Source organism: Pseudoduganella umbonata (genome assembly GCF_014192225.1).
Lineage (GTDB): Bacteria > Pseudomonadota > Gammaproteobacteria > Burkholderiales > Burkholderiaceae_D > Rugamonas > Rugamonas umbonata.
The window spans coordinates 57672-173014 of sequence record NZ_JACHXS010000004.1 but is presented as its reverse complement, the minus strand read 5'-3'; the positions used below and the strand labels follow the sequence as shown (position 1 = coordinate 173014).

Here is a 115343-nt window from a genome sequence, read left to right as displayed (position 1 = left end):
GCTCGCTGAACCCGGCCGTCGACCGCCTGACGCTGGTCTGCGACGCGGTCGTCACCGCCCAGGGCGAGATCAAGGCCTACCAGTTCTACCCGGCCGTGATCCACTCGGCGGCGCGCTTCACGTACACCGAAGTGGCGGCGATCCTGTCGAACACGAAGGGCCCCGAAGCGGCCAGGCGCGCGCACCTGGTGCCGCACCTGCAGAACCTGTATGCCGTCTACCATGCGCTGCTGAAGGCGCGCCTGGAGCGTGGCGCGATCGATTTCGAGACCACCGAAACCTATATCGTCTGCAACCCGGCCGGCAAGATCGAGAAGATCATCCCGCGCACCCGCAACGATGCGCACAAGCTGATCGAAGAATGCATGCTGGCCGCCAACGTGTGCGCGGCCGACCTGCTGCTGCGTCACAAGCACCCCGGCACGTACCGGATCCACGCCGCCCCGACCAAGGAAAAGCTGACCCAGGTGCGCGAGTTCCTGAAGCAGGTCGGCCTGTCGCTGGGCGGCGGCGATACGCCGGTGGCCGGCGACTACGCCGAGCTGATGAGGAAGATCAAGGAGCGCCCCGATGCGAACCTGCTGCAGACCATGCTGCTGCGCTCGATGCAGCAGGCCGTCTACAGTCCGGAAAACATCGGCCACTTCGGCCTGGCCTATGAGGCGTACGCGCACTTCACCAGCCCGATCCGCCGCTACCCGGACTTGCTGACGCACCGTGCCATCAAGGCCATCCTGCAAGGCAAGAAGTACGAGCCGAAGATCGGCGACACCAGCGTGCTCAATACCACGGTATCGAACGCCACGCGCCGCCAGCAGGTGAAGGACAAGGCCGCCGGCAAGGAACCGAAGGCGGCGCGCGACCTCACCGTGTGGGATGCGCTGGGCGTGCACTGCTCGGCCAACGAACGCCGCGCCGACGAGGCGTCGCGCGATGTCGAGGCCTGGCTGAAGTGCTACTTCATGCAGGACAAGCTGGGCGAGGAATTCAGCGGCCTCATCACCGGCGTGACCACGTTCGGCATCTTCGTGCAGCTCGACCAGCTGTTCGTCGAAGGCCTGGTGCACGTGACCGACCTGGGCGCCGATTACTTCCAGTACGACGATGCACGCCACGAACTGCGCGGCGAACGCACCGGCAAGCGCTACCAGCTGACCGACCGCGTGATGGTGCAGGTGGTGCGCGTGGACCTGGAATCGCGCAAGATCGACCTGCGCCTGGCACCGAGCGAAACCGAAGGCATGCCGCCGGCACCGCCGCGCGGCGGGCGCAAGGGCGCCGCGTTCCACGACGACGGCTTCGGCGAGGAAGATGTCAAGCCGCGCCGCGGCAACCAGCGCGGCGCGGGTGGCCGCAATGGCGCAGCGGGCAAGGGTGCCGGCAGGGCCGAGCCGGCCGCGGAGCAGGGCAGTACTGCGCGCAACGGCGAAGACAGCGCGCCACGCAAGGGCGCGGGCAGGCGCCGTGGCGGTGCCGCGGATGAAACGGCGGATGCCGCCGCTCCGGCACCGTCGATCACACTGCTGCCGCAGTTCGACCCGGCCCCCAAGGGCCGGGGCGCCGCGCCGGCCAAGCGCGGCAAGACCCAGACCGCAGCGGGGTCGGCGGCAAAAGCGGCCGCCAAGTCCGGCGGCAAGACCCGGAAGAAGCGATAAGAAAGCACAGGGCCGCCGCGATCAATGATCCGGCGGCACCTTGAAATCCCCGCGCCGCGGCAACCGCCGCGGCGCATCCCCGGCGAATCCGTTCGCCACACCAGAACTACGTACCATGTCCAAGAACAAAATGATTTTCGGCTTCCATGCCGTCACCTCGCGCCTGCGCCACGAAGCCTCGTCGGTCGAAGAAATCTTCGTCGATGCCGGCCGCGACGACCGCCGCATGAAAGACCTGATCGCCAACGCCAAGGCGGCCGGCGTGCGCGTGATGCCGGTCGATTCCGCCCGCCTCGACAAGATCGTCGGCACCCGCCGCCACCAGGGCGTGATCGCCTTTGCCTCGCAGCTGGCGCTGGCCCGCAACCTCGACGAGCTGCTCGACGCGATCGATGGCCCGCCGCTGCTGCTGGTGCTCGATGGCATCACCGACCCGCACAACCTGGGCGCCTGCCTGCGTGTTGCCGACGGTGTCGGCGCGCATGCGGTGATCGTGCCGAAGGACCGCGCGGTGGGCCTGAACGCCACCGCCGCCAAGGTGGCCAGCGGGGCCGCCGAGACGGTGCCTTACATCACGGTCACGAACCTGGCGCGCACGATGCGCGAACTCAAGGAACGCGACATCTGGCTGATCGGTACCTCCGACGACGGCGAGAAGGGCCTGTATGAAGCCGACTTCACCGGCCCGACCGCGCTGGTGATGGGCTCGGAAGGCGAGGGCATGCGCCGCCTGACGCGCGAGACCTGCGACGTGCTGGTGAGTATTCCGATGTTCGGTTCCGTCGAGAGCCTGAACGTGTCGGTCGCTTCCGGTGTGTGCCTGTACGAGGCACGGCGGCAGCGTATCGCCAGGGAAGGCTGACCGGCCGCCCGCCAGCCGGCAGCAGCCCGGCTGGCAGCTGCGCGGGAGTTCGGCCTCCCGGCGAGCGGACTGCAAGCCGCTTGCCGATGCGCTACCATCGTGGTTCGACCGTCCTACCTGTTTCCCCCATGTTCCGCCACCTGCGCCAAGACATCCGCAGCATCATCGAACGCGATCCCGCGGCCCGCAACGCCTGGGAGGTGCTGACGTGCTATCCCGGCCTGCATGCCATCATCGCGCACCGCCTGGCGCACTGGTGCTGGACCCACGGCCTGAAATGGCCCGGCCGCTTCATCAGCGCGCTGGCGCGCATCGTCACGGGTATCGAAATCCATCCCGGCGCGCGGATCGGCCGGCGTGTCTTCATCGACCACGGCTTCGGCGTGGTGGTCGGCGAGACGGCGGAAATCGGCGACGACTGCACGATCTACCAGGGCGTCACGCTGGGTGGCACGTCGCTCACGCCGGGCAAGAAGCGCCATCCCACGCTGGAACGCGGCGTGATCGTCGGTGCCGGCGCCCAGGTGCTGGGCGGCTTCACGGTGGGCGAGTACGCGAAGGTGGGCTCGAATGCCGTGCTGCTGAAGCCGGTACCACCGGGTGCGACGGCAGTCGGCAATCCCGCCAATATCGTGCAGAAGCATGAACAGGGAACCCGACACCCTGCGCAGCACCTGTTCGCCGCCTACGGCGTCACGCCGAACGGCGACGATCCGATGTCGAAAGCGCTGCATGGCCTGATCAACCATGCGGCCGCGCAGGAGCGCCAGATCGAGCGCATCGTCGCGCTGCTGAAGGAGAGTGGTTTGCAATGCGGGGACATCGAGGCCGTCGGCAAGTCCGACCCCGCCCAACTGAACAAGCTGGTCGATTGAGGAACAGAAATGACAGATGCAGGAAATGCCCCGGCAGCGGATAGCTCCGCAGTAAAAGCCCCGTCCGATACGCTGGATCCGTTCGAGATCCGCGTGCTGGCCGTGCTGGCCGAAAAGGAGGCGCTGACACCGGATAACTATCCTATGTCGCTGAACGCGCTGACCAACGGCTGCAACCAGACGACCAGCCGCGATCCCGTGATGCAGATCTCGGAAGACACGGTGGCCGACGTGCTGGCCCGGCTGACCGAGCGCCGCCTCGTCAACGCGGTGGCCGCGGCCGGCGCCCGCGTCACGAAATACGAGCACCGCATGCGTATCAAGTGGTCGCTCGAGCAGGACAAGCTGGCGGTGCTGACCGTGCTGATGCTGCGCGGACACCAGACGGCCGGCGAGATCCGCACGCGCACCGGCCGGCTGCATGAATTCAAGACGGTGGCCGATGTCGAGCAGGCACTGCAATTCCTGATCGACAAGTACCCGCCGGTTGTGGCCAAGCTGGCGCTGGCGCCGGGCACCAAGGAGCCTCGCTATGGGCAATTGCTGGGTGGAGAAATCCAGCTGGCAAGGGAAGAGGCGGGCTACGGGACGGCGGCGGTGGCGCCCGGCGGCGCATCGCGCGCCGATCGGGTGGCGCAGCTGGAGCTGGAAGTCCAGCAGCTGCGCGCCGACTACTCGGCGCTGGCCGAGCAGTTCGAGCAATTCAAGCGGCAATTCGAGTAGCGTTTTTGTTGCTCGGAAAATAGGCGGTCCGCCGAAGCGGACGTACCCCATTTTTCGAGCAACATTCCGCCATGATGTCGCCGGGCGACGGAGGCTTGTGCGGTGCAGGCAGCAGTTCAGGCCGCGATGCGGATCGACGGCTGCGACGGTGCCCCGGCGGCGGCGATGCCGCGCAGTTCGGCCAGCCCCTCGGCCAGCGGATAGTCGCGGCCGGCGAGCAGCGCGCCGACCAGCCCGGTCGCCAGCTTCAGCGCCGCATTGGCCACGGTGCCGCAGCGGAACGGCAGGATCAGCCGGTAGCGCCCCGGCATCTTCGGCACACGGCCGACAAAACCCATCATCACCTCGTCGCCGGTCAGGCGGTGCAGTTCGATCGCCACGCTCTGGATCAGGCGCGCCAGTTGCAGCCCGCGCCCGGGCGCGTCCACGTCGTCGCCAACCACGCCGATCAGGCTGCGCCCCTGGCGCAGGCCCGGCAGCGCCATCTTCAGGCGCGCACGCAGTTGTTGCATGTCGCTGGCCGAATACGGGGCAGGGTGGCCGAGATCGAGAATGCTCAGCAGGCAAGGCTCGGTGCAGTAGCGGTTGGCGCCGTCGAGATAGCGCTGGTCTATTATTTTCATGGTGAACCATCCTTTAAAGCAACAGCCAACGCGAGACCGGGAGGTCTGGCGCTGGCGGAATGGTTGCCATTATCCCAACCCGCAGCCCCGCACGGCATCGGTGCGGGGCTGGTAGCGCTGTAAGACACGGCTTACAGCTGAGCAGATGGCAACAACCTTGCGGTCATCGCCAATGTTGCCGTCAGCCCTCCTCGCGGCGGCGGCGCAGCCAGATCGCGCCGGCGATCATCGCGGCGCCTGCCAGCGCGCCACCGATCATCTCCGGCGTGGCCACGGCGGCCCAGGACGACTGGTAGATCATGTCGAAGGCGGCAACGGGGCCCTGGCGGTTCGCCACCACGTCCATGTCGCGTGCATGCTCGGCGGCGCCGCTTGCCATCAGCCAGGTACCCGGCATTACGCCGATCAGCAGCCGGGAAATGAATTTCTCGATCAGCCACTGGGTGTCGACCGCCACCCGCAGGCCTTTCTCCATCCAGACGACAAGGATCATCGCCGCAATGGGCGCGCCGACAGCCCACAGGAACACCTTCGAGCGCGCCCAGGCGGAAACCAGCAGCAGCCAGCCAACGGTCGGCAGCGCCCACAGCGCATACACCGGCAGCAGCGAAAACACCTTCAGGGGGCCGAGCCAGAACTGCGGGTGCGACAGCACCAGCGGGAACACGTTGATGCCCTTCAGCGCGAGGGCGGTCATGCCGATCGCGACAAGGATCAGCGACGTGACCAGTTCCACCACGATGATCAGCAATGGAATGCCGATCAGTGCCAGCGCCGCCTTCGACAGCACGGTGGCCGCATCCGATACCGGCAGCGATTTCCAGAACAGGATGCTGCGGTCGCGCCGCTCGTCGAACAGCGCGCCCAGGCAATAGAAGAACACCATGAACGCCAGCGACAGGTAGATCGGCATGGCGCTGATGGGGGCGGCGGCGGCGATGCCTTCGGCCAGCCGCTGCTGCTGGCGTTCGCCCAGCTCGATGGTGGCACCCGCGACGGACGTCGTCACGCCATCGACCTCGATGGTGGCGTTGTGGCCGCTGATGGCCACGACCAGCACGATCACGATCATCAGGACCGACAGGACCAGCGGCACCCACACCAGCATGCCCTGGTGTTCCCAGAACTCGCGGCGGATCAGCCAGGGCATTGTCCGGCGCAGGGTAGCGGGAAAGTGCTGTGGCGCGGCATCCGGGATCGCATCGGGCATTGTGTTCGGCATCGTGTTCATTCCTGGTTCCCTTTCATGCTGGCGACGAACAGGTCCGCCACGCTGGGCGTGCGCAGTTCGCCAAGGTGTTCGAGCTGCTGCTTCGGCACGCCATCGAACAGCATCACGCTCCGGCCGAACACGGTGCGCTGCGTCAGCGGCTGCAGCGCCGCGGCCGCGGCGGTGTGTTGCGGGTGCACCATCACTTCCGTGTAGCGCTCGCCGATCTCTTCCATCGAGGCGGCCAGCGCGATCCGGCCATCGCGGATGAACAGCACGTCCGACAGGATGTGTTCCACTTCCTCGATCTGGTGGGTGGTGATGACGATCGTCTTGTGCTCGTCGAAATAATCTTCCAGCAGGTTCTGGTAGAAGTCCTTGCGGTACAGGATGTCCAGGCCCAGCGTGGGCTCGTCGAGCACCAGCAGCTTCGCGTCGATCGCCATCACCAGGGCCAGGTGCAGCTGCACGATCATGCCTTTCGACATGGCTTTTACGCGCATGTCGGGTGCCAGCTTCGTGCCGGCGATGTAGCGCTCGGCCTTGGCGCGGTCGAAGCGCGGGTGCACGCCGGCCACGAAATCGATCGCGTCCTTCACCTTCAGCCAGCGGGGCAGGATCGCCACGTCGGCGATGAAGCAGACGTCGTTCATCAGCTCGTCACGGTGCGTGCGCGGATCCAGTCCCAGCACGGACAGCTCGCCGTCGAACTGGCACAGGCCCAGGGCCGCCTTCAGCGTGGTGGTCTTGCCGGAACCGTTCGGGCCGATCAGGCCGACGATGCGGCCCGGCTGCACGTCGAAGCTGACGCCATCGAGTGCCGTGCGCTTGCCGTAGCGCTTGACCAGGTTGCGGGCAGCGATGACGGCACTCATGAGGCGCTCCCCGGCCTGCCTTGCTGCTCCACGCTCAGCAACTGGGCCACGTCCAGGCCGAGACGGCGAATCCGTTCCATCATCGCCGGCCATTCTTCGCGCAGGAAGCGCTCGCGTTCGGATGCCAGAAGCTTCTGCACCGCCCCTTCGGTTACATACATACCCAACCCCCTTCGTTTTTCCACCAAGGTTTCATCGACCAGCTCCTGGTACGCCCGCGACACGGTGATCGGGTTCAGTTGATAGTCGGCCGCCACCTGCCGTACCGAGGGCAGGGCATCGCCGGGCTTGAGCAGCCCGTCGAGCATCATGCCGATCACCCGCTCCTTCAGCTGGCGGTAGATCGGCGCGTTGTCATTCCACATACATGGTTCCTCCGTTGTCTTGGGCTGCTGTTGCGTGGACTGGTGTTGTAGTGAACTATAACACCAGAGCGGCGGCACGCAACCCTCGATTGCAAAAAATCCGGCAAGCGGCCTGACCTGGCCGCTACCGAGGCCATGCCCGCCCAGTCCTGGCGGGTCGACGGCGACTGCGAAACATCTTTATTCAACCTAAAATAAAGATATATCCTGCGGAAATGACGGTTATTTGGCATTCGCATTATCCTCGGCAGGCCGCATATATCCTCGCATCGATATTTCAAAGTTAATAATGAAAATATCCTGACAAAAAAATATAACTTTGCGGAAATACGTAGTTATACGGATTCCCGAAAATAGCCGATTGCGCATCGCAAAAAACGCGTGCTATATTGTTTCGACAGATGGAGCATCGTTGACATTTCCCGATTATTGACAGGGAAATGCGGCTGCTTCGCTATTCATTGCCGGTGCAGTGACTCCGTCAGTCGGGAGAGCTGCCGCCCACGATTATTCGTTAATCGGCGTATCTAATTACAGATTCGTGGGATGAGGGGCTGGCGCGTACGACTGATAATCGATTCGAACGCGTATCGACATGAATATCCATCACCTCAAGCAAGATATCCCCGCAGGGATCGTCGTATTTCTCGTCGCCCTGCCGTTATGCCTCGGCATTGCCCTGGCCTCCGGTGCGCCTTTATTCTCCGGTATTATCTCGGGCATCATCGGAGGCATTATCGTCGGCCTGATCAGCGGGTCGCATACCAGCGTCAGCGGCCCGGCCGCAGGTCTTGCCGCCGTCGTGCTGGCGTCCATCACGAAACTGGGCGCATTTGAAATCCTGCTCGCCTCGGTCGTCATCGCCGGCGTGCTGCAACTGGCAATGGGCATTTTCCGCGCCGGGTTCATCGCCAACTACGTACCGTCCAACGTCATCAAGGGCCTGCTGGCGGCGATCGGCATCCTGCTGATCCTGAAGCAGATCCCGCATGCGCTCGGTTACGACGCGAACAACGCCGACGAGTATTCGTTCCTCCAGGCCAACGGCGAAACCACATTCTCCGCCCTGGCAAGCGCACTGGGCAGCATCACGCCGGGCGCGGTGGTCATCGCCGCGCTATCGATGCTTGTCCTGGTGTTCTGGGACCGCACGCCGTTCCGGAACGTCAAGCTGCTGCCGGCGCCGCTGTTCGTCGTGGTGATGGGCGTTGCGCTGCACCTGCTGTTCAGCCGATACGTGCCCGGGCTCAGCCTGTCGCAGTCGCACCTGGTGGAGATCCCGCCGGTGGACGTGGGCAACCTCGGTGCCTACCTGAATTTTCCGGAATTGCGCCATTTCGCCAACCCGGACGTGTGGTTCGTCGGCGCCACGATCGCCATCGTGGCCTCGCTCGAGACGCTGCTGAACCTGGAAGCGGTGGACAAGCTGGACCCGCACAAGCGCGAATCGCCGCCGAACCGCGAACTGGTGGCGCAGGGCGTCGGCAATATCTGCGCCGGCCTGCTGGGCGGCTTGCCGGTCACCTCCGTCATCGTGCGCAGCTCGGTCAATATCCAGACCGGTAACGCTACCAAGGTGTCGGCGGTGTTCCATGGCCTGCTGCTGCTGGCCGCCGTGCTGGTGCTGAGCCCGGTCCTGAACCACATTCCGCTGGCGGCGCTCGCCGCGATCCTGATCGTCACCGGTTACAAGCTGGCCAAGCTCGCGCTGTTCCGCGACATGTACGGGCGGGGCGCCTCGCAGTTCGTGCCGTTCGCAATCACCGTGCTGGCCATCGTGCTGACGGACCTGCTGATGGGCGTGCTGATCGGCCTGGCCGCCAGCCTGTTCTACCTGTTGCGCAGCAACTTCCGCAACCCGTTCGCGATCGAGCAGTACCGGCTGCACATCGGCGAAGTGATCAAGATGGAACTGCCGAACCAGGTATCGTTCCTGAACAAGGCCACGATCAAGACCGCGCTGTGGGAGGTGCCGGCCGGCTCGAAAGTGCTGATCGACGCCACCAATGCCGACTACATCGACAGCGACGTGCTGGAAACGATCGAGGACTACCGCGTGGCGGCTGCCGAGCGCGACGTGCAACTGAACGTGATCGGCCTGCGCGACGAGTACAGCCTGGCCGACCCGATCCAGTTCGTGCCGGCGCTGGACAAGGAAACCCAGACCCGGCTGCAGCCCGCGGAAGTGCTGCAACTGCTCAAGGACGGCAACGAACGCTTCCAGGCCGGCCGCTGGATCAAGAAGTATTACCTGCACCAGGTCGATGCCACCGCCGGCGGGCAGCACCCGATGGCCGTGGTGGTCAATTGCATCGACTCGCGCACGTCGCCGGAAATCATCTTCGATGCCGGGCTGGGCGACCTGCTGACGATTCGTATCGCCGGCAACGTGATCAGCGACGAGATCATCGGCAGCCTGGAAATCGCCCACAAGCTGGGCGCCAAGCTGATCGTCGTGAAAGGCCACTCCAGCTGCGGCGCGATCGGCCTGGCGCTGAAGAACGAGCACGCGCACAGCATCGGCACGATCACGGGCAAGATCCAGACGTCGATCTGGCAATGCCAGTGCGCTACCCACGGCGGGCCGGTGCCGGCCGGCAAGGAGTTGCTGGAACGGGTCACGCGCCAGAACATCGAGAATTCGCTGTCCGAGATCATCAACGGCAGCGAGTACCTGCGCGGTTGCATCGAGCGGGGCGAGATGGGACTGATCGGTGCCTACCACGACATCGCCACCCGGGTCGTGCACTTCGGCGAGCTGGTCACGCCCGACCGGTTCGACCGTTACCGTTCCGATCGGCCCGGCATGGCTGCCTGATCGGGCAGACCCAGCAATTCCAGCGCATTCGCGGTGGCGGCACCGCTCGCTGTATTGTCGAGGATGCACCACGAGGCGGGGTGCCGCGCCAGCCAGGCGCGCACCTCGTCCATCCGCTCGGGCGTATAGCGCGAGTAATAGATGCGCGGATTGCCATGCAGCCGCACATAGGCTGGCGCTGCCGTCGCCTCGAACGGACCCGAGTAGGCGACCACGGGATCGGCCAGCACGCGCGTCACACCGGCCTGTCGCAGCAGGTCCGTGGCGGCGGGGGTGAACCAGCTGGCATGGCGTGCTTCGCAGGCGATCATGCAGTGGAACCGTGCGTGCAGCGCATCGAACAGCGCGCCTGCCGCCGGTGCGTCCAGCGCCAGGCTGGGCGGCAGTTGCACCAGCACGGCGCCCAGCTTGTCGCAGAGCGCGCCCGCTTCCCCCGCGAACCGCGCGAGCAATGCATCGATCCCGTGCAGTTTCGCCTCGTGCGTGATGGTGCGCGGCAGTTTCACGGCGAAGCGGAACTGCGACGGCGTGGATGCTGCCCAGCGTTCGTAGGTTTTGGGCTGGTGCGGCCGGTAGAAGCTGGTGTTGATCTCGACCGCGTTGAACACGGTGGCGTAGCGTTCCAGCTGGCTGCCCTCGGTGGGGAAGGCATTCCAGGTCTCGCGCGGCAGGCTCCAGCCGGCCGTGCCGATGCGGGCCGGAATGTCGGCAGAAGCGTCAGCGGAAATGTCGGCGGAAGATGATTGCATGGCGCAACGTTACGCGGCGGGATGGTGCGCGACCGTTCGCTTCCGCACACGAGAACACTGTTACATTTTTTGACACACATGGCGGGCCGATCGGCTATCATCCGCAGACTTTGAGATGAGGGTGATATGCAGACGATGTCCATGCCGCGCCGCGGCTTGCTGCTCGTGCCGCTGGCCGCGGCGGCGTTGCTGGCTGGTTGCGCCGGCCTGACGGGCCCGCGCGAAGTCGAGGTGCCGCTGGAGCGCCTGCAGCGCGGCCTGGACGAGCGTTTCCCATTGCAGCAGCGCGCCCTTGGCGTCTTCGAGCTGCAACTGTCCCGGCCGCAGCTGGCGATCCTGCGCGATAACGACCGGCTGGCGCTGTCCGCCGATGTGTCCGTTTCGTCGCCGCTGATGCGGCCGGCGTTGCAGGGCAGCGTGGCCCTGTCCGGCCGGCTGCTGGTCGACAACGTCCGCAACGCGGTAGTGCTCAGCGATGCGCACATCGAGCGCTTCTCCGTCGGCGACGCCGATTCCCGCACGATGGGGCAGTTGACGGCCGCGGCCAACGTCGTCGTCGAACGCGTCGTGCGCGACGTGCCCGTGTATTACTTCCGTCCGGACGAGCTGCGTTATCTCGGCGTGCAATATGTGCCGACAACGATCCACACGACGCGCGACGGCCTTACCGTGCGGCTCGAGCCCAGCAAATGATGGGGCGGGCAGGCTGTCGATCAGATAGGAATTGTCTTGCAGATCATAAGTTGTACGGGAGAATCGAAATCCCTACAATGAACGCTCGTTGAACCGTGGAGAGCGTGATGACGGCCTTTGTAATCTGGTTGCACGTGCTGATCGCCATCTTTTTCTCCGTCCATGCGATCCGCAGCCGGCAGCAGATCCCGTGGTTGCTGATCCTGTTCGTCATCCCGCTGCTGGGCGCCTTGCTGTACTACGTCGGCATCTACCTGCCGAGCTGGCGGCGCGAGCGGCACGACCGCAAGGCTGCCGCCGAGGGCGCTGCCAAAACCGTCGATCCGGTGCGGGCACTGCGCGACGCACAGGCCGCCTTCGACTTCGCCCCCAGCGCCCATAACCAGGTACGCTTGGCAAACGCCCAGCTGGTGGCTGGCGATGCCGAGGCCGCTGCCGCGACATTTGGCGCATGCCTGCAAGGCGTATTCGCCAACGATCCCGAGATCCGCCTGGGCGCTGCGCGGGCCAGCATTGCGTGCGGCCGGCATGCCGGGGCGATCGGCTACATCGAGCGGTTGCGGCAGACCGATCCGGACTTCCGTGCGGAGCAGGCGAGCCTGCTGCTGGCGCAGGCGCTTGCCGGCGTGGGTCGCGCCGCCGAGGCACGTGCCGAGTTCGAGGCCGCCGTGAAACGCCACGGCAGTTTCGAGACAAAGGCCGAATTCGCCATCTGGGCCGCGGGCGCCCGCGAATTCCAGCTGGCGCACCGTTTGCAAAACGAATTGCGGTCGACCATGGACCGGTGGAACCGGCATACGCATGCGATGAACCTGCCGCTGGTGCGCCGCCTCGAGGCGGCGTTTGCCGAAGTGCCGCCGCAGCATTAGCGGGTGAAAGCAATAAAGGCAGCCGGCAACCGTCAGGCGAGGCTGCTGCGCAGCAGTTTGTACACTGCCAGCCTTTCCTTCAGCCCCACCGTGCCGCCGTTGATGCGGCGCGTGATTTCGACGAAATCCTCCACGTCGCCGTCCGGCTTGTCGTGGTCGGCCAGCGCGTTGAGGCCGCGGCTGTCCCAGAACCAGGCGGCCGACAGCGCCGCGACTTCCTTCGATATCAGCCGCTCCGGCGCGGCCACCAGGTCGATGCCGAGCGCTTCGCCGGCCTGCTTGTAATTGCTGCGGCCGGTCAGCTGGATCAGGCCGCGGCCGCGGAAGCGGAAACCGTCGCCGCTGGTTTCGTCGCCATTCCCCATCCGGCGCGCATAGACGAAGTTCGCCAGCCGTTCCGGATTCTGCACGAACGGGGTGGCGCTGGCCGCGTCCGGAAAACGCTTCGGCCAGACGGCCATCAGCCGGGCCGGGGTGCGGTAGAACAGCGATTCCTCGAGCCGGTTGAAGTGGCCGGATTCATGGCTGGTTTGTGCGACGAAGGCGCAAACCCGGTCGCGCGTGGTGATGTGAAAGCGGCTCAATGCGGCGTCGAGCGCGGTAGCCCAGTCGTCCGCCTCGCTGCAGTCGGGAAATACCCGCCGCAAAGTCTCTCCATTCAGCATGATGGCTCCTCGGGACCGTGCCCGTTCGTTTAGACTGCCAACTTCCAGCATATTTCACGGCTGGCAATTTTCAAGTCACCTCGCTATCTTTCGACAAGGATGTCACATGCCGCCCCAACCACTGTCGCGCTACCTGCTGGGCCAGGCCTACAACAATGCATGGGCCGATCACCGGCTGCTGCGCGCATGCAGCGCCCTGTCGCAGGCAGAGTTCGACGATGCGACCCGCACCAGCTTCTTTCCCAGCATCCGGTACACGCTGAACCATAATCTCACCACGCAGCGCTTCTACCTCGACGCGCTGTGGCGGGACTGGCGCGGCGAGCCGCCGCACCCGGATTACCAGCAGTTTTTCGAACCCGAGGAGCCGTACGCCACGTGCGCGGCGCTATGGCAGGCACAACGCGAAAGCAACGATGCGCTGATCGCCTATTGCGCCGAACTGAGCGACGACAAGCTGGACGCCGTCGTCACCATCGATCGCGGCGATGAGCTGCAGCGCGATACCCGCCAGCGGCTGCTGGCGCACCTGTTCCAGCACCAGGTCCACCACCGCGGACAGGTGCATGCGATGCTGGCCGGCACCCCGGTAGCACCGCCGCAGCTCGATGAATTCTATTCTTCGGGAGAGGCCGACCTGCGCGCGCAGGATTTCGCCGAACTGGGCTGGACCGAAAAGCAGGTATGGGGCGACGAAAGCCTGTAACCGAAAACCGGTGACAGACACCAGTTATTTTGAAATGTTTCCAGAAAACCGGTGACAGACACCGGTTATTTGGGAATTTTTCTCGAAAACCGGTGACAGACACCGGTTATTTTGGAATGATTCCTGGAATCAGGCTGGCTGGCCATGCCCAGTGTGACGGGCGTCCGGTCTTCATGCGAGGACGCTGCCGTCCAGTGCGTGCCGCGTGATCGCGCCGTCGTCGCCGATCGCGATCCAGCCGCCGCGGGGCGACGACGCTTCCGGCTCCCAGTCCGGCAGCACGTAGCGCAGCCGGTTGCCGCTGCCATGCAGGGCAGGGCGGTGCGTATGGCCGTGGATCATCACCTGCGCGCCGGTTTGCGCGAAGACGTCGTCGATCGCCTGCGGCGTCACGTCCATGATCTCGTAGGATTTTTCGCCCTGGTCCTTGCGGCTGTTGTCGCGCAGGCCGGCGATGATCGCCTTGCGCTGCGCCAGCGGCATCGCCAGGAACTGCTGCTGCCAGCCCGGCTGGCGCACCTGGGCGCGGAAAGCCATGTACTTGACGTCGTCGGTGCATTGCGCGTCGCCGTGCACGAGCACGATGCGGCGGCCATGGTCTTCGATGACCCAGGTTTCGGGCAGCAGGGTCAGGCCCGCGGCGGCGGCGAAGCGTTCGCCGACCAGGAAATCGCGATTGCCGGCGATCCAGAAGATGTCGACACCGGTATCGGCCAGCGCGCGCAATGCGGCGGCAATCCGGGTGTGGAACGCATCGTCCAGGTCGTCGTCACCGGCCCAGTATTCGAACAGGTCGCCCAGCAGGTACAGCTGCCGGGCGGATCCGGCCCGCTCGTCGACGAAGCGCAGGAAGGCTTCGGTCAGCGCGGGCCGGTCGACCTGCAGGTGCAGGTCGGAAATGAAAAGCATCAAGGCGGGATCGCGTCCGAAGAACCTTAAGCGGCTTCGACTTTTTCGATGATCACGTCTTCCACCGGCACGTCGGCGAACATGCCGCTGCGCGTGGTTTTCACCTTGCGGATTTCATCGACGACTTCCTTGCCTTCGGTAACCACGCCGAACACGGCGTAGCCCCAGCCATCCTGGCCCGGGTAGTCGAGGAAGCTGTTGTTCTTCACATTGATGAAGAATTGCGCCGACGCGGAGTGCGGCGCCGAGGTACGGGCCATTGCCAGCGTGTACGGCTCGTTCTTCAGGCCGTTCTTGGCTTCGTTTTCCACGGTCTGGTCGGCCGGCTTCTGCTTCATGCCCGGCTCGAAACCGCCGCCCTGGATCATGAAGCCATCGATCACGCGGTGGAAGATCGTGTTGTCGTAGTGGCCGGCCTTCGCGTAGTTCAGGAAGTTCTCGACGGTCTTCGGCGCTTTTTCGGCATCCAGCTCGGCAACGATCTTGCCCTTGTTCGTGGTGATGGTAATGGTGGTCATGGTCTATCCCGTTGAATGTGGAACTGTGTTCAGAAGAGGGCCGCGATATTACCGCAGCCGATGGCAAAACGCTATTTTACTGTGCCGGGGCCGCCGGTGCTTCGGCCGGTGCGTCCGGCTGCGCCACGGGAGCCGCATCGGCCGGCTGTTCCGCAGCCGATTCCGGCGCCGGCGCGGCCTGTGCCTGCCCCGGCGGCTGCTTCGGCACGATCGGCTTCTTCAGCACGGTGGCCGACGTGACGACGATCGGCGTGACAGGCACGTTCTGGAACGTGAAGCTCTTGTCGTCCACCAGCACGCCCTTGATCTTGTCCACCACCTCGTAGCCGGAAATCACGCGGCCGAACACCGTATAGCCGACGCCATCGAAGTTCGGGTAGTCGAGCGCCATGTTGTCGGCCACGTTGATGAAGAACTGCGAGGTGGCCGAGTTCGGGTTGTCCATGCGCGCCATCGCCACCGAATACATCACGTTGTTCAGGCCATTCTTCGATTCGCTGGGAATCGGCGGGCGCGTCGGCTTGCCCTTCAGGTCTTTCGTGTAGCCGCCGCCCTGGATCATGAAGCCGTCGATCACGCGGTGGAAGATCGTGTCCTTGTAGAAGCCGCTCTTGACGTAGGCAAGGAAATTCGCCGTGGACTTCGGTGCCTTTTCCTGGTTCAGCTCCAGCACGATCTCGCCAGCGGTGGTTTTCAGCGCCACCTGCGGGTTGGCGGCAAACACGGCGCCGGACAGCAGCAGGCCGGCGATCATCGTTGCGTAGTGGAGCTTATTCGTATGCATGTTCTCGTCTTTCTATTGCAGGGTGGATATTGAGCCCAGGGCATTTTATCAATGCTATACTTGGCGACGGCTTCCATTCTAGACCGTCAGGAGTGGAAAGCAGAACATGAGAACGAAGAACAGAACGAAGAACTAGCGAGAGCTACTGCGGTCTGTCCGGCGTCCCAGGCAATCGAGAAAACCCGGTGCGGCAAGCAACGCCAGCGCCCGGTTTTCTCTTTGTGCGTTGGGGCTGGGCGCCGAAGAAAACAAGAGTCCGATGAGCAACTTAAAGATCTATAACACGCTGGCGCGCGACAAGCAGACGTTCACTCCGATGGAAGCGGGCAAGGTCCGCATGTATGTCTGCGGCATGACGGTCTACGACTACTGCCACGTGGGTCATGCGCGCATGATGATGGCCTTCGACGTGATCTACCGCTGGCTGAAGGCATCGGGCTACGACGTGCAATACGTGCGCAACGTCACCGACATCGAGGACAAGATCATCCGCCGCGCGGTCGACAACAACGAGTCGATCCACGCGCTGACCTCGCGCTTCGAACGCTACATGGACGAGGACACCGAGGCGCTCGGCATCCTGCCGCCGACCGACGTGCCGCATGCCACGCAATACGTGCCGCAGATGCTGTCGATCATCGAACAGCTCGAGGCGAAGGGCCTGGCCTACCGCGCCGAGGACGGCGACGTGAACTATGCCGTGCGCGGCTTCGACGGCTACGGCAAGCTGTCCGGCAAATCGCTCGACGACCTGCGCGCCGGCGAGCGCGTGGACGTCAACACCGGCAAGCGCGACCCGCTCGACTTCGTGCTGTGGAAGGCATCGAAGGAAAGCGAACCGGCCGAAGTGAAGTGGGAGTCGAAGTGGGGCAGCGGGCGGCCGGGCTGGCACATCGAGTGCTCGGCGATGTCGTGCGCGCTGCTCGGCGAACAGTTCGACATCCATGGCGGCGGCCAGGACCTGCAGTTCCCGCACCACGAAAACGAGATCGCCCAATCGGAAGGCGCCTTCGGCAAGCCGCTGGCGAACTACTGGATCCACAACGGCTTCGTGCGCGTCGATAACGAGAAGATGTCGAAGTCGCTTGGCAACTTCTTCACGATCCGCGACGTGCTGAAGAAGTTCGACGCCGAAGTGGTGCGCTTCTTCATCCTGCGCGCCCACTACCGCAGCCCGCTGAACTACTCGGACCAGCATATCGAGGATGCGCGCGGCGCGCTGACCCGCCTGTATACGGCGCTGGATGGCGCGGCGGGCGATGGCGCCGAACTGGACTGGAACGAAGCCCATGCGAAACGGTTCGCCGAAGCGATGGACGACGATTTCAATACACCGATCGCCGTTGCCGTGCTGTTCGAGCTGGCCTCGGAAGTGAACCGGTCGAAGTCGCCGGAAGCGGTGCGCCAGCTGCAAGGCCTGGCCGGCGTACTGGGCCTGCTGCAACGCAGCCCGCAGGAATTCCTGCAGGCCGGCGTGGCGGATGCGTTCGGCGAAGCGTCGATCGAGGAAGCCATCGCGGCGCGCGCCGCGGCCAAGAAAGCGCGCGACTTCGCGCAGGCGGACAAGATCCGCGCCGACCTGCTGGCGGCCGGTGTCGTTCTTGAAGACAAGCCCGACGGCACGACAAACTGGCGCCGCGCATAATGGTTCTCCAGTCCAGGGAAAAATCGGGCGGCACGGGCCGCCAGGTGGCCTTGCCGCCATACTGGGAGGAGGCCAAGGCCGAGCTGATGCGGCGCGACCGCATCATGAACAAGCTCATCCCCCAGTTCGGCGACCTGCACCTGGTGGGGCACGACGACCCGTTCACCACCCTGGCGCGTTCGATCGTCAACCAGCAGGTGACGCCCAAGGCCGCCAACGCGGCGTGGCAAAAGCTGCTGGTGGCGATCCCGAAGTTCACCCCGGCGCTGATCATCAAGGCCGGGGCGGAAGAACTGGCCGCATGCGGTCTTTCCAAGCGCAAGACGGAATACATTCTCGACCTGGCCGACAACTTCAAGGCAAAGAAAGTGCATGCCGGCGAGTGGCACCAGATGGAGGACGAGGCCGTCATTGCGGAGCTGGTCCAGATCCGCGGCATCACGCGCTGGACAGCGGAAATGTTCCTGATCTTTAACCTGCTGCGGCCGAACGTGCTGCCGCTGGACGACCCGCGTTTAATCGCCGGCATCAGCCACAACTATTTTTCCGGCGAGCCCGTTTCGCGCAGCGACGCGCGCGAAGTGGCCGCCAATTGGGAACCGTATCGCACCGTTGCTACCTGGTATTTATGGCGTAGCCTCGATCCTGTTCCGGTAGAATAGCCAAAAATTTTTGAAGCCTCGCCCGCTCCGCCTGCGCGAGCGCGCCCTGGGTTCATACTCTCGGAGGACCAATGACCAAAACTACTTTCCTCAATTTTGAACAGCCCATCGCGGAGCTCGATACCAAGATTGAAGAGCTGCGTTTCGTGCAGGACGATTCGGCCGTCGACATTTCGGAAGAAATCGACCGCCTGGCCAAGAAAAGCCAGCAACTGACGAAGGACATCTACGCCAAGCTGACGCCATGGCAGGTGTCGCAGATCGCCCGCCACCCGCAGCGGCCGTATACGATGGATTACGTGAACGAGATCTTCACCGACTTCCACGAACTGCACGGCGACCGCACGTATGCCGACGACCAGTCGATCGTCGGCGGCCTGGCCCGCTTCAACGGCCAGCCCTGCATGGTGATCGGCCACCAGAAGGGCCGCGACACGAAGGAACGCGCACTGCGCAACTTCGGCATGCCCAAGCCGGAAGGTTACCGCAAGGCCATGCGCCTGATGAAAGTGGCCGAGAAATTCAACCTGCCGATCTTCACCTTCGTCGACACGCCCGGCGCCTTCCCCGGCATCGATGCCGAAGAGCGCGGCCAGTCCGAAGCGATCGGCCATAACCTGTACGTGATGGCCGAACTGAAAGTGCCGCTGATCGCCACGATCATCGGCGAAGGCGGCTCCGGCGGCGCGCTGGCGATCGCCGTCGGCGACTCCGTGCTGATGCTGCAATACGCTACCTACTCGGTGATTTCGCCGGAAGGCTGCGCATCGATCCTGTGGAAGACGGCCGAGCGCGCGTCCGAAGCGGCCGAGGCGCTGGGCCTGACCGCGCACCGCCTGAAGGCGATGGGCCTGGTCGACAAGATCGTTTCCGAGCCGCTGGGCGGCGCCCACCGCGATCCGAAGGAAATGGCCCGCCTGCTGAAGCGCGCACTGGCCGACTCGCTGCGCCAGTTCCAGGGCGTCAAGACGAAGGACCTGCTCGACCAGCGCCACCAGAAGCTGCTGAGCTACGGCAAGTTCAAGGAAACCACGTCGCCGGAATAATCCACGACGAGTACCTGCTTCAAAATCGGGGACGGACCCTGTTTTCCAGGAAATTTCCTGAAAAACAGGGTCCGTCCCCATTTATTTTCTTCGACATGAACTCGCGCCAATCCGACCTCGCAACCGTCTTTTCCTCGGCGTTCGCCGCGCTGCCGCGCCAGGCAGGCCAGCCGATCGCCATCGCCTGCAGCGGCGGCCTCGACTCCTCGGTGCTGCTGCACCTGGCGCATGCCACAGCCGGCGATGCGCCGCTGTTTGCCTTCCACATCCACCACGGCCTGAGCCCGAACGCCGATGCGTGGGAAGCCCACTGCGCCGCCGAATGCGACAAGCTCGGCATCGTCTTCGCGTCGCGCCGGGTGACGCTGGCTGACCGCAAGTCCGGCACCGAGGCCTCGGCCCGCCAGGCGCGCTACCAGGCAATGGGCGAGCTGTGCCGCGAGCATGGCGTGCCGCTGCTGCTGACGGCCCACCACCTCGACGACCAGGCCGAAACCATCCTGCTGCAACTGGCGCGCGGGTCGGGCCCGGCGGGCCTGTCCGGCATGGATGCCTTCAACACGGCGCCCGGCCTGCTGGGCACCGGCGATATCGTGCTGGCCCGTCCATTGCTGGCAGCTTCGCGCGCCCAGCTGGAGGCCTACCGCGACGCGCACGGCATCGCCCACATCGACGACGAGTCGAACGCCGATACCCGCTACGCCCGCAATGCGCTGCGCCACACGGTGATGCCGGCGCTGGCGGCCGCATTCCCCGGCTACCAGGAGCGCTTCGCCCGCAGCGCCGCGCACGCGCGCTCGGCCCAGCGCCTGTTGACGGAACTGGCCGAGCAGGACCTGCAGGCCGGCCTGGCCGACGACAGCGTTGCCGTCGACCACCTGCGCACGCTGGGTGAAGACCGCCGCAACAACTTGCTGCGCCACTGGTTCGGCGTGCGCGGCATCCGCATCCCTTCTGCGGCCTGGCTGGCGGAGATGATCGCGCAACTGCTGGAGGCCCGCGAAGGGGCCGAGCTGCTCGTCACGCACCCCGACTGCGAAGTGCGCCGCCATCGCGGCCGCGTTTACCTGGTGCCGAAGCCTAAAGAGCTGGCCGGCGCCGAGGAAGACGAGTACGACGAACGGCCCGTCCAGCATTTCCGCTGGGCCGGCGAAGCGTCGATCGCGTTCCCCGATTACGGCGGCACGCTGCATTTCGACGCGGCAGGGGAGGGCCTTCCGGCCGACTGGCTGCGCGGGCAACTGCTGACGATCTCGTTCCGCCGCGGTGGCGAGCGCCTCAAGCTGGCGCCGAACCGCCCCACGCGCGGCCTGAAGCAGCACCACCAGACCGTCGGCACTCCAGCCTGGCAGCGCTCCCGGCTCCCGGTAGTCGGCGTCCCGGGCCGACTGTTGTTTGCGGCAGGCATCGGCATGGATTGCCATTATGTTGCCGCGGATGCGAATTTCCGCATAGCACTACGTTGGGTGGCCGAATAAAGTTTGGTCACCCGCGGGGATTCTTATGAGCTTATGCCCTAAGTGTATGACTTCATTACTTTTTTGACTTGTCGTTTTGCATTGCAGCAGGTAGAGTAAAGGGCTCCCTTACTTCAACCGATTGAAAAACGCAATGGCTTTAATCGTTCATAAATACGGCGGGACGTCGATGGGTTCGACGGACCGTATCAAGAACGTCGCGCGCCGTGTCGCCAAATGGCACGATGCGGGACACCAGGTGGTGGTGGTGCCGTCGGCAATGTCCGGCGAGACCAACCGCCTGATCGCGCTGGCCAAGGAAATCCAGAATCCGCCCGACCCGCGCGAACTGGACATGATCGCCTCCACCGGCGAACAGGTATCGGTTGGCCTGCTGTCGATGGCCCTGCAGGCGATCGGCAAGGCTGCCGTGTCCTACGCCGGCTGGCAGGTCGGCATCAAGACCGACTCCGCGTTCACCAAGGCGCGCATCCAGTCGATCGACGACAAGCGCGTGCGCGCCGACCTGGACCAGAACAAGATCGTGATCATCACGGGCTTCCAGGGCGTCGACGAGAACAGCAACATCGCCACGCTGGGCCGCGGCGGTTCGGACACTTCCGCCGTGGCGATCGCCGCCGCGCTGAAGGCGGACGAATGCCTGATCTACACCGACGTGGACGGCGTCTACACGACCGATCCGCGCGTGGTGTCGGAAGCGCGCCGCCTGAAGAACATCACGTTCGAAGAGATGCTGGAAATGGCATCGCTGGGTTCGAAAGTGCTGCAGACGCGTTCGGTGGAATTCGCCGGCAACTACCGCGTGCCGACGCGCGTGCTGTCGTCGCTGACCGACCCGCTGATGGACCTGGCCGAGGAAGCCAAGTCCGGTACCCTGATTTCGTTTGAGGAAGACAATATGGAACAAGCAGTCATCTCCGGCATCGCCTTCAACCGCGATGAAGCCAAAATCACCGTGATGGGCGTGCCCGACCGTCCGGGCGTGGCTTACCACATCCTGGGCCCGGTGGCCGACGCCAATATCGAAGTGGACATGATCATCCAGAACCAGTCCGTCGAAGGCAAGACCGACTTCACGTTCACCGTCTCCCGCAACGACTACAACAAGGCACTGGAAGTGCTGGAAGGCGAGAAGGGCGAGCTGGGCTTCGCCTCGCTGGTCGGCGATGCGAAAGTGTCGAAGATCTCGGTGGTCGGCGTGGGCATGCGCAGCCACGTGGGCGTGGCCTCGCAGATGTTCCGGACGCTGGCCGACGAAAGCATCAACATCATGATGATCTCGACCTCCGAGATCAAGATTTCCGTGCTGATCGACGAGAAATACATGGAGCTGGCAGTGCGCGCGCTGCACAAGGCTTTTGAACTCGAAAAAGAGTGAATATTTCAGAAAAAAACCGCCGATTTCCTTGACCAAACAGGTCGCGGCAATTACTATGGCGGGCATCTGATCTGACGCAGAAATGTTGCAGAAAAGATGATAGGTGAGTAATCATCTAGGAGACGTGGCCGAGTGGCCGAAGGCACTTCCCTGCTAAGGAAGCATATGGCTTATACCCGTATCGTGGGTTCGAATCCCACCGTCTCCGCCAAGCGTTCTGAAGAAGAGCCCCACAATGTGGGGCTTTTTTTCGTCTGTCATAGGGAAAAACGCGCATTCCACTGTCCAGCATCGTCCTGCTGAATCCGCCACTATCCACGCATGAAAGGTGGGTAGAAAGGTGGGTAGGATCAGGAGCTAAAAAGGTGGGTAGGAATGGCTGATGACGGTGGCGATTTACGGGCTCACAGGTATCATCATCGCTTCCTCGAGCAATCTCCCAGCAGTGCAGTCCGCGCTCGTATTTTCCCTACAGCGTGGTCCCACCAATAGCGTCGGCGCCGTTGTTAGCCGCTATCCCAGGTCTTCTATTGATGGCTTTGCTCCGCCTGCGTCTCGGCGCCAGACGGCAGCGTATCCTTCTTCTGCAAGCTCACACAGGCAACCGCACGAGGCGAGTACATTGCCGTCGGGCGGCGCAAGCATTTGGCGGGACACGCTACGGGAGGCTCATGCATCTGCTGGCAATTCAGAGGCCAGGTTGTTTATGAGCTGGCTTGGGAACCGATCGATGCGCCGTTGGTCAAAGTGGCATGTCGATAAGAGGAGGGTGAGATGGTTGCGCGATTCAAAAAACTCTCGGCACTCGTCGTCCGCAATGTTGACAAGCCTGGCCACTATGGCGATGGCGGCGGGTTGTGGCTGCAAGTTTCCCGCAGTGGCTCCAAAAGCTGGGTGTTTCGGTACGACCGGGCCGGTAGCCGTCACGAGATGGGGCTAGGGGCGGTGCATACCGTCGATCTCGCCACCGCTCGGGTCCAGGCTCAAGCGTGCCGTCTTCAGCTGCAGAATGGCGTTGATCCACTGGTCGAGCGTCAGCAGGCACGGGCTGCACGCATGCGTGAGATTGCACGGCAGCTGTCATTCGACGAGTGCGCCGCCGCCTATATTGCAGCACACCGCCCAGGGTGGGAAAACGCTAAGCATGCTGCTCAATGGGAATCCACACTGGCACGTTACGCGAGCCCCCACATCGGTGACCTTCCGGTGGCGGCAGTCGATACGCATTTGATCGTCGAGTTGCTCAGTCCGATCTGGGCGACAAAGACCGAGACCGCTACCCGACTGCGTGGTCGCATCGAAAGCATCCTGGATTGGGCAACCGTGAAGCAGTACCGGGACGGCGACAATCCGGCTCGCTGGCGCGGGCACCTCGACAATCTATTGGCAATGCCGACCAAGATTGCTCCCGTGCGCAATCATCCCGCGCTCCCATGGCGCGATATCGCCGCGTTCGTGGCTGATCTTCGGCAGCGGGAGGGCAACGCGGCACGTGCCGTCGAGTTCGCGATTTTGACGGCTTGCCGCTCGGGCGAGGTGCGCGGGGCGACTTGGAGCGAGATTGATCTCGGTGCGAATCTATGGATTGTTCCCGCTGAACGGATGAAGGCACGGAAGGAGCACAGGGTGCCCCTGTCGACAGGCGCAATGAATCTGCTGGCTCCGATGAGTCAGGGTTCTGGTCACATCTTCACTGGGCGGGACGCAGGCGTTCCGTTATCCGATATGAGCCTGACAGCAGTCCTACGACGTATGGGTCGGCACGACATTACCGTGCACGGGTTCAGATCGACTTTTCGGGACTGGTGCGCAGAAGCTGCGGGAAATATGTTCTCGCGGGAAGTATGCGAGCACGCTTTGGCGCACAGCCTGCCTGATAAAGTAGAGGCCGCTTATCGACGTGGCGATCTGCTTGAGAAGCGCGTGTTGTTGATGCAGGCCTGGTCTAGTTTCTGCTTGACTAAAAGCGCCTGACTAAATCGTTTACTTGGCCTGAGCGCCCCAGTATCCTGCGCGGGTTTAACGCGATAAGCTGCTTTCAGCCAGAAGCAGACGGTCGCTGTTCGAAATTGATCGGCACAATAGATGAGGTACGCCGGATGGAAAATCTTAAGTTTACTGATCAACGGCTGGGCGTTTACTGCTGCGGGCACTTATTCCGAGGAGAACGACCCGCGCTTTTGGTCGTTAGAGAAGACGAGGACTGGCAATTCTTGTGCGGTAACGTCGATCACGACGATCCGCTTGAACCCTACCATGTGAGCTTAGGCGTGTTGCTTGTTGCAGACCTCACCCTAAACGAGATCGCAGACCTGCTGCCTGGCTGGGAAGCCGAACGTTCCGAGATCAGGGCCGATTGGCTAAAAACGCATGGGCAGCAGTAAGTTTGGCGTTGGCTGTTCCAATGCAAGCCGTTGCAAGGGTTATCAAGGTCAGCTTTGGGGCGGAAGCGGCCGTACGTGGCACGGTCCGGGCACATAGACGATGGCCGTGTTCGCAGGAACACTCATGCCATTGGCCAAGCACTTCTCCCTAGAAACCACCAGTCGACTCAGGATCGATTGACCTAGAGGGCGACGGTGTGCATGCTCATGTTCGACCTGCTTTCTGGCTTTCATACAATTCAGGATGGGTGAAAGCAGGGCACTAGCGTCAGGGTGGGGGGCACATCGAACCCGGTCATCCAGCAGCCGGGAGGTGTGTGCTTTTGCTGGAGAATAAGGGTCTTGAACTACCCGCGAGGTCGCGACTGGGGTAATTTGATTGCCACGTTATTGTCGGACCCTTTCGCAGCGGTAGATGCACCTCTTGTTTGCCGGATTTTTTGCCCCATCCAGTTTTCAACCTCATGCCTGATCCAGGCGCGTGCGCGACCGCCAATAGCGACCGGGCGCGGAAACTGTCCTGTCTTGATCGCCTCATAGACACTGCTGCGGGACAAGCCGCAGATGCGGATCACTTCCTTCAGGCGGATCAGTGTCAGATGGGTCGTTCGCGCCACGGACCGGCGCTCTTGGAACGTTTCCATTGTTGTCTCCAGTGATGGAAAGTCTTGCAAAGCATTGCGATGCGTATCGCTGATGCTGGTAAGTGATTTGAGTTCCCTTCTCACATGCAGGCTAGCTGATCTGAACCAACGCGTGGCATGTTCGCCCTGCGGTAGATCAATCACTCAGGGATTTTCTTCGCTATAGGTCTACCCAGCGCGGCAGCGACCGGTAGTCGCGCCAGGTTCTGATCTCGCGCAATTTGGGGCATTCGGTATCGATGATATTGAATGCATGAGCTCGAAACTACCCTTGCCGTTGAAGGTGCCGCCGGACGTCTGGAAGTGGGTGCGCGCGCAGGCGGCCGAACGGCGCATGCCGGTCGGGAACTATGTCCTTGAGCTGCTGCGGCGCGGCATCCTGGACGAGACCGTTGACCAGACAGTAACCCGGCTGCGTTCCAGTGCCAGTACCGCGGCGATGGAGGAACTGCTTCGCCAGATCCTGCTCTTGCGCTTTGCACTGGAGGCGCACCTCGGTAAGCCGGCCTGGACAGTCGTTCAGCGCGATGCAGCGCTGCGTGCAGAGGAAGAACTGCGCAGGCTCCTCGACGCTTCCCCGTCTTCATCGCAAACCATGCCAGACAGGTGAACCGATGGGTTTCATTCGCCAGGGAAAACGCGCGGAACTGGTTCGGGGAGCCGAGCTGGTACGCCACGAGTTCGGTCTGTACTTTACCGCCATCCGTTTCGGCGCCGGAATGGGGCTGATTGTCTTTGCCAGCACGTTGTATTTCGCCGCTGACTGGTTCATGAGTGCGCGATCCAAGGAGCTTTTGACTTGCCGCCTGGTGGCGATGTACCACGTCTCGTCCGGTGCCCCCGACATGCGTGTCCAGGTGCTGCTGGAGAAGGGGCGGGATGTCCGGCGATACGCGATTCCGGCACGGGATGTGCTGCAGCTGACGGCGCCGGAATGGGCGACGATCCGGCTGCAGCTGCTTGCGTGCGGCACATTCGCGGCGTTGGCCAGTTCGCTAATCGTCCTGCTTACGCACCGCAACTGGCGACGGCATGGTCGGCACGCGGGGGAAGACGAGGTCTTGCGGGGTGCTGAATTCATCGAGCCCGCTACCGTCGTCCGCGAGTTGCAGCAGCGCGGCGTGGCTAGCCATGTGGCGTTCGGAGGCGTGCCCCTGGAGCGTGGCTGCGAAGTGCTCAACACCATGGTGACGGGAACCGTTGGCTCGGGCAAGTCTGTCGCGATCAGCGGAGCACTGGCGGGTGTCCGCTTGGAACGTCAGAAGGCCATCGTGTTCGATCCGACCGGCGAGTACGTCGAGCGGTTCTATCGCGAGGGCCGCGACATCGTCCTGAATCCTTTCGACCAGCGCAGTCCATTGTGGAAGCCGTGGAACGAGGTGCGTGTCGCGTACGACTACGCCAACCTGGCCGAAGGGTTCGTGCCCGTCATGAACCTCAAGGAACCGTTCTGGGAGAGCGGGGCGCAGATCGTCCTCGAAGACGTGATGGGCCGGCTCGCCAAGCTCGGCAAAAACACCAACCGCGCGCTGGTGCATGCGATCAATGTGATGGCGCTGGAGGAAATCCAGCAACTGGTGAAGGCGTTGCCTGCATCCGTCTACATGGATCCCGAAGCGGCACGCACGGCGCTGGGCGTGAGAATGAACGTGGTCCGGGCGGCGAAGTCACTGCGCTTCCTGGAAGATGGACCTGCGGAGCGGCAGTTTTCCATTCGCGACTGGGTGGCGGCACGCGACCAGGACAGCTGGCTGTTTCTCTCCTGCCGGGAAGACATGCTGACCACCATGCGGCCGCTGATCACGGCGTGGATGGACGCTGCCCTGCGTGCCGTGATGACGCTCGGTCCCGACGTGTCGCGGCTGATCTGGAACGTCATCGACGAACTGCCGGCCCTCGACAAGATCCCGTGCCTAAGCCAGGTGGCAACCCGCGGCAGGAAATACGGCATCGCTTCCATCCTCGGCTACCAGAATTTTGCGCAACTGAAGCGGGTGTACGGCCCTGAAGACGCGCAGACCATCATCTCGACCTGCCAGAACATGCTCACGCTTCGGGTGCCTGACTTCGCGACGGCGGAACAGGTCGCCAAGAACCTGAGCGCGCAGGAAGTGTTGGAGAAAAGCGAGAACGTCAGTTTCGGCAAGGACCCCGCGCGCGACGGTGTCAGCATCTCGTCGCGTCGCGTGATGCGCAACCTGGTGCTGCCGGCGGAAATCCAGGGGCTGCCGCAGTTCCATGGCTATCTGCGGCTTGCTGGCCGCAACGACCTGATGAAAATCGCCTTCGCGTACCGCGACTATCTCCGCATCGCGCCGCCCTTCGTCGAACGAAGGATCGTGGCCTATGATCTCGACCAGTAATCTGAAAAGTGTTTCCGCGGCGGCTGGCTACTACGCCGAGGATAACTATTACACGCAGGACGAAAGCACTGAACGCTCGATGTGGCAGGGAGAGGGCGCTGCCGCTCTCGGTCTCAGCGGTCCGATCGAGCCTCACACATTCGAGGCCATCCTGGCGGGGCACGTGGGCGACCAGGACTTGGGACGCATCACCGGCCGCGACAGCGAGACAGGCGATCTGCTCCGTGAACATCGTCCCGGCTATGACGTGACGCTGTCGGCGCCCAAATCGGTGTCCCTGCTGGCGGAGGTCGACGGCCGGAGCGACGTTCGGGCCGCGCACGAGGCCGCGGTCGATGCAGTCCTCGACTACATCGAAAAGCACCTGGCTTACGCGCGGGTCACGGTCGCAGGCCAGACCCGGCTGGAACAGACCGACAATATCGTCGCCGCCCGCTTTGCGCACACGGTCAGCCGTGCGCTCGATCCACAGACCCATACGCACTTGGTTATCGCCAACGCGACGATGGATAAGGAAGGCGTCTGGCGGTCGTTCGACAACTCGGCGCTGTACCGGCACCAGAAGCTGCTTGGCGCGATCTACGACACGGAGCTGGCTGCCAACCTTCGCCAGCTGGGGTATCGCATCGAACCGGGTCCGAAGGGCAACTGGGAAGTTGCTGGATTCAGCCGCGAACAAGTCGAGCATTTCAGCCAGCGGACGCGGGCGATCGACGAACGGCTGCAGGGATTTGGCCTGACGCGGGAATCCGCAACGGCCGCGCAGCGCGAGGATGCGGCGTTGCGGACGCGGCCGTCAAAGCCGGCGTTCGACCGCGAGACGCTGCGCGAAACGTGGCGGCAACGTGCGCAGACGGTCGGCATCGATTTTCAACGGGTGGAGCAGCAACGTACCATTCTCGAGCGAAGCTCTGTCGATCCATCGTACACGGCGCAGAGTGCTGGCGGGGCAGTGGCGTTTGCGCTGGCGCATGTGGGCGAACATGAAAGCGTCATGTCCCGCACCACCTTGATCGAGGTAGCGCTGTCGCATGTACGTCAGACAGTGCCATGGTCGCTGGTGACGCTTCCCTCTGTCGACCGTGCGATCGACAGTGCGATTGCGTCAGGCAGCGCCCTGTTGACCCCGTCGCGAGACATCACGACGGCCGAAGCACTCGAGCGCGAGAAAGCTATGCTGGCTCTGCTGGAGCAGGGCAGGGGCGCTGTGGTGCCGATCGCCAGCTCTGGGATTCTGGAGCAGGCAATCACGAGGTACGAGGCGGCGAAAGAAACGGCATCCAGCCAGCCTTTCGCGCTCACCTCTGGACAAGCGGCAGCAGCCGAGCTGGTGCTGACAAGCGCGGACCGCTTTATCGGCCTGCAAGGCTATGCCGGGGTTGGCAAGACCACCATGCTCGATCTCGTGCGCCAGCTGGCCAGCGACCAAGGCTACAAAGTGCTGGGAATGGCGCCGAGTGCCGAAGCGGCACGGACGCTGCAGGATGAGACAGGCATCGAAAGCCGCACCACGGCTGCCTTCCTGATGGAGTTGACTACTCACCAGCGCGCGGTCGCAACCATTCGTACGGTCGAACTGACGGCTGCCGTTGACCTCGCCGGCAACGATATCCGCACGTTATCGGTCAAGCTGCCAAACGCGCCGCAACCAAATCTGTCAGGGCGTGCGCTGTGGGTGCTGGATGAGGCGTCACTGGCCGGACAGCGCGAAGTGACCGAACTCATGCGCGCCGCCGAGCGGATGGACGCGCGTTTGGTCTTGGTGGGCGACCGGCTGCAGCTTAATGCGGTGGAGTCCGGAAAACCGTTTGAGATGCTGCTGCGCCACGACATCGCGCAGGCTGAAATGACACAGATCAACCGTCAGCAGGTTCAGGACTTGCGCGATGCGGTCGCGGCGGCAGTAGAACGCAACAATGTGCTGGCGCTGGGAATCTTGCAGGACAGGATCGTGGTGGAGAAGGACAGCGTCCGTCTCTTCGAGACCATTGCGAGGGACATCGTTGCCATGAATCCGGAACAACGCACACGGACCCTGCTGATCGTGCCGCTCAATGCAGACCGCCAGGCAATCAACGGCCTGGTCCGCACAGAGCTGCAAAACCAGGGGACGATTGCGAGTGAGGAGCATGTTGCAGCGGTACTGGTCCGGTCGGACTTGACGCAGGCGAAGCAGCAGTCGGCCGGATACTACGAAGCGGGCATGACAGTGCGTTTCGATCGGGCGTACAGGGAGCTGGGCGTAATGCGCGGTGACTATGCCACCGTGAAGGCGATACGTCCGCTCGGCGCACGCGTGACCCTGGAAACCCGTGATGGCCGGTCGATGGATTGGGATCCGGCCAGGCATGCGAAGGTGGAGACGTATGTACAGGAAACGCGCGCCGTCGCGGTGGGCGACGACATCCGTTTTACGCGCAACAACACTGAGCTCGATATCCGCAACGGGACGCCGGGCAAAGTGACTGGCCTGGAAGGCGAACGCATGACGGTCAGTGTGGGTGGACGCAGCATTCAGATCGACCTGAAAAATCCGGCCCACGCGCATTGGGATCACGCGTATGCGATGACGGTCCACGCAGCGCAAGGGCGTACGGCAACGAGCACGCATTTCTTGATCAACCAGGCGAGCGGCCAGGCGATGGGCGAACGCTCTTTTTATGTGGGGATCACGCGCCCACGCCAGGACTTGAAGATCTACACTGATTCCATGCCGCGGGCTGTCAGGTTGATCCAGCAGGCACAGCAGAAAAGCAGCGCCATGGAAGGCGTGGCGCCACGCAGCGATGTTACTACGGGACCGAAGCAAGGTGCCGGTCGCGTTCGTGGCGCTGATCTCGATAGGTAAAGGGAACTTTTTTCAAGACCTGTTGTCCCAGTTTCTTTGTGGAAGGTAGCTATGGACACCGTACCGAAAATGAGCACTGACCAGGCGGACTTGCTGGCCAAGGAACTGATCGAACGTGAGCCGCGTGTGCGGGATAGCTGGCTCGGCCAATGGGCTCGCGGCTGGGCGACACGATCGCGTGTCGGCGAAACCAGAGGACATGAATTCAGCCCACTCTCGCATCCAAGCTCGCCCCGATGGTCTGTCTATAACAGCATCTTCGATCACTGGCACAAGTAAGCAGTTGCAGCGTGATCACTCGTCTTTTGATTTCTTCTGCCCGGGCTTGAAGAATTCCTTGTGGAGCCTGTCCTGGTGTTCGGCGACGGATCCTGGCTCTGCCTGTTCAGGTGCTTCCCCTTTTGGAACAAGATTCTTACGGTCCAGTAAGGGCTTTACGCGGGCCTTGCCTGCATGGATCTCGCCTCCTAGTTGCTGTTGGTTCTGCTCCATGCGCTTCTGGACGCTCTCTAGGGCGTCTGACACGGGAGCGGTGAGCGGGTTGGTGATCACGTTCACCTCCTTGTACCCTCGCTGGCGTATCTCGCCCTTATACTGCTCGTGGAGTTGATCGATCGATTCCGCCGATGCAGGCGTCGTGCGGGCTTGGTGCATACCTGTTGCCGCTGCTATGCCGGCGAACGTCGACAGTTGTTTGATGTCTGTTGTGACCGGGGGCAGGGTTGGCAGGACGTCGAAATTCGTTTCGGCCAGATATCCTGCGGCGACTTCCGCGGCCTTCTCGGGATGCGTCTGGTACAGGCTGCTGAACAGGCCAAGCCGCCCATCCTGTTGCAGCCGGGAAGCGATATACCCTTCGTAGTTCATCGACGAATGCACCCAGTGATCGGTGACGACACTGGCCTGCCGTGACAGGGTCTCGGCTTCGGACTTCGCCTGCTCGGCAGCAGCCTCATGCTGACGCGATTTCGCCAGGGAGGCTTCCGAACCATTGACCGATTCCGACCGGTGCTGCGCGCCCCAGTGGAACACGTCACTTCTTCTGAAGTCATCACTCAGTGCATCGTCGATGGTGATACCTCGGGACTGTAATTGAGCCTTGGCGAAATCTGTTACCGCTTCCAACGCCTTTCTCTTCCCGGCCTCATCCAGTCTACTAGTGTCGATCCCGAGTTTGGCGCCAAGAATCTTGCTGAAGTCGATGGACGCGCCTGTCGCCAGAGTGCCGACAATCTTTCTCCCAATGTCAGAGCTGCTGGCAAGTCCCAGCTTGTCATTGACGGTCTCCGCAATCTGCTGCAGTTGCGAGAGGGTTTTCGTCGCCCGGCTGGACTTGGCAATTTCGTCGGTGTTATTGGTACCGTGTTCGTCGGTATACGCTTTGGTGATGCCCATGCGTTCCGTGAGGGCCGTACTGCGAAGATCGCTCGCGGTGGTGCTCTCGCGTTTTGCCTTTTCCTGACGATTCGATGCTTCTTGGGTCAGGGCGTTGCCGATCTTCTGGCCGAAGTTGGCGGTGAAGCCCAGGCTGCTCTGGTTGGCCTGGTAGCGGAAGGTGCCGTCGGGGCCGGAGATCGCCGTGCCGGCGGCCGTGCTGGAGCGGATGTAGCCGGATGCAACGGATGGCGCAACGTCGTAGTGGTGCGCATTGACAGTATTGGCGCTGGTGGTGTCGAGGCTGACGTTGCCCTGGCTGAGATTGCCGGTTGCCATGCCGCTGGCGGCGCTGCCGCCGGCCCCGAAGGCGGGGCCATTCATGGCGCTGAAGAGGGCGGCACCGCCGACTTCGCCGGTCTTTACCAGGCCCCAGGCGATGACGGGGATGAACAGGCTCATGTAGCCGGCAATGGCCATGTCGGAGAGACCCTGCTGGCTCAACTGGGCGATGTTTTGCAGATTGACGGCGGGCGTTCCGTCGGCGCTGCTGGCGATGCCGACCAGTGTCGGTTTTCCGGACCGGACCATAATGAAGTTGAGCACCGCATACAGTGGTGGAATCAGCTGCACCCACGCCAGTGTCATGGCGTAGGTCTTGAGGATCTTGCCCATCTGGTCGATGGCGAGGATCAGCAGGCAGACGACCATCGGGAAGACGAAATCGCAGATGATCTCGATGACGTTGCGCATGCGCGGCGTGGCCCGCTCGGCAACTCGCGCCATGGCCATGTATTGCAGGTTGGCCGTCATCTCCGTCTGCGCCTGGGTTGCACCGACGATGGCGGCGCTGCTGGAATCCAGCCGCTGTGCGGCGATCATCTGCGAGTCGCGTACGGCGTTGAGCGCCATGTTCTGGCGCAGCGCGGCGACCGCATCGACGGACATGCCGGCGAGTGCCGCGTAGCTGCTGGCGATCTGCGATGTCAGCAACGTCGCAGCAACGGTATTGTCGATGGCGGCCGGGTTCAGGATCCGGCCGCGCGCCCTGGCCAGGCTGGCGATTTCGTCTTTCCACCGGCCGTTCAGATTCGCGTAGGCATCCTTGCAGGGCATGGAGCCTGCCTCGGAACCGGTGATGGGGGTGTTCAGTGCGTTCGACGTCGTGGCCATGGTGTTCCAGATGTCCGCGCTGGTGGTCAGCGTGTCGGGGCTGATGCGGCCGCTCAAGATGTCGTAATAGGTGCAGTTGTTGACAAAGCGTGTCAGGTCGTCGCGGAAGGTCGCCGAGACCGGCGCCGCTTGCAGTGTGTCGACGAAGACGGCGCCGCCGAACATCAGCCCGCGCTTCTGGAACAGCAGGTCGTCCGGCAGGGCCATGACGGTTTCCGCACCACGGGTCAGCGCATCGCCCGCCCTCGATGTGAGTGAGTTCAGGTAGGCAAGCACGAGGGGCACGTTGTCGATCACGACCGGCGCTGCGCCGCCGGTGCGGTCCACCACTGAGACTGTCACTTTGGGAACGACCAGCAGGGATTGGAAAGCCGTGACGACGATGATCCAGCGGATGAACTCCATGGGGTCCTGGTCGCGCCGGAATGCCAGCCCGAACAGCATCGCGATAAAAGCCACCATCGTGACGGTGCGCAGCATGTCCTTGAACGTGCCGCTGGCCGTGAGCGCCGCGATTGCGTTGTACAGGTCGGCGCGTTCCGCAGCGTTGAAGTAAGCGAGGACGGTGATGGTGTCGCCCATGTCAGCGCCCTCCGGCGGCGAAGCGGAGGTTGCCGGCCAGGTTTGCGGGTAGGTTCGCCATCAGCGTGCGTTCCATGAAGAGGATTTCGTCGGCGATCCGCATCGCCGACTCGGCCTTGCCATAGGCGGTGCGCAGTTCTTCGCGCGCATCGGTCCGCACGCGGTCGACACTGGCAATCATGTGCCGCAGTTCGTCCTGCGCGGGGGCGGGGGCGGCGGCAGCGGCCTGCGAGTAAGCGTGGCGCAACTGCTGGGTGGCGAGGATGATGTACTGGTAGGCGTACTCCGCCGCGATCAGGTCGGCGTACTTGCCGATCCAGACGGCGTCGAGGCCGACATTCGGCAGCGCGGTCGACACGGCCAGGGCCTTGTAAACCGGCAGGGCCGTGACGTTGATGAACGAAATCTCGTCGCTAGTCAGCCGCTCGTTGTTGCGGAATTTCGCCGCGATCGCCTGCAGCTTGGCTCCCACCTTTTTGGCGAACGGGGTGGTCGCCAACTCGCCGTCGGCAAGCTGCAAGCAGGCGTCTGCGCCCGTACCGTCCGTGCACGTGTAGACGGGCAGCTTGCCGTCCTGGTTGCCGCGGATGAATTGCTGTACCGTGATCGCTTTCGGCGGATAGTAGGCGGGAGCGACGTCGGCAGGCTGCTCGCGCGGGATGACGACGGTACCGGATAGCGACATCAGTAACTGGCGGTCGTCCACGTCCAGGCCGGCAAGCTTGTCGAGGGCGCGCCAGCCGACATTGCCCGGCTGGAGATACGCTTTCTGTGCCGGATCGCTGACGGCATTGACCACCTGGTTGACCTTGGCGTTGTCGGCCTGGGTGGCGGCGCGCGCTTCGCTGTGGTCGCTGAACATGCCGGTCACGGGACCGGCGACCTTGGCGAAGTACTGCGCGGTGCGCTGCCAGTCGCCCGTCATGCCGCGGGCCAGCGCCTCGCTGGCTTCGCAGGAATTGATGTTCATGGCGTTCATGTCCTGCGCGACCTGCTGCAGTTCCGTCAGCGTCTTGTTGATCTGCGGCGAGATCGAGTCCAGGGCAAGTTTGAAGGCATACGCGACGGCGCTGGAACCGATGTTTTTCATCAAGCTGACCAGCGCGTCCTTGGAGATGAACGAGAACGATCCGGCGTACAGGTCGATGCCGCCACAGCCCAGGCGCAGGCTGGGCAGCTGCATCTGCGCGATCGGCTGGTTGCGTTGCGGCACGCGCATGAACAGGCTACCGCCCGACAGGATGTTGACGCCCTGGGCGCGGTAGGCGCCCGGGCCGGTGGCATTGCCATAGGCGCCGATGTCGTCGAACAGCTGCTGCATGCCGCCGTCGCCGGCATGGGCGGGCAGGGCGACGACGAGGGCCATCGCTATTGCGTGAGGGGCGGGAATACGGCGCATGTCAGTACTCCTCGCCAGGTTGGGTCCGCGTCAGCGTATGCACGCGGGTGACGATATCCTCCAGCGACATCAGGCCATAGCCGATCGGCTGGATGGCTCCACTGCGTTTGTCAGCCAGGAACAGGGCGGGCACGGCGTTGACCTGCAGTTTCCGGGCGGAGCCGTTGTCGCGCCGGGCATTGGGGAATTCGGGCAGTGTGCCGCCGTCCAGCGAGACCGGGAACACCTCGACGCCGTAAGCGCGCTGGTACATGTTCAGTACCGGCGCCAGCTGATGGCAATAGCTGCAGTCGCCCTTGAAAAAGAAGAACAGGCCGTGAGTAGCGGCCAGCGCGGCGGAGGTGCCGTTGCGCGCCTGCACCCGCTGCGCATCGTAGGCCGCCACGGCCAGGGCGTTGGCGGGCCGGCCGCGCAGGCTGTAGTCCAGTTCCGGCGAGGCCCAGACGGTGCGCCGGAACACGTCGGAGAAGCGACTTGCCCTGTTCATGGCGTATTGCTGGGCAAGCAGGTAGCTGCGGACGGTCTCAGGGGTCTGCTGTTCGACGGCGATGTTGAGCAGGCGTTCGATCGCTTCACCCAGCTCCTTGTTGCTCATCTCGGTCATGGGGCGTAACGTCTCGGGTGGCGCTACCGGCTGGCGGGGTGTGGCGTACCACAGGAAGCCGCGCTCGGGATCGTCCCAAGTCGAGCGTGACCAATACGTGGAACGTTCCTCGGCGCTGACAATGCCGCACAGTGCACCGAGCAGTAACAGCAAATAGCGTTTCATGGCTTGTCCTGGCGAAGGTCGAAGTAGGAGCGCGGGTAGTGGTATCGCTGCCCGGCGTCGGCAGAAGCGGTGGCCGGGCGGATGTCGTCGTAAATCTCGCGGAAATCGATGCGGGACAGGTCCAGCTGCTGGAACTGTTCCACCGAGATACCCTGGCAGGCTGGCGCCTTTGGCGTGCCCCAGTCGAGGCCCGGTAACTGCTCGCGGGCGGCCTCGGCAATCAGCCGCGCGATCTTGCTGTTGAAGCAGCAGTGGGTTTCCTTATGTTCGATGCAGATGCTGGCCAGGCCTAGCCGGATTTTTTTCGAACAGTACTCGCCTACGTGGTGGCAGAGACCTTTGCGGCGCCGTAGTGCCGTTAGCACTTCCTCTTTGTCGCACTGGAGCATCTCGGCGACGGTGTCGCGTGACGCCTCCAGCGCGTAGCCCAGTGGATCGATGCCGGCCGCCAGCGTGGACGGTACGCCAGAGCCGGACAGTACGTCGTAGGTATGCGGGCTGCCGCCCTGCACAGCGCGGTTCGACAACTTATCGACATTGCTGCGGGCGCTCTTGCAGCAGTTGCGCGCAACGGTCTTGGCGCAGCGCCGGTCCTCGCCGCGAAAGATGCGCAGGTTGTCCTGGTCGAGGTACACACCAGCCTCCCGTGCCATCTCCAGCGCGCTGACGGCTTTCTTGAAGTCACCGTCCGGCGCCGTGCCGGTGTCGAAGCAGTTGCCGTCGATGCAGTACTGCTGGCCGGCGCAGTCGGTCACGGTCGAGGTCTCTCCGCCGCCCGTCGGGCAAACGTGTTCGCGCTGCTCGGTCATGCACAGCGTCGTGCCGTCTACCGTGGCATATTCCTGGCACTGCGCGCCGACTTCACGGCAGCCGCGCTCGCGTGGCGCCTGGCAGGTATCGCTGGCGTTGGGTTCGACGCACCCGTACTGCGTGGTGCGTTGCCAGCAACTGCGGGTAATCCGCATGCCGTCGATCTCCTGCACGCGCGGTCCATCCGTACACTGGGTCTGGGTTTCCGCGCACACGCGCTGAAAACCGGTGGCGGTGTTCGTACGGTTGTTGGCATCGGCGGCTGCGCTGGCCGTTGCCATCAGCATCCAAAAAGCAATCGACAGCCGCATGGCTGGCCTCCTGTCGCAAAGCGGTGGTTCGTGGTCAGTTGGTGATGGCACCGCGCGCGGCATCGAATGCACCGCAGTCGGAATCGTCCCAGTGATCCTCGAAGACCGGGACGTCGGCGGTGCCCGTGTAGTCGCCGGACGGCTTGAAGCAGTGTTCCGCGGTGCGGGGCATCGCTGTGCACTGCGCGATCGTGCGTGGTGGATCGGCGTAGCCTGGATCGGGTGGTGCACTGCACTGCCTGGCGTCGTAGCCATGGGCTCGCTCGGCACCGAGACAGTCGGTGTGAAGAATCAGGCGTTCGGTGCCGGTGCCGTGCCCCTGGTCGGCGCACGATACCTGCCGTTCGCGGTAGCTGGTGGTGACGGGAAGAGATAGCTTGTCGCCCCGTACGGTGCCGCCTTTGCAGCGGGCGTATGCGAGTTCCGCGCCCGGCTGGCTGGCGTAGCCCTGCCAGGTATAGGTCAGCATCAGGCGGCGATGGCAGCTGCCCTGCGTGACGGCATGGCCAACCAGGCAGCGTTCGGTCTGGTGCTGCAACGGCGTGCGGGTCGTGCGGTCGACGCAGGCTGTGTAGGTGCCGCTCAGGCCCGGCTGGTCCCCTGTGAACGCCCTGGGCGCGCTGCGCACGGTCGCGCCGGTGGCAATGGCAGGTTCCGACCGGTCGACGGTGGTGCGCGGGCGCTGCTCCGGATTGCGGTGGAGATAGTTGATCGTGGCGCATCCCTGGTTGGCGTAAGCGTCGCTGACCGGCGCCTGTGTCGCGCAGTCGGCAACTTTCGCTTCCCCGGCCTGCGGCAGCGGGGTCCCGTACAGGTCCTGCAACGTTCCCTCGCTGGTGGCGTCGCGCCCAGGCACGGCAGCCGCGGTGTCGGTCCGGATGGCGCCAACGGCATGACCGTTTTCATCGCGGTAGGCCTTACCTTGGTTGAATGCTTCGCCTTGCGTGGTTTGTCCTGTTGCGGGAACGGACAGGCAGCAGAGCGTCAACGCTACGGGCAGGACGCTCACGGTTTTCTCCTCAGCCGGTCCAGGTAATACTGGGCCAGGGGCGCCGATGCTCCCTGCGCCAGCCGTTCCAGGGCATAGTACAGCGTCACGTCGCCGACGATGACCGGTCCGGCATCCTCGGGCACGCACGCGTTCTTGCAAGCCGGCGCCGGTGCTGCGATCAGGTAGGCCGGGACGCGCGTGATGCCGAAGCGCCGGAAGGGGCCGGGATCGATTTCCACGCTGGCGCCTGGCGCCGTCTCGATCAGTTGCGCCGTCCGGCGCGCCGTCGCCGACAGCGATTCCTCCACCATGCCGCGCAGGACGAGCGGTACGCCGGCCTTCGCCGCCTGGCTGGCAAGCTGGCGTAGCGACGCCGGGGGCATGGAAAACGACACGAACACATACAGCCTCGCGGAGGTTGGTAGTGGCGCTGACGGTACGCCGTCGGGTTCGGTGGGTTGGCTTGCCGGGCTGCCGACCGCCATTGCGCCTTTCGCCAGCTGTTCCGCCTGTTGGAGCACATCGATGGTGGCGTCACTTGGTGCGGGGCCGTGATGAATGGCGCCGGCCTGCTGTCCCGGCGAGGCGGCGGCTGCCATCGCCACTGTCGCAAGGATTGCGATGGCCATGCGTTGGGCTTGGCGCCATGGGCGGCGGTGCCGCTCTGCTTTTGCTGTGCGCTTCATTTGACCCACCCATAGATGCGCTCGCAGCAGTTGCGCTTGCGGTACAGCATGTAGACAAAATCCTCGCCCTGGACCGGATATTCCTTGCCGGCGGCCCACAGGTGCGTGGTGCGGCCCAGCGGCTGGCAGCAGCGCCCGTCGACGCCTTGGCCCTGGGCGCTGGGATACAGCATCGAGTACTTGTAGATGCGCTTGTCCAGTACCGGCATCGGATACATGCCGCACCAGCCCGGGATACCGTTGCCGGCGAATGCCAGGAACTCGCGGTGCAGCTTCATGGCGTAGCGCTGCAGGATCAAAGACGATGCCTGGGGACCGCTGACGTGCGCCTGCACGTGGCCGTTCAGGGGGTACATCGAACCCTGGCAGCCGCCGCACCATTGCATGGCCGCGATCGGGAAGCCGGCGGTGGCGGCGACGCAATCGGCGGCACAGGCCGCCTGCGCGGCCGGATTGGCAAACAGCGTGGCGTCGGGCGACAGGATGGCGGACAGTTCGTCATCGTTCCAGCTGGGATCGAGCTCCGTCACATAGGCGAGATCGAATCCTTTCTGTTCCAGGCAGCTGGTTTCCGACAGCATTTCCAGCCAGTACAGCACCGGATTGATGTACCAGTGCGCCTGGTAGAACGAGCCGTTCGAGCCGCGCCGTCCCTTTAAACCATAGCCAACTCCCGGCACGGGTACGTCGCTGCCGCCGCCGATCACCTTGCCGCCCAGCGACGGGAAGCACCACGGAGTACGGGTAACGTCGACCTGGCGCGCAGGTTCCCAGAAGCCGATGCTGACACCGATCTTGCCGTAGGGTGGCGGTCCGCAGTTGCAGATGGGCGAGCCGACGTTCTCGATGTCCTCCTGGCCCATCGGCAGGATGGGCATGCTGCCGATCGTCAGCGGGAAGATGCACGACCAGCAAATATCCGACATCGGGTTCATGGTCCGGCCGTGGCAGGTGACCGTGCCGGTCGGCAGGTCCTGGGCAAGGCCTGGCGTTGACGCGATTGCCAGTGCCAGTGCTAAAGCTGCTGCGGTGGGTTTACAGGGCGATTTCATCGATTCTCAACCTCAGCCCATCCTGGGCGACGATGGCGGGGACATGACGGATGCCGAGCCGTTTTACCAGGGCACCCTGCTGGTCGAAATACACGGGGATGCGCCAGCGGTGCATCAGGTCGACGTAGCTGCCGCCGACCAGGACGGGGCGGGCGAGACCTTCTCGGCTGTCGAGGTACCGCTGTGCAAACGCAACCTGGTCGCGATCGCGCGCGTCGAAGAAGATGAGTGGACGGCTGAGCGAGACCGTCGTCAGCGGGTTGATCTTCATGCCTGCCGCAATCAGGATCGTTCCAGCGGGCGAGGCAATGGTTCGCGGTGCCGTGTACGTCGGATCAAAGTAGGCCGTACGCGATGTTTTTGCGCGTGTGATACCGGCAACCGGCGCCGGATTTTCCAGCGTGGTTTTCGCACGCGAAACCGCGGCGTCGACCTTCGCGGCGAGCGCGCCGCTGGCCTGCTGGGCGGCCAGGCGGCGTTCGATCCATGCCAGCATGTCCGGTTCGTCGATCGCGTAGTGTGGTCCGACGACCAGCGCTGCGGGCAAAGCTGGGGTGGCGCATGCGGCGAGCAGCAGCGCCGTACCGTAGACTTTAAAACAGGACATGGGCCCTCCCGACGATGCGGTCCGGTCCGATGAGTCCCGTTACAGCGTAGCGGCTGTCCAGGCTGTCGGGGTGGGCAGTGCCGACGTACAGGTAGCCGCAGGGGATAGTGCCTGCAGCGACCGGTGTCAGTGGTGTGCCGCGCCGGCTGGCGGTCTTGGCGACGCCCTGGAACTTGCCGTTGACATAGACATTGCGGCCGACGACGTCGATGCGCTGGCCGGCGATGCCCCGGATCTCTTTCAGGAACAGCCGGTCGGGCCGAAAGAACGCGTTGCGCTGCCAGCGGAAGACGACTAATTCTCCGTTGCGGCGGGGCTGGACGTTCAGCTCGATCAGGTACAGACGGCCGGGCAGGCTGGCGGAATGGTTGATGCCCAGCCGGTAGTGCAGCGAGCACCAGCCGAACAGAACGACGCCTGCCGCATAGCGTGGCCAGCGCCGGCGCAGGTGTTGTCCGAGGCCGACGATGACGAGCCTGGTACTCGTGGGTGTGATGATGCGCATGGGTTCCTCACGGGGTGTCGACCAGCGCCACGAGGCGCGCGGTCAGGTCGGGAACGTCGCCGGCCACGATGGCCTCGCGCAGGACCAGGATGCAACCGCATTCCTGGCGCAGCGCCGCGATCGCCTGTTCGAGTGCCGGACCATAGGCGGCGCTCTGCCGGCGAAAGCGCTGCCGGTCATCGTTGGACGCGGCTTGGGCCATGCCCGCTGCCAAGCGGACGTGATGCTGCCTGACGATCGCGGTGATGTCGACAGTCGCCAGCGGGGGGGGCAGCAGTCCCGGCAGCATGGTGCGGCAGATCATGGCGGTCAGGGCGGCCAGCGCCGCCGTGGCAAGGATCACCAACAGGTGGGGCAGGCAGTTAACGAGACGCATGCGACGCTCCCTGGTGGATGGCGCGGTCGCGCAGCACGGATTCGATGGCGTCGACGATCGACAGTCCCTGCGCGCGGTAGTGTTCGATGGCGCGCCAGTCGTCGGGGGCGGTGCTGTATGCCAGCAGCGAGAACGGATCCAGCAGCAGGCGCCCGACACCACGGCCCATGGGCGAGCTGACGAAGATCTCCGAATACAACCCCTGTTCGGTTTTCAGCGACGTCAGGATGCGCTTGAGAACATCGTCCATCTTCATCCGACCGCTGCGGGCCAGCTTTTCGATGGAATCTTCCTTCTGCCGCAGCAGGAACAGCCAGTCCGCGTTCTCTAGCGCAGCCTGTGCCGCAGGACTCTTGTCGTAGTCGCCGATCGATTGCGTCAGTGTGCCAAAGCTGCCGCCGTACTTGCGTGCGCGCCGGTAGCCCTCCTCGATGAAGCGGCCGGAGTTCCCGCCTGCCATCAGGTCCCATGCCTCGTCGATGCCGCATAGTTTTCTCCGGTCGCGGCGCTGCCGGTACATCTCCTGGGAGATCCGGAACATCATGATGAACAGCGCCACGCTCTGCAGGTCTTTTTTTGAATTCAGCTCTTCCAGTTCCAGCACGATCAGGTCGTTGGTGAAATCGATCGTGCACGGTCCCTCGAAATAGCGGCCGTACATGCCGTTCTTCGTGTAAGGAAATAGCTGGTCGGCCAGGCGCCGCGCCTCGCGGTCCCGATGCGCCTGCAGCACCGCCGCGATGTTGTCGATCGTCATGGCCTGGCCGTGCTGGCGCCATGCGGCGAGGATCGCAATCTCGAGCACCGAGCGGTGATAATCGGTCAGGGTTCCAGACGGAGACGCCATCTGCGCGACCATGGGTTTGAGCATTTCCATGTCTTCGGCAATGTCGACGATCTGGTCGAACGGATTCATGCTGAAGCGCTCTTGTGGATTCAGCTTGAACTCGATGAAGGTGCCGCCGAATAGGGCGCTGATCTTTTCGTAGCTGCGGCCGACATCGATCCAGCGAACCTGGCCGCCCGTGCCAAGGTATCCGGTAGTCAGTTCGTTGGCCAGGGCCGACTTGCCGGAGCCCGACGACGCGGCGACGGCGAAGTTATAGTTGCCACCGGTGTTGTCGAACAGGTCCAGCGACATCAGTTGGCCGCGCCGGCCGACTAGCTGCAGCACGGGGGTGGGCGTGCCTTTCCATTCGGCGATCATCGGCGCGAGATTGACGGCGTTGTGCGAGACCTTTTTGGACACCAGTCCGGTGCGGCGATAAAAATCGCGCAGCGCCGGCGTGAAGCCGAGGGGAAGCGAGGTCAGCATGGCCGGTACCTGCATGTACTGCTGGCTGACCAGTCGGAACCCGCGCGATCCCCACAATGCAGTTGCCGACATCTCCGCCGCGTCGATTTCGTCGGGTGGCGCCATCAGCATCAGCTGGTGAAACATCTCGATCTCGCCGTGGCCGGCGTCGTAGGCGCGGTTGACGGTGTCCCAGTCAGTCTTTATCTGCTGGAACTGCGGCATGAACCGCGCCATCGGCGACGACGCATTGCTGGTGGCGCGGGCCCCGCGCATCGTCGCGGCATCGCGAAGTCGCGACGGGTCGAGCACGTGGACGCCCATCGTGATCAGGAACGGGCACGGATACCCCAGCTGCTGCTGGTAAAAGTCGCCGATGAGGTTGCCCATGCCCCACAGTGGGTAGTCTTTCGGATAGCGGTTGACGGCATACAGGCGGCAGTGCGTCTCGTCCGGCGAGCCAAGCTGGCCGTAACGCAGCGATTTGCCGTCGTCGCTGGGGCAGCAGACGGCATCGGCATCGACGATTTGGTGCAGCAGCAGCCGGCCTTCGTCGTAGCCGGCCGCTGCGCTGCCGCTTAGGTACTTGTCGGGATTGACGAGGGTGCGGCACCAGCCGATCAGGTCGGCCGCGTTCCAGTCCCAGTTCCGGAACTCGGCCGATTTCAGTGTCGAGCGCATGCCGTCGCGAAAGCGCAGCAGGGTAGCTGCCGACTCGCCATCGATGCTGGGAGCCGGCAGGCAGACCGACACGAACAGCCGGTAATCCCGGATCAGGCTCGGCATGTGCGGGATCGGCCGCTGCCGCGTGTGCGCCAGGTAATGGCCGGCGCGTTGGCGCATGAGCACTCGGTAAATGTCGGTACTGCGGCGCTCCATGCCCAGGGGCGGTTGCATGGAGCGGCCACGCAGCAGGCTGGCGTGCTGGATGTGTTCGCGGATGTCGGTGCCGCCGTACAGGGACACCTGCAGATTGGCCCCAGGCGGCGCGTCGGCGAACAGCGGCAGCAGCACGCTGATCATGTCTTCCGTTGCCCCCGTTTGCGGCACCAGTTCGATGACGAACCCCAGGCCCTGGACGCGGCGATTGCGCTCGCGGGCGCCCGTGTCGAGTACGAACAGCCCGCTGTCGGCAAGGTAGGCGCTGTGCGGCAGCAGTGACGCGAACTGCTGTGGCCGCGTCAACGTGCGCAGGGCGCTGGCGGTGGCGGACGGTGACGGCGTCGCCGGGCGGAGAAACGGGGCGACCAGCTGGTGCAGCAGGTTATTCATGGGCTTGTTCCTGTTGGCGGGTGGCTTCCACGGTCGCGCGGGCGGCTGCCTGCGCATTGCCGTCCTTGCGGACATTGGCCAGCGGCTTGGACGGATTGGATGAGGGAACGGTGACTTGGCGCGCAGCTATGGGCGTCAATGGCGTAGGAGCATCGACCGGTGGGCGTGGCCGCTTGGCGAGTCGCTCGCGCAGTTCGCCGATCTGCCAGCGGCCTTCACCTACTTGGGTGTACAGGAATGCCTGGTCGTGCAGCGTCTCGTCGCTGTCGATCCAGGGCGCCAGCCAGATGCGCAGCGTGCGGCCTTCGCTGCGCAGCGGATCGCCGGCGACCGGCATGGCGAGGGCAGTGCCCGTTGGGGAAGGCGTGGTGGTCATGTGCGTGGCGCCCTGGCGCTGGAAGGGCAGGTTGTGCGCATGCAGGTTGGCATGGACCCCCGATACGGACGAACACGCCACGCCGTCGGGTGCCTTGCACGCGAACGATTCGCGGGCGCCGATGATGCCGGTCAGCGGCTGGCACCCTGTAGCGACAACGGCGATGAGATATAGGTGGAGACGCATGGCGGCTTCCTATCGCAGGTGCCGTTCCAGCTCGGCGTGGTTCAGTGTGCCGACCGCATGCTTGCCGTTTTCAAAGACGATGTACGGTGTGCCTGCGATCCCATGGTGTTCGGCGAAACTGGCGATGCGGGCCAGCGGGTGCGCACATGTCTTGGCTGGTGGACGATCGCCGCGCAGCGCCTGCCGCCAGGCCGCTTGCGGGTCGTCCGCGCACCAGACCGATTCGGCAATGGCTGGCGCGTCGGGATGCAGGGCTGCCAGCGGAAGCAGGAAGGTGTACACGGTGACGTTGTCGAGCTTGTCGAGCTCCGCTTCCAGCTGGCGGCAGTAGTGGCATTCCGGATCGGCGAAGACCGCCATGCGCCGTGTCCCTTTGCCGCGCACGGTCTTGAACGCGTCGCCCAGTGGCAGGCTGTAGAAATCCGGCTGCGTGGACGGGACGGGTGGCGCCGGCGCGCCGACACTGAGGTCGGTCTGCGTCTCCATGTCGACCAGGTGGCCAAACAGGAAGTGCCGGCCGTCCGCTGCGACATACGCCGGCTGGGCACCGAGCTGGATCTGCCAGATGCCGGGCAGCGGTGTTGCCTTGATGTCGCCGAATGTAGTGCCGGGGTAGCGCTGGACCAGCAGCGCGCGTAGCGCCGCGTGATCGTGCTGAGGTTCGGCCGAGTAGGCCGGGGTGCAGGCCAGCGCCGTCACCAGTTGCAGGCTGACGGATTTAATGAGTGAGCTGGACATCGGTAGTGACTCCTTCGGTGAGAATGACGTCGGCCACGCGGCCGGCGTCGACTTCGATGACGGGAAACAGCTTTTCGGCGAGCGCGATGTAGTAGTTGGCGAGCCGGTCCAGCGAGCGGCCGACCCCGGCACCGACCGCCGCCTGGAATTCCTCGCCCGGCTTGACGGCGCTGGTCGACCCCAGCGGAGAGACGGTCTGCAGGTTGGCGGCGCGTTCGACACCGGTGCCGATGCCACCGACGACGCCGGCCAGCAGCGCGTTGCCCAGCACCTGACCCTGCTTGCTGACCACGCGCCCACGCATGCCGGCCTTGCCGTCCTCGCCGACAATGAACCCTTTGACAGACACGTCGAGCACCTTGCCGTCTTCCGCGACGCAGGACAGCGTCTCGGTACGGATGTAGGCACGCTCGCTGCTCAGGTCGCCATACCCGGCACCGATCAGGCGGCAATGCTTCCAGTTGTAGCGGTAGCGGTTCGGCAGCACGGCCAGGTCGGTGAGCTCCAGCAGGACCGGATGGGGGTTAGACTGCGACTGGCCACCGGTGGGGGCGTCCAGGCCAGAGAGGAACGCGGCCTGCCCGAACATGCCTGCTGGCAGGTACGTGTCGGTGGTCCGTTCGCTTGCCTGCTTTTGATTGCCGTCTCGTGGTGGCGTGCCTGCTGCAATCGCCGGCTGCACCAGGGCAGCGGGGGAACGCAAGCGCACGGTGACGATGTCGCGCGGTGGCGCCAGTGGCGGCGCAACGGACCCTGTAGCCGGCGGGTTCGTGGGCGGATGGCTGTCGGCGGGCGGCGCTGGGTTGCTGTTGTTTGCGACTGCCACAGGATCGGAAGGCCGGCCTGGCGGGTACGTCGCGGCCTTGCGCTCGTATTCGCGCAGCCTGGCATCCAGGTCGATTGTCCCCGGCGTCGCCGCGGACGGCGGCTGGTCGGATGGCGGATCCGCTGCGCGAGGTTTTTTTTCCAGGGCCTCCAGCTTGTCCTCGATCGAATTCAGGCGGCTGTCGGACACGCCGCGCCACGCGTCTTCCGGGGCGACATTCTCGCCGGGGGCGATGTACGAGCGAACGCGGATATCGGCCGGTGCCGGGGCTTCGCTGCCACCGGATCCGGTCATCAGCACGCCGATCGAGGCAATGCCGAACAGTCCTCCCGCCACGCCGATGGCGGTAAAGATTTGGCGGCGCCGTGCGCGCTGGGTGGCGGACGGTTCAGTCATCGCGGCTCCTTTCGCGCACGACGTACAGCGCCGACGTATCGCCAGGGGCCAGCGACAGGCGCTCGATACCGACCGCGTTGACCCCCGGCCGGTAGAATTCGCGCTCTTCCAGTGTGACGACGGCCATGCTGCGGTTGTCGATCAGGTAGCGTTCGGCGACCAGCGTGTCGGTGGTGAGCGTGCGCCGCAGGCTCATGCCGACTTCCTTCCACAGGAGGACTGGCGTGGACAGCTCGCGTACCTCGGCGCGCCGGGGGATCTCGTCGGCGGCAAGCGCCACGATCAAGCGCCGCTGTGCCGCCACATAGTCCGTACTGCGCGTTTCTCCGGTACCGTGCCGTGGCGCGGCCGGTTGCCGGAGGATGATCGAATCGGCCGGCACGTCGGCGGGCTGCAACAGCAGCGTGACCGTGTGCCCGGCATCGGTCGTCAGGAAGGCGTTGACTGGCTTGGTGGCGCCTTCAGGAACCGTTACGAACAGTTGGCCGGTTTCGTCGTCCGGCTCGTACGCAAGTTCGCCGGCCCGGAAGCGGAAGGCGTCGATACGGCCGCGGTCCAGCGCAATACGCGTGATGTCGCGGCTGCTGATTTTCAGATAGACCGTGGTGCCGTCTGCCGCATCCACGATCTGCACGCAGCGTGCCGCTGGCGAGAGAATGGAGCTTGCCACGAGAACCAGGGCCGCTGCCGATCGTCGCAGCGCGACTGCGCTGGTGTTATGGCTTGAGAATGCGTGGATCATTGTCTTCCACCTTTTCGTGGGTGCCGACGTAGAAGCGGCCATCGGCATGTTCGAATTCGATCAGGTACGTGCGGCGCGTGGGCCGAAAGCGCTTGTCGTTGATGATGGTCTGGTGCATGCCTTCCAGGACCACGCGGCGCAGGCGTGCATCGCTACGAACGGACTCGATGGAGAACCATTCGACCGCGCTGTCGCGTTTTATCCGCTTGGCTTCGGCGTCGCAGCGGCGCTGGTACTTGGCACGGTCGCGCGGCAGCACGTAGCGCAGGTAGGCGCTGCAGGCTGTCTCGACGGTTTCCGGCGTGATGTTCAGCGGCAGGCCGTTGATGAACTGGCCCATGTCCTCGAAGTACTCCGACGACGCTTCCCTTCCAGCGAGCCAGAATGGGCGGCTGATTTCCGGCGGCAGGAAGTGCTGGCGTTCGTTGCCGCTCTGGCGCTGGATGCTGCAGGCCTGGACCAGCGCCAGCACGATCAGGGCGCCGATGGCGGCCTGGTGCCGGCGGACGCTGGTCTTGACGCGGTCCAGCTCGTTAATGAACTCTTCGCCGTGCATGGCATCACCCGACGAATTCGCGCACGGACGAAGGGGGCAGCTGGGGGCAGGGAAGCAGCCATTCGCCCGGCAGGTACCAGTACAGCACATGGGCGATGTACATGCGGTGCTTGCGCGCCTTGTGCCGGCCGTACCAACGGCCGGCAAAGATGCCCATCGCGAGCCCCAGGGGCATGACACCGGCGACGATGCCGAACACGAAGGCCAGGCCGAAGATCAGCGCCTGGTCGAAGTCCCACCAGAGCAGTTTCGGCGCGCTGTCGTGAAGCTGGGGAATCGCGAAGTCCATGGCATCCTCATACGACGGCGGAGAGCACTTTTTCCAGCAGCGCCGGGCCGATGCTGATGATGATCGCCAGGATGAGGCCGAAGATCACCGGCATCATGTTCTGCTTGGCGGCCGACCAGCCCGCACCGAGCAGGAACGACAGCATGGCGATCACCCTGCCCAGGTAACCGTTGGCCCAGTCTTTGGCGTTGTCATACAGTTCCTTGAATTCGTCGCCGGTAGTACCGGCGCTGGCGATGCCGACCAGCAGGACGCTGCCGATGGTTAGCATGACGAGGTGTTTTCGTGTCAGTCGTGGCATGCCGAGGCGGGGGAAGTGCGTTGCGACGTTCATGGCGGTTCCTTTATGGGCGGGTAGGGGTGGGAATCAAATGCACTGTTGCCCGGCGCTGGTGGCGCCGCGTTGCGGCGGGAACCGCCGTGTCGGTTGAAATTTCGTGGTCGATCGTGACGTCGGCGCCCGGCGTAGCGGCAAGAACAGCCGTACGGACCGCGTCGGCACGTGCCAGGGCGATACGCTGGCGCACCGATGGCTCGCCGAGAGCGTCCGAGCGGCCGGTGATCCGGACCGAGACCGGCGCCGTTTCTTTCACTGTCGCCCGCAGTCGGCGCAGGTCGGCAGCGCGTAGGGCGGTCGCATTGAACGCGAAGGGCAGATCGATCGACTGGGCCGGTTGGCCGGCGGCACGGCCTGGCGGTGCGGTTGCCGCAGTTGCCGGACGGTAGTCGACGCCGGTGCCGGCTGGCGTTTTTGGCGAGGCGACGGAACAGGTTCCAGTCGCACAGAACGCAAATCGCGATGTGCCCCGGTGTACCAGCGGCGTGATGGCGAGCGACACCGGGCTTGCTGGAGCGGCCGTGACCTGCAAGCGCTCCCGTGCAGGCGGCGTATGGCATCCGCCGGCTGCGACCAGCGCTGCGATCAGCGTGCAGCGCGCGGCTGCATGTGCGCGAGGATTTTCCATGCGTACTCCCTGCGTTTCGATTCGGTGACGGCGTTGTAGGCACCGATAGCGCGCCAGGTATCGCCATGCTGGCGAAGGTTCCGGGCGAGGATCCACGCGCCGACGTGGAGGTTGGTGCAGGGTGTTTGCAGTGCCTGCTCGTTGATGCCGAACTCCCGGCTTAACCTGGGCAGCCAGCCCGAGTTGATGCCGGCGCAGCCGATGTCGTAGGTGCCGTTGCGGTTGCGGGGATGGCGGGTGGTGCAACGTCCTGCTGTCTCCTGCTGCACGATGGCGCGCAGCAAGACGGTAGGCACATCGAACCTTGCTGCGGCCTGCTCGATGCATGCGAGGTCGGCGGCCAGCGACGTGCCGGAAAACAACGCAAACATGCCGACTAGGCCAATGCGCCTGTGTATCGCAGGAATTGTTGAGCGGTTGCAAGGCATCGCCGGACCCATTCCGTAAAGTTGATCGGATAACGTGAATGGATGATATTTCTCGGCTGTGGGAACCTTTTGTGAGCGCGCAAAGCGAGCTCAGCCTTGATTCGATGCACCGCAAGAGATCGTGTGTTCGAACGAACTTCAGAGAGATTCGATCGTCAGCGAGGCCGTGAAGAATGGAAGGGCAAGACACGGCCGATACGGCCGGTTAATCGCGACGTTTCGTCGACAGTGCGCCTGTTTGCGCTGCCGCTAATTGCTGTTCAGCCTGCCTGTTAGGCTGCACCGCAGTTTGCCATTTGACGGAGGGAACCATGCGTAGATTGACCAGTTATGCGGAGCAGATGGTCGCTGCCGCGCACGCGCTGCAGTTGACAGCGGATCAGCAACTGACGGTGCTGGGGATGGCTGCCAGGATCGTGAGCCAGCGAAAGGAGTACCGCGCCCAGCACGCGTCGCCGGTCGCACGCGGACGACGACGCATGAATGAAGGCTATGACCGGGGAACCGGTTACGTCAGGGAATCGGTGGACAGTTTGGAACCTTCGATAGCGTCCGGGCCGGTGAACGCGGGCTCGACAAGCTAGCCAAACCGCGACAGCCCATCGGTCGCCAGAGGCTGCTCGCTGGATGTATGCCAATGAAAGCATAAGAGATCGACGATGGCGGCGCCACTGATCGTGCGGTATTCAACTTAACTCTAAATCCGGCGCACCCCTGGGCGAAATCGCCGATGGCTTGGTGAATCTGCATCCGGATAACCGCCCGGTTGGCCGCGCTGCCACGTTTGCGTTAATCGAAATCCTGCGATCGATGCCCGGCCAAGTGCGTTCGATGAAGTGTTCAGTGACCAGGCCGTCGAGAAGAGTTTCGCGCAGACCTGACACCAATCGTTCATCGCTGGTTTGCATGCTGGCTGCGCGGGGAGCTGCTATCTCGCATCGGCCGCGAGGGAACTGATGTCTGGCTAGAGACGGGAGTTCATGACAGGCATTTACACCACGATAGCGATGGGTTGCATGGGCCCGGTATTGCAAGTTCGATAGCGATCGGATACGGTGTGCAGAGGAGAGCGGTAACGGCTGTATCCAGCCCGTGACAGCTGGACAATTGTTGCTGCGCTTCGGTTGACGCCCCGTTACATGCCGGCTTGCCATTGACCGATAGGTTGTTTTCCCAGGAGATGCGACATGGATCGGAAATGGAAAATGCTAATCGGCTGTGTATGGTTCATGCTAGCGCTATTGTCCGTTTCGTCAGTGCCGGCGTCGCCCAGTGCCACCACGTGCGAGACCACCGGCTCCGGACCCGGCAATACAGCTTACTGCGGCGCGCTGGCGACTACCTGCGTTACGACCGGATCCGGCCCTGGCAATCATGCTGCCTGCGGCGGTCGTGCCGCGACCTGTACCACGACGGGTAGCGGCCCGGGCAATTGGGCAGCGTGTGGCGGCCTGGCGATATCGTGCATCACCACTGGTTCGGGGCCCGGAAACCGCGCCGCGTGCGGCGGGATGGCGATCAGTTGCGCGTCGACCGGTAGTGGCGCGGGCAACCACGCCGATTGCGGCGGCCGTGCGATTTCTTGCACGACGACGGGCAGCGGCGTCGGCAATAGCGCCGCGTGCGGCGGCCTTGCTCTCTCCTGCACGACCACAGGTAGTGGTGCCGGCAATGATGCTGCATGTGGCGGCGAAGCGATATCCTGTACGACAACTGGCAGCGGCACCGGTAATGCCGCGGCGTGTGGCGGCAAGGCCATCTCATGCACGACTACCGGCAGCGGCAGTGGCAATTCGGCTGCCTGTGGCGGGCTGGCGATCTCCTGCGCCACCACGGGTGCGGGAAGTGGCAATCGCGCTGCCTGCGGCGGTCTGGCCTCTTCGTGCACCATCACAGGGTCCGGGTCGGGAAATCACGCTGCCTGCGGTGGCCAGGCGACATCGTGTGCGTCGACAGGCAGTGGTGGTGGCAACTGGATCGCATGCGGCGGTGCCCGCTAGTCGTACAGCATTGACGGTATCGAAGGGCGCGTTACGCATAGATCAGACGCATGTGACAGCGGTAGGAGATTTCGCCGCCACGACGCAGCCTTTGAAGCAGCGCTCATTGGTGACTGGCCGCGCCGCGCGGAGCGAACTGTCGAAGGCCGCAAGACATCTTTGCGGTTCGCGACGGCCTTGCGTTGCATCGCTGATGCAAGAGCGCCGGACAAACCGCGCGATGCATCCTTAGTAGATGAGTTAGCAAGCAGGTGATTCCAGTTGCCGCCTAGCTCGCTGTTCCGTCATCGGGCTCGACAGAATACGCCACTGCCCAGCGGGGAAATCATGCACGTAGTTGATCAGGAGTCGGCACCGCGAACCTTGCCGGTCGCCGCGTATGCACGCATGTCCACGGACAGCCAGAACCACTCGATCCAGCACCAGCTTGACAGCATCGCCCTATATGCGCAGGGCAGGGCAATGCGCGTCACACGGACGTTCGTCGACGAGGGACGCAGCGGCTTGTCTTTGCATGATCGTCCGGGGCTGCAAGCGCTCCTGGCTGCCGTGACAGAACGACCCTGCGGCTTCGCAGCCGTCATCGTGTATGACGTTAGCCGTTGGGGGCGTTTTCAGGACGTGGACGAAAGTGCCTTCTATGAATATCTGTGCCGGCGTGCTGGCGTGCCGGTGGTGTACTGCGCCGAATTGTTTGCCGATGACGGGTCGCCGATGCAAGCGTTGCTGAAGGGGATCAAGCGCATCATGGCGGCCGAATACAGCCGGGAACTGTCGACGAAGGTGTGGCACGCACAGTGCCGCTTCATCCGTTTGGGCTACAAGCAGGGTGGCTTGCCCGGGTTTGGGCTGTCCCGGGTTTCCGTCTCGGCGGATGGCCTAAAGCGGGGCAGGCTGGCACCGGGTGAACGCAAGTTCCTGGCGACGGACCGCGTGGCGCTGGAACCCGGCTGCGATGCCGACGTGGCATTGGTGTGCCGCATCTACATGCTGTACACCATGCATGGGTTCAGTGACAGCGCGATCGCCAGGCAATTGGACGCCGAGGGGTTACGCACGCATCTGGGCAAGCCGTGGGATCCGGCTACTGTGCGTCGCATCCTGACGAGCGAAAAATACTGCGGAGTTCTCGTCTTCAACCAGACGACGCGCAAGCTGCGCAGTCCCGTGGCGGGCAATCCCCAAGATACCTGGGTGCGCTGTGATACTGCGCTGGCGCCGATCGTCAGCCGGGAGACCTTTCAGCATGCGCAAGACATCCGTGCAGGGCGTGCTACCGGGCCGGATCGACAGCGTATTTTGGCCCTCCTGCGCGATATCCATGCGCGGCACGGGACGATCAATGCACGGTTGTGTCATCACCCCGAGCTGCCGGGTCGGAATATCATGCGTGCTCTATTCGGCGGCTATGTGGGAGCTTATGCGGAGGCGGGCCTGCCCGTGCAGCGAACCGTGTCAGGCGCCCTGGCTATACGGTCGACCCGAGTGATGATGAAGAGGCTCATCGAGCAGTGCGCAGCGACGGCAAGGCGGGGTGGTGCGACGGTCGCCGCGTCGGGTGCCTGGAATGTCCTGTTGTTCAATGACACGCTGCATGTACGGATCGCCCTTGCGTCCTCCCGGCGTTACCCGGACACGGTGTGCCGTTGGCGCGTGCCTGTGCGGAAAGGCGCGTCCGCCGACTTCGTCTTGTGTGCGCTGCTGGATCGCCGCAACGATGAGATCGAGCGGTACATTCTGGTGGAAACGCACCTGTGCGACCAAGGTAGCCTTTTTCTGAGCGAGCGGAAGCTGGCCGGCTACAGCCAGCAGTGCTTCGCCACGCTGGAGGAAGTATTCGGGCTGGCGCGATGACGCGCGAGAGCGCAACCCATCCGAAGACGGCAAGCGAAGCAAGCCTGCTGCACCTTGTCCTAGTGCGCATGTTCAGACTGGCGATCCGCAACATACTGTGGCGTTGGCTATCCTGAGAGCGTTCGGTCGGCATGTCGCTTGACGCATTCGGAGGCGCCGGCAGACACGATGTGCTTTCATGTTCTTTTGAAGATGAACTATTGGTAATCCAACGCACAGAACTCCGCATCCGCTTTGCTAATCTTCCGATTTGCTGTGACGTCCTGGCCTGCACGGTGCTGCCGACGCGGCACCTGGTCGAGCAGTGTCGAGCAGCCCGCCCACCGGTCTTGCGCATCAGTGCAAATGCGCAGATCGATGCGGTGTGTGTTGTACACCGATTCTTTTCAGTAGATAACGTAACGTTTGCCAGCGCCTGAATGCGAGTGTGGCGGGGCATGCGGCCATTAGCCGAGATCGGAGACCCTAATGAACGATAGCAGTGTTGCCGGCTCCGGCGGGAGTGGCATACCACTGTATCGACACTTTGCCATCCTGCCCAGCATCATGCAGGCATGGGAGCAGCGGGTTAATGCCGAGGTTCCGAATACCGCGAAGCTGAATGCCTCCGTTCTGGTCGGCGCTATGCCGTTAGTCTATTACCGGGTGATCGAAGCTTTGTCAGGCGCGACCTCAGCATCGGCACAGGCCGACAGCACACTGGGCATGGCGCATGGCCGGGAACGCGCCTTGATGACGGAGTATCGCCCATGTGATCTCATCCACGAACTGCAGATCTTCCGCGATGTGATCCTGAGTGCTCTCGACGACTTGAAAACGGTGCTCACCAGTGGTCAGCTGGCAGACGTTCGTCGCATCATTGACGAGGTCAGCAGAGATAGCCTGAATGGGTTCAACGACGTTCGTGAACAGGCGCGGCGGCTGTTTCGCTCTGCGCTGTCGCGTGACGTGCGCAACGTCCTCAATGTCGTCAGCGTGACGGCCCAGTTAATGGAGCAGAAGTCCCGGGATCCTGGCATGTTGACAATGGCGAAACGCATCATCGGCAAGGTGGGCGAAGCGGACAGTATGCTGATGTCCGCTACCAGCGAACGTTCCCTGAACAGGAATCTCAAGCTGAAGCTGACGATTGGCCCTGTAACGTTGTTGCCGCTAATTGACAACGTTTGCGTGGATTTTCAGGACGACACCGGACGGATCCAGATCAGCAGTGATCCCATCAATGGGTACTGGAGCTGGGCCGCCATGGAGCATGCGCTCAGAAATCTCATCAACTACGCGCGACAGGCGGGCGCCAGCGCGAGCGAGATCGCAGTCTCTGCCACGATCGCTTTCGGACGGATCTTACTCTCTCTGCATACGACGAAGTACTTCCTCACGATTGCCGACATGGAGATGTTGTCCGACGAGCTGGATGATGATACCGACGTCCACCCCCCTGATGGAAGAGGTTTGAGCTACGTCCGGGCTGTCGCGGAAGGTCACGGCGGCTCGCTGATTACGCGAAGTTCCCAAGCGACAGGGACGACGTTTGTTATCAATATTCCATTGGACGCTCGCCCTTACGTCGAAAGCTAGTAGACCTCTGAATCCGTCTCCCGCACCATCGGCTGGGACGGTCTGCCGCAGACATTCCTCGAACTCGATCAGGTCCTTGGCGTCAGGATCGACAACAATCGCGCGCATAGCGTGTCGGCTTACTTCAGCTTTGGTGCTGATCTCGAGCAGAGTCTGTCTCCTCCGTGCTGGAACCGGCCACGTACGCAGTGACCCTGGTCGGCCTAGGTATCGTCGGGCTGGCGCCCCGGAAGCGCAAGACTGCACCAGCGTCCATGCACGCTATTAGACAGTTGGCATAACACCAGCAACCGACAGGCTGTTGTACGGCGCCCGGCATTTTCGCCGCCTAATACGGGGGCGAGCCAGAAGACACAGCACGCGGTGTTTGGAATCCGACACTTGCAAGATAAAACCAACATTGTTCATTTGCCATGCAAGACACAGCCAAGTAGTCTGGTTCATCCAACCAAGGAGGAACTGATGGCCTACCTGAAAGCCATGCTGACTGCGGCACTCATTGCGAGCACCGCTCATGTCCATGCTGATAGCCGCGCGGAAGTATCGTATTCTGGGTTGCGCTATACACTGATCGACCTGGACGTCAATGATGGAATCACCCCCAATATGCACGTTCACCTCGCGCCGAATTCCGGACGTTTGTCATTGTCAACCGAATCAGAGAACGAGGGTTCAAACAGCTACAGGGCTGTCGGCGAAACTACGGAGCCACTGGCTGGCGCGCTCAGCACCCCAATCGCTCACGCGTCTGGCAGTATTACAGGGAGAGAGTCCGCATGGACGGAAAGCTTTGTTGGAACGGTGGCCATCATGGGCGATCGCAGTACTGATCGCGATGAGCTCGCAGACCTTTTCGCTAGCAGCACACTGGTCTACCTCGACCTTTCTCCCAAGACAGAGGTTGTATTTTCGTTCGACGCCCGGCTCGCTCTGGAAACGAACGATCTCGTTGGCGAAAATGTACAAGCTAACTTCTGGGCAAGCCTGATCTTTTTCCCTCCCGAAGAAGGCGCAATTTATGCGGAGGACAGTCTATCCGGTTCACTTGGCGCTGGCGGTAGGCAGCAGACGTCGCTGATTCGCGATGAGGTTCTTACAGTTTCCTTTGTGAACAACCGTACGGTAAGCGTGGGCGGTCGCTTCTTTTACAATGCTTCGATGAGTGCTTTGAACCTTTCCGCGGTTCCAGAACCAGATACCTATGGGATGATGCTCGCTGGCCTCGGGGTTGTCGGGCTTGTGAATCGGCGACGCAAAGCTGCGTAATGGCACCAATGAGACATTCATCTCAATCGGTCGCCACGGTGGCCGTTTTCGTTTTCACCTATTGTCGCGCGGCCCGCTTGGCCTCGCGCTGAGGTGTCGATCCGACATCACCCTCGTCCAGCTCAATTGTGCACAGCCACCCTTGCGCGTAATGGACAAGCTCGCCATCAACGTCGCGCATCTCAAACCCACGTAACTCGAAATTCTGGTCGGTGACCCAGCTGATTTGCGAGTCGTGCAGCTCAAGCACGCGGTCACCGGTGTCCAGGGCCAGGCGAGCGATCTTTACCACGCGGCGGAGCGCCGGCACCGAGATATCTGCAATGGTGAGGCTGCCCCAATGCTTGACGGCATAGCGGTCGTGCAGCACTCGGCGTGGCAGCACTACGCCTTTGTCTCTCATCCTGATCATCCTGACACGCATGGCCGGCCTCGCAAAAAAAGAATACTGTATAAAAACACAGTATATCGTATGGTCGACTCGTATTTGTGTAGAGGTCAGCACAGTTCATTTGTAAGGTCGTCGGGCTTGCAGGAACACGAGGCATTGCTTCTGCCAACGATCGGCTTCGTCAGGATCTGTCTGGTAACGTTAGGTAACGTGCCGGTCCATTGGCGGCGATTCGACGCTGTCCGTAGGTGTCACGTGCCTGTAATCGGGGCGACCTAGTTTCGTTCCATCGACAAGCGCAGACTGGACCTGCTGAGGCACGTCGTGAAGGGCTGGCGTGACGTCTGACGCTGTGCATGGGCAAGCGGCCGGCATGTAGATACATTTCGCAATCCTGGACTTGGCGCCGGTAGCGGGGGGCAGTTGATGCGCTATCGTTCTCGGGAGTAGACCGCGCCGGAAGCATTGGATGAACTGCGCGTTCCGGTAGCCACTGTTAGCAACACATGCCAGATGCGCTGCCGGGAAATCCGGGGGCGAGCGGAGGCTTGCCAAATCGAACGCTTTCAATTGCCCAACCCAGTTATGCTTCAGTGAGGCGGTCCGGGGGATAGGCATGGGTGTTACAGACTTTAGCAGGATGATTTTGGAGGAAACGCCTGACGCGGTGATCATCACGACGGCGAAGGCAGTCATCGTGCACTGGTCGCAGGGGGCGGCGCAAGTGTTCGGCTATTCGGCAGAAGAGGCACAAGGACGCGTGCTGACGGAACTCGTGAGTTCTTCAACAATGCGCACTATCGCGCACACGGTCATTGTCGACACGTTGAAAAACGGCCACGCGACGCATGAGGCCATATGCCGCGCCAAGGATGGTTCGATCGTCTTTATCGACAGCGTAAGCAAGCGTGTCGCCGACCCTGCAGGCCAAGGTGATTACATCCTGTGGACCAAACGGGATGTGACAACGCTGCGTGTCGCGCGCGATGCCGCCTTGGTCGAGGCCCGGTTCGGCAGATTGCTCGAGTCGGTACCGGACGCCATCATTATGGCCAACGCGGCAGGGCGCATTGTGCTGGCCAATCTGCAAGCCCATCAATTGTTTCGCTATGCGCAGGGCGAACTTCGCGGCCAGTTGTTGGAGATCCTGATTCCTGAACGTTACCGCCGGACCCATGTTGGACAGCGCGCGGGATTTTGGACGGCACCCTCGCAACGCCCGATGGGGATCGGTCGCGAACTCTACGGCTTACGTCAGGATGGCGAAGAGTTTCCTGTCGAAATCAGCCTGTCGCCACTGCAGACGGAAGACGGCATGCTCGTGATGAGTGCGATTCGGGATATGAGCGAACGCAAGCGTATCGAACATGCGCTGCACGACAAGAATGCCGAGCTTGCGGCGGCAAGCCTGGCCAAGGACAGTTTTCTTTCCAGTATGTCCCACGAACTGCGCACCCCGCTCAATGCGATCATCGGGTTTACCGGAACGCTGCTCATGCGTCTCCCAGGGCCGATCAATGCCGCACAGGAATCGCAACTGCGCACAGTGCAGACCAGCGCCAAACATCTGCTCTCGTTGATCAATGACATCCTGGACATCACCAAGATCACTTCAGGCACTGCGACGCTGCATCGCGAATCGTTCGATTGCTGCCGACTGGTGGAAGACATCGCAACCATGTTCATGCCACTCGCCAGCGCAAAAGACCTCAACCTGCGTGTGTTGCTGGCAGAACCTTGCGCGCTGGTCATGAGTGACAGACGCGCCGTGCAGCAGATCGTCATCAATCTGGTCAACAATGCGCTCAAGTTCACGGAGATGGGGGAGGTGCGCATTGAAGTCGCTATCGATGACGCTGCCGCCGGGCCTGTCGTTGCGATACGGGTGGTCGACACCGGTATCGGTATTGAGCAGGGTAACCTGGGGATGCTGTTCAAGCCGTTTACGCAGATTGACCAAGGCAGCACCCGACAGTACGAAGGTACCGGACTGGGACTGCATCTTTCCGAACGGTTGGCCGACTTGATCGGAGCATCCATCGCGGTCGATAGCGAAGTTGGCACAGGAAGCACATTCACAGTCCGGCTGCCTCTGGCCGAGTAGCCCAATACTTCCAGTACTATTGCCGCTCGCGCAGTCGTCCTGTGGCCGGTCCCACCGCGCACAGTGCACGTTCGCTGGCACAGGACGAAGTCCAGGCGAAATCTGAAGCAATGGCTTTCAGGAATCATGTGGCCGCACGCGTTTCACGACAGTCGCGCGTCGACGGCGGTTTTGATGGGCGAAGTGGTCTTGGCGGATCCCTTGCCTTCCAGGGCGCGCTTGACCTGTCGCCACCTGCGGCACGACAAGGCTGCGTCATCGCTACAGGGCAGGGCCTGACCACCATATCCACGCACGTAAGAAATTACCGCTGACGTTTCGCAGCCAGAAGGTCGACCTTAGCGAGCAGCAAGTCCAGGTTGAAACGACTTGCGCCGCGTGGCTGGGCAACACGTTCGTTAGGAAGACACATATTGCGACGTACTATTTTGCAGTTATGATATACGTCATTGGATACACGGCAATATTTGTCCAGGACGTCGATGAGAACAGCGAGATGAGACACTACGTACGCCCGCCGCAACCCGATGACGAGCTGGACCGTTTGGAAGCACTGCATGCCATGCAGTTGCTCGATACGGAACCGGAGGAAGTATTCGACAGGATTACCCGGATGGCCTGTTCGGCGCTCAGTGTGCCGGTCAGTCTAGTCTCCCTGGTCGACAAGGATCGGCAGTGGTTCAAGTCCAGCTGCGGCCTGCAAGCGAACGAGACCAGCAGGGACGTCTCGTTTTGTGGGCATGCCATTCTGTCCGATGCGCCTTTCGTCATCGACGATGCCGGCAAGGACCCGCGGTTTGCCGCTAATCCGCTGGTGACGGGCGCGCCGGGCATCCGTTTTTATGCAGGTGTTCCGATCCATGCAGGATCCCACCGGATCGGCACATTGTGCATCATCGATACGGTCCCCCGATCGCTCGCCTCGCGTGACCTGACATTGCTGAAAAGCCTGGCGCGGACAGTGGAAGATCTGCTGTATGTTCGACAAGTCACGCTGGAATCGGTGCACTCCCTGAACGACTGGATGTCACATTATGGCGCGAAGTCGCGCGAGCATGCGCAGGCATTGCGACATCTGGTACTGCGCGACCATTTGACCGGCTTGCCCAGCCGCGTCGCAATTGACGATGCCATCGTCGACATCGTCGCCGATGGCGCACACCACAAAGGCGCAGCGCTGCTGGCCGTGATTGACATCGATAATCTGTCGGCAGTCAACCAGCGGTTCGGACACGACGTCGGAGATGGTCTGATCGCGCTCACGGCCGAACGGCTGCGCCAGGTGTCGAACAATGTTGATGTCGCGGCACGCATTGGTGGCGGCATGTTCGCGTTCTTGCTGCGCGGCGCACCTGATCATCGCTCCGCGGTCGACCGACTGGCGCAAGTGCATGCAGCGGTAAACCAGCCGTTCATCGGAAGCCACGGCGTAATTCAGTGCAGCCTCACGACTGGTTATGTGCCGCTGGGGCAGCAAGAGGGTAATTCCGAAGCATTGCTCGATACGGCGCATGAAGCGGTGCGGCAGGCGAAAGCGCTTGGCCATGGTTTGATGAGCGCCTATAACCGGTCGCTGGGTCGTCTCGGTCATCGTGCGCTCGAATACGATTTGCGTGCCGCGATTTCGACGGATCAGTTTTTCCTGGTCTATCAACCGAAGATCGATTTCAACAGCCGGGCGCTGGTCGGCTGGGAAGCCTTGCTGCGATGGCGGCACCCGTCCCTCGGACTCATCGCTCCCTGCGACTTCATTCCGGTCGCCGAGGAAAGCGGCGTCATCGTGCCGTTGGGTCGGTGGACGCTGAACGAAGCGTGCCGCCAACTGCGTGCATGGCTCGATGCAGGAAAAGCGGATGCTGGCGTGGCCGTCAATTTGTCGCCGCGCCAGTTTTTGCATGGCGATATCGTGGAAGCAGTACGCACGTCGCTGGCGGCCCACGGTGTGCCTGGAAGCCTGCTCGAACTGGAACTGACCGAAACGGTCGCGGTCTGCGACATCGACCGTGTCATTGCCATCATGCATGAGCTGAAACGGCTGCAGGTCAGGTTGAGCATTGATGATTTCGGGACAGGCTTCTCCAGTCTGTCCTACCTGATGCGGCTTCCGGTGGATATCCTCAAGATCGATCGATCCTTTATTTGCCAGCTTGTGACGGACCAGCGTGCGCAGGCGCTCGTCAAAGGCGTGATCGACATTTGCGAGGGTCTCGGGATGCGCGTCATCGCAGAAGGGGTCGAGACCATCGCTCAGGCATCGCTGCTGTCGGTACTTGGTTGTTCGACAATGCAGGGGTATCTGTTCGGCCGGCCAATGTCTCCTGATCAATGCGAAGAAGCGCGGCAACCGTTTGCCGATGCATGAAGAACTGGTCTGAGCCACGCAGGGCGGTGATGTGCCCGAACGGAAGAAGCCAGCATGCAAGTGCTGCAGCGAGGATGGCGTATCTCGCGGCAACCGCACACCTTGAACCCCTACAATGCAGGCTGCAACACTCGGCAGGAATCGCCGGGGCCGGCGGGGAGCGCTGGCTGGTTCCTGTTTTGCCAATACACGGTTGCCAGGCAACGCTACCAGTTCTTAGGAAAACATGTATTGACTGACTCCTTCAAACTCGATCGACTTCTCGGTACGCTGCTGGTGCTGCTTGGTGTAAACACCATGGCGGGATGGCTACTGCAGGTACCCGCCATGGTGGAGATCGTTCGTGGTCTGGTTCCCATGGTGTTCAACACGGGTCTGGGCTTTGCGCTGACAGGCATGGCATTGCTGGTTGGCGAACGTCGCGCCGGCGTGCCGCGCACGGCCCTTGGCTGGTGCATGCTGCTGCTGTATAGCTTGACGTTGGCGGAGCATGTACTGGATGCCAGCCTCGGTGTCGACATGGCGTGGGTACACCATTGGTACGACTACGGCAATACCCGTCCCGGGCGGATGGCACCCAATAGCGCATTGGGGTTCATGCTCATCGGTGCGGTGCATGTCGCGGCGGGCCGGGTGGACTCCCGTGCCACCGCACGCTCCGTCGTGGTGCTGACCTTGTGCATCCTGACCATCGGGCTGACCGGGCTGGGGGGATACCTGCTGGCGCCGGACTTGCTGTTCGGGTGGTCGCGCTCCGCCAGGATGGCAGTCCACACGGCAGTGGGCATGATCGCGGCGGCTGTCGGGATCTGGGCGGGCTGGTCCAGGAGTGCCTGGTATGCCGGCCGGCGCTTCTTCACCGAGGCGGGCAAGGTGCGCTTGCTGGGGACGGCAATCCTGATCGTGGTGACGACGACGGTTGGCCTTGCCGGTTTCGTCCTCATGCAGGAATCCCTGGAAAAGGCCATCGAGGGCCGCCTGCTCTCGGTCGTGCAGAGCCGTGGACCATGGCTGGCGACAATGACCCGTGATACGGTCCAGCATGCCCACAGCGAACTGCGCATGGTGGCGGCACAGGAAGCCGCGCTGCCCCTGCTGCGCCCGTCGACACTCGGCGGCCGGTCGAACACTTTCGATGACGCTGCCCGACGTCTGCTGGTGGAAGGGTATGCGCATGTGGCTGTCGAGGATGCACAGCGGCGTGTAGTGTGGGAGGCCGGTGAACTGGCCACGCCGGCGCAATTCACTGCCATGCTGGACAAGGATGGCACCGAGCTGGTCTGGAACGGCGTTCCCCTGTTGCGCGTCCGCGCACCCGTGATCGACAACGGCGAGGTGCTTGGTCACCTGCGGCTTGACAAGTCGATGCAGGCCTTCAGCCGCGTGTTGTTCAATGTCGCAACGCTGGGCGAAAGCGCGGAGGTGTCGGCCTGCGTACGACAGAGCGGACGCATCGTGTGCCTGCCGAACCGCCAGCAATCGCGTCCTTTTGAGCTAGGTCTCGCGGAAAGGGATTCTCATCGGGACTTGCCGATGGAGTATGCCCTTGGTGGCAGGACAGGCGTCATGTACACGCTCGACTACCGTGGACACAATGTGGTGGCGGCCTACGGTGCCATTGTGCCTGGCATGGGCTTCGTCGCCAGGCAGGACACCATCGAGGCGTATGCCGTCATACGCCGGGCGCTTGCATTGGGCGTGCCGATCATCCTGCTGATTTCGCTCGGCGGCGCCTACGTCTTGTATTCGCAGACCGATCCACTGGTCACCCGCATGCACGATTCGGAACGGCGCGCGGATCAGTCCGCAGCCGAAATACGCGCCCTGATGCACGCCGTCGCGGACGGCATCATGACCGTTGACGGGACTGGGCGCGTAAGGTCCGCCAATCCTGCGGCCTGCGCGCTGTTCGGCCACGCGGAAGGGGCGCTCGCGGGATACCCTGTCGCCAGCCTGATCGATTGTGCTGCATCGAAGGCCCACGCGGAGAGCGCCGCACCGCAGGCGCACAATGATTTCGCGCAACTGGTTGGCACGGCGAACGTCCGTGTCGACGGTCGACGCAGCGATGGCGTGCGCTTTCCCCTCGAGCTGAGCGTCACCGCTGTCCATGTCGGGAAGGCCAGGCATCTCGTGGTGATCATGCGCGACATCACCGAGCGCCAGGCCCTGGAGCGCAGGCTGGAGCGGATGGCGCAGTACGATTCGCTGACCGGCCTCGCCAATCGCACGCTGTTCATCGATCGTCTGCGTATCGCCTTGGCGCGCAGCCAGCGCGCGCAATCGTCGCTGGCACTGCTGTTCATCGATCTGGACGGGTTCAAGCAGGTGAACGACACGCTGGGGCACCACGCTGGCGACCAGCTGCTGGTTGCCGTCGCGCAGAGGATGACGATGTTGGTGCGCTGTACCGATACCGTGGCCCGGCTTGGCGGCGACGAGTTTACCGTGCTGCTCGAGGATGTCACGCAATCTCCCCTGAGCGCCAGCGCGGTGGCGGAAAAGATCCTCGTTCAATTGCAGGAACCGTTCGTCATCGATGCCGGATGCGTGCAGATCGGTGCGAGTATTGGCCTAGTCGTGCGCGATGGCGCCGGGCCGGTCACCGACATGGAACAGCTGCTGCAATTGGCAGATTCCCGGATGTATTTGGCTAAGCAGAGCGGCAAGAATCGGGTGGTGGGTCCCTAATGCCCGCTTGGCCAATGCCGGGCGATGTGGCGGGATACCTGGTGTCCGCTGGCAGGTCGCCATTGTTTCGCAGACCTTGCGTGATCCGGCTCCGTGAGATTCATTGCCGATGCGTTGCAAAGTTACACAGCCGCTCGCTGGCGTCCCACGATAGTGATCTGTGCGTCGTTAATGTATTTCCATCGGCTTTGGCGTGCTGCAGCCGTGATAGGGATGCGCAGGGCGTGATCGACTCCGCTCTGCCAGAAGTGCACCCCACGCCGTCTCCAGCCGGCGTCCCGCACGCGCGTGCCGGTCGCTCACCTGCTCATGCCAGCAGACTGTTGATAAAGGATTGGTTCAATTGAATTTTGCCGCAACAGTGCCGCCGGAAAGCCTTGATACGTTGGCCATGTCGCCAAGGACGGACACGCACAGTGCCCGATGGGTTCATCCCGAATACTTCAACGTGGACTTGGCAGGGCAGGGGCCTGTGTCCGACGCTCGGTCGATATCGACGTTTACCCCAATCGGCGAGTTCACCCCGGCAAGCCGACGTGCCGACGTACCCGGCTTGACCCAGTGCGGCGTGATCCGGACATGCTGACCCAGACAGAAGTCTTTGGCGTCCTGATAGTCCTGGGGTTGGCAACTGCCGTCGTGTGGATCGTATTGGAGATTCTTGAAGGACGCGAAGGTGGCACACGGCATCAGCATGACACCGAGCAAGTTGATGAAGACGAATGACAGTGCGCATAGTGCGGCGCGCAAGGCGAGTGTCGAAGTAAATCCAGTCTTACTGGCCGTCAGTGCGAGAGGCATGTTCTTGCGTCAAGAACGTCTCCAGTGCTGCCAGCGGCATCGGCCGGGCGAACAGATATCCCTGGCCTTCATCGCAAAGGGCGTCGCGCAGCGCTTCCATCGCCGCGCGATGCTCGATTCCTTCGGCGACCACAGACAACTTGAGCACATGCGCCATGTTGACGAGCGAGCGCAGGAAATCATCGCCGGCCGGATTTTCGGCCACGAACGAGCGGTCCAGCTTCAGTACGTCGATCGGCAGGCGCTTCAGGTAGGACAGGCTGGAATAGCCTGTGCCGAAATCGTCGATCGACAGGCGCACGCCCAATGCCTTCAAACCTTGCAGCACTTGTACGGACTGGTCGAGATCCTCGATCAGCGCGCTTTCGGTCAATTCCAGTTCCAGTGCCGCTGCCGGCAAGCCGGATTCGGCCAGGGCCGCTCGTACCTGTTCGATCAGGTCGGGCGAGCGCAACTGCCTCGCTGAGACATTGACCGACACGTGCAATGCCAGGCCGTAGCGGTCATTGAGGGACTTCACGTCGTGACACGCGGCGTTCAGTACCCAGCAGCCAATGGTGCCGATCTGGCCGCGCTCCTCGGCCAGCGGAATGAACTCCAGCGGCGGAATGCTGCCGAACTCGGGATGCTGCCAGCGCAGCAGCGCTTCGACGCCGAGCGTACGCAGCGAGCGTAAATCGACGCGCGGCTGGTAGTGCAGGGTAAACTGGCGCTGTTCCAGCGCACGATGCAGTGCCGCCTCCAACTGCAGGCGGCGCTTGGCCTCCTGGCACATGACCGGTTCGAAAAACTGGAACGAGCCATCGCCCAGCGCCTTGGCCTTGTACATGGCGGTATCGGCCTTCTGGAACAGTTCTTCGGTCGATGTGACGTCGGCACCGGCCTGGCTGATGCCAATCGATGCACCGACGCGCATTTCCATGCCGTCGGCATCGAATGGCTGGTCCATCGAGGCGAGCAGGCGCTGCGCAATGGCCGCCGCCGCGTCCCGGCCCTTGCAGTTCGCCGCGACCACGAATTCATCGCCGCCCAGCCGGGCCACCGCGTCGCCCGGACGCATGCATGATTGCAAGCGCCGGCCGACCTGTTGAAGCAGGCGGTCGCCGGTGGCGTGACCCAACGAATCGTTGACTTCCTTGAACCGGTTCAGATCGATGAAGAACAGCGTTGTAGCACCGGGGTTCCGACCCAGCATATCGGACACGCGCCGGTTGATCCAGGTGCGGTTCGGCAAGCCTGTCAGCGTGTCGCGCGTGGCCAGTATCTCCAGCTGCGCCTCGGCGTGCTTGCGCTCGGTGATGTCGGTAATAAAAGCCGTCAGCGAGCGTGCGTGGCCTTGCGCATCCAGTTCGATGGTCTGGTTGACCAGAGCGACGATGCGATGCCCCTGGCGATGCCGCAGCACGGTCTCGATGGCATGTTCACGGGTGCCAGTGTGGCAGATATTCAATGCCGCACTGGTCGCGCCGCCCACCAGGATTGTCGCCACCGGATTGCCGACCAGTTCCTCGCGCGAATAGCCAGACAGCTGGCATAGCGCGGGATTGATGTCCTCGACGATACCGGCGCCGTTGACGAGCATGTACCCGGCGGGCGTGATCCGGATTGTTTCCCGGAAGCGCCGCTCGCTGTCGCGGATCTGCTGTTCGGCGGCCACGCGCTCGGAGATGTCGTGGAAGAACACCGACAGGCCTTCCTCGTGCGCATAAATCCGCTCGCTGACCCAGACACCGACCGGTTCATAGAATGCTTCGAAACTGGCGCTTTCGCGGCATGCCATGGCCTTGCGCAGTTGCTCACCGACGATGGATTCAGCCAGGCCCGTCGCAACGTCCCACACGACCTTGCCGATGGCGCTGTCGCGCTCGACGCCAACGAAGGCCGCCGCGCGATGGTTGGCGTAGACGATTTCCCACGCCGGATTGACCGAGAAGAAGCCGTCGTTGATGCTCTCGAGGAGCGTACGGTTCTGCTCGGCCATGCGTTCCAAGCGCTGCACCATTTCTTTTTCTCGCGCGATATCGCGCGACACGAACACGGCTCCCAGACTTTCGCCGCTCGCGGGGTCGATGACCATCCGGGTCTTCGATGCCAGGGTCAGATAGTGGCCACGGGTATCGCGCTTGCGAAGTTCGATGGCGTCCGACCTGGTCTCGCCAGCCAGGATGCGGCCCATGTCGTCGTTCGCATGGGCGTGGTCGTCCGGGTGCACGAAGTCGATCGCGGGTTGCCCGACCAGCTGTTCTCTTGTCCACCCCAGGGTGCGCGTGAAGGACGACGAGACGTCGATATAGCGCCCGTCCAGTCCGCAGTAGCCGACCAGGTCGGTCGCATTGTCGACCATGAGCCGCAGCGTGGCCGCGCGGCGCGTGGCTTCTTCCAGTGCATCGTGGCGTTCGGTCACGTCAACCAGTGCGCCGGCATAGCCGCCCTCCGGCCGGGGCAGGCCGGTGACCAGCACGTGCCGACGTTGGCCGTCGCGGCACGCGACCTGCAACGCGCACTCGAAGGGCTGGTGCCGGGCCAGCACCTCAGCGAGTTCGCTTGCCACGGCTGCAGCGTTCGTGACCGCGACGGCAGCCAGCCAGTCCACGAGTGCTTGGCCAGTCATGTCGGGCAGCATCCCGGAGCACCACTCCAGCGGGGATGCGCACACGCCGTCCGCATTGATAGACCATGCCATATGGAGAAGCGGTTCTCTGCTTGCGGTGCGTTCGCGGATCATGATGGGCGGCCTCGTGTCGCAAGCGCGGCGCGCAGGCCTTGCTTGCAGGATGATCAAATGGAAGATGGCCAAGCCAGCGAAATGATGGGGGCCGGCAGCTCACGGATCTCGTTGGACAGACAGGGGCAGGGCCATAGTTAGCTGAACCAGCACGTTACCATGAACAGTTCCTTGCGGCAATTGTTCTGCGTACCTGCGTTGGTTCGTGGCGGCCATGCAACGCTATTGCTGGGACGGGAAGGGGCGGCGTTTACCGGTGAAAATCAATGCGTCCTGTCGCCAGTGACGCCCTGCGCACGTCGCCTTCTTGTGCAAGCGGTCTACCAGCTGGCAGCCTTGTGATAGGCAGCCTGTACCCAGAGAAGAGGTGCGCGGGCTGTGGTCGCGGTGCGGTTGCGCTCTCGGTTCCTGGTCGTCAAGTGCGCATTTCACGATTGGCGCCATCGTGCGCGCAGGGCAGCACACAGAGTGGGCTCCGTCGGTATTGCCTTCCGAGGGTACTGTTGAGATTGAGCGCATTGCCGAGACGTGCACCGTGCGTGCGGTATGACTTTGCCCTTAAGCTTGGGATGGTGGTCAATGCAGGTGAAAAATGCACGCTCACTATCGCGGAAGCGCTGTAGCGCATCGCATTGGAGCGACGTACGCGATAGGACGCTGCTGAGTAATTCTCAATCGATCAAGTCGAGACGGATGGTTTTCGAGACTACTGTCCAGCGTCGTTTCTGTCATTGGGTCGACCAGTTGTGGTCTGCTGAATCTGCCGGTGGTCATCCGAATACAGTAATCGATTGATCAGGTGCGGTGCAATTCCGACAGAGCGCAGGTACGCTTCAGCTTCGGACGTGCCCAGCATTTCTTTATAAACAAGACCAACCTGCAGGTGCTGCGCTGTCAGCACGTCTTTACGACTATTCATTTGAAAGTTGCTTATTTGACATGTGGGGGCGTACCCTAACCGATAGTCACGGTGACTGCAACACGTTAGCGCTGAGTAAAATCTAGTTTGTTCAGCCAAGGTGCCGACGTATACCTGCGCAGTTGACGGCAGCTTGACCATCAAGCGTGAACGAAGAAGCGCGCGCAGCACGCGCGTGGCAATGGCGCCACCACCCGGCCGAGAATCCGGGCTGCTCACCACGGACGCAGGTTCCAGTTCGGGGCACGATGTCGCGTGCCTGTGCCTGTGCCGGCGCGGCAGCGCCACGCACGGGACCGATCCTGATCGCGCGTTTTGCACCAAGACGTCTGCGTCAGGCGATTGCGGGGAATAACGAACAAGCTGGCATCGGTCGACGTTTTGACATAGCTGCAGCGCGGCCGTCAGCTCGATCGGATGTGATGTGCCGATAGGCTGGCGCTGCGGACGGTCATATAATGCAGCGCCTGTTCCGGCGTCGGCTCCGGGGCAACTAGAGCGGACTGCTCCCCGTGGAGCGCACGCTGCGCTTGCGCATTTCAGCTGACCAGCGCGACCAGATCCGAAAAGTCGGCAGGTTTGGTGATGTGGGCATCGAAACCTGCCGCCTTGCTTTTTTCTCGTGACGCGGCGTCACCCCATGCGGTCAGGGCGATCAGTTTGACGCCGGACATCTTCTCATCGGCCCGCAGCGCCGTGGCGACCTGATAGCCATCCAGCTGCGGCATGCCGATATCCAGAAAAATCACGCTGGGTGCGATGGCCTTTGCCGTGGCCAGTCCCTCGGGCCCGCCATAAGCGACTTCCACGTTTAGTCCGAACAGTCGCAAGGCTTCCGCAGTCATGTCTGCGGCGTCCGCATTGTCATCGACGATCAGTATTTTGTTGGCTGCCATATCTTCGTCTGAGGCGGTCTGGTGCCCGAGAAGCGCGATCACGCGCGCTCGGCTGAGTACTGGTAGTAATTATACGACTGCTTGTCGCTTCCCGCGATCATCCGGTGTTCAGGCCGGCCGTGCGGGCTGGCCCCACTGGGGTGCTCGCGCCGCATCAATGAAGATTGCTCGGTGATCTTCGAGGACGACGCTGACCCAGGTGGCGCAATACACGCCAGACCGTTTCAAGCGGTACGCCGCATTCGCACAGCATTCGGGCAGCAACGTAGATGCCGCAGGACCCCATGACGTCGATCGATGTGTCGATGAGCTGCGCGGTGTCCTTGTTATGTCGTGGTTTCATGGAAATATGCTCTGGTCGTGGATGAACGATTCGCGCATGAAGTGTAGAGAAATGGGCCGGGTGCAGGAGTACGTTTCGATTGGACATGACGGTAGTCTCATCTGACAGGCGATCAGTGCTGCCGTGACCGAGTCTTCATGTCGGCAAAGGCAATGGCCCGTGGCATCGCGCGTCAAAAACCGGCTCGCGGTGCAAGCGTCGGCGCTTGGGCTGCCGTCTGCCCAATCGCGCGTGGTGCGCGACGTCCGGAAACCGTGCGCAACGCAACAGTCGCCTACAATCTCACCCCATCCATGTCGCGTCGAACCTGGCGATGTCCGCCAGCCTGGATTGACGCGTTGACATGCTGCTGACATACCGGCCGTTTACGATAGGCCAGCGGTTCCTTTCCAAGCTACGGAGCGTTCATGAGTTCTGTCCAGGTCCACATTCCCCTCACGATTACCGTGTCGCTCGGCGACGCGATCACCACTGCTATCCCGGTACTTTCCACGCCAACGGAAGTACCCGTTCCGGACGGCCTGGAGCGCGTCGACATCGATCCGGATTACGCCGCGCGCCGTGGCTATGATCCGCAATTCCTGGGAGTGCCGGTGCCATTGCCGGTCCTTGACGAGGAACAGCGGCGCAACGCAGCCAAGAATGCGCGGGCCGGCGAGGGGCAGGATGCTGCGGTACTCCCGTACCACCATTTTTCCATTGTCATGAATCGCCGCCGCCAGCTGGCCTATTACACGGCGGTCAACATCGATGGCGCCCAGGCGAAGCAACCCAAACGTGATCGCGATACGTGGTATTTCGATCCGCGTATCGCCGAATCGGAGCAGATCGGCGAAGCACTGTATGCCCGCAATGCCCTCGATCGTGGCCACCTGGTACGCCGTTTGGATCCCGCCTGGGGCGTCGAGGCCCTGCAGGCGAACAACGACACCTTCCACTTCACGAATTGCTCGCCCCAGCATGCGGACTTCAACCAGAACAGCGAGACGTGGCTGGGCATCGAGGATTACCTGCTCGGCGTGGCAACAGGACTGCGTCGTCGCTTGACCATCTTCACGGGACCGGTCATGACCGAAGAAGATCCACTGTACCGGGGCATTCGCCTGCCGCGGCATTTCTGGAAGATCGCGGCCTATGTCGGCGACGATGGTGCATTGACGGTATCAGCCTTCCTGCTGGGGCAGGAAGGCCTGCTGGGTGGCCTGGAGCGTTTCAATCCGTCGACGTGGCAGGTCTCGGTCGGCGAAATCATCGCGCGCACGGGACTGGATTTCAGTGCCTTGTTGCCGTCGGAAGTTGCGATGACGGCGCGGCCAGGACTCGAAGCGATGGAGGAGGGCGGCCGCCGGCGCCTGGATGCCGTCAGCGACATCGTTGCCTTCTGAGGGCGCCATGAACAGGCTGCGTCCCGTCTATGAGCAAGCCAGCGCCCGCTTGGATGGCAAGGCCGGCACGCGGGCCCAGACCCACAAGCATATTGCCAGTCGTACCGTGCGATTGCTTGACCCACCGGTGACATCGATGCGTGCCAAGCGGTTGGTGCAGTCTGCGCTCACTGCTTCCGCCTTCGACGGTGAAGTGGCGCAGGAGTTGCGCGAGCAGCCGGATGTCAGCCAGCTCAGCGCCAGGGCACAGAACCAGCTGGAACGCGTCGTCAACGATGCGGACTTCCTGCCGGTGTGGTTCCTGCAGCGCGGCGCGGATTTGCGGCGCACCGTCGCGCAGGTGCAGGCCAGGTCGCCGGCCGGCGTGCAGATGAACGGCACCGGCTTCCTGGTGGGCCCCGGGCTCCTGCTGACCAATGCCCACGTGCTCGACTGGTCGGACATCGGTGGCGAATCGCTGGACGTGATCGTGCACGGGTCGACCGTGGTCTTCGACTTCGAGCAGCGCTTCGATGGCTCGTACGCACCGATGGCGACGTTTCGCCTGGATCCCGAGACGCTGCTGCTGGCGAGCCCGTGGAACGAACTCGATTACGTGCTGGTGGCGCTGGCGCCACGCAGCGTCGATGGGAAGGTCGCGGTCACAGACTATGGCTACAATCGCCTGACGGCGGAACTGGGCAAGGTTGCACGGGGCGAGCCGGTGTTCATCATCCAGCACCCGCTCGGCAAGGAAAAGCAGGTCGTGCTGAACGAGAATCGCCTGATCGAGCGCGACGAACGATCGACGGTACTGGTCTATGAGGCGGACACGAACAGTGGTTCGTCCGGATCGCCGGTCTACAACCGCCAATGGGAAGTCGTGGCCTTGCACCACGCGCCCCAGATTGCCCGCAACGAAAACGGGGAGGTGCTGTCGATTGACGGCGGCGTCTGGACCGAAGCGCAGGGGCCCGATCGAATCCAGTTCCTGGCGCTGAATGAGGGTATCCGTATCAGCAGCATCTTGCACGACCTGATACGGGTGTTCGGCGATTATCGGCAGAGCAACGCTATCCAGGCACCGCAACGGCTGACGTCGGAAGGCGCGGGCAAATTGGAAATCATGTTGCAGACCCTGGGCGCAACGCCCGACGCATTGGTGGCGCCTGTCCCGGTGGCGGAAAAAGCCCCGGCACAGGATGCCTCGCCAACGCGGCGCTACCCGCGACCTGATTAGGAGCCCCTGGCAACTGCGCTCCAGTAATGAGCGCAACGACATCGCAATGGCGACCCGGGGCCCAGTCGCTATTGGCCAATTCCCCGTACGGATGTCGTTGCGCGATTTGGCCACTCAAGAGGGGACGAAGGGGCGGCAGTCGACAGGAACGTCGATCAAGAATGTCGTGCCGGTCTCGGCGGAGCTGTCGACCGAGACGCTGCCACCGTGGCTTTCCGCGACCGCGCGAACGAAATGCAGGCCGATGCCCCAGCCTGGCACAGAGGCCGTCTGCACGTCGCGACTGAGGTATTCGAAGATATGGTTGTGCCGAGATTCTGGAATTGGGTTCCCCTCGTTGTGCACACTTAGCATGAGCCGCCCTCGTGACTCCCTGGTCGCGATCGTAATGGGCCGCTGGTCGCCATACTTGATCGCGTTGTTGACAAGGTTCTCCACGACGCGGCGCATGCACCCGCGGCACCAATAGCCCCAGACCGACCCACCGTTCAAGTCGACCTGGACACCGTCTGTGCCGTACCGGAAATTTTCCCTTTGGAGGTCATTAAGCATGTCGACGATGTCGAACCGCGACAAACTCAGTGGAATCTGGGCGCTGCCATGGTAGGCCAGGGCGTTGAGCAACTCGCTGATCATTTCACCGAGCCGGGACGCGTTGGTACCGATCGCGGCGGCGGCCCGGCGGGCTACCTCCTCCTGGAGAGACATGCGGATAAGCTGAGCGCCATTGGCAATGACCGACAGCGGCGTGCGCATGTCATGGGACAACGCGGCGGCCGTCCGGCGCCGTGACTCATCTTTGATGTCCATGAAGGCGCGCAAGACTCCCGCATCGCGGCGTTAATGGAGCTGTCGATAATATCCCAATCCTTCAGTCCAAGCGCGACCCGCCCATCAGTGAGCGCCGCGATCGACTCGCGCAGGATCTGATGTTCATGGATGAGGTGGTCTGGCGCATAGGGCGTCATGCGAGCGCGCTCCCGGCCATGCGCGGTGGCAAGGTTGGTGCCGCTCGATCCGATGCGCCTGGGATGCGTCGCGCTGAGCGCCTGCGCAATGTTGTCGAAAAAAGCGGGAAGGGTGTTGGTCAGCACCGGGCCTGCCAAATCCTTGGCGCCCTCGATGCGCTCGCGCACTTGCTGCTCCCAGTGGTCCATCACCGCGTCGCGCAGGGAGGCGAACCGCGATACCGTGGGGGATGTCCCGCGCCCGTGTTGATCCTGATCCGTAGCCAATGTCATGCAACCCTCGTTTTGTAGGCCTTTGCCCACGCTGGCGAAGTTGGGGCCGCGTCGACTGAGCCGCGCGCCGAGCGGCGCATTGAAGCCGTCGCGGGAGCGGAGCAAGCGGCCGGCGGAGTTCCGAGCGCGCATTTTAGCAAGAGCGTTTGGCAAGTAACGTCCGATTCAGGCGATGGTATGTCCGATGATGGAGTGGACCTAATTATCAGTAGGGAGTAGGGTTACTTTGGCCGCGTGTGCAATCTGTATGCAGTGAATTGATGAGCTACAATGGCGGCTTACCTTGATACCCGTGCTGCCATGTTCGCCAACTTGTCGCTGATCGAAAAAATAGAGGTCCTGCAGGATTTACTTGTGGACCATGCTACCGGCGGCGGGGCGGATGAAAAGGAGTACAAGGAACTTCGAGCTATCGTTATCAAGGACGGGAGTTCGCTAGGGAAAGCAGCACCGACGTTCTTGCGAACTTGCAGGGATCTGTCCCAATTCTGGCAGTTCATCAAGTTCAAATTTCCTACGTACGCGGAACGTCGTCGGTATCTGTGGGATGAGTTTAGTCCGTTGCTTGAACAAGCAGAACGTGTTGACGCGGCACCATCCGATGCGGTCATTTCGAGTGTAATTGCGCTGTTCGATTCCGCACATGTGATGGAGGCGTGGCACAAGGCGCTTGAGCGGCGAGGAGACGATCCGGAAGGGGCGATAACAATGGCTCGCACGTTGCTTGAGTCGGTGTGCAAACACATTATTGAAGAGCGCAACGGAAAGTGCGACGAAACTCCGGACATGAACAAGTTGTACCGGCAGGCGGCAGAACTGCTTAACATTGCGCCATCCCAGCATTCGGAACCCGTGTTTAAGCAAATACTCGGTGGCTGTACAGCAGTAGTGGAAGGGTTAGGGGCGCTTAGGAATAGGCTCGGTGACTCTCACGGGAAGGTGAAAGCGGCAGTCAAGCCTGCGGCACGGCACGCAGAGCTAGCGGTAAATCTTGCGGGAACATTAGCAATGTTTCTACTGGCAACGAGTCAGGCGCAGTCTCGGCGTTAGGGTTTCAGTTCAAGTCTAAGTGTTCCCGCAGCAGAGCTCCTACCTGGTCGTTAGCGCTGGTTTACGCACTCGCCTTTTGAGTTGTTCGAATTCACGGTCGTACTTCTTCATCCAGTATGCTGCTTCCTCTGTTTTACCTTTAACCTCCTCATCAAGTGCGATCCGATAGCTCGACACTACCGTAGCCGCCTATTCAACACATGGGTTATCAGATTTTTGATAGAACCCCGTAATCGTTTTCGGTATCACGCCTAGATTCTTGGCAGTCGTGAGGATTTCGGCGGCATTAGCCTTTTCTTTTCCGTCTTTTTCGACAAGAATCGTTAATTGCTCTTGGGTACAACGTGGCCCGGGGCAATCTGCAGCAGAGGTTACGAACAATGAACACTACAAGCAAATACAACGTCGAGATCGCAGCAAATCCCCCTGATCTGCCGGCCGGCTGGACCTTGCGGGTGCGCGACGACGCCGGTGAGGTAGCCTCTGGCGTCTTTTTTGTGGATCAAAGCGGCCCTGATCAACTCGGCGCTGCACAGGCCGCTTTTCGACAGGCCGAGCGATTTGCACTCAGCTGGCTTGCTGCGCATTGAGGCCCGGTGCTCGGGTTCATGTGCCACCGCCAGGTGAGACAGTACCGTGTGGCAGGCCGACCTCCTGGCTGGCAACGAGCCCGCCCTGCTAACCTTTGAGTTTGATGAGGGTCGAAACAGGGCCACATCTGCGGTGGCATCACGTGCACATCGTCGCATGCAACGATGTGGCGACATGCTTTCATACGAGGGCCGCAAATCCGATTGGTAGATGCGGCATCGGTGGATGGCATTAATGCAGGGGGCTGGTGCGACGGCACTTCAGCTTGAATAAATGCGAGCAGGTTGGCATCTGTCAGAGTGGCAGATCGTTATCTTTGTCGGCTGCGTGACATTTCTGCCGCAGCCGGATGCACTGCACCCGTGCAGCGTGTACTAGCGCGGCGGCGTGGCGCCGTCGATCAGGTCCAGGGTGACGGTAAAGGTACTCCCAGTGCCTGCGCCTTCGCTGCGGGCGCTGACCGTGCCACCGTGCATGGTGACGATATTGCGCACCAGGGCGAGGCCGATGCCCAGGCCGCCCAAGGTCCGGTCGGGAGAACGCTTCCCTTGCGTAAACAGCTCGAACACATGGGGCAGCAGGTCGTCGTCCAGGCCGATGCCGTTGTCGGCCACAACCATGTCGACGGTGTGGCCGTTGCGCGCCACGGTCAGCGTGATCCGGCCGCCGCGCGGGGTGTACTTGGCGGCATTATTGAGCAGGTTGACGAGCACTTGCACCAGCCGGTGGTAGTCGCCCAGCACCTGGGCGCCCGGCACGGCACCATTGACCGCCAAGGCATGGCCGCGGGCATCGATCAGGGGCAGTGACTGCTCGACCGCGCTGGTCAGGATGGCCATCACGTCGACCGGTTCGCGATCGAGTTCGATCAGGCCACGCGTGACGCGTGACACGTCGAGCAGGTCATCCACCAGCGACGTCATGTGCCGTACCTGCCGGTTGATGACGTCGCTGGCCCGGCGCACCCGTTCCTCGCTGGCGCTGCCCAGGCGCAGCATGTCCGCAGCGGACGAGATCGGTGCGAGGGGGTTGCGCAGTTCGTGCGCCAGCATGGCCAGGAATTCGTCTTTGCGCCTGTCCTGTTCCTGCAGCGAGCAGTACAGGCGCGCGTTCTCGAAGCTGTTGGCGGCCAGGGAAGCCAATTGCATCAGGATTGACTCGTCCTCGACCGTGAATTCGCCATCCGTCTTGTCGGACGCCTGGATCAGGCCGATATTCCGGCCGGTGCGGTCAATCAGCGGTACAGCCAACCAGCCCCGCATCGGCGGGTGGCTGCCGGCGTGGCTGCCGAAGCCCTTCCACGCCGGGTGCGCTGTCAGTTCTGCCTGCGTCAGCCGCATCACCTGGTTGGTGCGGCACACCTCCGCGTAAATGCCGGTGCCGTCCGTGTTGACTGCATAGTCCCGGTAGCGCGCGTACTTGTCCGACAGCGACACCGCATTGATCGCCTGCAGCCAGGTGTCACCTTCTGTCAGCGACACCACTGCCTGGTGCACCTGCAGGATGTCGCGCACCTGCACCACCAGGGCGTCGGCGATTTCCTTGCGTGACAGTGCCGTGTGCAGGATGCGGGAGGCTTGCGCCACCTTGGCCAGCAGGGCCGAGTTGCGTTTTTCCTGCTCCAGGCGCCGGGCCAGTTCCGTCTCGGCCATCACGCGGTCGTGAATATCTGTATTGGCACCGATCCACTCGCGGATGCCGCCGAGGGCATCGGCGATCGGCAGGCCGTTGACGGCCATCCACCGGTACTGGCCATCGGCCCGGCGCAACCGGTAACGGGTGTCGAACACGGATTGGGTAGCGACGCAACGGGTCCACAGGGCGATGGTCCCGGCGCGATCGTCCGGATGCAACGCGTCGAGCCAACCGAACTCGCGCCATTCCTCATAGGTCTGGCCCGTGAAGGCGCGCCACGAGGGCGAGTCCTCCAGCACGCGTCCGTCTGGCGTATTGGTCCAGACGATTTGCGACGTCGCCATCACGAGCAGGCGGAAGCGTTCCTCGCGGATGCGCAGTGCGGTCTCGGCCTCGATCCGCTCGGTAATATCCTCGTGCATCAGCATGACTTCGAGCACGGTGCCATCGCCGTCCTTGACTGGATGTGCACGCGCCGATACCCAGCGCGCAGGTCCGGCGCCGCCCAGCACAGCGACGTCATAGCGGATTGGGGGAATCTGGACTGATTCGCCGGCAAAGGCACGCGCGAGATAGGGCGTGATACCGCCGGCTTGCACTTGCGCATCCGTCAGCACGTTGTACTCGGCGCTGAGGACGTAGTCCATCAGGGCTGTGCCTGCGCGGATCTCCCACAGGTCTTCCCATGCCCGATTGACGCGCAAGGTGCGCCCGTCAGTGGCAAGGATCTGGATGCTGACGGGTGCCTGCTCGAAAAGCGCCTGAAGGCGGGTTTCGGAACGCGTGCGCTCGGCGAGCTTGGCGGATTGGATCATGGAAACGGGAAAGCAGTGTTTAATGGCTAGCAACGGCAGCGGCCAAGCATGATGTCACAGTTCCGGGAACGCCGCCCGACTATTGCCTGGTCAGCCAGAGCGCGGTTGCAGACATGTCCGCACCGGCGTGCCCGGTCGTCAACGGTCTCTAGATTTGCTCAACGGCAAGCCGTGCGGCGTCCTCGGCGGAATTCACGTTGCAAGGGCGTACTGCCGCTACGGTGGTAATGGTGTCAGCGGCACTCAGTGGGGCAGCGTTAACGCATTTAGCACTTCTGATCGTCCCTGACCAGTGGTGCGTCTGAATGCGACAAGAGAATCATTGACGCATTGTCCTGGCAGGCTGTTCCTTTACTGCACTATACGGCGTGCGTGAGAACAGCTGCGATACGATGCAATGTGGTTCAGCGAAGTCAGCAGTGGACGTCTACGGTGCGGCATTTAACGGAATGGACAACAACTTTTCGATATGGTGTTGGCCACGAAAGCGCAGAGATAATGACACGCAGAATTGATAACCGCACTGCCGAGCTGATTGATATTGCTCTTCTTACGAAACTGGCTTTTGACGAGACAAAGGTGACCAGCTTTGTTGTGTCAGTAGGCCTTCCCGTTCATCTCCTGGCTCAGGTTCTTTCCAGGCAATCTCATCAGCTTCGGCCAATTGGCATGGCTTGCTGCTCAGGAAGCAGCGCAGACCGCCGAAGCAGGCGAAATACCGCATAGCGCTGAATTTGCATTAGCTTGTAAGGATAGAATGATGAATAAGATACCGCGCGCGGATATATTGACCCGCCAGCACATCGAGGTTGCTATCGTGTTCCAACGAATGATCGGTACAGAGGAAGCGCTTGCTTACCTACGAAAACACAGAGTTCCGATTGACACTGCGCAACGAGTGCTGTTTTCCCCGAAAGATCGTAGGGGGCCACAGGTGGCCGCAAACGGCCCGCTCACCTACACGAGTGTCGAAGCTCACGCAGAAGGTGAGGGGCAATATCGCACTGCCGTCTCTTCTGCTGTACATACTTGAGTAGTGCTCATCGTTTTACGGATTTTAAATTCGATGCCGGTCTTCTCGAATTCACTGATGTAAGGTAATACTACCTGAATGGTTGTGCTCGTCTTTTTTCAGGCTCCGTAAGGATGCGCTTGATCTCCTCAGTTGACCAGCCTACGGAAGCGAGGAATTCCGCCCCAGCAGCGAAGCCATGCTCCACCTCGATGCGTATTGCCGTCTCAACAAGGGAGGCCCGCGAAAAATTCGCGCGGCGGCACGTCATTTCGATGTGTTGAGTTATCGGTAGAGTCATACGTCAGGATATCGAAAATCGGCACCGACAGTGCGTTGGGTTATGTCAGAACACCACTGCGTTGACGATTGCTGACATGGGGCCTGCGCTGACACGGACCGCAGTTATCTATCCGCAATGACAACACCATCAGATCTTGTATTGCTCAGGTCCTGTGTGTTCCGCTCGACACTGGAGGCGCAGTCATCGAAAGACTGCGGCTGCATTCCTGAACAAGCCGATAGCTGCGAAGGGACATCCGGCTGCGCAGATGCGCCACCAAGTCCTGCGCCGCGTTCGACGTAATACCGAACGTACCTGAATGGTCCCGTCGGGGGCCCGCCACCTTACTACCCGGCGTTGCGAAGTCATGCCGGACAGGACCCGCTCGATAATTTCCTCCGGTACCCTACCTGCAACCAGAAGGGCAGCCCCCCGTGAGGTTTCAAACGTACCTTGTACGATGACGGCAGCATCGACAAGTTCGGCTAGTTCAGTGTTCTGTCGGATCAACGTCTCCCCTGTGATTGAGCGCGCGCGACAAGCTTGCTGGCGACTAGATTTCAATGTGCAAGTGATTGTCCCGTTGACATTTTAGCAAATTGGAAGTGACGTTACTTTCCGATTCTTACCAGATATTTACGCCGATCTGCCCGGTCACGCCGCACAGTGCTTAAGCAACTACGCGCGGGTTCAGGAGCGCTGATGGGTCGCTTACGGCCGCGTGCTTCTTCGTCATGACTTGCCGTATCTTTCTGAATTTGACCGAGGGGCGGGTTTTTTACTGGAACGTGGAGCAGGCGCCTGCTACGCTGGAAATGAAATCCCAGCAGGAGAGCCGCTATGAAATTATTCACCGCCGTGTTCGCGCTTGCACTTGCCGCCCACCCGGCACCAGCCTGTGCCGGCGCCTCCGGCAGTGTTACCGTGGGTCAGCTGACTTATACGCTTGTCGACCTCGATACGGCAGACGGTATTGCCCCTTCGCTGGTGTTCGAACCGCTGCCGAATCCCAACCCGTCGGATCCGAGTCACCTGGGATTCGCCAGCGTTGTTTACAGCATGGGGTTTGATACCGGCCACCAGGAGCAGGCTGCGGTCGGCACCGAGCCGCTCGAGCTGAGCTACGACTTGGGCAGCGCCGGGGCGGTCACCGGGCGGCTCGATGGCCGCGCCATGCCCGCCACACAACAGCTGACTGTCGAAGCAAGCGCCAACTACGGCACGCACGGTGGCGTGCGCACCGGCGCATACATGGACACCGGCTACATGGGCTTCACGTTGTCGCCGCGCACCCGCGTCGAATTCAGCACGATCATGCACGTTCAAGCCGGGGTGACGAGCGGGCCGGCGCTGAACGAATGGTTCTTTGGCAGAGGCGTTATGAGCCTGTGGTTCGGGGACTTGCCGGAGCCGACAGCCTATTACCAGGACGCTGCGTTTGCCGCCGCAACCGTCGATCCGCTGTCGGGCCCGCGCAACGTGGACGAGTCGTGGACGATGACTGTGGCCCATGACAACACCAGCCTGGAGGGCCAGCTCGGCACGGTTACCTTCAATACCTCGACCACAGCCCAGTCCGTTTCGTTCGTGCCCGAACCAGGTGCGCTGTCCATGGCGCTGGCGGGCTTGCTGGTCCTTGGCGGCGCGCGGTGGCGCGCGCGGTCGCGGCGGCGCGTCTGACGCCGCGGCTGGCTCCACCAGGAAGCTTTCCAGGCTTGCGCTCCCGCTAGACTTTGACCACCCGATCAAAGCCACTACCTTCCTGCGCAACGCCAGCGCGCACCGCCGATCTGCAGGCCGGCACAGACTTGCGGAACACGCAATTCCTTCACCGGCTGGCATCTAGCGATCCTGAAGTCAAAATGCTGCCGCAGCCTTTGGCGTATTCGATTGATAGCCACGAACAGCGACTGCGCCGCTGTGGTGCTTTCCGCTGCTACCAACCAATTTGAACGTACTGACCAGCTGGGAAAGGGAACCTGCCTGGTCTTCCAAAGAGCTTGCCGCGGCTGCCGCTTCTTCAACCAAGGCAGCATTTTGCTGCGTGACATCATCCATTTGAGTGATCGCCGCGTTGACCTGCTCGATACCCAGCGTTTGCTCGGCGCTTGCGCTGGCGATATCGGCCATGATTGCCGTGACGCGCGTGATGCTATCGACGATCTCTTGCATCGTGGTACCTGCTTGTTCGACGAGCTGTCCCCCGACGTTCACCTTTTCTACCGAGTCACTGATCAGGTTTCGTATTTCTTTCGCGGCCGCCGCCGAGCGCTGCGCCAAATTACGCACCTCGGACGCAACGACTGCGAAGCCCCGTCCCTGCTCGCCAGCCCGTGCCGCCTCGACCGCAGCGTTCAACGCCAGAATGTTGGTTTGGAATGCGATGCCGTCAATAACGCCGATGATGTCTGCGATCTTTTTGGAAGATTCATTGATTGATGACATGGTGCCAACAACTTGTAAGACAACGTCGCCGCCGCGCGTTGCGATGCCCGAGGCATTCTGCGCCAGGACGTTGGCTTGACGTGCGTTGTCGGCATTCTGGCGCACCGTGCTCGTCAGCTCTTCCATCGACGAGGCCGTTTCCTCCAATGAGCTGGCCTGTTGCTCTGTGCGCGCCGATAGATCAAGGTTGCCGGCAGCGATCTGCTGTGAAGCTGTGACGATCGTATCCGTGCCGGCGCGCACTTGCGACACCGTCTTCAGCAAGCTCTCGTTCATACTCTTCAGCGCCGCAAGCAAAGTGCCGACTTCATCTGTCGAAGTCACCTGGATATCTGCGGTCAAGTCACCGGAGGCCACCTGTTGGGCCACGCTGACCGCGCGAGCCAGCGGGCGCGTAATGCTTCGAGTAAGCAAAGCACCTAACACCACGCCGAACCCTAATGCCAGGGTTCCCAAGGCAATCAGGAGCCTTTTGGCGTGTGTATGAACTTCCTCGATCCGGCGATTTGCCTCCTGGAACAGCTTGTCTTGATAGATAACGACGGCATCAATCGTCGCGAGATATTTCTTCATTTCCGGAACGAGCTTGTCGACGACGATCGCTTTGAAATCGGCACTGGTGCCAAGATCGGCCTTGCGCTTGAAGACGTCGTTACGGATCGCGCTGTAGGTCTTGCGCTGCGCGGCGACAGCTTGCAGGTTCGCTTTTCCTTCTTCGCTAGTGACGAGGCCTTCCAGTTCCTCTTGCACCTTGCTCACCTGGGCACTCACTTCTTTCATTTCACTGTCGAGTACTTGCTCTTCAGCCGGGTCGGCGCTCCGAGCTTTCGCGAGCGTTCGGACACTGTTTGTCGCGATACCTTCCCGCCAAGCAGCCGCGAGCTTCGCCTTGTGACTCGCTTCGACCATTTTTCCTTTCGCAACGTCGATTTCATGAAGTTGCCACAAGGTGCCGCAAAGTATGGTGCCGAGTAAAAGGAGGATCAATGCAAAGGCTGCACTCAGGCGAGTTCCGATGCTCAGATTGGTAAGGTTCATAAGTATGGGGATGGACAACGCTAACAAGGTAAGCTGTAAGCGCACCGAGATCAGGAGCCCTACAGCGGGACACTATATAGGATACATTCTTTCAAATAATAGTGATAAAACGGCCGTCGAAAATCTCTTATTCATATCAGCAATATAACGTAAAGTCGTCGCATTACAACATTCTGATGACACGGATTCAACTGAGTTGGCGAAATAATACCTGTAGTTTGTAAGGAATCAACTTATATGATTTATTGCTATCTGAACGGCTTTGAATTATTTCTCCATGGATGTGCTAACGGTACTTGTCCGGATAAATGTTTGCAGCGAACACAGCACTAAAGTTTATTCGATGAAGCGGCTCGCCATTTATGGAAAGCCATCTCTTTTAATGCGTATGGCCGTGAGTGCGGGAACATGCCTCACTTACTTCGATTGGATTTCAGGTTTCGAGAGATAGAGAATGACATATTCCGAAAAGTATGATAATAAAATGTCTATTTCTGTGCTGTCTATTGCTTATGCTAACTTATACGAAGATATTCTTACAATGTCGGGCCAGCTACTATGCCCGAGCAGAACAGGGGCGCACATGCTTATCTGGCACCGGTGTGGCAACGGCTAAGTGCGAGTAGTTGAAGAAATACGAAGCAGTAGAATCTCCTGCATCGTTAGAAGGCAATGTACACGATGAGCATCGCAAACTATGATCCTACTCAAGTATTGGGCACTGACGGTTGGTGGCCTACAGTTTTCGGTCCAATCAGACGCTGTACGGCACTGAACTCATTGCATAGATCGCGATCAGCGTGTCGCGACGGTAGTCCAGCTTCTCGTACTCAGGCAGTCAGAACGTTGATGTGGAGCTGGGTTAGGGCAACTGCTTCAGAAGATCGCCGAACTACTCGGTCAAAACGTTTTTTAGTATAGGACCCTGTATTGTTTGATCCACGGGACAACCGGGAAAGCGTGGTCGCAATTGGATCTGTTCAGCCTGATGTCGCTATCGAAGGACGATCCTTTACTCTCCGCTACGATTCTGGAACGTGCGAGTCGTTGCAGGAGGTACCGCTAGCGTGTCTCCTGACTTCGTGTGCAGCGCGCTACCGATCAGTGTGCGCTGGTGGTCTGCAAGCTTTGGCCAGGCGGCGTCAAGGAGCATGCCATTGTGAAGCAAACGCCTTTGTTCGGCGTCCGGTCCGCGTGTCAGGGCCAGCGTCGCGATGCTGCCGACGGCGAGGCCGAATGCCAGGCCAACGCAGCATGCCGCGGGGTCTCTCCACCAGTGACGCCACCCACTGCGGCGCAGAACGTTGCGCCGAATGTGGTCGAGGGTCTCGGCCGCCGTGCGGGCGAAGCTGGCGCGCAGGGCGGTCAGTTCCTGGTCGCTGACGGCGTGGACGCCATCGGCCATCTGGGCGTAGGCGCGGGCCACGGCGCGGTCGACGGCTTCAACGTGGGCGCGGCTGGCCGCGACCGCGGCGGCCATTTCTGCCGTGGCTTCGGTGGTTCGCTTGGCCAGCTGGTCGCCGATGCGTTGCGCGATGTCGTCGAGCATGCTCGTCTGCAGCAAGGCGGCCACCACCACCGGATCGTCGCGGGTGACTTTCTGGCCGGTGAGCTTGAAGATTTGATGAATGACGTCGTCGACGTGGTCATCCGCCGGCGGGGCAGGGACCGGCGGGTAGTCGATGAACTCGGGCATAACTGGTTCTATTCGCTCCGAATCTTCGAGCGATAGTTCTTGCTGCTTGGGGCGTTTGGCCATGTCACAGTCCGATCGCGGCGAGCTGATTGAAGATCATGTCGCGCGTCATTTTCAGGCGCTGGCGCGGCATGATGCCGAAGTGGTCTGAATTCAGCGCTTCGGCGAACGTGAGTTTTCGCTGCAGCATCAGCTCGACGTCCTTGCCGAACGTGTCCGCATTGGCGCGTTCGAGTCGGACGATGCCACGGATGCGGTCGGCGTGGCGTTGATAGAGAATGGAGTCTTCGAAGCCGCGGCCGTCGCGTCGGACCGGGCCGAAGTATTCGTTGATCCAGAGGACGACGGGCGCCTGGTGTGCGGACAGCACGGTTTCCAGCCCCAGTTGCGTATCGTCGAATGCCTGGCCACCGGTCAGCACGCAGTGCAGCAGCACGGGTCGGCCAGCGTCGCGCAGTACCGACAGCACGTGGTTCTCGACAAGGTAGGCCATCAGCGGCACGAAGGTCGAGGCGCCGTTGTCGATGACCGCGATCTTGTCGTCCCACAGCAGGGCATCGACCAGGCTGTCGAAGGCGCGGGGGTTGATGTTCTTGTCCGGTCCGAGGATATCGGTACGCTTCGCACCCAATGCCCCGTACTGGCTGAAGGTATCGTTGACGGGATCGGTGTCATAGCAGCTGATCGGCACGTCCCGGTGCAGCAGGTACTGCGCCAGCAGCGCGGAGCCCAGCGACTTGCCGACGCCGCCACGGCCCTGCAGCATGAGGTGTACGGTATTCGTGTCCATGAGGGGTTCCTACCAGGGAGTTTGGGGTTTTCCGGGTGTCCATGCGCACATCGGCAAGCTGGGCGCCGCACGACGTCGGTTCCTGCAATCTTGAAACAGGTATGCGACGCGTTAGGCTCTACGCGGACGTGCATGGGGATTGCGCATCGTTTCACCACAATCCGCCATGCCTGGTCATGTGCCCGCACGTCGATTGGCACGCCACGTCCGCAATGCTGGCATCAACGCTACCAGTCTGCACGGCGCGATGGCGGTCCGCTTTCATTTTGGTGCTTTGACGTGGGCCGCACTGCCAGGGCGCTGCCGCGGTTACCTGGCTCGAGTGTAGCGATCGGCGATGAAAACGGCTTGCGGCAGGTCAGGTGAAGTTAAGTGCGCTAGGATGGTCGATGATGTTGCGGCTGCTCCAGACTTGCCGCATGTTCAATGCTGGCGTCCGCGGCTGGCACTCTCCTGCAGCCGCCGAATGGCGAGCGGCAGTTCCGCGCTGGAACCTTCGCGATACGATGGCCAAGGCACAAAGGGTTGGTCAAGGTAATCGCCGAACACGATGTTGCTGGGGCATCGGTAGGTGGCTTCGCGGCGATCCGGCTCGAGTCTGACAAGGATAAAGCCGCGTGCACACGGCACACCCGCTTCTTCGGCGATCGACGCATCGAGGTACCCGGTCCGCTCCTTGTCCTGGTAGAAGTGCAGATGGTCGAGTGCCGTGAACCCCAGGTAGAGACAGCCGAGAAGCGCGGCGAGTGCCGCCGCACTGAAGGGTGTTTTTTCACTGCTGCGTCGACCGCCATACAGAACCGCTGCACATCCCACTGCCGTCATGATGGCGCCTGCGAGCAGGATCTGGGGTGTTGCTTGCTGCCAGCGCAGTTCCGGCATCATCAGTGGCAGGAAGACAGAGGCACTGCTGATCCCGGTGCCCAGGAAGGTCACCAAAGCGGCGAGCTGCCGCGATGGTGTCGCCCTGTTTTTGGGACTGACCGAGCTGAAGAATGCCCAGATTCCGTACAACATGATGCAGTTGATAGCGATCAGAAACGTCATGGCCGATGGGTGCGGATAGAGAGTCTTGCAAGTTTATATGAGTCTAGTGTTTTGCCACCGTAAAGCTCTGACCAGCGTCCCATGAGACTGTCTGGCTAACGCCGGCGTGTCAACGTGTGTGAGATCCGCGGCGAACAGCAGGCACCTATCGGTCACGTGGATCAGTGACGCCGAATCCATCGGAATATGCGTCTCATGAAGCGACGGATTACATAGCCATCGATGCTCGATGCCAGCCTGCGCAGTTGCTGCTTGGCGTCGCAAGGCAATGTCGTGGCGGCGAGTTGCCTGTTCAGGAGGAATTCCCCGATCAACGTCGCCAGCACTGCCAATACCGCGAGCGCTGGGGCGACGTGTTCGATGATGTCGAACAGGTAGCGCATGCTGCCGAACAGCTGGGGCGAGTCGCTGACGATGCGCGCAGAGACGACCGCGGCGATCAACAGCAGGAGGTTGTAGACCACCACCTTGTGGCGGATCGTCGCGAGCGACTCGGCACCCTGCATGTAGGCTGCTGCGTAGAGCATCTGGTCGTCATCCAGGTCCAGTTGTGCAAGGCGATATGGCATGGCGGTGTCGAATGTCTCGTCCATGATCTTTCCGGTAGCGAAGGCTGGAGGAGCCGGTGCAGGTCCTTGCCGGCTCGGGGATTATCGACGGTGGGTCGAGTACGCTGTTCCGTGATCGCCGACGGGTTGAGCCAGATCAAATAACGTGCAGCTAGCGGTAGTGAGGTATCGGAAGGATCTGGAGCAGGGAACGCTGTCGGCCAGTTAGCTTGCGCGCCTTACCTGAACAGTACGGAAACTGGACCCGCCGCCGTCTATGCCGATGAGCCACTTCCGACCGCTCCAGCAGCGAATCGAGGGTGATCGTTTTGTCCGGCGCCGCCTCCCAGAAGTCTGCGCGCACCTGGGCCGCGCTGGGAATTTTCGCGCGTGAGGAACAGTGCAGTGTCCAGCCCGAAAGGCGTCAGACTTTCGCCCCGGCCCTCGGCCAACATTTGCCCTCCCGGCCTGAGCATCGCGATGGCAATAATGCAACCGCTTAGAACAAAACCGGATGCAGACATGCTAACGTCACAACGCCATGGGGCCATGTACGCCGTTGCGTAGTACCCATCTCAACCACTTCTAAGGACTGCAATGAAACTGACTCGTGTCTTGTGCAGCACTGCTGTTGCAGCAACACTACTTTGGGCCCACGCGGCGAACGCGGAGCGGTACCAGTTCATCCTGAGCGGCGACTACTCGGCGAAGTGGGTGCTCGATACCGATAAGCCGGACAGCGCCTCACCTGGAAATGGTATCTCCTATTACGATGTGGCCGGCACGTATCCCGGCTCTCCCTTTGACATAGCCGACATTCGCTTTGGTAACGGCTCACAAGGTGGCGGGCTCTTTATTGTTGATTCCGGAACTGCCACACCGTTACTGCAGAGCACAGGTCCGCAGATCTATGGCGGCAGCGAAGATAATTTCGTGTTTGCCGCAGGTACCTATGCACTGTCCGGGTTTGACGTCCTGACTGGTGCAGGTAGCTACTCACTGAACATTTCCGTCGTGCCCGAACCGGCAACGTACGGCATGCTGCTAGCAGGCTTGGGTCTAGTCGGGGTCACACTGCGCCGTCGCCAAGTCAAGTGAACAAAGCAGGCCGCTGGCCAAGCTTGAATTAAGCCGTCGCATGGCGGTATATCAACCATTCACTAAGGACTGCAATGAAACTGACCCGTGTCTTGTGCGGCGCTGCGGCTGCGGCAACACTACTTTGGGCCAACGCTGCAAACGCGGAACTGTATCAGTTCACTGTAAGCGGCGACTACACGGCGACGTGGCAGCTCGACAGCGATCAGCCGAGTGTCTACACGCCGGGTAGGTATGTTCGTTACACACTAGTCGCCGGCTCGTTTCCTGGGTCGCTCTGGGACATAGCCGACGTCACCTTCGCAAGCAACGGAATGGGGATTGGTGATTACGCGACCGGCTTCCGCCTGTTAACCGCCGACGGTCGCCAGGTATATGCCGAGAGCGAAGATGGTTTCGAGTTTGTGCCCGGTACATATGCGTTGACGGAATCCTACGCTTCTCGTTTGGGTCGCTACACGCTAACCATTTCGGCCGTACCCGAACCAGCAACGTACGGCATGATGCTGGCAGGCTTGGGCCTGGTCGGCGTCGCACTGCGCCGTCGCCAGGTCAAGTGAACAAAACGGATCGCACGGGCTAGCTTAACTGCGTCGCTACGGACATCGTTCGCGTGAACGATGCTCTTCTGTCGATGGAGTGCCCGACGGTCACCCTGAAGGGTGGCTGCGCACGCGTGGTCCTTGATCAGGGTGCACTGCACGCTGACCTCGCGGCCTGGGCTCGTGTCTCGGTAGACGAACAGCACCTGGTCGACCGTGACATTCGAAGCGGCGAGCGACAGGCCTGCAGCCTTGGCGGTGCAGCCGGCAATCACGGATAGTATGGCGTGACGAAGCTTCGGTGCCGACACCGTTAAGCCTTGCCGTTCCGATCAGCCCATGGATGTTGACCACCTGTTCGCCACCGCTCAGCAGCCGTCTGAGCAGCCGTCTGTTCTCCGTCCCGTAATACGAAGGTGACGCCTCAGAACGGGCATTGCTGTACTTTCAGCTTTGTCGGTTACTCGCTCCCTGCCAGGCCGATGTTCCGATTTGCATAGGCGAGGCAGTCGATCGATGTAGCCACCTTTGCCGCATCGCCAATCATCCTCCAGGCGAGCCGAATTTTCTGTCCGCAGCCACCATGCTATGGCCTACCCCATACAGCGCGGGCATATGCTGGTGCGGCCAGCAGCCACGGCTTCTCTCCAGTGGCGGGATGATGTCGGTCCGGAGCATGGCGCAGGGCTGGGCGATGCCCTGCGGGCCCGTCCTCCTTTCGGGTTCGCTGCGCTCCGTCCCTGCGGGACCGGCCTGCGGCCGCCTCCAGTCCTCCTATCGCAACGTCAACGTCAACAGCAACGTCGACGTCAACAGCGAAGGCCGCGTCAACGGCATGGCACCGCAGCAGCAGGCTGCAGCGGCGCCACACAGGTCTGTCCGGATCGCGCAGCGCAGGCGCACCGCTCAGGATGAAGAGCAGGGCAAACCCGGCAATGCGTTGTCGTGCCCGCTGCGCGGGTCGGCCGGCCCAGTCAAATGCCACGTCAACCCCACAAGGCCTGAAGTGAGGGCATGAAGGCTTTCAAGGGACATGCCAGCAAACGACGCTGTCATGCCCCTTGAGCCGCCGCTTGCGCTATGAAACCGGCCGCCTTCTCGCCCTTTGACAACCCCTACGAAAAAACGGCGGCAGCGGGGCCACGGGGCCCATCGCGCGAATCCCCCCACAAGCCCCCCGGGTAGGGTGAGGGGGGCTTGTGGGGGGATAAACAGCGCGACGGGCGAGCAGCAAGCGGCCCGTCACGCCCCACTGCCTGGCAAACCACCCACTCCCCGCTCGCCCTGAGGGCGAGAGCGAGAGAGATCAAATGAGAGGATGCGATTTCGACCTCTCTTTCTGATCAACATCTTTCTGACGGAGGTTGTCATGGATTGCAGCAATGGAAATGCGGTGGTGGAACGGGTGGTGCGCGCGCAGCGGGTGGGGGAGGCAGGACGAATCGACTGCCTGCCGCGGCACTTCGGGGTGATGGGCATCGTCGCCGAGCATGCAACGTACGGCACGCTGGCCCGCCTGTCCGAGAATTACCGGGGCGGCTACTGGCACTACTACGAACTCGATAACGGCGGCTTCTACATGGCGCCCGATGGCGACAAGCCGTACCTGATGATCGTCGAAGGCAACGGTTACGAGGGAATCGTCAGCCCCGACGCGGCAGGCATTATCGCGTGCGCAATGGTGTATAGCCACTTGTCGTTCCGCTGGGATGGTGCGCAGTTCGTGCGGGCATTCCACCAGTTACGCGAATTCATCTTCATGCACGGCGAGCACACCGACATCCTGCAGGCGCTGGATTGACGGCAGGGCGCGGCGGTGTTCTGCCGGCAGCGCCGCCGCACCATCCGATGCCGGTTTTGACTGTCATTCAATGGAGGTCATCATGGCCGCAGTACTGAATATGCCTGAAAGTGTTGTGTCACCCATCCCGATGCAGGACAACGCGCTGGCGTTGCGTCATGCCACCATGGCGCGAGCCATGCATGCGCAACTGGCGCGCAGCCGCTACAACGTGCGCCGCAAGCGTACGCCGCTGGCCGAACTGAAAGCACTGATCCGCTCGCAGGGGCTGCTGCAGAACCTCGTCGGCTTCTGGCAAATCGTCGATGGCGTGCCGACGGGCCGGATCGAGATCGTCGCCGGTGAACGGCGCATGGACAGTATCGGTGAACTGATCGCCGAGGGCGAACTGCCGTCGGATTACGAAATCATCGTGCTGATCGTGTCGGAACAGGAAGCCATCGGCATCAGCCTTGCGGAGAACATGGGCCGCGAGCCGATGCACCCGGCGGACGTGTTCGATGCAATGTTCGCGCTGGCGAGCGCCGGACGCGATGCCGACGAACTGGCGCTGGCGTTCGGCACTGATACCGCAGCAGTACGGCGCTGGCTGCGGCTGGCACGGGTGGCGCCGACACTGCTGGACCTGTACCGCAAGGATCAGGCGAACTACGAGCAAATGGCTGCGCTGGCCGTCAGTGAGGATCAGGACGCACAGGTGCGGGCATGGGAAGGCTTGCCGCCGCATGAACGCTCGGCATGGCGTCTTAATAACCTGCTGACCGTAGGCGAGATCAATGTGCGCACCGACCGGGTGGCGCGCTTTGTCGGCATCGCGGCACTGGAGCAAGCGGGCGCGGTCATCCGCAAGGATTTGTTCAGCGAGCAGGGCGATGGCTATTTAACCGATGCGGCCTTGCTGGAAGATCTGGCGGTGGCACGGCTGGAGCGACTGGCGCAGCGCGTGCGCAGGGAAGGGCATGCATGGGTGGCCGTGGTGCTGCGCGCCGATCATGCCTTTGTGGCCGGGTATGGACGGGCACCCCTGCGCGACATCGAACCCGACGATGCGCAGAAGGCACAACTCGCGGCAATCGACGCTGAACGCGAAAGGGTGCTGGCGACAACCTCGGACCCATTGACCGATAAGCAGCACGCGGCGCGTGAACGCCAGTTGCGCAGTCTGCGCGAGCGCAGGCAGGCGATCGAGCGCGCGCTGGTGGTGCCGGAAGAGGCCTTCCATGCCGTTGCTGGCGCACTGGTGACCATCGACAGCGATGGCAGGCCGGTTATTCACCGGCACCTGATCCGACCGCAGGACAAGGTGCCGGCGCAGCCAGCAAAGGCGCAGCGCGGTGAGCGTCCAGCGCACCCGGAACGGCTCGTCCGACACCTGACCGCGCACCGGACCATGGCGCTGGCGGCGACCGTGCTGCAGCAGCCGCATGTCGCGCTGGCGCTGGCGGTGCAAGCCCTGTGGCGCAATCTGTATGGCCGGGGAAGCGGCGTGGCAAAGATCCAGATGGTGCCGTTTGCCTGCCCGTCCGATGTGGCGGAGGGCCCGGCCGCGCGCACAATGGCGGCGCGCGAGCAGGGGTTCAACCCACAAACCCTGCCGACGGGCCTGCCACTGGCATGGTTCGCCAGCCTCACACAGGAGCTGCTGCTGGAGATGCTGGCCTTGGCCGTGGCCCGGTCTATTGACGCGGTACAGTCAGGGGAGGGGGCGCACGCGGGATTCGACGAAGTGGCCAACGAAGTAGGACTCGACATGCGGCAATGGTGGCAGCCAACGGCGGACGGCTACTTCGCCTATCTGACCAAGGCGCGGCTGGTCGAACTGGTGTCGACGACTGTGTCGAAAGAGGCCGCCGTACCGCTGGAAGGGACTACCAAGGAGGTGGCAGCGCAGCTTGCGCAGCAAGTGTTCGCGGGGACGGGTTGGTTGCCAGCATTGCTGCGCAGCCGGGAGGAAGCAGCGGTGCATGAGGTGAGCGACGTGGGCGAGGCGGAAGAGAGCGCCGACGAAATGTGATGGCTTGATGCGTGAGTGGAACGGGGCGGGCATTCTATGGCGAATGCTCGCCCCGATGCATTAGGGCGCGCTCATCGTCGCGTTGGCGCAATGGCAGACGCACAGGCTAGGGTTGCACGCAACATCCCACCGGCAGCCTGTCACAAGTCAACGGCGGCCATCTGGGCAAAGATGGCATCGCGGGTCATCGTCAGGCGCTGGCGCGGCATAATGCCAAACTGCTCGCTGTCCAGGGCCTCGGCGAAAGTCAGCTTGCGTTGCAACATCAGTTCCAGATCCTTGCCGAATGTATCGTTGTTGCCCTTTTCCAGTCGGATAATGCCCTTGATACGGTCGGCGTTCTGCGCGTACAGTGCCGAATCCGTAAACCCATAGCCGCCGCGTTCCACCGGTCCGAAGTATTCGTTGATCCATACGACGACCGGGGCCCGATGCGCCGCCAGGATACCTTCCAGGCCCTTGCGTGTATCGTCGAACGCCTGCCCACCCGTCAGCACAGAGTGCAGCAGGACTTGGCGCCCGGCGTTCTGCAAGACGTCCAGTACACCGCTTTCGACCAGGTAGGCCATCAATGGCACAAACGTCGAGGCGCCATTGTCGATGACGGCAGCCCGGTCGTTTTCCAGCAAGGCGGTGACCAGTTCATCGAAGGCGCGACCGTTGATATTGTTGTCGGCGCCAAGGATATTAATCTGGCGCGCGCCGAGGGCAGTGTACTGGCTGAACGTGTCGTTCACCGGGTCTGTGTCAAAGCAGCGCATCGGCACATCGTAATGCAGCAGATACTGCGCCAGCAGAGAGGAGACGAACGATTTACCAACGCCTCCGCGTCCCTGCATGGTCAGGTGAATGGTCGTGTTGGTCATGGCAAGTCCTTTCGAAAGGGTGTGAGGAGAGCGGCATGAAGAAGCAGGCAGGCTTGCGAAGTAAACTCGGCCGAGCGTAATATCGCCGTGTGCAAGACCTGATACGCCGGTCACGCGACAGACAGCGGGCCAGCGTTGCAGCGACGTTGTCGCCGGGGAGGTGATGCGGGTTGCACCAGCATTAACTGTAGCGTCTGCTTTGCCAACGCTTTTGCGCGGGATCACGTAATGGCGGCACGTGAAGAGAGCTTCCGGCTTACCAACGTGTTAGCCGTTACCACGGCGTCTCGGGTTTGCCGGGTTTCCATTCGAATTTGGGCAGGCCAGGGCGCTTGGTTTGCTCGGGACTTGTAGAGTTGACCGGCTTACGGGCAGACCGCTTAATCTGATCCTGTCTGCCACATCGGTGCAAGAAACGATGGACTTCGCCTGACTTGGCGGTGACGCCTTGCTCCGCCAGAAAACGGCAGATCGTCATCAGCGAGGCGCCTGTCTGGCGTAATTCAATGATCTCGGCCTGCCACTCACCCAATTTGCCTGGACGAACAGGTTGCCGCGCGAGGAATTCGGAAACAGCACTCATTTCGGTATCTCCTTCCGGCACCATCTTATCGCCGGTCGCTTTGCAGCTTTTGTGGTCGGACAATAGGAAAACGAATCTCTCGTTCACAAAACGATGCCTGAGTGCGTCGCATGGATGCGTTAAACAGGTGCGGCCTGAGATCTGCTGACAGGTACAACGAGCAAGACTTGCGCCAACTCAAGAGTCACTGACCGGCTACTGCCAGGGTACTGACGGATTGCTGTCGTCGTGCTGACGGGGGGCTGATCGAATCGCTGTCGATTACTGTCGTTTCTGCTGCTGCCTCACTGTCGTTTCCGCTGTCAGGTTTTCTTCAGCGCACCGAAAACGGTGCCGATGAGCATGAAATTGCCAAGAGGCATTGCACTATGGCATGCGCGGGGAGGCCCCGCGGCCCCGAGGGCGGTCTCACACACCACGCAACCTGCGGTTGCGCAGTTGCGCCTTCAGGCGCTCTTTGCGTCCGTCATACACTACCCACTCCAATAGGAAGAGCGCATACAACGTCTGTTTTGACTAGCCGAAGCTTCGACATGCAGGACTCGTGAATCTAAACGATTCGATAGGACAAGCGAACACAGCTATAACATTTCTTTGGCAATTTTTCAAAAAGTCACATTTGGATACCGCTTCTGGAGGGGCATGCCCCAATAGTTTCCAAAATTCACTAGGAAGGTAATCTCCGATTTCCAGTGTTCCCTATGAGGATCGAATTCAGAGCCAGACGATCGGCCTTCAAGTTCCTAAAAATTAGCCTAATACCGTCAACCTGAAGCAATCGCGACTCTTTTTTATCCGGATTGGACTGTAATTATTATAGGTTATCGGAAGTCCTCTGGACTTCTGTTCGCGAAATTGAGAGGGGCTGGATATTAACTGCGAATATTTTTGAAAGAATTCTGTGCGTTTTTGACTGGTGTCTCGCGTTTGTAAAAGATTTAATACTTAGCGCGACGCGAGAGAAATCGTTCCCAATAGTTAATAGTCGGTGCAGTCCTTGCATTATTCGATAACCCTAATTCTCTTTCAAGCGTTTTTGGTGGTTTTCAGCATGGAACTCGCGTAGAAAGCGCTGGTGTTCCGGCACGCGGATTCCGTACTCACTCTTCGCAACTGCACGACGCCGTGCCAGCGATCGCTATCCAAAGTACTCCATAACAGCCCAGGGGCGGGAATGGCGGCCAATGCTCGAGAAATGTGCTGAATGAAAGCTCACTATACAACCCGGCACGTCAGCTAACGAGTCAGTGAGTGTGTCAAGCTGGAGCTCTCCTTAGACTTTGATGGAAGCGGGTGGGCCCGAAAACACAGAAGGAAAAAATTGAGTCGCTAAACTGCTGGGAATGCGCGTGGCTGGGCATAAACAGTGTAACAATCGTTGGAGTAAATCTCGAAGGGCTCTCAGAGCGGAAACCAGTCATGCTATGTCGACTCGAGCTTGGTTGTGACCTCGCTGCCTGTGCGAGCTAAAAACATTCACCACTTTACGGCATTGCATGTTGCTCATGAAATCGTTTTCAGTTATTGTCCCGTAGCTCAACGATAAGACTCCGGAGGCAGCACGTGACGAACCAATCCCGCCGCAACGTTTTCAAGACAATTCTTGCCAGCACTGCGGCTTTGCCTGCTGCGCGGGCCCTTGGCCAGCCTGCTGCTAGCTCGAGCGGTGAGCCAACCGCCATGCAATGGGCTCGCGGTATTGAAGACCAGCGTAAGGCTGATCTAGGCAACGGGACGTACATCAACCCAATCATTGCCGGCGACCACCCAGATCCCACGATCCTGAAGGACGGCAGCGATTACTACATGACGTTCTCGTCGTTCTATTCCTATCCCGGCATTGTGATCTGGCATTCGACCGACCTGGTGAATTGGCGCCCTGTCGGCCCGGCGCTGAAAAAGCCGTTGGGCACGATCTGGGCGCTTGACCTGTGCAAGCACGATGGCCGCTACTTCATCTACATCCCCGCCGCGCCGGACGGCAACACGTGGTCGATCTACGCGATCTGGGCCGACCGCATCGAAGGCCCGTGGAGCGATCCGGTCGACCTGAAGATCGCCGGCTGCATCGACCCCGGCCACGTCGTGGGCGAGGATGGCAAGCGCTACCTGTTCGTCAACGGCATCCGCAAGATCCGCCTGACCGACGATGGCCTGGCAACTGATGGAAAACTGGAAGACGCCTATAAGCCGTGGCGCTATCCGGAAGACTGGGTGGTCGAGAACTTCGCCCCTGAGGGCCCGAAATTGCTGCGTCACGGCGATTGGTTTTACCTCGTCACCGCTGTGGGCGGCACGGCCGGCCCGGTCACCGGCCACATGGTGATTGCCGCGCGCTCGAAGTCGGTCCACGGCCCGTGGGCGCACTGCCCGCACAACCCGCTGGTGCGCACAACGAGCACGGCGGAACCGTGGTGGTCGCGTGGCCACGCTACGCTGGTAGAAGGCCCAGCGGGCGACTGGTGGATGGTGTACCACGGCTATGAGAACGGTTACCGCACGCTCGGGCGCCAGACGCTGCTGGAACCGATCGAGTGGACGGCGGACGGCTGGTTCCGCGCCAAGGGTGGCGACCTGTCGAAGCCGTTGCCGAAGCCGCGTGGAGGTAAGGCAGGGCAGAACAGCCAGCCCCTCTCCGACGATTTCACACGCGACCGGTTTGGCGTGCAATGGAGCTTCCACGACCCTGCGCCGGACGAAATGGCACGCGTCCAGTACTTGAAGCCCGGCCTGCGTATCCAGGCCAAGGGCAGGTCGCCGGCGGACAGCGCGCCGCTCACTTGCGGCGTTGGCGACCGCTCCTACCAGGCCGAAGTAACACTCGTTCTTGAGGGCGGTGCCGAAGCGGGACTGCTGCTTTTCTACAATCACAAGGCCTTTGTTGGCGTCGGCTTCACGCCCGACACCGTCAAGACCTGGGAGTATGCTGAGGAGCAGCAGTGGATGCGAGCACAGCGTGCCACGAAGAGCGTGCGGGTACGGCTGACCAACGTCGACAATGTGGTCACTTTTCATTACTCGTACGACGGTGGCAAGAACTGGCTGCTGCACGGGCTGCGCATGGAGGTCTCGGGTATCCACCACAACGTGTTTGGCGGCTTCCTCAGCCTGAAGGTAGGTATCTACTGCGCGGGCAACGGAGCGGTCACACTGCGCGATTTTCGTTATCGGGCGTTGTGAAAACGGCCGAGAAGATTTGGCGCCGGCCTATACTTTTGGCGCATTGGCGCTCGATGACGTAGCGTTCAGCGTCGTTGCGCTCATTGCGGCAGAACTGGTGCCCTGCTAGCTAGTTCCCGAACGCCTATAACGCGTTACGGCACGCTGCGCCTATAGGAAAAGCAGACTGATCGACATTGGGTTCCAGAGGTGTCTGCCGGTATCCTCGGCCAGTATGCCCGGCGACAGAAATGACCTATGCCGCCTGGCGGTCGTGGCGTGTTCGAATTACAGAGTGCGTGCGTAAAACGCCGTCAGCTTATTAATTGCAGCGTTGACATATTTCGGTACCCAGTAGGTTTCGATGTGTGTCGCGCCCTCGATCCTGAACAGTTCCTTGTCTTTCGTGCCGGTCGCCTTGGCGAATGCATCCTCGCTCATGTACAAGCTGTCGGCCTTTGTGCCCGCAATCATCAGTAGTGGCTGCTCGATCAGCTCGATCTGGCTTGTGGCATCGAAACGCATCAGGTCCAGCAGACTGCTCGTTGTGTACTTGAACGTCGAATTTGGGTGTGCATGCGTTTTCCAGTAGTACTCATAGCCCTGCCGGTAAAGGTCGAACGGCAGCTTGGCAATCTGCTCGTCCGTCAGATCTGCGTCCCCGGAATAAAGAACCTCTCCGCCTGCTGCCTCTTGTGCACGCGCGGCCGACGCCTGCTGCAGGCGTGACTGGATCGTCGCCAGTTGCGAGTCGGCATAGCCGTTGCGACGCACTCGTCCAGAATTGAACATGCTTACCGTGGCGATCGACTTGAATCGTTTGTCGGTTTGCGCCGCAGCCAGCGAGTATCCGCCACCGCCGCAAATGCCAAGCAAGCCCAGTCGTTTGACATCGACGCCAGCATATCCGCTAATAAAGTCCGCCATGCCATGGATATCCTCGATGCGGAAGGCTGGCTTGTCAGTGCTGCGTGGTTGTCCACCACTCGCACCCTGGTAAGCCGCATCCGCAGTAATCGTGATGTAACCCTGTTCGGCCAGTCGTTGCGCATATAGGCCGGCCACCTGTTCTTTTACGCCGCCGTTCGGGTGTGCCACCACTACAGTGGGATAGCTCATCTTCGGATCGTAGTTGTCCGGCGTGTAGACGTTGGCGACGATATCGAGCCCATTGAGCTTATAGGTGACCGGGTGAATATTGACCTTGCCCGGTTCGTTCTTCGTGATAGCGCCGTCGTATACCAGGGTGAACGGGTTTTTCTTGTAGTCCGCCGCGCCGGCTCCGTGTGTCGAGGTGCCGATCGCCGCTGCGAGCAGAGCAGCCTTTATCAATATCTGTTTCATCTACATGTTCCTCAAGATTGCAGAAGGCGCCGAGACGCCCAGTGCGTGCCCGTCCTTTCAACAAGGGAAATCGTACTGGAAAGCGTCTGTAGGATTAATCCCCGGATTCGGCATGCACTATTAAGCTGAAATTATGAGTAGCCAGGAACGCTCTTGGCGATGGACTGCGTTGAAAGTCGGTGGATGTTCATCTTGAAAAAGGGAGGCTGCGGCTGCAGCTTCTCCGAGGGGCAAGAGTCTGGCCTGCTTTTCGCTACAGGTGTCTGTCGTTGGGGCCACCTTGTGCCGGGCCTGTTCATTTTCCAGATGCGGCGGCACTTGCTTGTGCCAGTGCCGCCCTGGCGCGCTCGCCGGACTGTTGATCCACGTGCTCGCTTAGCACCTGGACGACTTCGCGCAACTGCGCAGTACTCAGGCCTACCCGCAGACTGGCACGCATGTGCGAACGCAACTGGGCTTCCACTCCCGGCATCGCGGCCAGTGCGCCCAGCGTCGCAAGTTCGCGGCTTTGCCAGTCGAGGTTGTCGCGTTCGAAGATGTCGCCGAACAGGTGTGATTGCAAATACTGATTGATAACGGGGGCGAATTCGAATACCGGGCTCGCGACAGGTCCGCCGGAGATGCGTTCCTGGTTGGCCTTGCCCGCCTTCTGCAGGGCTTCACCGGTGGCGATGGTGCGACTTGGTTCCCGGCCCGGTGCATCATGGATGCCACGCTGCTTGCGGCTTTCCAGCACTTTCATCAGTTCGCCCAGTGCGTTCAGGCTGCGCGGGAATCCAGCATAGGCGTAGAGCTGTACCAGGAGCTCCTTCGTCTCGCTGATGGTAAGGCCAGCGCTCAGGCCCCGATCCAAAGCTGCATTGAGCTTCGGCATATCGCTCGTGGCCATGAAAGCCGCAATCATGGGAATTGCCCGTTGTTTGGCGGTCATGGTTTCCGCCACGTCAGAGGCGCCAGGGTTAGGTGCTCCCGGCGCGCTTTGCCCGGCAGAGACGGGTGCGGGTGCCAATCCGACGCAGAGTGCGGTGATGGTGGTCAGTGCAAGAGTCTTGCAAAGCTTGTTGCGTGTCATGCTTGTCATGGGCAGCTCCGTAATACGGCAGGGTGGCTTGGCAGCAGCAGCTGCCACGGTCGCCACTACTGTACAGCGCAAAACGGCACTCGAGTAGTAGAGTGATCCGCAAGAAGCTATAAGCCGGGCTAATCAATGACGACGGCACTGCCGCAAGCGGGCAGGCGCATGCTTCAACGCTCGTAACGCAAGGCATCCACCAGCAGCGTGAAGGCGGGCGACGGCTGCCGTCGGCTTGGGTAATAGAGGTGATAGCCTGGGAAAACGTGGCACCAGTCGTCGAGAACCCGGACAAGCGCTCCCGCGTCGATGTGTTTTTGGACCACTTCCTCGAGAATGAATGCCAGGCCCATGCCGTCCAGGGCAGCTTTGAGCACCTGGGGGAAACCGCTGAAAATCAGTGTGCCTTCGACCCGTACGTTCAGTTCTTGCGAGCCTCGCTTGAAATCCCAAGGCAGCAATCCCCCATGGGTTGGCAAGCGGACATTGATGCAGTCATGCTCGGTGAGCTCCTGCGGGGCCGCAGGGATCGGGTGCCTGGCGAAATAGCTCGGCGCGCCCACGACCGCCATCCGCACATCCGGCCCGATACGCACCGCGATCATGTCCTTGGCAAGCGATTCGCCCAGGCGTACTCCTGCATCGAAACGCATCTCGACGATATCGACCATCCGGTAGTCAGTGCTGATCTCGACTTTGATGTCCGGGTAAGCGCGCAGCAGCTTCGTCAGCTTGGGCATCAGGATCGAGTCAGTAGCGTGCTCGGAAGCAGTAATGCGCAAGCTGCCCGCTGGCTTATCGCGCATATCGCTCAACGCTGCGAGAGCGCCCTCGATTCCCTCGAGGCGGGGGGCTATTTCGGCAAGCAGCCGATCGCCGGCATCTGTGGGGGCAACGCGCCGCGTCGTTCTGGTGAACAGGCGTACGCCCAGGCGCTCTTCCAGGCTGCGGATGGTTTGGCTCAGCGCCGATTGCGACACGCCGAGCTGGGCGGCGGCGCGCGTGAAACTGCCTTCACGGGCCACGATGACGAATGCAGCAAGGTCGTTAAGATTTGGCTTCACTGTTCATTAGTTTTTCTAATAAGGTCATGCTGATTATATAGACTTATCAACTGATGCTGTTGCCGGTACATTCATAGTCCAGGGCTCGTAACGCAATCCAGGAGGATTGCCGGACCCGAGTCACACCGAGGCATGACCGGCTCCCGTATGCGCGTCCACTCCGCAGTGACGTACTGCACACGAAAGGAAACAAAATGACAGTTAATGAAGAATCGAAATTGGCCCGGCGTGGGTTTCTTCTCGCAGCGGGAGTATTGGCGGCGGCACCACTCGCCGGCCAGGCAGCCATGCAGGCTGGACAGGGCGCGAAACGCGGCGAAATGTCAGTGCCGATTGGTCCGATAGGCCGACGCAAGCTCGGCAAGCTGGAAGTCTCGAGCATCGGCTTGGGCGTCCAGAATATGAGCCGTACCTACCAGACGACAGTGCCGAGCCGTCCCGAGATGTTCAACATCATTCGCACCGCCTACGATCGTGGGGTTACCTTCTTCGATGCTGCCGAGGCTTATGGCCCGCACGAGGTCGAGCGGATCCTTGGCGAAGGCGTAGCGCCCTTTCGAAACAAGGTGGTGATCACGTCGAAGTTCGGCTGGAACATCGATCTCGAAACGGGCAAGCGCCTGCCGGGGTTGAACAGCCGGCCGGCTCATATCAAGCTGGCAGTCGAGGGCATGCTGAAACGCCTGCGTACCGACCGCATCGACCTGCTCTACCAGCACCGGGTCGATCCTGCAGTGCCGATCGAGGACGTGGCCGGTGCGGTCGGTGACCTGATGAAGGAGGGCAAGGTACTACACTGGGGTCTGTCGGAAATGGGGCCGAACACGCTGCGCCGCGCGCATGCCACATTGCCGGTCGCTGCCGTGCAGAACGAGTACTCGATGCTGTGGCGTGGGCCCGAGGAGGGCATCATTGCGCTGTGCGAGGAACTCGGTATCGGGTTCGTGCCTTGGAGTCCGTTGGGCGTCGGCTTCCTGACCGGCGCCATCGATGCCGCCACGCGGTTTGCGCCAGGCGACATCCGTGGCGCGGAGTCGCGGTTCGCGCCGGAAAATCTCCCTGCTAATCTTGCGCTTGTGACCTTGCTGAAGACCTGGGCCACGCGCAAGAGAGTAACTCCTGCCCAAGTGGCGCTGGCATGGCTGCTGGCGAAAAAGCCGTGGATCGTGCCGATCCCCGGCACCACGCAGATGGCGCATATGCTGGAAAACATTGGCGCGGCCGGGGTGCGCTTTTCGTCCGCCGAATTCGCCGAGCTGAACGGGGCAGTAACGGCAATCGCGGTACGTGGCGCGCGGCTGCCCGACGTCGTGCTGGCGTTCTCCGGCGTCGAGGCGCCGCCGAAACCCTGAAATACGATATCCCGCCAGCCATCGGCCCCGCATAGCGCGCGCCCAATATTGCCATAGGAGGATTCCATGCATGAAGCGAATGGTATTTCGAGAAGACACGTGCTGCTGGCCCCACTGCTGGTGCCACTGGCAAATACCGTGTCCGCGGCAGACCCGAGCGGCAGGCTAGCAACGCCAGGAAAGATACTGGTAGCGTATTTTTCGCGTACAGGAAATACGCGCGTGGTTGCTGGTCAGATTCAACGTGCCCTCGGTGCAGACCTGTTTGAAATTCTTCCAGCCACGTCTTATCCGGAAGACTACGCCCAGACGGTCGAGCAGGCTCGTCGCGAGCGCGACAATAATGTCAGGCCGGCCCTGAAAAGCGGCGTGCCGCGCATCGCGGACTATCAAACGATTTATCTCGGCTTCCCAATCTGGGGCGAAACAGCACCGCCAGTCATTCGCTCGTTCCTCGCAAGCCATGATCTTGCTGAAAAAACGCTGATCCCGTTCATTACCCATGGTGGGTATGGCGTCGGCAGCAGCATGGACGTGCTTTCGGCGCACGCCCCGCGGGCCAGGCTGACAGACGCCGCGTTTGTCATGCAGGGCGAGCAGGAAAAGCAGACGCTCGAGCGGGTCAGCGGCTGGCTCGGCAAGATCGGTGCGGGCAAGGCGCGCGCAGGGTGAGCTCGACTGCGGCACGCCTGGAGCAATCCTTTCGAAAACGATGATGAATGCCCTCGACAGCCCACGGCCATGTTTCACATTTCATAAGTTTTGCTTATAAGATCATGCAGGTTACATAGGCTAATCACTTGGCACCATTGCCGGTAGAGTCGTAACCGCCGGCATCGCCAATCATTCATGGGGAACGCCACACTGCAGGGCAGCCAGATCCTTGAATCGGCACGCGCGAATTCCCGGCAATCCATCCCGCAGTGATGCTCTTCAACGAAAGGAAGTGACATGGCAGAAAAACCAGGATCGGAAATGGCCCGGCGCGGATTTCTTCTCGCAGCCGGGGCGCTGGCCGCGGCGCCACTCGCAAGCCAGGCCGCAGCGCAAGCTGGTGAGGTCGGCAAGGGTTTTGGTTTCGCAGGGGCCAGCCTGACGGGCCGCCGCAAGCTCGGCAAGCTGGAAGTCTCGAGCATTGGCCTCGGCGTGCAGAACATGAGCCGCACGTACCAGACGACGGTGCCAGGCCGTCCTGAGATGTTCAATATCATTCGCACCGCCTACGACCGTGGTGTCACGTTCTTCGACGCCGCCGAAGCTTATGGCCCGCACGAGGTCGAACGGATCCTGGGCGAAGGCGTGGCGCCTTTCCGGAACAAGGTCGTGATCACGTCGAAGTTCGGCTGGAACATCGACCCCGAAACCGGTCAGCACCTGGGAGGCCTTAACAGCCGCCCCGCACATATCAAGCTGGCGGTCGAAGGCATGTTGAAACGCCTGCGTACCGACCGCATCGACCTGCTCTACCAGCATAGGGTTGATCCCACGGTGCCGATCGAAGACGTGGCCGGTGCGGTCGGCGACCTGATGAAGGAAGGCAAGGTACTGCACTGGGGCTTGTCGGAAATGGGGCCGAACACGCTGCGCCGCGCGCATGCCACAGTGCCTGTCACCGCCGTGCAGAACGAGTACTCGATGCTGTGGCGCGGGCCGGAGGAGGGCATCATCGCGCTGTGTGAGGAACTTGGTATCGGATTCGTTCCGTGGAGCCCGCTGGGCGTGGGTTTCCTGGCCGGCGCCATCGATGTCGCCACACGATTTGCGCCAGGCGACATCCGTGGCGCCGAGTCCCGGTTTGCGCCGGAAAACCTGCCCGACAATCTTGCGCTGGTTACATTGCTCAGGGATTGGGCCACGCGCAAGCGAGCTACCCCTGCCCAGATTGCATTGGCATGGCTGCTGGCGCAAAAGCCGTGGATCGTGCCGATTCCCGGCACCACGCAAATGGCGCATATGCTGGAAAATATTGGCGCGTCGCGTGTCCGGTTTTCGCCGGACGACATCGCCGAATTGAACCAGGAGGTGGCGGCGATCGAGGTGCGTGGCGCGCGTCTGCCCGACGCCGTGCTGGCACTATCCGGGGTCGAGGCACCACCGAAGCCCTGAACACACCACAACGGGCTTCGTATACGACCGGAGAAAACCATGAAACGCATCAGGCAAACCATAGTTTCGCCGGCCGGCCTGCTGCTGTCTTCCGTGCTCGGCATGGGAGACGCGGCGGCACAGGAAACTTCGCAACCAGCGACAAGAGCGATGCAGCAGCGGGTCAACGTCCATCTCACGGTGGATACGAGAATCGGCGACATGCTGCGTCATCCCGCATTTGCCGGCTTTGCGCCATTACTGCTGCCATGGGACGATCGCCCCGTAGACGAGGCATTGCTCCTGAAGGATGCCGGAACGCTGCTGCCCTACCACAACAATGTCGATCCCGGCATTGTTGTGGCTGCACTCAATCGCATGATCGATGACGCAGCAACGGGAAGAACGGTGTTCTACCCCGTCTATTCGGCGGCACAGAGGCAGGCCGATCCCGAGCTTGGCCAGGTCGGGCTGTTCTTCATGCGTGGCAAAGCCGGCGCACCGTTCGCTGTCATTGCACCCGGTGGCGGTTTTCAGTACGTGGGTTCGCTGCACGAGGGCTTTCCCTATGCGGCGGAGATTTCGGGCAGTGGCTATAACGCGTTCGTGTTGAAGTACCGGGTGGGCGCCGGCGGTAGCAAGGCAAATGCCGACCTTGCCGCCGCGCTGAGTTTCATTTTCCAGCATGCGGATCAATTGGGCGTCAGCACACGGGGCTACTCGCTCTGGGGCAGTTCCGCAGGTGCCAGGATGGCTGCCGCCATCGGGTCTTATGGGACGGCGCGTTTTGGGGCCAATGAAACACCCCGGCCTTCAGCCATCGTCATGGCCTACACGGCTTACGCCGATGTCGGCAAGGAGGAGCCTGCCACGTTTGTCGTAGTCGGCGAGCATGACCGGATCGCACCGCCTGCGGTCATGCGTCGTCGCGTCGATGCGCTGGCCCGGCAGGGGACCAGGGTTGCCTATCACGAGTACCCTGGTGTAGCACACGGCTTCGGCACCGGCGCGGGCACCAGTGCAGCTGGCTGGATCGGCAAGGCAATTCATTTCTGGGCACAGGCCATCGAATAACTCCGCCAAGGCGGACTGCTGGCGCGACTCCGGTAAAACCTGCCATTGCTGGCTTGCCGGTCAATCCATCGCGCGCCACCATGCCTGTCCGGCCTTCGGCTGACGCAGGTCGACCACCTCACCCATTTCCGGCGTTGCCAAGGCCACGCCACGTGCCTCGGCCAGCGCTGTAATCCGACTGAATGGTTCCTGCCAGCGATGCAGGCCCAGGTCGAACGTTCCATTATGCATGGGCAGCAGCGATGCTCCCTTCAGGTCCTCGAAGGCCTGCAGCGTCTCTTCCGGCTGCATATGAATGTCCGGCCATTGTTTGTCATAGGCCCCGGTCTCGATCATGGCCATGTCGAACGGGCCGTACTTGGCGCCGATCTCCTTGAAACCGGGGAAATAGCCGCTATCGCCGCTAAAGAACAACCGCAGGCTGTGGTGCAGAATCACCCAGGATGCCCACAAAGTGGTATTGGCATCGTTCAGGCTGCGCCCGGAGAAGTGCCGCGCTGGTGTCGCCACGAAGTGCACGCCATCAACGTCGATTCCCTGCCACCAGTCGAACTGGCGCACCTTTACCTTATCGACACCCCAGTCGATCAGGCGATTCCCAACGCCCAGCGGTGTGAGAAACAACGTGGTTTTCGGTGCCAGCGCCATGATAGTCGCATGGTCCAGATGATCATAGTGGTCGTGAGAGAGGATGACAGCCTTGATCGGGGGCAGTTCGTCAATCCCGATTGGCGGTGCATGAAAGCGGGCGGGACCTGCCCACTGTACCGGCGACGCCCGTTTAGAAAAAATCGGATCTGTCAGGTAGAACTCGCCAGCGAGCTTGATCAGCATCGTCGAATGGCCCAGGCGGTACAGGGTATTGTCCGGGGCCGCCAGCAGTGTCTCGCGGCTCAAGGTGCGTACCGGGATGGATTGGCGCGGCACCGTACCGGCGGGCTTGTCGAACAGGAAGGTCCACCACATGCGCACCATGTCGCCTGAACTCTGCTTGTACATGGGCGCGCTATTCCGAAACTGTCCGTCACGAAATTGCGGCGAGCCGGCGAATGACGGCAGGGCCGAAGCGATAGAGCAGCAAGTCACGATGGACACGATACCGATACTGAGGGCGACAATGGGTAAGCGCATGGCTGGATCACGAATAAAACGACGTAACAATGGACCAGGCCCGTACGAGATACTTTGATGACCTGGCGGATCGGTGTGGTTCAGAGCTCCTGCTGTGTCGGGCGGAAGAGGATTTCATTGATATCGACCGAAGGGGGCTGCGAGATCGCAAACAGCAGGCATTGAGCGAAGCTGGACGCCGGTATGGCAACCTGGGCATAGTAGTCGGCGATTGCTTCGGCTACGCCTGGCGCCTTGACAGAGCCAGGAAGGTCCGTATCCAGCGCGCCGGGCGAGATAACCGTTGTGCGAATGCCGTAAGGTTTGACTTCCTTGCGCAAGCCCTCGGAAATGACGCGCACCGCGGTTTTCGACGCGGAATAGACAGCCGTACCCGCGCCGACAACGTGACCGGCCACGGATGAGACTGACACAAACTGGCCACTCCTCTGGGCCTTGAAGTAGGGCAGTGCCGCGGCAATACCCCACAAAACGCCTTTTACGTTGACGTCGATGCAGTCTTCCCATTCATCGGTGCGAAGCATTTCCAGCGGTGCCAGAGGCATGACGCCCGCATTGTTGACCATGACGTCAATGCGGCCGAAGCGCTGCACTGCAAATTCGACCAGGGACTGCACGTCCTCTCGCCTTCTGACATCGACTCTATACACGGCGCAGTTCTCTGTTCCCAGTTCGGTGGCAAGCGCCTCGAGCCTGTCGAGCCGGCGTGCGCCGAGGACTACCTTTGCCCCACCTGTTACAAGTGCCTTCGCTGATTCCGCACCAAGTCCGCCACTGGCGCCCGTAATGACAACCACTTTGCCCTCGATACCTTGCGTCATTTTCATTTCCTTAATGATGTGTGAAAGCTGCCTGCATCGACACCGTCCGATGTCAGCTGTCCTCAGGTTTGATGACGTATCTTAGAGGGCACACTATCAAGAAACTAGACGTATTCTGCCTGCATCAGCTACAACGGGTAGTTGATAATCAAACGACAAAATACGAGAGTGACCTATGGCGTTCAATACATTCAAGGCAGTCGCCACGTTTGCCCAAGCAGTCGAACTCGGCAGCATTCGCCAGGCGGCGCTGGCCCAAGGCATTACTTCCCAGGCGGCCAGCCAGGCAATCGCACAGCTTGAGCAGGATTTGGGCGTACGCCTGCTTCACCGCACCACGCGCCGCTTGTCCCTGACCGAGGAAGGGCGATGTTTGCTGGAAAATTCTCTGCCGGCATTGGCGGCGCTCGATCGCAGTCTCGCACTCGTGCGCGGTCTCAAGGACGATATTTCGGGCCCTCTTCGTATCGTCGGGCCGAAGACTGGTCTTCCAGCGTTATTGATGCCCGTACTCGACGAGTTTTGTCGAAGTCATCCGGGTATCCAGCCGGAGGTACAACTCGACGACAGCATTGGCAACTGGGTGCAGGACCGGGTCGATATTGGTTTTCGCATCGGCCCGTCGCCGGATAAGAATGTGATCGGGCGGCGCCTTTTGCCTGTGCAGATGATCATCTGCGCTGCACCACGTTATCTCGAGATTCACGGTGTTCCGGCCTCGCTCGATGAGCTTGCCCAGCACCGTTGCAGCGTCTATCGGCATGCGACAACGGAACATATCACTCCGTGGTTCCTGAAGATCGACAATGAAGTGGAACAACGCTTCATGACGCCGGCATTCTCGACCAACGAGGCGGAGATGGAGCTCCAGGCCGTTCTGGCGGGTCTTGTCATTGGCCAGCTTGCCAATTTTTCGGCGGCGTCACATATTCGCGCGGGCAGGCTCATCCCTGTCCTGGTGGAACATGTAAGCGATGACATCGGTCTCTATGTGTACTACGGCAGTCGGACTTCGCAACCTCGAAGGGTCCGAGCGTTCCTTGATCTGGTACTGATGCGGCTGAAAGAGAGCCCGGACATTGTTCTGTCTCACGCCGAGCTCCACGCTGCAGCGAGACGTTGAATTGCATGGTCCAGTGGCCACAGTGAAGATTTGGCGCTTGCCCCGACCCATACGAATTTGCGGCCATGGAGGCAGTTGCTTCGTACGCCATCGTCCTGCGCCCAGCGCCTGGTGCCGCAGGCTCCAGCAGGATGACCGTGACGGTCGGTCACCCAGGTTTGCCTGCAGGCGCTCATGGCACCTGTCGTCAGTCGAGCCCTTTGTCCGCAAGGAACTTTGCCACGAGATCGGCGATTTTCACATTGTTCATATCCGACATGAGAAAGTGCGTGTTGCCCTTGATCCCAAGCTCTGGCAGATGAACGAGGGTGACGTCGCCACCGTGTTTGTTGACAGTCTCCCGCCATAGCCGGGCCATCGCGAGGCGCGCTCGCCAGCTGTCCTGGGCTGGCAGGTCGACCGCTTGCGCGGGAATGTTGTCGCCATACAGGACCAGGATCGGAATGCGTGTCAGGGCCATGAACTGCGCCATGGGTACGGCAGCGCCTTGAACGGTGTCGAAAGCGCTCGGGATTGGCGCCGGCACTTCGCCCTCCGGGAAAATGAAGCTGCTGCCAGGCTCGAAGGCAACGATTGCCTTAACCTTTGCGTTCTTGATTGCCGTCAGCCAGCCAGGCCCACCGCCCTGCGAGTGAGTGAACAAGATGCCCGGCCCCGTCCTGTCAAATACTGCGGCCACCGCATCCGAGAGCACAGCCATGTCGAACGGCCCGGTGTTTGGGGTCATGGAACGAAAGAACTGGTTACGCGTTTGTGCATCTTGGGCGAACTGTACGCCCTCGAAGTAATTCGGCCATAGTCCGATACGGAACTGGTTGAACCAGAGCTGTTCGTCAGGTGTCGGCGTGATGGTCGCCGCAACCATGCTGCGACCCGCATTGCCACGCCGTGGCTGGTCTATCAGGTACACGCCGAACCTGCGGCGCAGGAAGATGTTCTGAAAGCCTTCGCGGCCATCGGCGGTGGTCTCCCAGGTCTTGGAAAACTGCCCTGCGCCGTGCCACATCACGATCGGCATCTTCCGAACATTGACGGGAATCTGGTAGAAGGCATAGGCGTGGTCGCCGTGGTAGGTCTGTCCATCTGGTGCCATGGGTTTGCGCGGGTCAAATGCACCTGGTGCGGTCGTCATCGTGCCACCCGCAGCGAAACTGCCCTGTTCCTTGATTTGGATCGGAACTGCAGTCCCGGGCGGCACATCAGGAATTGTTGTGCATGCGGCGAGCAGGCTTACCATTGCGACAGCGAGCAGCGTTCTAATCATCATCATTCACCATTTGTTTTGCAAAGCTTGTTGCGTGTCATGCTTGTCATGGGCAGCTTCGTAATACGGCAGGGCCAGCTTGGCTGCTGCTGCTGCTGCTGCCCGGGTCGACACTACTGTACAGCGCAAAAGGGCACCCGAGTAGTAGAGTGTCCCGCAAGAGGCTATAAGCCGGGCTAAGCAATGAAGTCGGCTCTGCTGCAAGCGGACAGTCGCATACCTCACGGCTCGTAACGCAAGGCATCCACCAGTAGCGTGAAGGCGGGCGACGGCTGTCGTCGGCTTGGGTAGTACATATGGTAGCCCGGGAAAACGTGGCACCAGTCATCAAGAACTCGGACGAGCGCCCCGTGTCGATGTGTTTCTGGGCCACTTCCTCGAGGATGAAGGTCAGGCCCATGCCGTCCAGGGCAGCTTTGAGCACCTGGGGGAAACCGCTGAAAATCAGTGTGCTTTCGACCCATACGTTCAGTTCTTGCGAGCCTCGCTTGAAATTCCAGGGCAGCAATCCCCCATGGGTTGGCAAGCGGACATTGATGCAGTCATGCTCGGTGAGCTCGTGCGGGGCAGCAGGGATAGGGTACCTAGCGAAATAGCTCGGCGCGCACACGACTGCCATCCGTACATCCGGCCCGATACGCACCGCGATCATGTCCTTGGCAAGTGATTCGCCCAGGCGTACTCCTGCATCAAAGCGCATCTCGACGATATCGACCATCCGGTAGTCAGTACTGATCTCGACTTTGATGTCTGGATAAGCGCGGAGCAGCTTCGTCAGCTTGGGCATCAGGATCGAGTCAGTAGCGTGCCCGGAAGCAGCAATGCGCAAGCTGCCGCTGGCTTATCGCGTATATCGCTCAAGACGCCGCGTCGTTCTGGTGAACAGGCGTACGCTCTCCCAGGCTGCGGATGGTTTGGCTCAGCGCCGACTGCGACACGCCGAGCTTGGCTCGGGGCGCGTGAAACTGCTTTCACGGGCCACGATGACGAATGCAGCAAGATCGTTGAGACTTGGCTTCACTATCCATTAGTTTTTCTAATAAGGCCATGCTGATTATATAGACTTATCACCTGACGCTGTTGCCGGTACATTGATCCACGGACGGCAACGCAATGTCGTTGAGAGAACTGCATGACCTTGGCTAGCACCGGATCAGAACCCGCACCCGCATGCGCGTCCACTCCGCAGTAGCGTATTGCACATGAAGGAAACGGGATGACAGCAAAAAAAGAGGATCGGAATTGGCCCGGCGCGGTTTTCATCTCGCAGCAGGAGCGCTGGCCGCGGTCCCGCTTGCGAGCCAGGCAGCCACGCAGGCCAGGCAGGGCAGGAAAGGCAGAGCTGCACCCGCATCGGCCGGCGCGATTGGCCGCCGCAATCTGGGCAAGCTGGAAGTGTCGAGCATTGGCCTGGGCGTACAGAACATGAGGACGTCATGCCACTGTTTGTCATAGGTAGTTCTTTATGTGGAGCCCCGGCTTCGGCGATCGCACTGCTGATGTTCGAGAACGTGCCGCAGCGCCAAAGAATGACACTCACGCGCTCGAGCAGCTCGGCGGCGGACAGCAGCGCTTTGCATTCGGACCGCCGTTCGCGTGGCTTGGGACTATACGTTTAATCCCGTCGAGAACGGCCACGGCCGAGCAGATTTGGCCGGGCGCTCAATAACAGTGTTGGCTACCTTCATCTTTTACGAATACCGCCTGTATCGGAGGCAGTTTGTCCGGCTGGCCCAGTCCTTCAATTGGCGTGATGCGGTCACTTCATGCATGACGTGAGCGGCATGCTGGCGTCGAGCAGCGTTTGCGACGAAAGAACGTGCGGCAGCGTTTTCAGCGGATAAACTGGAACACAGCGATTCGAAAGCCAGCGGAAAATATTACACTTTTAGAATAGGAAACAGAATGGATTGGACCGCAGGATATACATCTGACATTGAGTACACCGCTGGCTTTTACCGAGAGCAAAGCCCAACATGGCTGAATTTGGTCTGTATCCTTAATGGATGTGAGCCGGTTGCGCTGGACCAGCCTTTCACATACTTTGATCTCGGATGTGGCCGCGGTTTAACCGCACAGATCCTTGCAGCGGGCAATCCCAATGGTCGCTTCTTCGCTGCTGACTTCAATCCATCGCATGTGGCAAGTGCCAACCGCCTGACTGGCCTGGCGCAACTAGAAAACCTTACTCTGCTCGAAAACAGTTTCGAGGAACTTGCAAATGGGTGCGTTGACCTGCCGCCGTTGGACTTTATCACAATGCACGGGGTTTACACTTGGGTGAACGAGGAGAATCGTCGGCATATCGTCAGCTTCGTCAACCGGTACCTGAAGCCTGGCGGAGTGGTTTATGTCAGCTATAACGCTATGCCCGGCTGGGCGGCAGCGCTTCCTTTACAACGCCTTGTGGTCGAGTACGCTGGTCTATTCCCAAACCGAAGCGATCAAACGATCAAGGGGGCGAGCGAACTTGTTGATGCATTAGTGCATGCACAAGCTGCTTATCTGACGCAAAATCCTGCTCTGAGCATCCGTACCCATACCCTGCGCACTGCAAACCCAAACTATCTGGTCCATGAGTACATGCATAGGGACTGGAAGCCACTCTTTCACGCCGATGTTGCCCGTAACTTTGCCTCGGCTAAAATGACATTTATCGGTTCTGCCGACCTTCCCTTTGCCTATCCATCATTGTTTCTAAACGAGGAAATGGCTGCACTTCTGGAACAAATTAACACCCCGGAAGTGCGCGAAACGCTGAAAGACTACTTTTGGAATACCTCGTTCAGGAAGGACGTTTTTGTGCGTGGTCAAAACCGAATCGGTCTGGTCCGGCAAGGGGAGCTCCTGGAGCAAGTCGGCCTTGTCCTGATGGTCCCGCGCACGGCAGCTACGGCAGAAATAAAGCTTACAGTGGGCGATTTCAGTCCTGAGACCGTATTGTATGACGCGGTCCTCGATGCCATAGCAGTGCGGCCCCATACCTTGGGAGAGCTAGCCAAGATTCCTGCCCTTAACGTTTTAAGCATGCAGGAACTTGCACAAATTGCGGTGCTGCTGTGCGCGTCGAATCAGGTAGAGTTATATAATTCCGCCAATGTCATCTCTGGCTGTGAAAAGGCAAAACTCCTCAATAACGTCCTCGCTGCTCAGGTGCGTTATGGCGACGAACATGCCGCGTTTTGTTCACCTCTGCTCGGTAGCGGTGTCGCGGCCGATTCAATCGAACGCCTTTTTTACCTTGCCTTGTCACAAGGCGTGGCTGAGGACGAGCCCGTCACGCTGGCACGTCACGTTTGGCAGACCATGGCACCCATCAGACGACGCATGTTTCGAGAAGGCTCGGCTCAACGGTCAGAGATTGACAACCTTCCGGAACTCAAATTATTGGCTGAAAAATTCGCGGCCGAAAAAATTCCTGTGTGGCGCCTCTTGAATATTTTATAGCCGAGCATTGAGAGCGGCGCTGTCATTCGGGCGCGCCTTCGTAATTCCGCGTGGGGGCAAGCCACAATGGCGACCGGGGCGATTCACTTCTGGTGCCGCCGGCGCGAAGCATTAGTCACCAAGAAGTCGCGTGAAAGCGAGCGAGGCTAATGTCCAGGTTTTGCCTTGACGCACATACACCTCGGTCACCATAAAGGGATTGGTCACCTCATTGCCCCCCACCACCGCTCCAAGTCGCATCTTCGTCAATACGATGGCGGTGCTGTCGACGAGCCGCACAGAGGATTCCTGTATGTCGACTTTCTTGTACTGGATATTGCCGCTTTTAATGACATCGAGCTCCTCACTCTTGGTCAACGTCCTGCTCATGTGGACGAACATGACTTTGTCGTTATAGAGCGTGGTGAGTGCTTCCGTGTTTCGATCCGACATCCACCGCCACATCTGCTGCGACAACGCCAAAACATTTTTTTCAGTTGCAGAAAGCGCTTCGCGGACAGGCTTGCCCGTCATACCTGCCGCTTGAGCCGCAGCGGTTGGTGCCGGGGTCTGCGGGACTGCGTCGGCTCTCACGGGCGCCGCTGTGGCGCATCCGATCGTCAATGCGAAAAATAGCGGAATGATTTTAGACTTGTCTACGAAGACCATGTCATGTCCTTAAAGTTGATCCACGGTAGTCGTGGAATATCATCTGATGTTGGCTGCAGGACAGTCCGGACACCGTTCTGTCTGCTGCCGAGCGTCAAGCTGCAGCTGGTGGGTGACTCGTCAGGGACCAGTATCACCGGCTGTGGGTTTCACCCCGGCCCGGTATTCACACCGATTGGCGGCCGTCCAGGAAAGGATGTCGTTTACGCGGTGGTGATCATCGCTGGTACTGTGCATCGGTAACCTTTTCCATCCAGTCAGTCGATTTCCCATCAAGCGCTTCGGCTATCGCCACATGACTCATGCCCATGGACCGGCTGGCGCCATGCCAGTGCTTCACGCCAGGCGGGATCCACACAATGTCGCCCGGCCGCATTTCCTCGACCGGCTGCCCCCATTGACCCACCCAGCCGACGCCGGCGGTGACGATCAGCGTTTGCCCCAGCGGATGCGAATGCCACGCGGTGCGCGCCGCGGGTTCGAACGTCACCACGCCGCCGCCCACGCGGCCTGGTGCTTCCGCCTGGAAGCGCGAATCGACACGCACGATTCCTGTGAAATTTTTTTCCGGGCCGGCCGTAGAAGGCTGCGCGCCAACCCGCGTGACGGTTACCCTTGCGGCTGACGGTTCGGCTGCGAGAGCCATCCCCGTTGCCAGCAGCATTGCCGCGGCGGCCGGCATCATCATCGACATATGCTTCATCATATGTCGAGCCGACGTTCGCTCATCCACTTGACGATGGCGGGATCGCGATGGGAGAAGAAGCTGCTGGCGGCCGTCTCCAGCGTTGCAATGCCGGCGAGGTCTGCATCGTCGAGCACGAAATCGAACACCGCAAGATTCTCGGCCATGCGTTCACGGCGCACGGTTTTCGCGAGTGCCACGATATTGCGCTGTACCAGCCAGCGCAGCACGACCTGGCCGATGGACTTGCCGTGCTTCCCGGCGATGGCCGCCAGTACCTCGTTCTGGAACAAGTTGTTCTTGCCCTCGGCGAATGGTGCCCAGGCCTGGGCCTGCACACCATTTTCGGCCATGAACGCCGCTTCTTCCGCTTGCTGGTGGAACGGGTTGATTTCGACCTGGTTCACCGCAGGCTTGATTTCATTGAACGCGATGATGTCCATTAACCGGTCTGGCTGGAAATTGCTGACGCCGATCGCACGCAGCTTGCCGGCCCGGTATGCCTCTTCCATTGCTCGCCACGAGCCGTGCACGTCACCATAGGGCTGGTGAATCAGGTACAGATCGAGGTAATCAAGCTGCAGGCGCCGCAGGGAGTCATCAATTGCCCGCTGGGTGTTTTCATAGCCGGTGTGCTGTACCCACAGCTTGCTGGTAATGAACAGGTCCTCGCGGCCAACACCGCTGTTCCTGACGCCATTGCCGACGGATGCTTCGTTCATATAAGACGCTGCCGTGTCGATCTGGCGGTAGCCCGCGGCAATCGCATCGATCACCGCGCGTTCGCATTCCTGCGGATCGGGGATCTGGAACACGCCGAATCCGAGAATCGGCATGCGCAGGCCATTATTGAGTGTCACGTATTCCATAATCCATTCCTTTCGACGGGTGCCATGCCGGCCACCCGATGACTTCTTTCGTTAGGTCGCCTGCCGGGGCAGGCGGTCGAGCAGCTTGTCCAGCGTGACCGGATAATCGCGCACGCGGATGCCCGTGGCGTTATAAACAGCGTTGGCGATTGCCGCGGGCACGCCACTGATGCCGAGCTCTCCGACACCCTTGGCCTTCAGTGGGCCGGCGGTAGGATCCACTTCATCCAAAAATATCACTTCCTGGTGCGGGATGTCGGCGTGCACGGGAACTTCGTAACTGGCCAGGTCGTGATTGACGAAAAATCCGATTCGCTTGTCCACCACGAGTTCTTCCATGAGTGCCGCACCGGCGCCCATCGTCATGCCGCCGATGATCTGGCTGCGCGCCGCAAGCGGGTTCAGGATGCGGCCCGCGGCGCACACCGCCAGCATGCGCCGGATGCGGATCTCGCCGGTGGCCGAGTCCACGGCAACCTCGGCGAAATGTGCGCCGAAGGTCTGCTGCGCGAAGCGCCTGGCAAGGTCGCCATATTCCATGAAATCCTGCGCGACCAGCTCGCCGGCAGCGACGGCGTCGAGCAACGGTCGGCTGAGCCCACCTGCACGCACGCGCCCACCGATAAATTCGATGTCGGTGCTCGTCATGCCGAGCCGTTGCGCGATCATCTCGCGCAACTTCACGCACGCCGCGTACACCCCCGCGGTCGAGGAGGCCGCACCCCACTGGCCGCCCGAACCGGCGCCTTCCGGAAAGGTCGAGTCGCCGAGGCGCACGGTTACCTTGTCCAGCCCCACACCCAGCATTTCAGCGGCGGTCTGCGCAATGATGGTGTAGCTACCGGTTCCGATATCGGTCATATCGGTTTCCACTATTACGGTGCCGCGGTTATCGAGCCGTACGCTGGCGGCGGACTTCGCGACGGGCGCACCGCGAATCGCCGCCGCTACGCCCATACCGATCATCCAGCGGCCTTCGCGCCGCATGGCCGGCCGCGCGCTGCGGGCCTTCCAGCCGAAGCGCTCGGCACCCGTTTGCAGGCACTCCACGAACTGGCGTTTCGAGAACGGTCTCTGGGGTGCTTCGGGATCGACCAAGGTATCGTTCAGGATCCGGAAGGCTACCGGATCGAGGCCGAGTTTTTCCGCCATCTCGTCCATCGCGATCTCGAGTGCCATCATGCCCGGCGTTTCCCCCGGGGCGCGCATCGCATTGGCTTCCGGCAGGTCGAGATGCGCGACGCGCAGGCGCGTCATGCGATTGGCACCGGCATATAGCATGCGCGTCGGCGCAGTAGCGAATTCCGGCTGGTTGCCGAGGTTGCCGGACCAGCTTTCGTGGCCGATTGCCGTGATGCGTCCATCGTTGCCTGCACCGATGCGAATACGCTGGATCGTGGCGGCGCGGTGCGTGGTGTTGTTGAACATGAGCGCGCGCTGCAAGGTCACCTTGACGGGCCGCCCTATCTGTTTTGCGGCGACAGCGGCCAGCACGGCGTCGGCGAGGATGGAGCCCTTGCCGCCGA

The 115343-nt window shown here is 61.6% G+C and carries 98 protein-coding genes, 1 tRNA gene and 1 pseudogene (2 of these 100 cut by a window edge); 44 read left to right on the top strand and 56 right to left on the bottom strand.

What is annotated here, in order from left to right:
• The 4 genes from rnr to FHS02_RS12610 form a co-directional block, all read left to right on the top strand.
• Positions 1 to 1655, top strand: the 3' portion of a protein-coding gene (rnr, locus tag FHS02_RS12625; RefSeq protein WP_137311924.1) for a ribonuclease R. The gene continues 997 nt to the left of window position 1, outside the view; the window shows 1655 of its 2652 coding nt (coding positions 998-2652); the start codon falls outside the window, past its left edge; the stop codon is at positions 1653 to 1655.
• Positions 1656 to 1770: 115 nt separating this feature from the next.
• Positions 1771 to 2517: a 23S rRNA (guanosine(2251)-2'-O)-methyltransferase RlmB gene (gene rlmB / locus FHS02_RS12620; RefSeq protein ID WP_137311925.1), complete on the top strand. Its 747-nt coding sequence runs from the start codon at positions 1771 to 1773 to the stop codon at positions 2515 to 2517.
• A gap of 128 nt (positions 2518 to 2645) precedes the next feature.
• Complete coding sequence (gene cysE / locus FHS02_RS12615; RefSeq protein WP_137311926.1) at positions 2646 to 3392, top strand: serine O-acetyltransferase; 747 nt, start codon at positions 2646 to 2648, stop codon at positions 3390 to 3392.
• A 9-nt stretch (positions 3393 to 3401) separates the two neighbouring features.
• A complete protein-coding gene (locus FHS02_RS12610; RefSeq protein ID WP_137311927.1) occupies positions 3402 to 4115 on the top strand; it encodes a YceH family protein in 714 nt (237 codons plus the stop codon).
• Between the two features lie 116 nt (positions 4116 to 4231).
• Here the strand turns inward: FHS02_RS12610 and FHS02_RS12605 are convergent, their stop codons facing one another.
• The 4 genes from FHS02_RS12605 to FHS02_RS12590 form a co-directional block, all read right to left on the bottom strand.
• Complete coding sequence (locus FHS02_RS12605) at positions 4232 to 4738, bottom strand: cyanophycin synthetase family protein (RefSeq protein WP_137311928.1); 507 nt, start codon at positions 4736 to 4738, stop codon at positions 4232 to 4234.
• A gap of 181 nt (positions 4739 to 4919) precedes the next feature.
• The gene (locus FHS02_RS12600; protein WP_137311929.1) at positions 4920 to 5960 is read right to left on the bottom strand and encodes a hypothetical protein; all 1041 of its coding nucleotides are present in this window, start codon (positions 5958 to 5960) and stop codon (positions 4920 to 4922) included.
• A gap of 5 nt (positions 5961 to 5965) precedes the next feature.
• The gene (locus FHS02_RS12595) at positions 5966 to 6823 is read right to left on the bottom strand and encodes an ABC transporter ATP-binding protein (protein WP_137311930.1); all 858 of its coding nucleotides are present in this window, start codon (positions 6821 to 6823) and stop codon (positions 5966 to 5968) included.
• Positions 6820 to 7188 carry a GntR family transcriptional regulator gene (locus FHS02_RS12590; RefSeq protein WP_137311931.1) on the bottom strand — a complete coding sequence of 123 codons (369 nt, stop codon included), beginning with the start codon at positions 7186 to 7188 and terminating at the stop codon, positions 6820 to 6822. The genes FHS02_RS12595 and FHS02_RS12590 overlap by 4 nt, the downstream gene beginning before the upstream one ends.
• 595 nt (positions 7189 to 7783) lie before the next feature.
• On the opposite strand from FHS02_RS12590, the gene FHS02_RS12585 reads away from it, so the two are divergent.
• The gene (locus FHS02_RS12585) at positions 7784 to 10006 is read left to right on the top strand and encodes a bifunctional SulP family inorganic anion transporter/carbonic anhydrase (protein ID WP_137311932.1); all 2223 of its coding nucleotides are present in this window, start codon (positions 7784 to 7786) and stop codon (positions 10004 to 10006) included.
• On the opposite strand, the gene FHS02_RS12580 is transcribed toward FHS02_RS12585, so the two are convergent.
• Positions 9973 to 10755 carry a DUF72 domain-containing protein gene (locus tag FHS02_RS12580; RefSeq protein WP_137311933.1) on the bottom strand — a complete coding sequence of 261 codons (783 nt, stop codon included), beginning with the start codon at positions 10753 to 10755 and terminating at the stop codon, positions 9973 to 9975. The genes FHS02_RS12585 and FHS02_RS12580 overlap by 34 nt on opposite strands.
• A gap of 126 nt (positions 10756 to 10881) precedes the next feature.
• On the opposite strand from FHS02_RS12580, the gene FHS02_RS12575 reads away from it, so the two are divergent.
• Positions 10882 to 11448, top strand: a complete 567-nt coding sequence (locus FHS02_RS12575; RefSeq protein WP_229422447.1) for a DUF1439 domain-containing protein — start codon at positions 10882 to 10884, stop codon at positions 11446 to 11448.
• Positions 11449 to 11555: 107 nt separating this feature from the next.
• Positions 11556 to 12317, top strand: coding sequence for a tetratricopeptide repeat protein (locus FHS02_RS12570; RefSeq protein WP_137311934.1), 762 nt, complete (start codon positions 11556 to 11558; stop codon positions 12315 to 12317).
• A gap of 32 nt (positions 12318 to 12349) precedes the next feature.
• Here FHS02_RS12570 and FHS02_RS12565 read toward each other — a convergent pair whose 3' ends face one another.
• Complete coding sequence (locus tag FHS02_RS12565) at positions 12350 to 12982, bottom strand: glycoside hydrolase family 19 protein (RefSeq protein WP_137311935.1); 633 nt, start codon at positions 12980 to 12982, stop codon at positions 12350 to 12352.
• A 106-nt stretch (positions 12983 to 13088) separates the two neighbouring features.
• Here FHS02_RS12565 and FHS02_RS12560 point away from each other — a divergent pair, with 106 nt between their 5' ends.
• Entirely contained in the window at positions 13089 to 13688 is a 600-nt protein-coding gene (locus FHS02_RS12560; RefSeq protein WP_137311936.1) for a DinB family protein, read from the top strand.
• Positions 13689 to 13859: 171 nt separating this feature from the next.
• Here FHS02_RS12560 and FHS02_RS12555 read toward each other — a convergent pair whose 3' ends face one another.
• From FHS02_RS12555 to FHS02_RS12545, 3 genes and pseudogenes are all read right to left on the bottom strand, one after another.
• The gene (locus FHS02_RS12555; RefSeq protein WP_137311937.1) at positions 13860 to 14597 is read right to left on the bottom strand and encodes a UDP-2,3-diacylglucosamine diphosphatase; all 738 of its coding nucleotides are present in this window, start codon (positions 14595 to 14597) and stop codon (positions 13860 to 13862) included.
• Between the two features lie 26 nt (positions 14598 to 14623).
• Positions 14624 to 15115: a peptidylprolyl isomerase gene (locus FHS02_RS12550; protein ID WP_130185100.1), complete on the bottom strand. Its 492-nt coding sequence runs from the start codon at positions 15113 to 15115 to the stop codon at positions 14624 to 14626.
• A 214-nt stretch (positions 15116 to 15329) separates the two neighbouring features.
• Positions 15330 to 15899: pseudogene (locus tag FHS02_RS12545) on the bottom strand (peptidylprolyl isomerase); the annotation flags it as partial.
• Positions 15900 to 16158: 259 nt separating this feature from the next.
• Between FHS02_RS12545 and cysS the strand changes: the two are divergent.
• The 8 genes from cysS to FHS02_RS12505 all read left to right on the top strand — a co-directional run bounded on the left by cysS (position 16159) and on the right by FHS02_RS12505 (position 24492).
• A complete protein-coding gene (gene cysS, locus FHS02_RS12540) occupies positions 16159 to 17544 on the top strand; it encodes a cysteine--tRNA ligase (protein ID WP_137311939.1) in 1386 nt (461 codons plus the stop codon).
• Positions 17544 to 18206: a DNA-3-methyladenine glycosylase family protein gene (locus tag FHS02_RS12535; protein ID WP_137311940.1), complete on the top strand. Its 663-nt coding sequence runs from the start codon at positions 17544 to 17546 to the stop codon at positions 18204 to 18206. Before cysS ends, FHS02_RS12535 begins: the two co-directional genes overlap by 1 nt.
• Before the next feature lie 71 nt (positions 18207 to 18277).
• A complete protein-coding gene (locus FHS02_RS12530; RefSeq protein ID WP_137311941.1) occupies positions 18278 to 19252 on the top strand; it encodes an acetyl-CoA carboxylase carboxyltransferase subunit alpha in 975 nt (324 codons plus the stop codon).
• Between the two features lie 95 nt (positions 19253 to 19347).
• Entirely contained in the window at positions 19348 to 20730 is a 1383-nt protein-coding gene (gene tilS, locus FHS02_RS12525) for a tRNA lysidine(34) synthetase TilS (protein ID WP_137311942.1), read from the top strand.
• A gap of 133 nt (positions 20731 to 20863) precedes the next feature.
• Positions 20864 to 22108: an aspartate kinase gene (locus FHS02_RS12520; RefSeq protein WP_137311943.1), complete on the top strand. Its 1245-nt coding sequence runs from the start codon at positions 20864 to 20866 to the stop codon at positions 22106 to 22108.
• Positions 22109 to 22226: 118 nt separating this feature from the next.
• Positions 22227 to 22319 (top strand) — tRNA-Ser (locus FHS02_RS12515).
• 563 nt (positions 22320 to 22882) lie between these two features.
• Positions 22883 to 24082 (top strand): tyrosine-type recombinase/integrase, encoded by a 1200-nt coding sequence (locus tag FHS02_RS12510; protein WP_137311944.1) that lies wholly within the window; start codon positions 22883 to 22885, stop codon positions 24080 to 24082.
• A gap of 125 nt (positions 24083 to 24207) precedes the next feature.
• Positions 24208 to 24492: a hypothetical protein gene (locus FHS02_RS12505; protein ID WP_137311945.1), complete on the top strand. Its 285-nt coding sequence runs from the start codon at positions 24208 to 24210 to the stop codon at positions 24490 to 24492.
• A 347-nt stretch (positions 24493 to 24839) separates the two neighbouring features.
• On the opposite strand, the gene FHS02_RS12500 is transcribed toward FHS02_RS12505, so the two are convergent.
• Complete coding sequence (locus FHS02_RS12500; protein ID WP_137311946.1) at positions 24840 to 25136, bottom strand: helix-turn-helix transcriptional regulator; 297 nt, start codon at positions 25134 to 25136, stop codon at positions 24840 to 24842.
• 253 nt (positions 25137 to 25389) lie between these two features.
• Here FHS02_RS12500 and FHS02_RS12495 point away from each other — a divergent pair, with 253 nt between their 5' ends.
• From FHS02_RS12495 to mobF, 3 genes are read left to right on the top strand one after another with little or no spacing between them, the layout of a single operon-like run.
• Complete coding sequence (locus tag FHS02_RS12495) at positions 25390 to 25746, top strand: hypothetical protein (RefSeq protein WP_137311947.1); 357 nt, start codon at positions 25390 to 25392, stop codon at positions 25744 to 25746.
• 4 nt (positions 25747 to 25750) lie between these two features.
• Positions 25751 to 27499, top strand: coding sequence for a type IV secretion system DNA-binding domain-containing protein (locus tag FHS02_RS12490; RefSeq protein ID WP_137311948.1), 1749 nt, complete (start codon positions 25751 to 25753; stop codon positions 27497 to 27499).
• A complete protein-coding gene (mobF, locus tag FHS02_RS12485; protein ID WP_137311949.1) occupies positions 27483 to 30347 on the top strand; it encodes a MobF family relaxase in 2865 nt (954 codons plus the stop codon). Before FHS02_RS12490 ends, mobF begins: the two co-directional genes overlap by 17 nt.
• 294 nt (positions 30348 to 30641) lie before the next feature.
• On the opposite strand, the gene FHS02_RS12480 is transcribed toward mobF, so the two are convergent.
• Genes FHS02_RS12480 through FHS02_RS12385 form a run of 20 tightly spaced genes read right to left on the bottom strand, consistent with a single transcriptional unit; the run spans position 30642 to position 48993 of the window.
• The gene (locus tag FHS02_RS12480) at positions 30642 to 33476 is read right to left on the bottom strand and encodes a conjugal transfer protein TraG N-terminal domain-containing protein (protein WP_137311950.1); all 2835 of its coding nucleotides are present in this window, start codon (positions 33474 to 33476) and stop codon (positions 30642 to 30644) included.
• A gap of 1 nt (position 33477) precedes the next feature.
• Complete coding sequence (locus FHS02_RS12475) at positions 33478 to 34875, bottom strand: conjugal transfer protein TraH (RefSeq protein ID WP_137311951.1); 1398 nt, start codon at positions 34873 to 34875, stop codon at positions 33478 to 33480.
• A gap of 1 nt (position 34876) precedes the next feature.
• The gene (gene traF / locus FHS02_RS12470) at positions 34877 to 35644 is read right to left on the bottom strand and encodes a conjugal transfer protein TraF (protein ID WP_137311952.1); all 768 of its coding nucleotides are present in this window, start codon (positions 35642 to 35644) and stop codon (positions 34877 to 34879) included.
• On the bottom strand, positions 35641 to 36765 hold the full coding sequence (locus FHS02_RS12465; protein ID WP_175424640.1) for a conjugal transfer protein TraN: 1125 nt from the start codon (positions 36763 to 36765) through the stop codon (positions 35641 to 35643). Before FHS02_RS12465 ends, traF begins: the two co-directional genes overlap by 4 nt.
• Before the next feature lie 34 nt (positions 36766 to 36799).
• Positions 36800 to 37774 (bottom strand): hypothetical protein, encoded by a 975-nt coding sequence (locus tag FHS02_RS12460; RefSeq protein ID WP_175424641.1) that lies wholly within the window; start codon positions 37772 to 37774, stop codon positions 36800 to 36802.
• The gene (trbC, locus tag FHS02_RS12455; protein WP_175424642.1) at positions 37771 to 38385 is read right to left on the bottom strand and encodes a type-F conjugative transfer system pilin assembly protein TrbC; all 615 of its coding nucleotides are present in this window, start codon (positions 38383 to 38385) and stop codon (positions 37771 to 37773) included. Before trbC ends, FHS02_RS12460 begins: the two co-directional genes overlap by 4 nt.
• Before the next feature lie 53 nt (positions 38386 to 38438).
• A complete protein-coding gene (gene traU, locus FHS02_RS12450) occupies positions 38439 to 39494 on the bottom strand; it encodes a conjugal transfer pilus assembly protein TraU (protein WP_137311955.1) in 1056 nt (351 codons plus the stop codon).
• Positions 39478 to 40101: a type-F conjugative transfer system protein TraW gene (traW, locus tag FHS02_RS12445; protein ID WP_137311956.1), complete on the bottom strand. Its 624-nt coding sequence runs from the start codon at positions 40099 to 40101 to the stop codon at positions 39478 to 39480. The genes traU and traW overlap by 17 nt, the downstream gene beginning before the upstream one ends.
• Positions 40088 to 40606 carry a S26 family signal peptidase gene (locus FHS02_RS12440; protein ID WP_137311957.1) on the bottom strand — a complete coding sequence of 173 codons (519 nt, stop codon included), beginning with the start codon at positions 40604 to 40606 and terminating at the stop codon, positions 40088 to 40090. Before FHS02_RS12440 ends, traW begins: the two co-directional genes overlap by 14 nt.
• 7 nt (positions 40607 to 40613) lie before the next feature.
• Complete coding sequence (locus tag FHS02_RS12435; RefSeq protein WP_137311958.1) at positions 40614 to 40982, bottom strand: TrbI F-type domain-containing protein; 369 nt, start codon at positions 40980 to 40982, stop codon at positions 40614 to 40616.
• A complete protein-coding gene (gene traC, locus FHS02_RS12430) occupies positions 40969 to 43548 on the bottom strand; it encodes a type IV secretion system protein TraC (protein ID WP_175424643.1) in 2580 nt (859 codons plus the stop codon). The genes FHS02_RS12435 and traC overlap by 14 nt, the downstream gene beginning before the upstream one ends.
• Positions 43541 to 44110 (bottom strand): TraV family lipoprotein, encoded by a 570-nt coding sequence (locus tag FHS02_RS12425; protein ID WP_137311960.1) that lies wholly within the window; start codon positions 44108 to 44110, stop codon positions 43541 to 43543. The genes traC and FHS02_RS12425 overlap by 8 nt, the downstream gene beginning before the upstream one ends.
• 9 nt (positions 44111 to 44119) lie before the next feature.
• Complete coding sequence (locus FHS02_RS12420; RefSeq protein ID WP_137311961.1) at positions 44120 to 44848, bottom strand: DsbC family protein; 729 nt, start codon at positions 44846 to 44848, stop codon at positions 44120 to 44122.
• Positions 44829 to 46070, bottom strand: a complete 1242-nt coding sequence (locus FHS02_RS12415) for a TraB/VirB10 family protein (protein WP_137311962.1) — start codon at positions 46068 to 46070, stop codon at positions 44829 to 44831. Before FHS02_RS12415 ends, FHS02_RS12420 begins: the two co-directional genes overlap by 20 nt.
• A complete protein-coding gene (locus FHS02_RS12410; protein WP_175424644.1) occupies positions 46063 to 46812 on the bottom strand; it encodes a type-F conjugative transfer system secretin TraK in 750 nt (249 codons plus the stop codon). Before FHS02_RS12410 ends, FHS02_RS12415 begins: the two co-directional genes overlap by 8 nt.
• Positions 46787 to 47368 carry a TraE/TraK family type IV conjugative transfer system protein gene (locus tag FHS02_RS12405; protein ID WP_175424645.1) on the bottom strand — a complete coding sequence of 194 codons (582 nt, stop codon included), beginning with the start codon at positions 47366 to 47368 and terminating at the stop codon, positions 46787 to 46789. Before FHS02_RS12405 ends, FHS02_RS12410 begins: the two co-directional genes overlap by 26 nt.
• Positions 47369 to 47372: 4 nt before the next feature.
• A complete protein-coding gene (gene traL, locus FHS02_RS12400; protein ID WP_137311965.1) occupies positions 47373 to 47657 on the bottom strand; it encodes a type IV conjugative transfer system protein TraL in 285 nt (94 codons plus the stop codon).
• A 7-nt stretch (positions 47658 to 47664) separates the two neighbouring features.
• A complete protein-coding gene (gene traA, locus FHS02_RS12395; RefSeq protein ID WP_137311966.1) occupies positions 47665 to 47991 on the bottom strand; it encodes a TraA family conjugative transfer protein in 327 nt (108 codons plus the stop codon).
• Positions 47992 to 48001: 10 nt separating this feature from the next.
• Positions 48002 to 48622, bottom strand: a complete 621-nt coding sequence (locus FHS02_RS12390) for an OmpA family protein (RefSeq protein ID WP_175424646.1) — start codon at positions 48620 to 48622, stop codon at positions 48002 to 48004.
• Positions 48580 to 48993: a lytic transglycosylase domain-containing protein gene (locus tag FHS02_RS12385; RefSeq protein WP_229422449.1), complete on the bottom strand. Its 414-nt coding sequence runs from the start codon at positions 48991 to 48993 to the stop codon at positions 48580 to 48582. Before FHS02_RS12385 ends, FHS02_RS12390 begins: the two co-directional genes overlap by 43 nt.
• 368 nt (positions 48994 to 49361) lie before the next feature.
• Here FHS02_RS12385 and FHS02_RS12380 point away from each other — a divergent pair, with 368 nt between their 5' ends.
• On the top strand, positions 49362 to 49634 hold the full coding sequence (locus FHS02_RS12380; protein ID WP_137311968.1) for a hypothetical protein: 273 nt from the start codon (positions 49362 to 49364) through the stop codon (positions 49632 to 49634).
• Positions 49635 to 50422: 788 nt separating this feature from the next.
• Here FHS02_RS12380 and FHS02_RS12370 read toward each other — a convergent pair.
• Positions 50423 to 50941, bottom strand: coding sequence for a hypothetical protein (locus tag FHS02_RS12370; RefSeq protein ID WP_183444255.1), 519 nt, complete (start codon positions 50939 to 50941; stop codon positions 50423 to 50425).
• Positions 50942 to 51377: 436 nt separating this feature from the next.
• On the opposite strand from FHS02_RS12370, the gene FHS02_RS12365 reads away from it, so the two are divergent.
• The 3 genes from FHS02_RS12365 to FHS02_RS31525 all read left to right on the top strand — a co-directional run bounded on the left by FHS02_RS12365 (position 51378) and on the right by FHS02_RS31525 (position 55748).
• Positions 51378 to 52904: a recombinase family protein gene (locus FHS02_RS12365; protein WP_137311971.1), complete on the top strand. Its 1527-nt coding sequence runs from the start codon at positions 51378 to 51380 to the stop codon at positions 52902 to 52904.
• Positions 52905 to 53372: 468 nt separating this feature from the next.
• Positions 53373 to 54482 (top strand): sensor histidine kinase, encoded by a 1110-nt coding sequence (locus FHS02_RS12360; protein WP_137311972.1) that lies wholly within the window; start codon positions 53373 to 53375, stop codon positions 54480 to 54482.
• Positions 54483 to 54944: 462 nt separating this feature from the next.
• The gene (locus tag FHS02_RS31525; protein WP_137311973.1) at positions 54945 to 55748 is read left to right on the top strand and encodes a PEP-CTERM sorting domain-containing protein; all 804 of its coding nucleotides are present in this window, start codon (positions 54945 to 54947) and stop codon (positions 55746 to 55748) included.
• A 58-nt stretch (positions 55749 to 55806) separates the two neighbouring features.
• Here the strand turns inward: FHS02_RS31525 and FHS02_RS12350 are convergent, their stop codons facing one another.
• Positions 55807 to 56151 (bottom strand): hypothetical protein, encoded by a 345-nt coding sequence (locus FHS02_RS12350; protein ID WP_137311974.1) that lies wholly within the window; start codon positions 56149 to 56151, stop codon positions 55807 to 55809.
• 604 nt (positions 56152 to 56755) lie between these two features.
• On the opposite strand from FHS02_RS12350, the gene FHS02_RS12345 reads away from it, so the two are divergent.
• From FHS02_RS12345 to FHS02_RS12330, 4 genes are all read left to right on the top strand, one after another.
• A complete protein-coding gene (locus FHS02_RS12345) occupies positions 56756 to 58243 on the top strand; it encodes a PAS domain-containing sensor histidine kinase (protein WP_137311975.1) in 1488 nt (495 codons plus the stop codon).
• Positions 58244 to 58739: 496 nt separating this feature from the next.
• Entirely contained in the window at positions 58740 to 60605 is a 1866-nt protein-coding gene (locus FHS02_RS12340; RefSeq protein ID WP_175424647.1) for a putative bifunctional diguanylate cyclase/phosphodiesterase, read from the top strand.
• A gap of 54 nt (positions 60606 to 60659) precedes the next feature.
• Positions 60660 to 63296 carry a diguanylate cyclase domain-containing protein gene (locus FHS02_RS12335; RefSeq protein WP_137311977.1) on the top strand — a complete coding sequence of 879 codons (2637 nt, stop codon included), beginning with the start codon at positions 60660 to 60662 and terminating at the stop codon, positions 63294 to 63296.
• Positions 63297 to 63875: 579 nt separating this feature from the next.
• Positions 63876 to 64022, top strand: coding sequence for a hypothetical protein (locus FHS02_RS12330; RefSeq protein ID WP_175424648.1), 147 nt, complete (start codon positions 63876 to 63878; stop codon positions 64020 to 64022).
• Between the two features lie 49 nt (positions 64023 to 64071).
• Here FHS02_RS12330 and FHS02_RS12325 read toward each other — a convergent pair whose 3' ends face one another.
• The 3 genes from FHS02_RS12325 to FHS02_RS12315 all read right to left on the bottom strand — a co-directional run bounded on the left by FHS02_RS12325 (position 64072) and on the right by FHS02_RS12315 (position 68679).
• Entirely contained in the window at positions 64072 to 66822 is a 2751-nt protein-coding gene (locus tag FHS02_RS12325) for a sensor domain-containing protein (protein WP_137311978.1), read from the bottom strand.
• 706 nt (positions 66823 to 67528) lie between these two features.
• Positions 67529 to 67741 (bottom strand): hypothetical protein, encoded by a 213-nt coding sequence (locus tag FHS02_RS12320; protein WP_137311979.1) that lies wholly within the window; start codon positions 67739 to 67741, stop codon positions 67529 to 67531.
• 539 nt (positions 67742 to 68280) lie between these two features.
• The gene (locus FHS02_RS12315; protein ID WP_229422450.1) at positions 68281 to 68679 is read right to left on the bottom strand and encodes a response regulator; all 399 of its coding nucleotides are present in this window, start codon (positions 68677 to 68679) and stop codon (positions 68281 to 68283) included.
• Positions 68680 to 69426: 747 nt separating this feature from the next.
• On the opposite strand from FHS02_RS12315, the gene FHS02_RS12310 reads away from it, so the two are divergent.
• Both FHS02_RS12310 and FHS02_RS12305 read left to right on the top strand, forming a co-directional pair.
• Entirely contained in the window at positions 69427 to 70365 is a 939-nt protein-coding gene (locus tag FHS02_RS12310; RefSeq protein WP_217496876.1) for a DNA/RNA non-specific endonuclease, read from the top strand.
• A gap of 7 nt (positions 70366 to 70372) precedes the next feature.
• Positions 70373 to 71584, top strand: coding sequence for a trypsin-like serine peptidase (locus FHS02_RS12305; protein ID WP_175424649.1), 1212 nt, complete (start codon positions 70373 to 70375; stop codon positions 71582 to 71584).
• A 114-nt stretch (positions 71585 to 71698) separates the two neighbouring features.
• Here the strand turns inward: FHS02_RS12305 and FHS02_RS12300 are convergent, their stop codons facing one another.
• Entirely contained in the window at positions 71699 to 72388 is a 690-nt protein-coding gene (locus tag FHS02_RS12300; RefSeq protein WP_371870570.1) for a sensor histidine kinase, read from the bottom strand.
• Positions 72271 to 72825, bottom strand: coding sequence for a hypothetical protein (locus FHS02_RS31520; RefSeq protein ID WP_175424651.1), 555 nt, complete (start codon positions 72823 to 72825; stop codon positions 72271 to 72273). Before FHS02_RS31520 ends, FHS02_RS12300 begins: the two co-directional genes overlap by 118 nt.
• Positions 72826 to 73095: 270 nt before the next feature.
• Here FHS02_RS31520 and FHS02_RS12295 point away from each other — a divergent pair, with 270 nt between their 5' ends.
• Complete coding sequence (locus FHS02_RS12295) at positions 73096 to 73875, top strand: abortive infection family protein (RefSeq protein ID WP_217496877.1); 780 nt, start codon at positions 73096 to 73098, stop codon at positions 73873 to 73875.
• 380 nt (positions 73876 to 74255) lie between these two features.
• Positions 74256 to 74465 carry a hypothetical protein gene (locus tag FHS02_RS12290; RefSeq protein ID WP_137311983.1) on the top strand — a complete coding sequence of 70 codons (210 nt, stop codon included), beginning with the start codon at positions 74256 to 74258 and terminating at the stop codon, positions 74463 to 74465.
• Between the two features lie 375 nt (positions 74466 to 74840).
• On the opposite strand, the gene FHS02_RS12285 is transcribed toward FHS02_RS12290, so the two are convergent.
• The gene (locus FHS02_RS12285; RefSeq protein WP_137311984.1) at positions 74841 to 76916 is read right to left on the bottom strand and encodes a PAS domain-containing sensor histidine kinase; all 2076 of its coding nucleotides are present in this window, start codon (positions 76914 to 76916) and stop codon (positions 74841 to 74843) included.
• Positions 76917 to 79051: 2135 nt separating this feature from the next.
• Between FHS02_RS12285 and FHS02_RS12280 the strand changes: the two genes are divergently transcribed.
• Positions 79052 to 79891, top strand: coding sequence for a PEP-CTERM sorting domain-containing protein (locus tag FHS02_RS12280; protein ID WP_137311985.1), 840 nt, complete (start codon positions 79052 to 79054; stop codon positions 79889 to 79891).
• A 177-nt stretch (positions 79892 to 80068) separates the two neighbouring features.
• Here the strand turns inward: FHS02_RS12280 and FHS02_RS12275 are convergent, their stop codons facing one another.
• The 5 genes from FHS02_RS12275 to FHS02_RS12255 all read right to left on the bottom strand — a co-directional run bounded on the left by FHS02_RS12275 (position 80069) and on the right by FHS02_RS12255 (position 85820).
• On the bottom strand, positions 80069 to 81694 hold the full coding sequence (locus FHS02_RS12275) for a methyl-accepting chemotaxis protein (protein ID WP_137311986.1): 1626 nt from the start codon (positions 81692 to 81694) through the stop codon (positions 80069 to 80071).
• Between the two features lie 1012 nt (positions 81695 to 82706).
• Positions 82707 to 83453 carry a hypothetical protein gene (locus FHS02_RS12270; RefSeq protein ID WP_137311987.1) on the bottom strand — a complete coding sequence of 249 codons (747 nt, stop codon included), beginning with the start codon at positions 83451 to 83453 and terminating at the stop codon, positions 82707 to 82709.
• Position 83454: 1 nt separating this feature from the next.
• The gene (locus tag FHS02_RS12265) at positions 83455 to 84180 is read right to left on the bottom strand and encodes a P-loop NTPase family protein (protein ID WP_137311988.1); all 726 of its coding nucleotides are present in this window, start codon (positions 84178 to 84180) and stop codon (positions 83455 to 83457) included.
• A gap of 423 nt (positions 84181 to 84603) precedes the next feature.
• Positions 84604 to 85227, bottom strand: coding sequence for a hypothetical protein (locus tag FHS02_RS12260; protein WP_137311989.1), 624 nt, complete (start codon positions 85225 to 85227; stop codon positions 84604 to 84606).
• Positions 85228 to 85388: 161 nt separating this feature from the next.
• On the bottom strand, positions 85389 to 85820 hold the full coding sequence (locus FHS02_RS12255) for a hypothetical protein (protein ID WP_137311990.1): 432 nt from the start codon (positions 85818 to 85820) through the stop codon (positions 85389 to 85391).
• 552 nt (positions 85821 to 86372) lie between these two features.
• On the opposite strand from FHS02_RS12255, the gene FHS02_RS32175 reads away from it, so the two are divergent.
• The 5 genes from FHS02_RS32175 to FHS02_RS12230 all read left to right on the top strand — a co-directional run bounded on the left by FHS02_RS32175 (position 86373) and on the right by FHS02_RS12230 (position 91230).
• Positions 86373 to 86873 carry a PEPxxWA-CTERM sorting domain-containing protein gene (locus tag FHS02_RS32175; protein ID WP_137311991.1) on the top strand — a complete coding sequence of 167 codons (501 nt, stop codon included), beginning with the start codon at positions 86373 to 86375 and terminating at the stop codon, positions 86871 to 86873.
• A gap of 74 nt (positions 86874 to 86947) precedes the next feature.
• Positions 86948 to 87433 carry a PEPxxWA-CTERM sorting domain-containing protein gene (locus tag FHS02_RS12245; protein ID WP_137311992.1) on the top strand — a complete coding sequence of 162 codons (486 nt, stop codon included), beginning with the start codon at positions 86948 to 86950 and terminating at the stop codon, positions 87431 to 87433.
• A 658-nt stretch (positions 87434 to 88091) separates the two neighbouring features.
• The gene (locus tag FHS02_RS12240; RefSeq protein WP_137311993.1) at positions 88092 to 88433 is read left to right on the top strand and encodes a hypothetical protein; all 342 of its coding nucleotides are present in this window, start codon (positions 88092 to 88094) and stop codon (positions 88431 to 88433) included.
• Between the two features lie 351 nt (positions 88434 to 88784).
• Positions 88785 to 89216 carry an antirestriction protein gene (locus tag FHS02_RS12235; RefSeq protein ID WP_175424652.1) on the top strand — a complete coding sequence of 144 codons (432 nt, stop codon included), beginning with the start codon at positions 88785 to 88787 and terminating at the stop codon, positions 89214 to 89216.
• An 82-nt stretch (positions 89217 to 89298) separates the two neighbouring features.
• On the top strand, positions 89299 to 91230 hold the full coding sequence (locus tag FHS02_RS12230; protein WP_175424653.1) for a ParB/RepB/Spo0J family partition protein: 1932 nt from the start codon (positions 89299 to 89301) through the stop codon (positions 91228 to 91230).
• Between the two features lie 140 nt (positions 91231 to 91370).
• Here the strand turns inward: FHS02_RS12230 and FHS02_RS12225 are convergent, their stop codons facing one another.
• Together FHS02_RS12225 and FHS02_RS12220 are read right to left on the bottom strand one after the other, a co-directional pair.
• Complete coding sequence (locus tag FHS02_RS12225) at positions 91371 to 92096, bottom strand: P-loop NTPase family protein (RefSeq protein WP_137311996.1); 726 nt, start codon at positions 92094 to 92096, stop codon at positions 91371 to 91373.
• 274 nt (positions 92097 to 92370) lie between these two features.
• Positions 92371 to 92679: a hypothetical protein gene (locus FHS02_RS12220; protein WP_137311997.1), complete on the bottom strand. Its 309-nt coding sequence runs from the start codon at positions 92677 to 92679 to the stop codon at positions 92371 to 92373.
• Between the two features lie 1563 nt (positions 92680 to 94242).
• On the opposite strand from FHS02_RS12220, the gene FHS02_RS12215 reads away from it, so the two are divergent.
• Positions 94243 to 95859, top strand: a complete 1617-nt coding sequence (locus FHS02_RS12215; protein WP_137311998.1) for a family 43 glycosylhydrolase — start codon at positions 94243 to 94245, stop codon at positions 95857 to 95859.
• Positions 95860 to 96126: 267 nt separating this feature from the next.
• Here FHS02_RS12215 and FHS02_RS12210 read toward each other — a convergent pair whose 3' ends face one another.
• The 3 genes from FHS02_RS12210 to FHS02_RS12200 form a co-directional block, all read right to left on the bottom strand.
• Positions 96127 to 97182, bottom strand: coding sequence for an alpha/beta hydrolase (locus tag FHS02_RS12210; protein WP_137311999.1), 1056 nt, complete (start codon positions 97180 to 97182; stop codon positions 96127 to 96129).
• A 295-nt stretch (positions 97183 to 97477) separates the two neighbouring features.
• Positions 97478 to 98263 (bottom strand): carboxymuconolactone decarboxylase family protein, encoded by a 786-nt coding sequence (locus FHS02_RS12205; protein WP_137312000.1) that lies wholly within the window; start codon positions 98261 to 98263, stop codon positions 97478 to 97480.
• 164 nt (positions 98264 to 98427) lie between these two features.
• Positions 98428 to 99318: a LysR family transcriptional regulator gene (locus tag FHS02_RS12200; protein WP_137312001.1), complete on the bottom strand. Its 891-nt coding sequence runs from the start codon at positions 99316 to 99318 to the stop codon at positions 98428 to 98430.
• Positions 99319 to 99512: 194 nt separating this feature from the next.
• On the opposite strand from FHS02_RS12200, the gene FHS02_RS12195 reads away from it, so the two are divergent.
• From FHS02_RS12195 to FHS02_RS12180, 4 genes are all read left to right on the top strand, one after another.
• On the top strand, positions 99513 to 100670 hold the full coding sequence (locus FHS02_RS12195) for an aldo/keto reductase (RefSeq protein WP_137312002.1): 1158 nt from the start codon (positions 99513 to 99515) through the stop codon (positions 100668 to 100670).
• 66 nt (positions 100671 to 100736) lie between these two features.
• The gene (locus FHS02_RS12190) at positions 100737 to 101342 is read left to right on the top strand and encodes a flavodoxin (protein ID WP_137312003.1); all 606 of its coding nucleotides are present in this window, start codon (positions 100737 to 100739) and stop codon (positions 101340 to 101342) included.
• A gap of 279 nt (positions 101343 to 101621) precedes the next feature.
• Positions 101622 to 102776 carry an aldo/keto reductase gene (locus FHS02_RS12185; RefSeq protein ID WP_137312004.1) on the top strand — a complete coding sequence of 385 codons (1155 nt, stop codon included), beginning with the start codon at positions 101622 to 101624 and terminating at the stop codon, positions 102774 to 102776.
• A gap of 39 nt (positions 102777 to 102815) precedes the next feature.
• A complete protein-coding gene (locus tag FHS02_RS12180) occupies positions 102816 to 103829 on the top strand; it encodes an alpha/beta hydrolase (RefSeq protein WP_217496878.1) in 1014 nt (337 codons plus the stop codon).
• Between the two features lie 60 nt (positions 103830 to 103889).
• Here the strand turns inward: FHS02_RS12180 and FHS02_RS12175 are convergent, their stop codons facing one another.
• Positions 103890 to 104960 (bottom strand): MBL fold metallo-hydrolase, encoded by a 1071-nt coding sequence (locus FHS02_RS12175; protein ID WP_137312005.1) that lies wholly within the window; start codon positions 104958 to 104960, stop codon positions 103890 to 103892.
• A gap of 80 nt (positions 104961 to 105040) precedes the next feature.
• A complete protein-coding gene (locus FHS02_RS12170) occupies positions 105041 to 105781 on the bottom strand; it encodes an SDR family oxidoreductase (RefSeq protein ID WP_137312006.1) in 741 nt (246 codons plus the stop codon).
• 175 nt (positions 105782 to 105956) lie between these two features.
• Here FHS02_RS12170 and FHS02_RS12165 point away from each other — a divergent pair, with 175 nt between their 5' ends.
• Positions 105957 to 106904: a LysR family transcriptional regulator gene (locus FHS02_RS12165; protein WP_137312007.1), complete on the top strand. Its 948-nt coding sequence runs from the start codon at positions 105957 to 105959 to the stop codon at positions 106902 to 106904.
• A gap of 187 nt (positions 106905 to 107091) precedes the next feature.
• Here the strand turns inward: FHS02_RS12165 and FHS02_RS12160 are convergent, their stop codons facing one another.
• Together FHS02_RS12160 and FHS02_RS12155 are read right to left on the bottom strand one after the other, a co-directional pair.
• Entirely contained in the window at positions 107092 to 108174 is a 1083-nt protein-coding gene (locus FHS02_RS12160; RefSeq protein ID WP_137312008.1) for an alpha/beta hydrolase, read from the bottom strand.
• 40 nt (positions 108175 to 108214) lie between these two features.
• Entirely contained in the window at positions 108215 to 108955 is a 741-nt protein-coding gene (locus tag FHS02_RS12155; RefSeq protein ID WP_229422451.1) for a LysR substrate-binding domain-containing protein, read from the bottom strand.
• Positions 108956 to 110073: 1118 nt separating this feature from the next.
• On the opposite strand from FHS02_RS12155, the gene FHS02_RS12150 reads away from it, so the two are divergent.
• Complete coding sequence (locus tag FHS02_RS12150; RefSeq protein ID WP_137312011.1) at positions 110074 to 111615, top strand: class I SAM-dependent methyltransferase; 1542 nt, start codon at positions 110074 to 110076, stop codon at positions 111613 to 111615.
• Between the two features lie 111 nt (positions 111616 to 111726).
• Here the strand turns inward: FHS02_RS12150 and FHS02_RS12145 are convergent, their stop codons facing one another.
• The 4 genes from FHS02_RS12145 to paoC all read right to left on the bottom strand — a co-directional run.
• Positions 111727 to 112263, bottom strand: coding sequence for a nuclear transport factor 2 family protein (locus FHS02_RS12145; RefSeq protein ID WP_137312012.1), 537 nt, complete (start codon positions 112261 to 112263; stop codon positions 111727 to 111729).
• A 217-nt stretch (positions 112264 to 112480) separates the two neighbouring features.
• Positions 112481 to 112951 carry a (R)-mandelonitrile lyase gene (locus FHS02_RS12140; RefSeq protein WP_229430073.1) on the bottom strand — a complete coding sequence of 157 codons (471 nt, stop codon included), beginning with the start codon at positions 112949 to 112951 and terminating at the stop codon, positions 112481 to 112483.
• 14 nt (positions 112952 to 112965) lie between these two features.
• Positions 112966 to 113817, bottom strand: a complete 852-nt coding sequence (locus tag FHS02_RS12135; protein ID WP_137312013.1) for an aldo/keto reductase — start codon at positions 113815 to 113817, stop codon at positions 112966 to 112968.
• Between the two features lie 51 nt (positions 113818 to 113868).
• Positions 113869 to 115343: the 3' portion of an aldehyde oxidoreductase molybdenum-binding subunit PaoC gene (gene paoC / locus FHS02_RS12130; RefSeq protein ID WP_137312014.1), read on the bottom strand. It continues 736 nt past the right edge of the window; 1475 of the gene's 2211 nt are visible here — the last part of the coding sequence; the start codon falls outside the window, past its right edge — the gene reads right to left on this strand; the stop codon is at positions 113869 to 113871.

Excerpts from the sequence above, each read along its gene's own strand:
- rlmB (WP_137311925.1), top strand. The coding sequence starts at position 1,771 with ATGTCCAAGAACAAAATGATTTTCGGCTTCCATGCCGTCACCTCGCGC.
- cysE (WP_137311926.1), top strand. The coding sequence starts at position 2,646 with ATGTTCCGCCACCTGCGCCAAGACATCCGCAGCATCATCGAACGCGAT.
- FHS02_RS12610 (WP_137311927.1), top strand. The coding sequence starts at position 3,402 with ATGACAGATGCAGGAAATGCCCCGGCAGCGGATAGCTCCGCAGTAAAA.
- FHS02_RS12605 (WP_137311928.1), bottom strand. The coding sequence starts at position 4,738 with ATGAAAATAATAGACCAGCGCTATCTCGACGGCGCCAACCGCTACTGC.
- FHS02_RS12600 (WP_137311929.1), bottom strand. The coding sequence starts at position 5,960 with ATGCCGAACACAATGCCCGATGCGATCCCGGATGCCGCGCCACAGCAC.
- FHS02_RS12595 (WP_137311930.1), bottom strand. The coding sequence starts at position 6,823 with ATGAGTGCCGTCATCGCTGCCCGCAACCTGGTCAAGCGCTACGGCAAG.
- FHS02_RS12590 (WP_137311931.1), bottom strand. The coding sequence starts at position 7,188 with ATGTGGAATGACAACGCGCCGATCTACCGCCAGCTGAAGGAGCGGGTG.
- FHS02_RS12585 (WP_137311932.1), top strand. The coding sequence starts at position 7,784 with ATGAATATCCATCACCTCAAGCAAGATATCCCCGCAGGGATCGTCGTA.
- FHS02_RS12580 (WP_137311933.1), bottom strand. The coding sequence starts at position 10,755 with ATGCAATCATCTTCCGCCGACATTTCCGCTGACGCTTCTGCCGACATT.
- FHS02_RS12575 (WP_229422447.1), top strand. The coding sequence starts at position 10,882 with ATGCAGACGATGTCCATGCCGCGCCGCGGCTTGCTGCTCGTGCCGCTG.
- FHS02_RS12570 (WP_137311934.1), top strand. The coding sequence starts at position 11,556 with ATGACGGCCTTTGTAATCTGGTTGCACGTGCTGATCGCCATCTTTTTC.
- FHS02_RS12565 (WP_137311935.1), bottom strand. The coding sequence starts at position 12,982 with ATGCTGAATGGAGAGACTTTGCGGCGGGTATTTCCCGACTGCAGCGAG.
- FHS02_RS12560 (WP_137311936.1), top strand. The coding sequence starts at position 13,089 with ATGCCGCCCCAACCACTGTCGCGCTACCTGCTGGGCCAGGCCTACAAC.
- FHS02_RS12555 (WP_137311937.1), bottom strand. The coding sequence starts at position 14,597 with ATGCTTTTCATTTCCGACCTGCACCTGCAGGTCGACCGGCCCGCGCTG.
- FHS02_RS12550 (WP_130185100.1), bottom strand. The coding sequence starts at position 15,115 with ATGACCACCATTACCATCACCACGAACAAGGGCAAGATCGTTGCCGAG.
- cysS (WP_137311939.1), top strand. The coding sequence starts at position 16,159 with ATGAGCAACTTAAAGATCTATAACACGCTGGCGCGCGACAAGCAGACG.
- FHS02_RS12535 (WP_137311940.1), top strand. The coding sequence starts at position 17,544 with ATGGTTCTCCAGTCCAGGGAAAAATCGGGCGGCACGGGCCGCCAGGTG.
- FHS02_RS12530 (WP_137311941.1), top strand. The coding sequence starts at position 18,278 with ATGACCAAAACTACTTTCCTCAATTTTGAACAGCCCATCGCGGAGCTC.
- tilS (WP_137311942.1), top strand. The coding sequence starts at position 19,348 with ATGAACTCGCGCCAATCCGACCTCGCAACCGTCTTTTCCTCGGCGTTC.
- FHS02_RS12520 (WP_137311943.1), top strand. The coding sequence starts at position 20,864 with ATGGCTTTAATCGTTCATAAATACGGCGGGACGTCGATGGGTTCGACG.
- FHS02_RS12510 (WP_137311944.1), top strand. The coding sequence starts at position 22,883 with ATGGTTGCGCGATTCAAAAAACTCTCGGCACTCGTCGTCCGCAATGTT.
- FHS02_RS12505 (WP_137311945.1), top strand. The coding sequence starts at position 24,208 with ATGGAAAATCTTAAGTTTACTGATCAACGGCTGGGCGTTTACTGCTGC.
- FHS02_RS12500 (WP_137311946.1), bottom strand. The coding sequence starts at position 25,136 with ATGGAAACGTTCCAAGAGCGCCGGTCCGTGGCGCGAACGACCCATCTG.
- FHS02_RS12495 (WP_137311947.1), top strand. The coding sequence starts at position 25,390 with ATGAGCTCGAAACTACCCTTGCCGTTGAAGGTGCCGCCGGACGTCTGG.
- FHS02_RS12490 (WP_137311948.1), top strand. The coding sequence starts at position 25,751 with ATGGGTTTCATTCGCCAGGGAAAACGCGCGGAACTGGTTCGGGGAGCC.
- mobF (WP_137311949.1), top strand. The coding sequence starts at position 27,483 with ATGATCTCGACCAGTAATCTGAAAAGTGTTTCCGCGGCGGCTGGCTAC.
- FHS02_RS12480 (WP_137311950.1), bottom strand. The coding sequence starts at position 33,476 with ATGGGCGACACCATCACCGTCCTCGCTTACTTCAACGCTGCGGAACGC.
- FHS02_RS12475 (WP_137311951.1), bottom strand. The coding sequence starts at position 34,875 with ATGCGCCGTATTCCCGCCCCTCACGCAATAGCGATGGCCCTCGTCGTC.
- traF (WP_137311952.1), bottom strand. The coding sequence starts at position 35,644 with ATGAAACGCTATTTGCTGTTACTGCTCGGTGCACTGTGCGGCATTGTC.
- FHS02_RS12465 (WP_175424640.1), bottom strand. The coding sequence starts at position 36,765 with ATGCGGCTGTCGATTGCTTTTTGGATGCTGATGGCAACGGCCAGCGCA.
- trbC (WP_175424642.1), bottom strand. The coding sequence starts at position 38,385 with ATGGCCATCGCAATCCTTGCGACAGTGGCGATGGCAGCCGCCGCCTCG.
- traU (WP_137311955.1), bottom strand. The coding sequence starts at position 39,494 with ATGAAATCGCCCTGTAAACCCACCGCAGCAGCTTTAGCACTGGCACTG.
- traW (WP_137311956.1), bottom strand. The coding sequence starts at position 40,101 with ATGTCCTGTTTTAAAGTCTACGGTACGGCGCTGCTGCTCGCCGCATGC.
- FHS02_RS12440 (WP_137311957.1), bottom strand. The coding sequence starts at position 40,606 with ATGCGCATCATCACACCCACGAGTACCAGGCTCGTCATCGTCGGCCTC.
- FHS02_RS12435 (WP_137311958.1), bottom strand. The coding sequence starts at position 40,982 with ATGCGTCTCGTTAACTGCCTGCCCCACCTGTTGGTGATCCTTGCCACG.
- traC (WP_175424643.1), bottom strand. The coding sequence starts at position 43,548 with ATGAATAACCTGCTGCACCAGCTGGTCGCCCCGTTTCTCCGCCCGGCG.
- FHS02_RS12425 (WP_137311960.1), bottom strand. The coding sequence starts at position 44,110 with ATGCGTCTCCACCTATATCTCATCGCCGTTGTCGCTACAGGGTGCCAG.
- FHS02_RS12420 (WP_137311961.1), bottom strand. The coding sequence starts at position 44,848 with ATGTCCAGCTCACTCATTAAATCCGTCAGCCTGCAACTGGTGACGGCG.
- FHS02_RS12415 (WP_137311962.1), bottom strand. The coding sequence starts at position 46,070 with ATGACTGAACCGTCCGCCACCCAGCGCGCACGGCGCCGCCAAATCTTT.
- FHS02_RS12410 (WP_175424644.1), bottom strand. The coding sequence starts at position 46,812 with ATGATCCACGCATTCTCAAGCCATAACACCAGCGCAGTCGCGCTGCGA.
- FHS02_RS12405 (WP_175424645.1), bottom strand. The coding sequence starts at position 47,368 with ATGCACGGCGAAGAGTTCATTAACGAGCTGGACCGCGTCAAGACCAGC.
- traL (WP_137311965.1), bottom strand. The coding sequence starts at position 47,657 with ATGGACTTCGCGATTCCCCAGCTTCACGACAGCGCGCCGAAACTGCTC.
- traA (WP_137311966.1), bottom strand. The coding sequence starts at position 47,991 with ATGAACGTCGCAACGCACTTCCCCCGCCTCGGCATGCCACGACTGACA.
- FHS02_RS12390 (WP_175424646.1), bottom strand. The coding sequence starts at position 48,622 with ATGGAAAATCCTCGCGCACATGCAGCCGCGCGCTGCACGCTGATCGCA.
- FHS02_RS12385 (WP_229422449.1), bottom strand. The coding sequence starts at position 48,993 with ATGTTTGCGTTGTTTTCCGGCACGTCGCTGGCCGCCGACCTCGCATGC.
- FHS02_RS12380 (WP_137311968.1), top strand. The coding sequence starts at position 49,362 with ATGCGTAGATTGACCAGTTATGCGGAGCAGATGGTCGCTGCCGCGCAC.
- FHS02_RS12370 (WP_183444255.1), bottom strand. The coding sequence starts at position 50,941 with ATGGTGCACGAAGAGGCCAGACCGCCGCAGGCAGCGCGATTGCCACTT.
- FHS02_RS12365 (WP_137311971.1), top strand. The coding sequence starts at position 51,378 with ATGCACGTAGTTGATCAGGAGTCGGCACCGCGAACCTTGCCGGTCGCC.
- FHS02_RS12360 (WP_137311972.1), top strand. The coding sequence starts at position 53,373 with ATGAACGATAGCAGTGTTGCCGGCTCCGGCGGGAGTGGCATACCACTG.
- FHS02_RS31525 (WP_137311973.1), top strand. The coding sequence starts at position 54,945 with ATGGCCTACCTGAAAGCCATGCTGACTGCGGCACTCATTGCGAGCACC.
- FHS02_RS12350 (WP_137311974.1), bottom strand. The coding sequence starts at position 56,151 with ATGAGAGACAAAGGCGTAGTGCTGCCACGCCGAGTGCTGCACGACCGC.
- FHS02_RS12345 (WP_137311975.1), top strand. The coding sequence starts at position 56,756 with ATGGGTGTTACAGACTTTAGCAGGATGATTTTGGAGGAAACGCCTGAC.
- FHS02_RS12340 (WP_175424647.1), top strand. The coding sequence starts at position 58,740 with ATGAGACACTACGTACGCCCGCCGCAACCCGATGACGAGCTGGACCGT.
- FHS02_RS12335 (WP_137311977.1), top strand. The coding sequence starts at position 60,660 with ATGCAAGTGCTGCAGCGAGGATGGCGTATCTCGCGGCAACCGCACACC.
- FHS02_RS12330 (WP_175424648.1), top strand. The coding sequence starts at position 63,876 with ATGCTGACCCAGACAGAAGTCTTTGGCGTCCTGATAGTCCTGGGGTTG.
- FHS02_RS12325 (WP_137311978.1), bottom strand. The coding sequence starts at position 66,822 with ATGATCCGCGAACGCACCGCAAGCAGAGAACCGCTTCTCCATATGGCA.
- FHS02_RS12320 (WP_137311979.1), bottom strand. The coding sequence starts at position 67,741 with ATGAATAGTCGTAAAGACGTGCTGACAGCGCAGCACCTGCAGGTTGGT.
- FHS02_RS12305 (WP_175424649.1), top strand. The coding sequence starts at position 70,373 with ATGAACAGGCTGCGTCCCGTCTATGAGCAAGCCAGCGCCCGCTTGGAT.
- FHS02_RS31520 (WP_175424651.1), bottom strand. The coding sequence starts at position 72,825 with ATGACATTGGCTACGGATCAGGATCAACACGGGCGCGGGACATCCCCC.
- FHS02_RS12295 (WP_217496877.1), top strand. The coding sequence starts at position 73,096 with ATGGCGGCTTACCTTGATACCCGTGCTGCCATGTTCGCCAACTTGTCG.
- FHS02_RS12290 (WP_137311983.1), top strand. The coding sequence starts at position 74,256 with ATGAACACTACAAGCAAATACAACGTCGAGATCGCAGCAAATCCCCCT.
- FHS02_RS12285 (WP_137311984.1), bottom strand. The coding sequence starts at position 76,916 with ATGATCCAATCCGCCAAGCTCGCCGAGCGCACGCGTTCCGAAACCCGC.
- FHS02_RS12280 (WP_137311985.1), top strand. The coding sequence starts at position 79,052 with ATGAAATTATTCACCGCCGTGTTCGCGCTTGCACTTGCCGCCCACCCG.
- FHS02_RS12275 (WP_137311986.1), bottom strand. The coding sequence starts at position 81,694 with ATGAACCTTACCAATCTGAGCATCGGAACTCGCCTGAGTGCAGCCTTT.
- FHS02_RS12270 (WP_137311987.1), bottom strand. The coding sequence starts at position 83,453 with ATGGCCAAACGCCCCAAGCAGCAAGAACTATCGCTCGAAGATTCGGAG.
- FHS02_RS12265 (WP_137311988.1), bottom strand. The coding sequence starts at position 84,180 with ATGGACACGAATACCGTACACCTCATGCTGCAGGGCCGTGGCGGCGTC.
- FHS02_RS12260 (WP_137311989.1), bottom strand. The coding sequence starts at position 85,227 with ATGACGTTTCTGATCGCTATCAACTGCATCATGTTGTACGGAATCTGG.
- FHS02_RS12255 (WP_137311990.1), bottom strand. The coding sequence starts at position 85,820 with ATGGACGAGACATTCGACACCGCCATGCCATATCGCCTTGCACAACTG.
- FHS02_RS32175 (WP_137311991.1), top strand. The coding sequence starts at position 86,373 with ATGAAACTGACTCGTGTCTTGTGCAGCACTGCTGTTGCAGCAACACTA.
- FHS02_RS12245 (WP_137311992.1), top strand. The coding sequence starts at position 86,948 with ATGAAACTGACCCGTGTCTTGTGCGGCGCTGCGGCTGCGGCAACACTA.
- FHS02_RS12240 (WP_137311993.1), top strand. The coding sequence starts at position 88,092 with ATGGCGCAGGGCTGGGCGATGCCCTGCGGGCCCGTCCTCCTTTCGGGT.
- FHS02_RS12235 (WP_175424652.1), top strand. The coding sequence starts at position 88,785 with ATGGATTGCAGCAATGGAAATGCGGTGGTGGAACGGGTGGTGCGCGCG.
- FHS02_RS12230 (WP_175424653.1), top strand. The coding sequence starts at position 89,299 with ATGGCCGCAGTACTGAATATGCCTGAAAGTGTTGTGTCACCCATCCCG.
- FHS02_RS12225 (WP_137311996.1), bottom strand. The coding sequence starts at position 92,096 with ATGACCAACACGACCATTCACCTGACCATGCAGGGACGCGGAGGCGTT.
- FHS02_RS12220 (WP_137311997.1), bottom strand. The coding sequence starts at position 92,679 with ATGAGTGCTGTTTCCGAATTCCTCGCGCGGCAACCTGTTCGTCCAGGC.
- FHS02_RS12210 (WP_137311999.1), bottom strand. The coding sequence starts at position 97,182 with ATGAAACAGATATTGATAAAGGCTGCTCTGCTCGCAGCGGCGATCGGC.
- FHS02_RS12205 (WP_137312000.1), bottom strand. The coding sequence starts at position 98,263 with ATGACAAGCATGACACGCAACAAGCTTTGCAAGACTCTTGCACTGACC.
- FHS02_RS12195 (WP_137312002.1), top strand. The coding sequence starts at position 99,513 with ATGACAGTTAATGAAGAATCGAAATTGGCCCGGCGTGGGTTTCTTCTC.
- FHS02_RS12190 (WP_137312003.1), top strand. The coding sequence starts at position 100,737 with ATGCATGAAGCGAATGGTATTTCGAGAAGACACGTGCTGCTGGCCCCA.
- FHS02_RS12185 (WP_137312004.1), top strand. The coding sequence starts at position 101,622 with ATGGCAGAAAAACCAGGATCGGAAATGGCCCGGCGCGGATTTCTTCTC.
- FHS02_RS12180 (WP_217496878.1), top strand. The coding sequence starts at position 102,816 with ATGAAACGCATCAGGCAAACCATAGTTTCGCCGGCCGGCCTGCTGCTG.
- FHS02_RS12175 (WP_137312005.1), bottom strand. The coding sequence starts at position 104,960 with ATGCGCTTACCCATTGTCGCCCTCAGTATCGGTATCGTGTCCATCGTG.
- FHS02_RS12170 (WP_137312006.1), bottom strand. The coding sequence starts at position 105,781 with ATGACGCAAGGTATCGAGGGCAAAGTGGTTGTCATTACGGGCGCCAGT.
- FHS02_RS12165 (WP_137312007.1), top strand. The coding sequence starts at position 105,957 with ATGGCGTTCAATACATTCAAGGCAGTCGCCACGTTTGCCCAAGCAGTC.
- FHS02_RS12160 (WP_137312008.1), bottom strand. The coding sequence starts at position 108,174 with ATGATGATGATTAGAACGCTGCTCGCTGTCGCAATGGTAAGCCTGCTC.
- FHS02_RS12155 (WP_229422451.1), bottom strand. The coding sequence starts at position 108,955 with ATGCCCAAGCTGACGAAGCTGCTCCGCGCTTATCCAGACATCAAAGTC.
- FHS02_RS12150 (WP_137312011.1), top strand. The coding sequence starts at position 110,074 with ATGGATTGGACCGCAGGATATACATCTGACATTGAGTACACCGCTGGC.
- FHS02_RS12145 (WP_137312012.1), bottom strand. The coding sequence starts at position 112,263 with ATGGTCTTCGTAGACAAGTCTAAAATCATTCCGCTATTTTTCGCATTG.
- FHS02_RS12140 (WP_229430073.1), bottom strand. The coding sequence starts at position 112,951 with ATGATGATGCCGGCCGCCGCGGCAATGCTGCTGGCAACGGGGATGGCT.
- FHS02_RS12135 (WP_137312013.1), bottom strand. The coding sequence starts at position 113,817 with ATGGAATACGTGACACTCAATAATGGCCTGCGCATGCCGATTCTCGGA.